Genomic DNA, 115,343 nt, shown 5'->3' with positions numbered 1-115,343 from the left:
CCGGCATCCTCCTCCGCAGGGAAAGCATGTTCCCCGGACTGGGTATCCCGATGCACCTCTTTTTCTTCCTGTTTTTGGACTATTTCTTCTTCCGTAGCAGGTTCCTCGGCAGCTTCTGACCGAAATACAGGCGTTACACCGCCCGCAAGGGGCTGTGCTTGTACCTCGCCTGCCGGGTGCTCCTTTTTTTGGACCCGATTCACTGTATCCTCCTGTGCTTGCAAGGAGCCAGATTTTTCCTCCAATTGGGATTCGGAAGACCTCTGAACCACCTGATCTGCCATGGCATCGGCCTCTTGCTCGTATTTGTCCCCGGGCTGCCCCACCTGAAGTTTAGCTTGGAAAAAATCACCGCTTTGCTCCGTTGCGGGAGCTTGATTGGGCTTGCCTGATGTCCGTTGAAATACTTTCATGGCAGTACTAATTAAAAACTATTTCTCCAGGGTATATAAATCCACCAGGCTAAAAAGATCAAATTGGTTGACCTTTTTGTTCTCGATGTTTTGATTGACGGTATCTAATTGCTCCTCATTGGTTTTTACCAGTTTAGCATCCGCTTCAGCAGCGGTATAGCCAGGGTGTCCTCCTCCTCTCCACATGATATTATCCGGATTGGACTGATGATGCAAATCCTTTATAAGCCCCCCTAAAAGAGATTTTTCTTCACCTTTTTCTATCAGGTGTTTTAATTTAGATTTCAGCCCTTTTTGCTGGATGGTATGTGTAAGCTCATGTGCCAGGAGTTGTTTTCCCGCTTTGGTATCCGGATGGTAGTTGTTTTTATTAAAGAAAATATCATTTCCATACGTAAATGCTTTCGCATTCAGCTCCTTGTTCATCCGCTCGGAAGTAGCATTGGTGTGCACACGGACAGCACCAAAATCAGCACCAAAAGCTTCCTCCATTGATTCCCGGGTGTGGTTTTCAAGAGGCCTTCCCTTGCCCGTTTCCTGACGAAGCAGCGGTTCCATTTTTTCCGCATTCCCTTGCCTGTCAAAATCAGAAGCATTTTGGTTTGCCTTGGCTTGAACCGACTCTTCTTCTTGCTGCATTTGAACCTCTTCCTCGGTTTCACTCATCACTTGCTCTTCTTCCGATTCGGTCATCTGAACTTGCTCTTCATCGGATTCGACCATCTGAAGATGCTCTTCTGCTTCTTGTTCCTCCACTTGTTTTTGCAGTAAATTTTCAGATGACTCCTCCTCTTTTGAGGCGATCCTTTGCTCCGAACCTGGGTTGCCTGAACGGAAGAACGGATTTTCTTTCCTGTGATGGAAAAATGGGTTCATAACCCCGACGGAAGATCTTCTATAAACAGCTTTTTTCATGTCGTTAACAAATTACCATTCTACCCATACTAATTTTGAATGCCAGGGAAGCTTCACCAGGGATAAATTCCACGGCAAGCTCTCCAATAATATATCCTGAGGCTTTCGCTCGACATAAAGATGATCAGCGGACGATTCGATGACCAATTTACCTCTGCGATTAATAAATTCGTTTCGGACGGTTTCTTTTCCCGTGTTTTTCAGCTTTCCCCAATGTTCTAGTAAGGATCCTAATAACCTCTCCGTATTTTCTTTAACGGCATCTGGTAAGGTGATTTCCCGGGAAACGGGCATTTGCAATGGAATGCCGCAAAGGTATTTTTCAAAAAGCAGTTCAAAATCAAACGGCTTCTCCTCCCTGTTCGCCAGGAAATAAAGCGAATGAGCGGCCAACTCTTTTTCAATAAGATTTCCTTTTTCATCCAAAAATCCGCAATCCGCAAAAAAGGCTTTCAGAAAGGGGTGAATCAAAATTAACCCGGCACGATCCACATATTGCTCAGCTTTCTTTACCCCCTCCTCTATTTCCAATTCGTCAAGCTCTTTCTCCGTATATGCCTGCTTTTCGGTTTCGAATCCTGACTCAGGCCCCGCAAGTATCCCTTTCTCTAGAAATGTACTCCAATCCCGTCGATCTTCCGCTGAAATCAAGGGAAGAATTACTTTAATTAACTGGGTTTTACCTTCCTGGGAAACATGTTCACGAAACCAGCGAGCCATTTTTCCGGTCTCTCTTGCCATTTTCAGATGATCAAACCCCTTGGCAACCAAGATCCCCACCAGCACATGCCTTTCCTTTGCCGGGAATTTTTCTAAAAGGGCCTCCATTGCCGACTTTTCCAGAGACACCCATTCTTTAAGACCTTCCCAGAGTACAGCACTCAGCTCTGAAACGGAATATTGTGAAATCAGTCGATACCGTACCTGAGAAAACTGCAGGCTATGCAGGAAGGACCTCCGTTTGCCAATGGCTTTGAGCTCAGAGACCAGGGTTGCCCTTTGAAACGCTTCTTTTGCGAGTTGGCTTTCAAACCACCAGGGCAATAAACCAGTTTGAAGGAAATGCAGCCAAGCCTCAAAAAACCGATCCTCTTTTTGCCTCAGCTGTGGACCTTTCTCTATTTTTTCTTTGGGAAACGTTTCATTTCTTCGTGCCGGAGAAGTTGGCTTCCCATTTTCTTTATACCTGTAGGCAAAACTTTCAATGGGAGAACGCAATTCAGGCATTTCACCGATAAGTTCATTCATTGCCATGCGAATGGGCCGCTCAAAATTTGGCTCACCGAAAAAATCATCCGTTTCGAACTGTAGATCTAAAGAAAGGCGGGGTATCTCCAGCGTCTGCTTTCCCAACTGCGCTTCCAATTCATCAAAATAAGCTTCCAGGTGGGGTAGAATTTTCTGATAAAAAAAGGTTGCCGCCTCTCTTTCCATGAGTTTACCTGTTTCCGTCGAATTGGTAAAAATGTCCAGAGTAACTTTTTGAACGATATGGTTGCCATTTTTACGCATAATTGATTTGATTCGTAACTATTTTTCTGTATTTTTATCTCTGCAAAGTCGCAAGACAAAGCATTATTTTACTGGCAATTAAGTATGGAATAGGAAGCAGTCGTAAAGTCAAAATATCTGGAAATTGCGCGTTCTTTTGTGTTGTTTACATCACTTTTGAGTCGTTGCGTTACTAGATTAGAGATTAAAGTCTGTAGAACTAGGAAAGAAGCCCATGAGGGACCAAACGTCATCCGGAATTTGTACGTTTGGTCCCTTTTCATAGCCTGATCTTTTCTGCTATACCATCAATTACCCTTCTTCTACTGCCTGTTCTAGGCCCCTCAATGTAAATATCGGCTACATCTGTCCAGTCCTCCATCAATGCTTCCATACTGGCCCGATCACCTTCGCTGGTCAAAACGATGAATAAGGAAGCTTTCGTCGCCTGTTCCTTTTCATGCAATTTAGAGCGTAAATTCAGAAATCGGAATATCAGATCACTGGTATTACTGGTGTTTCGATAGTCATCAATCATTTCTATACTAGCCCAACTACCCCTCACCCAGTCTCCTGTCAGGTAAAGTTGATGGCTGATTTCCGATTGCTCCAGGACATTCCGAATCCGAGTGATGATACGTTGCAGGGAGGCAGGCAAATCGTCGAAGCTTTGGGGTATTCGGGGCTTGTTACTACCAGTAAACCGCGGATCCGTTTTCAACTGTTCAATCAATCGGTACCACTCCTGCCACTTTCCTTTATATGCTCCGTAATCGTCATCTTTATTTACGGGCGCAAACTCTTCCTGTAATTGCAGGTAGGTGGCGGGCCGGTACTTTCTGACTTCCTCACAGCGAACAGCATCCAACCGAAAGGTCTGGTCTGCTTTTTCCATGCCATCCTGGGTGTAGGTGTACAGCGGACTGTTGATATTTAAGGTGATATCCACGAAACTTATACTGAATTCGTCGTCAAATGGACGGCTAATTATCAGCCTTTTAAGCGATTCGTCAAAGTCAAAAACCAAACCATCCGGAAAGCGCTCATTTAGCATTTCGGTGATGGCATGCATTCTGCGACTCGCTACGGCTTCCAGCGGAATAGTCAAGGTAAGCGGTCCACTGATCATCGGATGCCCATTGATCCTATAATCTCTCACAACCAAGCGGTAATTTTCGGGTTGTATCCCAGATCTGCGGGGGCTTCCCTTCAGACTACGCGACAGGTTGTTCAAATATTTTAAACTACTGATCCATGGATAACTACAAGCCGCCACCCGGATATGACTGGCTTTTGCTTCTTCAGACCTTGCCAGCACCCGATAATCCAAAGCCAGGTCTCCAAAAACCAGATTTCCATTGCTTAACAGGACATATGTCCCCGATTTGGGCACTCCTCCCATGGAACGGAGCGAGGGATGCCTATCCAGGAAAGCATTGAAATCCGATGGATTGACCGTGAGATCAAAGTGATATACCTTAAATTCCAAGCCGAACTGTTTTACCATGGATTGAATGGATTGAAACGTACTTTCGGCATCTGTTTCCAAATGTCCTCCAATCAGGTACCGGTCCAGCCCGTTATACTCCATGAGTAAGGGATTACTTCCCATATCGTAATGATAGGTCACGGGTATTGCCGGCCATTGCCAATGAATAGCAAGTTCCGGATTAGACTGATAATAAAAGGGGATGGAAGGAAAACGGCCATCTGCATGGTTCAATCCACTTGGAATGATGCGCAGGCCATCACTCGCATCCAGGTCAAAGGAATGTAACAAGTAAAATATTTTTTTTACCAGGGAAGCAATTTCATCCTGCTGGTGATTCGCATTGCTTAAGGCCGGGGACGGGTAAAAATCATGTCTATAAGCCCTATCTCCTATTTTACCAAGAAGCAGGTGCTTTGGAAAAGCGTTTACATCCGGATTTGGCCAACTGTCAAACGCTTCCAGGGCTTTCAATAGCTTATTAAAAGTCGCCAGCAAATCCTTCATTAATAGGTATCGGTACTGCTGGTATTGATAACTTTCCTCTTCCTCTGTGCCAAAATGCAGCAGCAGCAATTCATCCAATTGACTAGTTAGTTCTGCAAGAGTGGGGTCCTGCTGCAATAAAAAGTCAAATTCTGAGCTAATAAGTTGCAAACCAGCGCGGAGATCAGTCAGGGTATTTCCTTCAAAGATGGCATTTCTGTACAACCGGTCCATCTGCTGCAAGGAAAGCGAGTTTTCTTTTTGGTGAACCACCTTTAGCAGTTGAAGTGGCGATAGCGCATTCAGGGCCTCGCTGATTTTTCGTTTTCGTAAAAAGATGGGGTCATGGCTAACTAGACCTTCCACCTGCTCTTCTTCCATCAACAGAATTCGCAAGCGGCTTACTTGTTCGATTCCCTGATTATCGCAGTTAATATCCCCACATATATCCTGCGGTTTGGGGTAACACTCCAGGTAAAGAAGAAAGACCTTATCTTCCCATCCGGGCAATTCCTCCAGCGGCTGTGCTTCCTCGTCGCCTTCCTCACAAAGTTCCCACAGGGGCATTTGTTCTCCTTCTGGAAAAAAATAGGGACTGTAATTGGCATTTTCATCTGAAAATTCACGAAAATGAGAATAACTTAACCCTTCGATACCAATGGTGTTCTCCGGTGGTTCGGTTTCCGGTACCGCTTCGTGAAGCAAAAGCAGATCGCCGTCAGTCGTAATTCCCACGCCCTGACCGATGCTCACCTGCGGGCCTTCGCCTCCCTCATCCAGGGTAACGTTAAATCCATGAACGATTCCGGCACCATGAAGGGCCAATCGCGTCAGCCGATCCTGGTCTTCAAAGTAGGAAATGGATTCATTTAGCTGCGTGTGGGTAAGTACCTGATCCGCCTTGTAGCGCCTGTAGTTGTAAATAACGGAACTCAATTTGTTTGACATGGCCTGTGTGATTAGATGGTTCCTAGATTCGTTCTTCCTAATATAATCGTATCCCGAAGGGCATTGCTTTCATCTTCCCTTTCACAGTTATAAAGCGTGCCTGTGGGATAAATAGAGCGTAATTCTGCTATTGTTTCAATAAACGGTTGGTGGGAGGCATAATCCCCCTGACTCAGCCCTTTAAGAAATTCCTTGTAGGATTCCTCGAATTGGGCCAGCTGATCTACCTGTTCCAGATTTCCCGTTTGAGCCTTTCCGATCCAGCAAATTTTTGCGAGAATGTGGGCGGGTAATTCCTCCCGAATTAGATTTTCCAGAAAATCCCTGAAATCCCGGTCGGCAAACCGGAAGGTATTACCCGGAAGGACAATCGTGACTTTAAATGAGTAAGGATCCAGGCAAGTGCCCGGCTGGCAGTCGTCTTTACAAAAGGGCAAAAAGGTCTTTTCTACCTTGGATTCCGGATCAAAATCCGGTCGCAACAAGGTGTTTTCTACCAGAAAAATCCCCTCATCATCGAATTGCTGGTTCATAAAATCTATAAAAGAGAGCATTGCGGGTAGTATATTTGGAAACGCGTAATACCGGTATTGACTGGCAATGATGTAATCAGATGTCTGCGTATCCTGCACGGAAGGATTGATGATGCTGAACGAAAACCTTCCCGAAGGCGATATCGTAATCCGGAAACAGCCCACCGCAAATGCCTGGTCTGGAATTTCCTCCAGTTGCTCAAAATATTGAATCAATGTTTCCCTGGGAAACGCTTTCACCAATTGTATCGCCAGGTAAATTTCCCGGTGTGCGGCTGAACGGCTCGGGTAATCCTCTGTTCCGTTCAGCAAAATACTGCGGTTTTGATCATAGACCCGCCATCGGTAAACAGCATCACCATCCGAATTGGTAAGCGGGTAAATCTCGAAAAAGGACCGGGCCAGATTTTTACGCATAAAATTGCGGATTCCTGCCAATAAAGCGACTCTTTTTTCTATTCCCGAAGTGTTATTACTATCCCATAAGTTGCTCAAGGGCTGACGGTAGTAATTCATGGCTGAAGCCCTTTCCACGCTGAAGTTCCCATATTCTTTCAAAAAATAGGATTTGGTATCGAGCACCTGTTGATCCACTCCTTCACCGTAAATTTTTTTCATAATAAAGGCGTACTCACTGAATTTTTCAGCAAATCTGGCAAGCAAGTGATCTTTAATTTTTTGATTTCGGGCATTGGATTCGTCAAAAGCGGAAAACAGTCCTTGCTGAAAGGATTCTTCCGCATATTCCTCATTCAAAAAACCGCCTTCATCACCGATATCCGTAACCGCCTGCGAAAAATACGTTCTTTCGGAAGTTGTAAATACGGAAAGTAATGATTTTACCTGAGACAAATGCTTAAAATAACTGCCTAGAATCTGATCGAAGAAAGTTAGATAAGCCTTGAACTGCTCGGTCTGGACCTTTCTTTCAGCATCAACGGAATCCGGCAAGCCTACCGGGCCTACTCCGTACACTTCGGGAAAGTCATTCCGGATACTGATGAATTCTCCCAAAGGATAGTCTTCTGGTTCTGGCATGGAAGGCTCTTTGGCCTTTCCCTGGTATTGCGCATCGTATTGTTCTCTTCGTAACTTCTCTTTATGAGCATTTACTGCACGTTCATTCACATTTACCGGAAGCAAGCCCTTATAAAAATTAAACTTGCTTTTATCACAAAGCCCCGGCTTTTTACCCGGGTCAATTTTCAGGACCCAACTTCCTTGTTCACTTCCCTCCTCACAATTGTTGATGCGAATGTCCCGAATGGAATTCACGCCTTCCACCTCCATGATCAACTGGATAATATCTGACTGCCGTACTTCCTTTCTAAGAGAGGCTTTCCGTACTTCTTCGGGATCCAGAAAGCCATGAGTCAAGGATGGCCCTTCAAACATCTGATCCATGGAATATCCTTTTGCAGCCATTTCCTGGAAAGAATAAAACTGCAAATCCGGAGAAAAATACTGCTCAATCTTCCATTGTATGATAGCCGAAACCTGCTCTTCGTTTGCTTCCGGGGCTATGTCAATAATGGCACACACCTGTATCGGCTGGGTAGTCACCTCCACTACCTCCACTAAATCTTCACACAGGTTCCTGTTGGCATGATACAGGCGGAAGACCTGTTTTTTAATGGATGCAATAGACACTTCTGGCTCGGTATCTACAAGGATGCGATGCAGACCCTTCAGATCAAAGGAACGGTGGTATTTTTGGGGCAGGCCCTCCCATATACCCGAATCATAGGATAGTTTGAAATTTTTACAATCCGCATACACCGTTTTCGTATAGGGCTCCAACCAGCAATTTTTGACCCCTTGCAAATCGATAACCAACATCCTGTAGTCCAGCTCAGTAAGCGCCTTGCAGGGCAACACCTCAGGTCCCAGGTGAAAATGGTCTTTGAGGTAATTTCTTTTATCCCCTTCGAAGAGCAGGTCCTGAACGGGCAAAGATAGCCGGTAACCCAAATCGGTTAGGGCATAACACAAGATCTCCAGTACGGTAATTCCCGGATCGTGCGTATTGTAATCCGTCCAAATACTTCGACTCATTTCCTGTATGTAAGAAATGCCTTTTTCCCTTAAAAATTGAAAGTCCAGGTCGTCATTACTGCGAATGTTTTTGGATAGCGGGCTATATGAAGTAGCTGTTGTCATGTACGTTTTTTAGCTGATTTCATACAAGGATATATCGTGTGATTCCGCAGATACCAGAATGTGTTTCGGGCTCTTGGGAAATACATTGTCTTTTACTTCTACCTCATTTTTGAACAAAATAGGCCGTTGAATAAAGTCAACGTAGTCTAGTTTCTCCATAAAGTAGATTAAGCCACTCTTATTAATGGAGCTGCTAAAATCAATGGCTTGTTTTTTACCGGAAGTCCAGGGAGATAAGAAAAGAATGAGGTCTTGTTCCATTTGATTTCGGTAAAAAGCAGCATCCAAACCCTTTTTGAATTGGACTTGAACTTTGATTTTTATTTCCTCATACAAAGGGTTGATTACCTTCACCTCCACCTGCGGGGAAATTTTTTCTGATAAAAAGGATTCTATCTGTTCCAATTTGGCACCACTCAGGGCCGGTTTAAAAATATCGTACACATTTTTATTCACCGTATCGGGCACCGCGATCAACAGAACGTTGCCGGGCGATAAAAAAGAGGAAGAACAGGTGTGGTTCAGGCATTTCACCTTATACACTTCCGGAAATTCCTCCAGAATCAAATGCTCAAAATCCCATAGCGAAACGGCTCTGTTTTTATGGCGCAGCCGTTCGCTCACCCGGGTTTGAAATGCCACATCGGTCTCCGGTGCCTTTCCTCCAAAGGAATTGAAGGGCTGAAACACGGTTTTAACCCCCGCCTTTCGTTCTACCATTTTGCTGATGCTTTCAGCCGGTAGGCCATCCTGCAAATGGCTAAGCTCATTTTTACGATCCTCAAATCGGGTTTTCACTGCCTGCGCATACACGCCCAACATCCGGCTGCTAGCATCAAAAGCTTTAGAAGTCCTTACCCGAATCCACACCAAATCATCCTGCATTCGGCTGTGTGATTCAAAGGCCTCCTTCGGCAGGTTCAAAACAAGAATGCCAGATCGTAAAAAATTTTCGGTTTGATTGGAACCCAGCTGATCCTTCGTCAGCAACTTCCAATAATTACCGGCCAATACAGACCATTGCAGCGCGGTTTCAGGAGTGAAGCTCGCATTCGATGGATTTTCACTACCTTCCAAAACCTGAAATAGCAGGGATAGTTGCTGGTCTTTTAACAGTTCATTAATTCCTATAAATAATTCTCCTCCCTCTCCTGGAAAAGCGAGCAAATAATTCTCCTCTGCGGACTGGAAATCTACCGACTTTCTGTCGTTTTCCTGCTCAAAATGTCCGAAATCATCCCGGTAAAACAATTCTACCCCCCCGTAATTCCCCGAACTCAGATCGTAGGTTTCGTCGGTTTCAAAACCTATCTCCAAACGCTCTAACAAAGGCGTGTATGGTTCATTAGGGATGGGTGTTTCCGGCTGGTCGCTGGACATGGCCAATGCGTATAGCCTGGGAAAAAGATCATGCAGGAAGGATTGCAAGGTGGTAACTTTAATACCCCCGCTCGCAGAAATACTGGTTTTTCCAGCCTTCGGTGAAATATCGGTCGCAAAAGAATAGTCACCCGGATCTCCGCTAAACAAAGGGACATCATCTTGATAGTTCGTCCAATCTTGATCTTCTCCCATCGAAATGGTAGCCTTGAAATAAGCATCATTCTTGACAATCAGGTTGGATGGATCGGTATTCACTTTAATCTGGCTCGTCAATAGAGGTGTCTTCAGTCCACCCGGCTCCCATAACAAAAACTTGATCGGCTGGCTCAGGCTCACAAGGGGGGTGAAATGCTGGGAAAGAAAGTTGTCCTTGCTTAAATAGTCTTCTCCTACATCCCGGTATCCAAAATACCATTCTTTAAAGCCCATCGGGGTATTCGACCACTTTCCATCTATCTGCACTCTGGAGGGACTCTTTACTTCCCAATCCGGGTACTTAATATAAAAACTGCTACCCTTTTTGGGTATGCTTCCGAAAGGCTGAAACGGTTTCGCCGGGTTAAGTATTCCTAAATCAGATTCCAAAACCGTCTGCCGTATGCCTTTGTATTTTGCGTAAATCCTGATATTCTTTAATGGGGTTTCACTCAGTCCCTTGATCCAATGGTATGCCTTGGAACCGGAACATTTCAGGTCAAACCAAATCAACGGAGCCCCGCTTCCAATTACCGATTGGTGAACTTTTTCTTCCTGCCCCAATAGTGACGGCTGTTGCTTATCAAGGTGCAGAACAATACTCATTTTCTTTCCTGAAACCGAACAGCTCATTCCCATTTCAGGGTGATTGGAAGGAGAAAGTACCACCCAGCCCTGTTCGCAAGTACAATGGCAGGAAAACAAATCCACGACATCTGATGGATTGCCGGAAAAAGAAAGGTTATTTTTAAACTCAAATTCAAATTTAAAATAGCGGTCGGCTGTGCTTGCAGACCTAAGTGTCGCTGTCGAAACCCCAAACCCGAAAGTACCGGCTTGTAGTGCGGGCAATTCCTGATTATCTCCTGAATGTCCGAAGGGCCACCAGCCTTGATTTGCTGAGGAAAACGAACTACCATTACCATCCAGGGAATCCGCTATCTGGCTAATCCGAATTTTTTTACCGGAACCATCTACATATCTGTTTTTCAATACCGCTACACGGGCCAGATTTGGAAAGAAATCGCTTAACGACCGATAATGCCGGGCGATTCCCAAATCGTCTTTTCCACCGTCAAATAAAGTGCCTGCCGGTAAGTAAACCGGCAGGTTTTTAGCCATCTCGATTACCAAAAAAGCCTCATCAGATCGGGCCGGATTCTTGGGTACCTTCAAAACGGAACGGTAATAAAAATCCAGGTGCCGCTTCGTTATCCCATTTATGCGCTCCCGGGAATAACCCAATAGCTTGAGAAATGCCACCAAAAGGCCAAGTTGTGGGGCAAGGTCTCCTGAATTGGAAAAATGGGCGATTTTTTCCCGAAGACTTCTTTCCAGGTTTTCATATGCTTCTGTTCCTTTAGAGGGTATCTCTTCAAGTTCAATAAGATCCGAAAAAAACACCTGCCAGTTTTGGATGGTTTGACGGGAACCTGAGGTAGCTAAAAAAGGAATAAATCGGGCAAAATTATGGGCAAAAAACACCCAGTCTTCCACATTCAGCCCCATAAGATCCAAATTTTCAGGTTTCAGGGATGCATGCTTCCTGTCTTCCTGGGAAGTGCCTTTTCGCCACAAAATTTTCAATATGTTCAGGTTTTCCGGCTGCATGGTTATAAACGACCCCTTCCTTCAGTCAGGTAATAAGGGTAAACGAGATTCATTCTGGAATTGGTCCCTCTTACAAGGTAGGTCAAATCAATGATTAGCTTTCCTTCAGTACTTTCATCTTCTTTAATGGTAATTTTTTCAACCTCTATCCGGGGTTCGTGGTACAAAATAGCAGTACGAATCAATTCTGACACGTAGGTAATGGTGGTTCGGTTCAGTGCACCGAATTGTAGTTCATCCAACTGACAGCCATACTTTGGCTGCATGATTCGTTCTCCCAGGCGGGTAGATAATAGAATCCACAGGCTTTCCTGAATATCCGCCGTTCCGGAAGACATACTCACAGCTTGGGTCTTCTCATCGAATGAAGGAGGAAAACGCCATCCCCTTCCCAAAAATCCCATATCTTCTTCCATAATCACTTCTGTTAGCCAATTAATACTGTTGGCAGTCCGGCTACGATCGAACCGCCGTGTGTAGTACTGTCGCCCATCCTCGCTGCAGGCATTCCCCCAATAAAAACCGTAGAGGAGCCAGCAACGATGGTATCCGGCGGACCCGAACAGGTAGCCATGTCGCCGACTTTAGCGGCTGGCATCCCTCCTATTAGTACGGTTGGCTCCCCGGGTGGCATGATCGGGCCACCTACATGAGGCACTCCTCCCGGGTTAACCATCGGGCAAACATGCATGTCTGTAATTCTTGCTGCTGGCAATCCCATATACGTGCTAGTTTATTTGAATTAAAGAGCCTTTAACTGTAGTGGTTGCACTGCTAGACAAGGTGGAACCGGCAGATCCTTCAGCAGTGAATTCAGCCTGTGCCGTTATTTTCACATTTGTACCTTCCAGGGAAAGGTCACCGGAACTTTTGATTGCAATGTCACCGGAACTTTCGAAAACCATTCCCCCGCTGTCCATTACTACCGTATTTCCATGGTCATCTTTCAGTGTCACCTGGTCACCGTCATCATCCAAAACAAGGGTTTTTCCGGAGGGTGTTTCCAGGGTCAAAGCCCCCAACTCGTCATCGATGGTGATTTTTATCCCGGCCCGGGATAAGTATCCCTTTTGGTGGTTGTCGTTGGAGCCTGGAAAAGGGCTCGAATGGCTGCTACTATGTAAGGAACCCAACACCACTGCCTGGTTGGGATCTTCATTGATAAAACCTACAATGACTTCATCTCCTATTTCAGGGCGGAACACCAGTCCCCGTTCCTGCCCGGCATCCAGGCAAGCCAGCCGGCACCATACCCCCTGTTCTTCTTCGTTGATGACCGGTAAGGTTACCATGATTCGTTCTTCCCCATCCGGATCATCCTCTAGCTGAGAAACCTTACCGATCTGGAGCCCTTTGACAGCAGCATACAAGCCCGATGCCGGTTGAGTGTGGATGGGATTGGCTTCTGAAAACCAGTCCGGGTCCAAACCAAATTGCACATCCACGGTCCAGTTACCGCCAGCAATTTGGTGTTGTACTCCCGACACATAGGCCGTACCGGAAAACCGGTCCCCCACCCCACTCAGCTCAATCAGCTTTCCCGGTAGCACCTGTGGAATTCCCTGAAATTTCACCCTTCCCCTTATTTTTGACAATTGCCGGATCAACCAATTTGCATCGGCCCAATCCTGAAGACTTGTTTCCGAAATCCGGCCGCCATTTCTTAGTTCCAATGGCCCGGCTCCCATCCTTTCCGATAGGTTTTCCGCACTGATATTCCCGTTTAATCGTACCCCAGGATCAGCCCCCTCAATTTTCACCATTTCCTGATCTGTAGTGTTCCAGCCGTAAGAAGCTACTGCTGAAAATTGGTTTCTACCGTCCATTTCGGCATCAAACTCCAAAATATTAGCTCCAAAAGTAGCCGTCTCCAACGGTGTCTGGCCTACGTCAGGAGCGTTTACCTTTACTTTCCCATCTTCTACCTGCACTAACCTACCATTGGCCTGAGCACGTGTGACTAAAAAGTCCCAATCGGAGCATTGGTACTGGATCAATTCCGGATGGGTGTAATGGGTGGATTCCACCTCAGCTTCCAGCTCGTTTCTCTGAATGAGCACTTCCATCAGGTCACTATCAGCCTGATCGTAATAATACCCTGATTTTCTGCCCTGAGTCATTTTGTAAGCTTTGTCCCGGCAGTCCAAAACCAACTGTTGCCTACCATCCCTAATCCGCAATTTGTGGTTGGTGATAATTCCTTTAAAAACCCCTGAATTGTCGTTATGATACCCGCATAAAATTTCGATTTCATTGCCTGGTAAAAAGGTTTCTTCATTGCTGATCGGAAAGTCCCTTCTGGCCACATCACCATCAATCAGGGTAACTCTGGCATACGGAATCCGGTTGATTTCCCGTTGGATAGATACGGATTGAATTTGAACCGTATCCGGAACGGACTGTCCCTTAACAAGCAGTTCCAGGGTAACCAAATCTGAACTTCGCCCCGTTTGGATTACATCATTATTAGGCATGTCATTGTTTTTGAAGGGGTGGAAAATAGAGCGTCTGTCCCGGTTTTAAGTTCCTGAAATTTGCCAGTTTATTTGCTCTGGCTACTTCCAGGTAGTAACCAGGGTCTCCATAAATTCTCTGCGCCATTAGGGGGAGGTTTTCCCCTGCTTTTACCACCCGGTAATGGGTCAGATCCGGAGAACTGTTATTCTCTTTTGCCGCCCGAAGGTTGTCCTCAACGAACCCTTTGAATTTGGCTTTGGCCAGGGCTCGTAAAGGGGTTCCATCCGAGCGAAACAACTTGAATTCCAGCGTCATTTCGGTGAGGCACCCTTTGAATAAAAGACTTCCCCAGGAAATCATGACATAATTAGGTTTATGTTCTTCCCCGTTATAGTCTAATATCACTTTTTTGAAGTGCTCAATGTCGTCTATTACCCCATCTTCCACCGCCTCCTTACCGGGTACGATGCCCGTGCGGTCAAACAGAAAATCCAGTTCTAGTTCCTCTGGTAACTTCTTATTAAAGCGCGTGGGCGCAGCACTGGTCCCGGGCGCCTGGTCTTCGTTTTGATCTATCTTGTACTGATAGCGGTATTTCTCCGGGTTCAATAAGGTAGAAAATTCCCCGTCAGCGACCTTTTCATTGAACTCCGGGTCGCTGTACGCAATTAATTTTAACTTTTCTAACTTTCCTTCGCTCATGCTATTACCTTTCTTTTTGAAGTTTGAGCAATTCCATAACCTGCTCCACGCAGATGGCTACCACTTCATCCGTTCCGGTACTTTTTCCTTTTTTCGTTTTTCCCGAATCATCCACATTGATCTTGATGTGTAACTCTTTGATTTCTATAGGCATCAATCTAAAATTTTAAAATAGTGGTATGAAAATTCGAGGGTTTCGATGACCAGTTTGCTTTCCTGGGCATTAAAATCATCCATTGCCCATTTGACCGGGAAAGCATGGACTACATTCCAGGTCCGCAACGGCTCGTGCTTTTCATTCAAAAGGCGAATGGTAAGGTCTTTAGGTATGAATTCAAAACCCTCCATGGCATCTCTGCACCATTGGATCAGCTCTGATTCTAGCGCCATTCCTCTCTTCAAAACCAGATTCGGATACTTGGTTTTCACCGGAAATTTATGCTTGAACCTGTTTTCACCCCCTTCCGCAAACTCCTCTGTCTCCATATCAACCGTCAATCCAGATACAGACTGAAATTGAGTATCACCATCTTCTTCCAGTCCGGTAAAACTGACCGAAAAATGAAAACCAACCGGCGGGTAATCATAAGCCATACCTATTCGTTTTGAATGCTCAGACCCTCATGGACCAACTCCATGCTTTCAATCGCCACCTCATTGCCATCTGCTTTTAAATCTGTAGATTGCACCTTGGTAGGCCAGGCATTTTTTACCTTCCAGACTACCACTGGCTCGTGTTCTTCATTCAATAGCGATATGGTAATGTCTCTCCTTTCTATTTGATTGAGCTGTACTGAATTCCACCAGGCATAAAACTCATTATCACTGGCAAAAGTCCCTCTTTTGAGGGTAATGTTGCTAAATTTCTGCATTCCCGGCATTTTGGTTTTGCTGTATTCGGGACTTGCCCCGTGCCGGTATTCGATGACCTCCGTTTCTACGTCCAGGCCGGAAACTTCTGTAAATCCGATATTCGTTCCAGCCCATTCTACCTGGAAGTGAAACTTAGATAATGGATAACTCATGGTTTGTTACATTTTAGGGTGTGAAATTACGTAATCAGGACTCCTGCATCTTGTGAGAAAACTTCAGGATGATAAATTCGGCGGGTCTAACTACTGCCATACCGATTTCCACAATCATTTTTCCTTCCAATACATCCATGGCAGTCATGGTCTGCCCCAAACCAATTCGAACATAAAATGCATGTTCTGGTTTTGCGCCTGCTAATGCTCCGGCGCGCCATTGTTGGATCAGGAAGTTTTCGATCATAGCGCGAACCTTCACCCAGGTATTGGCATCGTTTGGTTCGAATACAAATTGTTCGGTGGCTTTTTTGGTCGATTCTTCTACCATATTGAAAAACCTTCTGACCGATACATAGCGCCATTCGTTATCATTACCTGCCAGTGTACGGGCTCCCCAGACAAGGGTGCCTTTCCCGGTAAAGGAGCGGATGGCATTGATGGATTTTCCCGCAGTGGTGTCCACATTGAGCCTGTCCTGCATGTCGTTAGTGATTTTAACGCTTGGCTTTACCACGTAATTTAACGACACGTTTGCCGGTGCTTTCCAAACACCGGTATTGGAATCGACGCGCGCATACACGCCTGCTATTAGTGAAGATGGGGGTAACAGGACTTTTAGTTTGTTAATTTCTGCCTTGATATTATTGTAGGTAGCACTGTCTATGTCCTCCACTTCACTTAGAGAAAGACCTTCAAGCTCTCCTTCCGACACCATATCCAATTCCTCAATATCCAGGAGGGCATCTAAAATCGTCGGATCGATCAAATCCAGGATACCCTGCAAAAGTGTGTTAATGTCCGTACCGGTGAGGGTGGTTTGAGCATCGGTAGAAGCTTGCTTAACGGCTGCCCCATTGACATCGTCATTAAGAATATCCAAATGCCCCTGCAGTCCCTGGATAAGAGATGGTAAATTGGCGGCATCCTCCAGTTCATCGTTTAACGCATTAGAAGCCTCGGTAGCAACTGTTGCCAACGTTTCGTCCACCTCTTGAGCAAGTGCTGCCACATTGTTGGTATCCTCCACCACTTCGGTCATCAGCCCCGCAAAGGCATTCAATCCATCCACAATTCCCTGCAATGGATCAATCACCGTTGACTTGGTGGTAACTGCATTTTCATCCGTTTCTGCCTGAAGGGCGGTATTGGCATCCGAAAATGCGGTGACTTCCGAAGGCAAATCCGTCATGATTACTTCCGCTTCCAGCAAAATATCATCGACCTCCTCCAGTATATCTGAAACCGGGGAAGCATCCGAAATGACATGCGTAATTTCGATTTCCTCGGGATCGTATTGGTAATTCAAAATAGTTTCCAGGTACGGAAAATAGACTGCTCCGTATTTTTTAAGTTCCAAATCCGAAGTAATCAATTCCCTTACGCCCGTTTCCAGCGAAATTTCCGTTTCCATGTTGTTGGTATAGGTATCCAAAATGGTAAACCTGTCTCTCATTTTTCTGCACAAAGCCAGGGCATTATTATACAATGAGTAAAATTCGCTTGGCTCCGGCAAGGAGGTGGCATCCGGAAAAAGAATCAAGGTTGGTTCATCCTCCTTTTCCAGCTCCTGCAAACCTACGTTTAAAGCGGCCAAGGTTACCGGTGTAATTGGATCGGCATCCGCATATACGCCCACCGAAATAATATAACAGGGACCGCCACCATTGGCAAAATAAGCCTGCAGGGCATAGTACATCAAAAAAGGAGACTTGTCTTCCGGGTCGGGGTGCTCGACCAAAATATTCTTTTCTCCTAGTTCTTCGGTAACCTGAACCTTAATCTCCGTTTCGGGTTCCGGTCCGCCAAAAAAATTCTCGTATTCCAATAAGGATACGATTCTTTTAGGTTGGTTCGAAAGGGTTTCGGTAGTATCTGCTTCTTTTTCACGGGCTTTTTCGGTGTATCCGATAAATGCCGGAATGGCGGTTTCTACCTGCGCTACGGATGGAGGAAATTTTGAAATTTCCTCAATGTAGACACCCGGGGTTCTGTAATTTGCTGCCATGATTCATCCTGTTAAATGGTGATTTCTGAATAATAATTGTTTCCTTCTGAATTAATACGTTTTATCCCCGGATTGGGGAACCTGAATTGGCTGATTGATCCCGCATCCACATCAAAATCGGCCTCAGGGTCAAGTTCCACAAAACCATTTTTTGTAAGCGGTTTGGGTTGGTTGGTCTCTATTTCCGTTCCGCTGGAGGCTTGCAAAAATCTCCAATAGGTACGACGGTTATTGAAATGAATTTTAAAGACCGTAGGCGTAATTTTAATAGACTGATTGATATTGATTACGTTTCGCGCCCCGGATTCTCCCTGCATCCGAATTAAAAGTAAGCCCACAGGCGAAACTCCAGTATGCAGACCCGCGTACCTTTCCATTAACACCTGAAAGTTTTCACCGGATACCAGCCAATTGTCAGAAAAATATTCGGATTCATTGTCCAATGGAATGGGGTGGAAATTCAACCCCTCTGGTTCTTCTGGTTGAAAATTAGCAAAAAGCATTTTATTCCCAACCAGAAAAGGCATGTCGGTGTAATTTTCAAAATGCGGATCCCTGTATTCAACCGTAAAGGCAAGCGTCAACTCCTGCTCTATCGGAATAAAACTTTCCTGCGGCGCATCCTCGCCAACCCTTACCAGAACCCGGAACTTGCTGGAACTATTTTTTACAAGGAATTGAAAGCGTTCCAAATTTCTCCGGGTTGCTGTCGTAGGATTAATTTTCAAAAGGGATTCCCAACGATAAAACCTTAGTGCTTTTTCCCTATCATTATCCGGCATGTCTTCAAACCGCTCTTCCCCATTATTTAAATGGAAATTGTGCAGAATATCAATTGAAAACAGGGTTCTATAGGCGGCGACTTGCATAACTATGATCGGTTTTTTACATCGGAACGAATGCGCTGAATCAATGGCCCCTTTGATTGGCTCATATCCCTTTCCAGTGGAAGTAGGTTTAGCTGGTACAGCGCGGATGGAAATTGCTTCCCCCCCAAGGTGCCCCAGATAAAATTCAATTCCTCGAAAGTAGGCGTGTATAACTCCATGGTAAACCGGAAATTCCCCACCTGTTGCATGGAGTCTAGTTCCCGGTCAAAAACAGTATTGCCCTGCGTAAACAGTTTTTTTCCCTGAAAAAAAGAGATAACGGCCGATAAATCTTTTAGGGATTTGCTGTACATATTGCGATTGGCAGAAAACAATAAAAACAAATGCAGGTTAATCACCCGATTCCGGTACTGTACCTGATCCTCCCTCAACTGGTGATTGGGAAAATTCTTCATCGTTCCTTCCTCGTGGAGGTTTACCAGCGTTAAAACCATTTTATCCCGCATGGCATCCGCTGCGTCGGAAGATCCTTCTGCCAGGGCGATGTTTTCTATAATTAATTGAGAATCTTCCAGCCCCATTTCCTGAAAGTATTGGTTTACCTGCTCGCTGAGAATCTGGAAAACTTCAAAAATCATTGGTAATTATGCTAAATTATACGCGTCTAAAAGATCAATATTCCTGAGCCCTGATGCTTCCCTGTGATTTATCCGGAGTAAACCGTTTGAAAACGTTCGAATTCCTCCGATAAGCCAGACACCGAAGTAGTGAAACAACTACCGTTTAGCTATAGATAGCTACTAAATTTTGCTGCTTGTATCACAGTCAAAATTTAACACTACCTTCTCAAATTTGAAAGAAATTTACATCAAATCCAAGTGTTTCAATAAAAATTTAAAGGGTAAAAAATGAGGATTTGCATATAGAAAAATAACGTTTTCATCGCTTTTCTCATAAATGGTATTTAAAGATTAAAAAAGAATACTTATCTGTTTCATTTTTCTCCCTACCTGTTGGAACCTTTCCGCAAAAGCCGTTTCTTCATCATCGGATCGATATTCCCTTTTCGATCCGATTTGGAGCGAAATAGCTCCGCAGCATGAGAAATATTCTAGTCCTAATGGCCCACCCTACATTTGAGCATTCCAGGATAATGAAAGGCATGGTAACGGAAGTCCAGGACATGCCACATGTGACAATCCGTGAATTGTATAAGTTGGATTCAGATTTTTATGGGAAAGCTTCCATGCAGGAAAAATTGCTCAATTCCGAATTAAACCGTCGATTTAGTCTGAATGATCATGCCTGGGATGCCTCTGTGATTAAGGAAGGTTTAAAAGAAAATAAAGAAAAAGGCGGTTCCTAAAGAAAGGTTACCAGGCTTTCCCTATCTTTTCCAATATCTTGTAGGTGATCAGGTAGGTAGGTCGTACACCGTCTTTTCCCAACGCTCCTGAAGCCAGCGTGCTTCCGGTTTCCAGGGGATTGTCCGAGGCATAATAGGAATACATTACCTTCACACTTTTGCGAATGCTGTTTCGAATTTTGCTCGCCGATTGAATGGCCTTTTGGTAGTGGGCCCCTTCCATTTCCAAGCCGATAGCCTGCCAGGAGGAGTCCATAAAGTAACCTAACACATCCCGGTTTTGTAATGAGGTGCCCAGGACGGTAATCATAGGCCCCTCATATACACCCAAGCCGTACCCTTCAAAATCTTCCGGATCCAATTCATTTTTAAACGGATAATTATCCGCAGTCCCTTCAAAAACATGGGAATTGGGAATCATTATATCCCCTTTTTTACCCTCTAATATACCCGCCTTGCCCATGATCGAGCTTGAAATGATATTCAGCGGTATTTTTTGCTGACCAATTTCATACGGCTTTAGCAACTCGTCAAAGCATTCGTAGGCTTGTTCGCCAAAGGCGTAATCCATAACCACCAAAACCGGCCGTTTTTTGCTTTCCTCAGGTAAAGGCAAACCCGGTAAAAGCGTACCGGACTCCATTTTTCCGGTATCGATTATCTGTACTCCGATATTGGTACCCGAAGTATCCGGAACAGAAATCAAGCCATGACTCCGGGCATACTCCAGCATTTCCTTTTCCCTATTGCCTTTCGATTGAATGCTTATTTTTAAGGCCATTTCCTCAATCGCTTCGTAATTTTCCAGCCCAAGGGCCTGGTGCCCATAAATGGTATTGACCACGCTGTGAAGGTTAGCACTGATTACATGCATTGGGCGCTCCAACAGGTTTTCCTCATCCAGCACCACCTTGATCGTATTGGCCCAGCTTTCTCCATATACATGGTGCCCCACCCGTTCTCGGAGGGTTGCAGAAAAAGAAACTTCCCGGTCATTCCCCTCCAATGCCTCTTCCATGGATAACCGTCCCATATGGTAAATGATGGCAAACAGGCTGTTACTATTCTGAGAAGTCTTGAATTTCTGTACGGCGGATTTGGTCTCTTCAAAGGTTCTTCCCGTAAGGTGGCTTAGGTAAGAACAAGCAGCCTCTTCATTGAACTCCTCGCCATTTTCTTCCTGGCTAACCACCTGCTGTAGTTTTTTCCAATTTAGATTGATCCGGCCTTTAGGATCACTACTATTCTTTCGAATTTTTTCAGATTCAATGAATAAAAAAGTAAGGTGGGTCAGGATGTCGTAGATATCACTTTTTCCCCGGGTCATTTCCACATACATCTGTTCCTCATCCACCCGGTAACAATTTCGCTTTCTTTTGGCCGGAACCAAGGCGGGAAATCCGGAGTCCTCGTACCCTTCCCTACTGATCAGGCGAATGTACCGACACTCTTCGATTCCACTGGGTAATCGCTCCATAACGTACAATAAGCCATCCAATTCCAACTTTTCCGGGTCATTGACCAAACCATAAATTTCCGGACTTAATGTGAGCAGTGCCTGTACCAGCGACTCCCCCGAAACACCTGTAGGCTTGTAATTTCCCCGCATGAAAAGGTGACGCATGGTGATGTACAATCGCTCGATTGCAGATCTGGATTCCTGAGCTTTAGTTCGTTTCATAAAAGTATAGGCAGTAACATTTTTACAAACTTACTACTTTTTACCGGGCTGATGCCCTGCTCAAGCGGTTAAAAAGTAAAGCATCAGCTGACTTTACTTTAACTTTTCAGCAAATACCTTTTTAAATTTTTCAACCTTAGGCCGAATCACAAACTGACAATAAGGTTGATTCCCATTTAATTCGAAATAGTTAGTATGGTATGCCTCTGCGGGGTAAAAGTTGGAAAAAGGGGTAATTTCAGTTACAATGGGGTTATCAAATGCCCCAGATTCGTCCAGCGACTGCCTGAGTTTAAGTGCCTCTTGTTGCTGGTTTTCTGAATGGTAGAAAATTGCCGATCGGTACTGCGGTCCCACATCTGCCCCCTGTCGATTCAAGGTCGTTGGATCATGACTGGACCAAAAAACCTCCAACAATTCGGGAAAGGCAATGACTTCCGGATCAAACACCACATGGACCACTTCGGCATGTCCTGTGGTTCCGGTAACCACGTCCTGATAAGAAGGGTTTTCTACGTGCCCGCCTGAAAACCCGGACTGCACGCGCTCTACGCCTTTCAACTTTTGAAAAACGGCCTCCGTACACCAGAAGCAGCCTGTTCCAAAGGTAGCAGCTGCTTTTGAATCCGGTATTTGTACGGTCGTTTTAGGTAGGTCGCTCATAATTATTCACATTTAAGTCTAATGGTAACAGGTTCCGATAATGAAAAGTTTGACTTCACCGGCTTACCATTTACCAACACTTCCAATAGCCCCTCTCCCTGAAGCCAGGTAAGCGCACATTTTTCTTCCTCTAGAAATGAACGCCAGTCAATTGGATAGATCCAGCGTAACACGTCGGTGGGGCTAAAGTAGCTCCCCTTATTTCTTTGGGCCATTTCCATGGTAGCCAGTACCAATATGCCTTCGTCCAGGTAATTCATGTTAGAAAAGATTCAGTTGTCCATTTCCTTTAAATATGTCCAAATCAAACGCAGGCATTTTTTCGCCCTTTAGGTGTTTTCTTACCGAAGCCCGAAACAGTCCTGCTATGCTATCCGCTAAAATACCGTCTCCTTTGATCCTTCTTCCCCATTCCGTGTCATTACTATGACCGGCGTGCAACGATTCTATCTGATGCATAACTTTATGCTTTCGATCAGGAAAATGTACTTCCAGCCATTCTTGAAACAACTCTTTAAGCTGCCCGTTTAGCCGAACGACCGTATATCCCGCTTTTCTGGCACCTGCAGCGGCCGCTTGCCGAATGATTTCCGGCATGGCTTCCGTGTTGATTCCTGGAATTAACGGTGCAACCATAATGCCACAAGGAATCCCCTGCTCTGAAAATGTTCGGATGAGTTCGATTTTTTTTCGGGCGGTCGCCGTTCGGGGTTCCAAAATCCGTTTTAATCCGGGGTCAAGATGGTTAATGGAAAAATAAACATGAACCAACCTTTTTTCAGCCAATAATTTAAGTGTCGGTAGGTCCCTCTCTATCAAGCCATTTTTAGTAATGATACTGACCGGATGGCAAAATTCCAGGCAAAGTTCGAGTATCTTAGCGGTCAGTTTAAATTTCCGCTCCGCAGGCTGGTAACAATCGGTGTTTCCGGATAACATGATGGGGTTGGGCTTGTACCGCTTCTTCTCGAATTCCCTTCTTAGGGAGGAAACAATATCCTTTTTTACCAAGATCTTACTCTCAAATCCCAAGCCGGCATCGTAGCCCCAATACGTATGGCTGTTTCGTGCGTAACAATAGATGCAGCCATGCTCGCATCCCTGATACGGGTTTACGGATGAACTTAAAGGTATGTCCGGACTATCATTGGTGCTGATTGCTGTTTTGCTGCTCACCATTAAATACTCGGTGGTCAGACGCTGCTCGGTTTCATCCAGATCCATACCCTCTGCATGTTCCCTGACAAATCTGTTTTTTTCATACAAATTATCAGGCCTGTTGCCCGTACCCCTGCCTTTTGGAAAATTTGATTTCATCAAAGGCAATATAAAAAATTAACGGAACTTATCCGGCTATCAAGTATTGCAGATGATGATAAATGCCGGAGGAAAATTTTTAAGCGTAAAGGCTGTTTTGATATTGCTGAAATAGGAAGCAAATTGAAAACGCAAAAGGTAAGAATAACAAATTTGAATGAAAAACCCGCTTGGTTTCAGAATCAACCGGCTTTTTTCATAAATGGCAGTTCTGGATTCTTTAGGTATAAGGCTAAAGGGCAAGGAGGACAAAATCAAATCCACCGCTTTTCCGTCCAAATGCTTGTCGAGGTTTTCGGCCGAATCACATATGATTTTTACATTTTCCGAGGCAAATTGCCGGCTCAAATTTCTGCAAAAATGCTCGCTGATTTCAAAAACGTACAAAACTGAATCTGAATCCATGCGTTCCACGATTCCACGGGTAATGCTTCCATCTCCCCCTCCTAACTCAATAATGACTTTTGCTCCGTTAAAATCAGCAAATGACAACATTTTATTTACCAGTGATTTTGAGCTAAATGTAACCGCACCTGTAGTTTTTATATTGACAAACAATTCTTTAAAAAGCGAACTTTTCTTCATTTGGAAATGGAATTAGCCTGGGATAGAATTAATTATTATTTTAAATAGGTCCTTCTTATTATTCTGTTCTATTAACAAACTTCAAAGTTACTAAAAACAACCTCATTTAAGTCACTTTTTTGTAAAAAAGGGGAAATCATTTCTTTCCATTACATTATTCAGCATTTATAAACCATTCCTGTATAGAAATGAAAGGCTGGTAAAAAAAATATTCAATTTTGCATATTACTGATTTATTTTGTTGTTTGCCAGGATTGTTATCAACACCCAATGAACGTTAGAGACCTATTAATACCATTTTCCGTTTCCTGTTTATTCCTTTTTATTCTTATAACCCAACCGCTTTTCGGGCAAAGCGACCGGAATGGTGAGAGAAGGTTAGGAAGCAGTTACGTAATTACCAATACCACCTTGATTCCATCACCGGGAAAAATCCTCCAAAACCAGCACATACTGTTTGAAGAGGGTATCATCACTGCTGTTGGTAAGGACCTTTCCATACCGGCAGCAGCTCAGGAAATCAAAGGAGATTCCTTATTTGTATATGCCGGGTTTATAGACATGGCCAATAAAACAGGAGTGGTGGAACCCACCCTACCTGAAAAACCGGAGGGGTTCGATCCTTCCAAGCCCATGCCGGAAATTGCGGGCATTCATCCGCATTTTAACGTAACGGAGTATTATCAACAATCAAATCCCCATGATAAGGCCTGGCGTAAGTTAGGGTTTACCCTGGCGCAAAAATTACCCCTGGGTAAAGGAATGCTTCCAGGCACCTCTGCCTTGGTAATCTATGGGCAAGAGGGTAAAAACAACCTGATCGCCGAACACCAATCGATCTACTTCAAATTTAGTACGGTTGGTGGGGTATACCCCAATACCAACCTGGGTGTCATGGCTACCTGGAGAGACCTTATCCAAAATGCCCGTCTGTACAAAAAACATCTGGAAATGTATGCAGCGAATCGGAACATCAGCCGGCTGGAGAAAAAACCTGTTTTAGAGGCATTGATGCCCGTTATTAACGGTGACATGCCTGTTCTTTTGGAAATTTCCGATGAACTGGATATCCGGAGAGCCCTGAAAATGAAAGATGAAAATGAATTTCGATTAGTTCTTACCGGAATCAATGAAGGAGACAAACTCATTCCGCTGCTGAAGGAAAAGAAAGTAGGTGCAGTCCTTACCTTAAATTTGCCGGAGGATCCTTCTTCAGAAATTCCTTCAGGTGAAAAAAGCGAGGACTTTGAAACCCGAATGGATAGAACCAAAGGAGCGTACAAGCAATCCTTGGCGCTGGCAGGGAAATATGAAGCGGCGGGCATTCCTTTCGCGCTTACGACCAAACATTTACCGAGAGGAGATTTTTCTAAAAATTTACAACTTATGGTTGAAAATGGCCTCAGTAAAGATGGAGCACTAGCAGCATTAACCGTAAACCCGGCAAAATTACTCGGAATAGACGATAGAACCGGTACTATTTCTGAAGGGAAAATGGCCAACCTCCTGATTATGACCGACACGCTATTTACAAAAGGGGCTGCCATTCAGATGGTGGTCAGTGATGGCTACGTGTTTGATTATTCTGAAAAGCCCGAAAAAGGATCAAAGGAAGAGGCTACCTGGGAGTATGAGGCTGAAACGCAAGGAGGGAAATCAACGGGTACCTGGAAAATCAATCTAAGTGACGGAAAATGGACCGGGACCATTACCTACGAAGATCCGCAAGGGCAAGGGATGAAAACCTCCTCGATCGAAGATGCCGTTATTACCGAGGAAAAAATGCAATTTTCTTTTACCGTATCGGTGGGAAGCGATAAGCTCGACGTAGAGGTCAGTGGAAACCTATCGGGAAAAAAATTCACTGGCGATATGAAGATAATTGGATATGGCACTTTCCCCGTGAAGGCTGTCAAGAAGGATAAACCGGAAAAGAGCAATGGTTAGAAAAATACTAGTTTCAATAATCATCCTGACCCTTTTTATAGGTACCAGTCAGGCTCAGGAGATCGAAAAGGGTGACGTTTTCATTCAAAACGCACATGTCATCACCATTACGGACGGAATTAAAGAAAATACCGATGTATGGGTCAAAAATGGGATCATTCACCAGATTGGAAATCAACTTCAGGTTCCCAGGGATGTTCCTGTCATCGATGCCAGCGGAAAATTCCTCATGCCGGGAATTATTGATGCGCATTCCCATGTGGCCCTTGGAGCTATTAACGAGGCCAGCAGCCCGATCACAGCAGAAGTAAAAATGGAGGATGTGATCGATCCTTTTGATATAGGGATTTACCGGGCACTGGCAGGCGGAACGACTATCTCTCACGCCATGCACGGTTCCGCCAATGCCATTGGGGGGCAAAACATCACACTGAAGCATCGGTACGGCACCTTTAATCCGGATGAATTGGTCATGGAGGAGGCTCCCCGAACCATAAAATTTGCCTTAGGAGAAAATCCAACGCGGGTACACGGAAGGGGCAAAAACCTACAACCCCGGTCCCGAATGGGGGTTGAAGCCGTGATCCGAAATGGTTTCGAAGAAGCCCTTCAATACAAAGAAAGCTGGGAAGCATGGAATAAGGTAAAGGACCAGAAAAATAACCGGCAGGTACCCCCTACTTTTAATTCCAGGCTAGAGACGCTGCTGGATATTCTGGATGGGGAAATCATCATTCATTGTCATTCCTACCGGGCAGATGAAATCTACATGCTAATCCAGGTCTGCCAGGACTATGGTATTGATAAAATTGTGTTTTCCCATGTAAACGAGGGGTTCAAAGTAGCCCCCGAACTAGCCAAATACACAATGGGAGCATCGGTTTTCTCCGATTGGTGGGCTTACAAATTCGAAGTGTATTATTCCACGGCCTACAATGCCGCTATATTAACCAAAAACGGTGTGATTACTTCCATCAATTCGGATTCTGCTGAATTGATCCGGCATTTGTACCATGAAGCCGCCAAAACCCAACGGTATGGTGGCCTATCCGATGAAGAAGCATTGGCGTTGATTACCATCAATCCTGCCCGACAACTGGGCATTGATCAATGGGTAGGTTCCATTGAAGAGGGTAAGCAGGCCGACCTGGTGCTGTTTGATAAGCATCCCCTATCCATTTATGCCATTCCACAGATGACCTGGGTAGATGGAATCAAGTATTTTGATCGAGAAGAAGATAAAACAGACCAGCGATTGAAAGTAGATCCGGAAGAGACGCTGGAACCAATGTTTCTCCATGCAGATCATATCAATTGCATGAGCGATGTAGATTTCTATTTTACCGGATTTGGTCGTAATCTTTTTGAACACAATCATTAGTCTCCCCTGCTAGTTTCACCATGAAAAATAAGATATCCATACTATTCCTTTCCCTGCTATTACTCCATCTACCCCTCTTTGCACAAATTGATGGTGAAGTAATCAAGGCGTTCAAGGGAGATTTTCTTTTGAAGAATGCTCGTATATACACCGTCTCCTCAGAAATACTGGAAGGAACTGATCTATTGATTCAAGACGGTAAAATAGCCGCCATTGGCAAAGGATTACCGGAGGAAAATCACCTGGTTATCGATTGTTCTGGCAAACGCCTTTATCCGGGATTTATTGACAGTGGTACCAGTCTTGGACTGGTGGAAGTCAACTCCCTTCCGGAGACGCAGGATTACATGGAACTGGGCAAAGTAACTCCCCAGATGCAAGCGCTGACAGCCGTCAATCCCAATGCTGTGGCCATACCCGTCACCCGGGTAAGTGGTGTCACCACCGTGCTTACCCAACCTCGGGGTGGTTATTTCCCGGGAACCGCTGCGCTGATCCAGTTGAATGGCTACACGCCCGATCAGATGGATGCCGGTTTCCGTGCCGTATTGATGAATTTTCCCTCGGCGGCAAAAGCAGGTGGCTATGATAGCCGGTCTGCCGAAACCATCCAAAAAGAAGCAGAAAAAGCAGTGGAAGAAATCGATGCTATTTGGGAAAAGGCGAGTACCTACCACCAAATTCAGGAAAAGGGGGGAGAAGTAGACTATTACCCGGAAATGGCGCATCTTGCCAGGGTGGTGAGCGGAGAACTACCGCTATTTATTGAAGTGAATGCCGCCAAAGACATCTTAAGTGCCCTTGAATGGGTGAAAGACAAGGAAATCGATGTCGTCTTTACAGGAGTCGCCGAAGGATGGAAAGTGGCCGAAAAACTTTCCGAAGCAGGTATCCCTGTGATAACCGGACCTGTATTGGCATTGCCTACGAGGAAGTCAAATGCCTACGACTCGTCCTATGCCAATGCTTCTGTCCTTCAAAAAGCTGGCGTGAAAGTGACGATCCGAACTCAGGATACCGAAAATGTACGAAACCTTCCTTTTCATGCAGGTTTTGCCGCTGCTTATGGAATGGGAACGGAAGAAGCTCTTAAAGCGATCACGCTACACCCTGCAGAGCTATTTAATGTAGCAGACAAATTGGGATCCCTTGAGGTGGGTAAAAATGCCACCTTATTCCTTGCCGATGGCGATCCCTTCGAACCTAAAACCCAAATACACCAGGTATTCATTGATGGATATAAAATCCCCATGACCAACCGGCATATCCGGTTATACCAGGAATTTTTAGACCGGGAAATGAAGCCGGAGAATTGATGCAATTTTTTCACTAATTGTCCCTTTTTAGTTACATTTGATTAAATTATTAAGGTAATTTTATGAAAAATTCGTTTTTGTTATCCATTGTCCTTGTTTTGATACTCTTCTCTTGCCAGGCACCCATGCAAGAAGAAAGGGTTCAATCCATCATCGATTCCACCAGAGCGGATTTTGCTCCAGATAAGCGAATTGCACTGTTTGATATTTACTGGGAAAAGGGAACGCTCGCAGGAGAAACCAATTTACCAGAAGCCCACCAGGCACTGTTAAAAAAACTCGCCGCTGATAACCTACCTTTTAAAGACAGCATTACCCTGCTACCCGAATCCGGATTGGGTGAAGCCACCTTTGCTTTAGTCACCAATTCCGTAGCAAATATTCGTAGTGAACCCAAGCATTCGGCGGAACTGGCCACGCAAGCCTTGATGGGCACTCCGTTGAATATCCTGAAGGAATCGGGTTCCTGGTACCTGGTTCAAACCCCGGATGATTACATTTCATGGGTGGATGCAGCAGCCATTGTCCCCATCGACCAAAAATCCCTGGATGACTGGATGGGTAAGGAAAAGGTGGTGGTCACCGAGATGATTGGTAATGTCTACGCGGATAAAAATCAAGAAGGTATTGTAAGCGATATCACGGCTGGAAATGTATTGGAAATAGTAGAACGCTCTCCGCAGGGCTATCAGGTAGTATTGCCCGATGGAAGAAAGGGGTTTATTGCTGACGGGATGGCCGTTCCCTACGAAGAATGGATAAACAGTCGAAGTACTGATGATACCTCTTTGGTCCAAACGGCAAAAAGGATGATGGGTTCCCCTTACCTCTGGGGAGGTACCTCGCCCAAGGGCATGGATTGCAGCGGTTTTACAAAAACCATTTACTTTCTTAATGGGATGGTGATTCCCAGAGACGCTTCCCAGCAAATCCTGGAAGGCGAACTGATCGACAGCGATAAAAATTGGGAGAATTTAGAGATCGGAGATTTGTTGTTCTTTGGCGTTCCCGCCACTGAAAACAGTCGGGAACGAGTGGTTCATGTGGGCATGTGGATTGGAGATAATCAATTTATCCATTCCAGAGGCAGGGTACGGATCAGTAGTTTTGATCCAAATGACGAAAACTACGATGCGTATGAGTTGGGCCGTTACCTTCGAACCAAGCGAATTCGTCAGAACCCAACAGAGCGAATTGTATCTGTCAACCAAATTCTTAATTAACCATGAAGAAATTAGCGTTAATTTTTGCCATTTTTTTTTATACGGCATGGGGATATTCACAAGTGGAACGCCTCGATGGATTTTCTTCCATTGACAGCAAGGCTCAGAACGAACTGGAGGAGCATTTTATGGAATCCGTCCATTTTGCTAGTTTCAAAACCCATTTGGCCACCATTACCCGGCACCCCCATATTGCCGGAACCAAAGCAAACGAAGACGTGAGAGACTATATGGTCGAAGTCATGGATGCCGCAGGTTGGCAAACCAAATTGTATCCCTACGATGTTTACCTGCCCAATGACCCCGGCCGATCACTGGTAGAAATAGTTACTCCAAAACGCAGCCCCCTGAATCAACAGGAATACATTCTGGAAGCAGATACCTTTTCCAGGCATCCGGAACTCAAGAAAGGCTGGAATGCCTTTTCCGGATCCGGTGACGTAACCGCTGAGGTAGTTTATGCCAATTACGGAACCAAATCCGATTTTGAGAAACTGACCTCCATGGGTATTGATTTGAAAGGTAAACTCGTCATCGCCCGTTATGGTCAGAACTTCAGGGGCTATAAAGCGAAATTTGCCGAACAATATGGCGCAGCTGGATTGATTATTTATACCGACCCGGAAGACAGAGGCTTTACCAAAGGGCTGGTGTATCCGGATGGCCCCTTTTACAACGAGAGTGCCATACAAAGAGGCTCTCTGCTGACAGAAAGCTTTACCGGCGACCCGCTAACCCCTTTCGAGCCCGCGCTGCCGGTATCGGGAAAAACAAAAATAAACAGGCTGGACCCTGAAGATACGCAATTACATACCATTCCCGTGACCCCCATCCCTTATGGAGAGGCAGCAAAAATATTGAGCCAAATGAATGGAAAGCCTGTTCCTGCGGGCTGGCAGGGAGGGTTGCCCTTCACCTATCGCCTGGAAGGTGGGCCCCAACTCACCGTAAGGCTGATGGTGGACCAACCCATTGCTTTAGTACCGATCTACAATGTAGTTGGTACCCTGAGGGGAAGTACCTTCCCCGATGAATGGATCATTTTAGGATGTCATTACGATGCTTGGGCATTTGGAGCCACCGACCCAAACAGCGGGACTTCCATGTTGCTGACCCTTAGCGAAGCCCTGGGCAAGCTCGCCCGGGAGGGAAAGCACCCCAAACGCTCCATCCTGATCGCCCACTGGGACGGGGAGGAACATGGAGTTATCGGATCGACCGAATGGGTAGAGCAAATGAAAGAAGAATTGGGGGCGAAAGCAGTTGCCTATCTGAATTTTGATGCGGGCGTATCCGGAAGAAACATCGGAGGCTCCGCCGCACCAAGTCTGAAAAAAGTCATGGTAGATGCTGCCCAGCAAGTAAGCTACCCGGATTCATCCAAATCCGTGTACGAAGTGTGGAAAGGAAACCAGGAGGAGCCAAGTATCGGAAATTTGGGTGGAGGGTCGGATCATATCGCTTTCTACATGCACACGGGCATTCCTTCCCTTAGCGGCGGCGCAGGTGGGCCCACGCTGTATCATACCAACTACGATGATTTTTATTTTTACGAGCATTTTTCGGATCCCAGCTTTCAAATGGGGGGAACCATTGCCCAATGGGCCGGTATCATGGCACTGAGATTGGCTAATGCCACGTTGATTCCCTATGATGTAAGCCGATACGCCAAAGATCTCACTTTGCATATGGGCGATGCAAAATCCCGTATTGCAGAGTATGCTCCGAATTTTGATGGCTTTACAGCTACAAAACAAGCCCTGGAAAAACTGGATGCTGTCGGTAAAGAAACGGAGGTAAAGATTAGGGATGGGCTGGAAAGAGAGTCGTTGAGCTCCGGGGTGATCTCACGGGTTAATAGCGAACTGTTACGCCTGGAAAAAAGCTTTCTGCTAAAGGAAGGCATGCCCTTCGGTAATTGGTACAAGTCCCTTTATGCTTCCACAGACCCATATAGTGGCTACGCTTCCTGGATGTTACCTGCCATTCAGTACGAAATTTCGAATGAATCCACTACAAATTTTGAGAAATTGGACCGGCAATACGAAGCGGCTATTCAACAATTAATAAAGAGTCTACAGCGTATCGGGGCAGAATTGGAAAATGACTAGGAAGGGGTAAACGACCCCTTTTGTAGACTCCCCTTAAAACGTTGGTGAAAAGGATCTCCTGGCGGGAGTTCCCTTTTGCGCAAATTGGAACATCGCAAAAGATTAATCTTTTCCCGGCACCCTGCTTCCCCGATACAATTCAAAAACCAGCAAGCGGCAGTCAATCGTGCCATTGTAAAAGGGTATCCTCCTTTTGGGCTTTAAACCGATTTTTTTACCCAAATCCAAATTACCAGTAAAAACCAGGCCGGTATAGCCCGGACAACGCTGCTTCATAAAATCACCGATTTCCCGATAGGTTTCTTCCAGGGTTTCCGTGTCCCCTAGCCGCTCCCCGTATTCGGGATTCAAGAAAAGAATACCCTTTTCGGTGTCGGGAAGCGTTGTTTCCCGAAAATCACATACCTCAAACTGAATCAAATCTTCCACCCCGGCAAATCGCGCATTTTCCCTACTGGCGCTAATGGCCCGCTCACTAATATCAGATGCCAGCAAGATAAGGTCTTCAGCCGGTTTGATCTTCGCCTGCAATTTTCCCTTCAATGCGTAATAGACCCCCGCATCGTACCCTTTGATGTACATCAGAGCATAGTCATCTCTGTATAAGCCTGGATAGCGATCAGTAGCCATCAATGCCGCCTCGATGGCGACGGTCCCAGAACCGCACATGGGGTTGACAAAAGGGCTTTTTCTATCCCAATTCGAAGCCAACAGGCATGCCGACACCAGCGACTCCATCATAGGAGCTGCTCCAGGTATTTTCCGGTAACCATGTTTGATCAGCGTATCGCCGCTGGTATTGATGTACAAACTAGCCTCCTCCCCTTTCCAGAAAAATTGAAACACTGCTTCGTTTAAACTGGAACCGGAATCAGGTCTTACGCCAAATTTTTCCCGAAAACGGTCCGCAATGGCATCCTTAATTTTTACATTAACAAAAAGGGGATTGTCTACCGAATCGTGTTTGACATTGCTGATGACCGAAAAATAACCGTCTGTATCAATGAAATCTTCCCAGGGAAGGTCTTTTACCACTTTATACAGATGCTGAACATGATCCAAAGTAAAGGAATGTATTTCATATAGCACGTGGCTGGCCGTTCGCAAATGCATGTTGAGAAAAATGCAATCGTTTAGACTTCCGGTCAGTTCCACATGGGTCCGAAACACCTCCGAAGGTGCAAAACCCAATTCAATCAATTCCGCTTCTAAAAATGGGGCATTTCGATCGTAGCAGGTCACCACCAGCCTGCCCGCCTTCTCAAAATCTATCATATAGCAAATATACCGCAAATAGTATTCATAAACCCGGTACTGCGGTTTAGTTTTTGGTTGTTCCCAGTGCATCCAGGGCAGCACGGTGCTCCTCCGGATGATTGACGTTTCTGAATTCTCCGGTATCGGGAGCCTGTAGCAATTCAATGGCTGAATTGATCAGGACTTTTCGGGGACAACTGTATCCCTGACTCAAAAAACGCAGCAAGACCGGATATGCCCGAGGTTCCCACAGGGTTATCAGGGGTTCAGGAAATTCGCCTTTGGGGTCCAGAAAGGCGGTGGCCAGTTTGGAAGGATTTCGGTGTGTAAACAAATGAGACAAGGTGTTTTCGGTAAGAAAAGGCAAATCACAAGCTACCGTCATCCAGGCCGATTCCGGCTTTTCCATAAATGCCGACACCAGGCCCCCAAAGGGCCCCAGGTCCAGTATTTTATCTGCAATCACCGGGTAATTATTCGCCAGGTCTTTGGCCTGAGCCGGATTACAGGAAAGATAAGTTTCCTGACAAAAAGGCTTGATTAATTCCAACATGTGGTCCTTCTGGCTTTGTCCGTGATAAGCCAAATCGGATTTGTCCCGACCCATCCGGGTACTTTTGCCTCCGATCAGTACCAGTCCATTTACGCTGGGAATTTGGGATTTTAAAAACCCTGCCACAAAATCGGTTATTTTGGCTACATCCTCGAAGGGCAAAACAGGTATGGATTGCCAATCTCCAAGATGCTCCTTGACTGCATTGGGTATTTCGGTGACACCTTCCTTTAGTAGGATCAGGCTTACAGTGGTTAGCTTATGCAGCTTCTTATCCATGGGTTTCCCCGGATCTATGACCAGTATCTGATTGAGTGCCTTAAAATGGTTGGCATTGATCAGGATCAGGTCCTGCCGGTTAAACCATTCCCTTTGTTCAAATACAGAGGTATCCTCGAGCCGCCTGTCCAAGCGCTGGAAGACGATTTTATCCCGGTATTCGATTACGCCCGGCGTTTGCATCAAACTATCCGGTTCGCCCTTGCCCTCCTTCAACTGGTCTCCTTCTTTGTGATCTGCATCCACATAGACCAGGCCCAAGCCAGGACAGAGGTTCCGGATAAGCTTACCAGCAAGTTCCTGAATCTGACCACAGGAAGTACCCAAAATACCTAATTCGACTCTTCCGTAGTCTCCGTAGCCAGGTCGGGCCAGTGAGGCATGCTTTTGGTGTTTACCGTTTGAAGTCACGCTTTCCTCCTTTTTTTTCTTCCAATTTTATATCTTGAATAACGATGTCATGAGACATTGCTTTGCACATGTCATAAATGGTCAGGGCCGCCACCGAAACACCGGTCAGGGCTTCCATTTCCACGCCGGTTTTACCTGTAACCTTGGTGCTGCAACGGACGATGACCTCCGAATCATTGAGTACATCTACGGTCACTTTGCAATCATCCATTCCCAACGGATGACACAAGGGTATTAATTCCGCTGTTTTCTTTGCTCCCATGGTGCCTGCAATAATGGCGGTTTGAAATACTGGGCCCTTTTTGGTCATCAACTCTGTCCCTTCGGTTAGTTGTTGCAGAATTTGCTTGCCCAGAACTACCCGGCAGGAGGCAATTGCCAATCGCTGGGTCTGGGCCTTTTCTCCCACATCTACCATTGCCGGAAGGCCGGTTTTTTTATCCAGATGAGAAAATTCGTTATCACTCATGGTTTGTATCTTTCAGGTTCCCGAAAGGGTCCCTTTTTTCATTGTTTGGTGGGTTTCCTTTATAAAATCAATCGCAAAGTCCACATCCTTCTTCGTCGTTGATTTCCCCAACGAAAGTCTCAAGGTAGCAACAGCTGTTTCGGAATCCAAACCCATGGCCCGAAGCACATGGGAGGGTTTGTCGGTAATGCTACTACAGGCAGAGCCCGAGCTTACCGCCAGGTGTTTATTGATGCGAATTAAAAACGGTTTACCCGGAACACCACGAAACGAAATGTTGCAGACATGGGGCAGTCGGGAATCACGGGCACCATTCAGGTGAGCTCCTTCGATGGTGAGCAGCTCCCTTTCCAATTTATCCCTGAGTTCAGCTAACTTTAAAGCGTCGGAAGGAAATTCCACTCGTGCTAAATCAGCCGCTTTTCCCAATCCCACAATTCCCGGAACATGCAGCGTTCCACTACGTCTTCCTGTTTCCTGTCCTCCTCCTGTAATTTGGGACTCCAGGGCAATTCCCGGCTTGGACTTCCTTAGGTAAAGGGCTCCTACTCCCTTTGGTCCATACATTTTATGTCCGGAAAGTGCCAGCATGTCGATGCCTAATGCTTTCACATCTACCGGTATTTTTCCAACTGCCTGGACGGCATCGGTAAAAAAAAGGACTCCCCTCTCCCTGGCAATCGCTGCCATTTCTTTGACAGGATGCAGGTAACCGGTTTCATTGTTGGCCAGCATAGCAGCCACCAATACCGTTTCGGCTTTAATGGTCTTTTTTAGCAAGTCCAGCGATACGGCTCCATCCGTTTGTACGGGAAGATAGGTGACCTCAAAGCCTTGTTTTTCCAGCACCTGCATGGTATCCAGGACCGCTTTGTGTTCGGTTTCCAGGGTGATCAGGTGATTACCTTTTGATTTCAGGCCAGCAACCGCTCCCCTTAGGGCTAAATTGATGGCTTCGGTGGCTCCGCTGGTAAAGATAATTTCCTTGGGGGCCGCACCAATCAGGCCAGCCACCTGCTCCCTGGCCACTTCTACTGCCTCTTCTGCTACCCAGCCAAAGGGATGCTGTCCGCTGGACGGATTGCCAAAATGCTCCGAGAAAAAGGGCAGCATTTCCTCCACTACGTCGGGATGACAGGGAGTCGTCGCATTATAGTCCAGGTAGATGGGATACTTCATGCAGCGATGGCTCGTTTTTAGTCGTATTTGCTTAGGGACGCCGCCAGTTTCAGCGCTTCATAAGCATTCACAACACCTCCGGTATAACTAAGGGAGTCGAATCCAACCATTTCATCCTTCCCGGGCAACTGTACGCTTTCGGTGGTCGGTTTGTACACGGAATTGATCAACACTTGTCTCATCTCCTTTGGTTTCAAATCGGGATAATAGGCCCAAATCATGGCAGCTACTCCAGCCACAGTGGGGGCTGCCATACTGGTGCCGCTGTTGGTGTCATACTCCGATCCAGGGACGGTGGAATAGATATCTACGCCGGGAGCAAATAGATCTACTGATTTCTTACTGAAATTAGAAAATTGTGCCGGTATATTTTCCGTGTCTATAGCGGAGGAGGCCCCTACTTCCAGCCAGGAATCAGATTCTCCCCTCCTATCGTAATACCTGTTGGGGAAGTTGTTATCCGGGTTGACTTCTTTGGAACTGTTTCCAGCGGCATGGATTAACAATACCCCTTTTCTTCTTGCGTATTTCACCGCTTTGTCTACGTATCTTTTCCCGGGAGAGTAAGACTTGCCAAAGCTCATATTAATAATATGAGCTCCATTATCCACGGCATACCGGATCGCATTGGCTACATCCTTATCTCGCTCATCCCCATTGGGCACTGCCCTGACCGGCATGATCAATACGTGCTCAGCAATACCATCGATTCCCAGATCGTTTCCTCTTTTGGCAGCGATGATTCCTGCTACGTGCGTTCCATGAGTGGGATCCGGACCGGTAGGGTCATTGTTTCCATAATATTTCTCTTTATAATCTTTTGGATCGTCTCCCACAATATCCCGGGGATTGAAATCGGTATTATAGGCATAATTGGCCTGCACTTCAAAATGTTCTACCGCTCCTCCTAAGACATCTAAAATCTCGTTCACACCTGGTTCTTGTAAATTAACCATAGAAAACAACTGAGAAAGCATTTCCAGTGCATTTTTCACCTCTTCCTCCTCTGATTCCATTTCCTTTAGATCCGTCAAATTAAAATCAGCTACTTCAAATTCTTCTTTTACCAATTCGGCCATATTGGTAAACCCATCCAACATATTGGAGTACATGTTGTAATTCATTTGCGCCTCTTTCTTGCTTTCTTCGAAGTTTTCACTCACGCGCTGCCAGTAGGCATACTCTTCTCTATTTCTTCTCTTTACATCTTCCGCTGCCATATCTTCATAGATGGCTTTCAGACGGGTGTATTCCCGCGTAAGTTCGTGTGAGTCTTCATCCACATGCGAACCATCTGCTCCCCCGATAAAATTCCAGCCATGCACATCATCGATGTAGCCGTTTCCATCGTCATCGATTCCATTCCCCGGAATTTCGCCGGGATTTGTCCAAATTTTGTCCTTCAGATCCTCATGCACAATGTCTATTCCCGAATCGATTACCGCTACGACGACGGTTCGTTTCGGAGATTTATCTTTCAAAAGTTTTTCATGAGCTTTGGTGGCTCCAGTACCCAAATAGCCATCTTCAATGGGGTCCAGGAGGAACCAATTTTCAGGTGTTTTGAGACTGTCTTTGTGATAGGTAAGATCCGTTTCCCCGGATGAGGTGAAAATGATGCCAAAACAGAGCCCTGCAAGAAGGGTCCAAAAAGAATTCCTTAAAATGGTTCTCATAAATTAGTGTATGATATAGAAATAAAGTATTAAAATTGACGGTAATTCCCTGTAGCTACCCTATCAATAACGAGTGAAAGTTATTAAAGATACCTTTTGAATCAAATTTCAAAAATGTTTACGGCAAGAAAACCTTTTGTTTGGTTTTAAAAACACTTAAAAAACCCATCCCAACCGCAGTCCGATGTTCTCTGCGACATGCCCATGTGCTTTCAAATCTCCTCCCAGCAGGAAGCCTCCCGGAAACCGGTAGGTCAAGCCATATCGCTGAAAAAACCGGCGTTTTTGGCCTATTTTTTCAGGTTTAACCAGGTAATGTCCCATGCGTTGATTAAAATCAAACCTACCAAAAATCAGATGGTGAGACAGAAAAACTGCCGGGACTAATCCCGTGCTGCTTGCATCAGTTTTCAGCGATTGATCCCTGATTAATTCTGCCCCGGTCCCCAGGCTATTGAGCCGGGTTAGGCTATGCATGATGTCCACAGAGACACCCATCGCCGGTACCCTACCGTCACCATCAGGATTATCCCTAAAAGTACCAATGGTTTCCAGGATGACCGAAAAATGGCGGTTTAGCGGAGGTTTTTCAAAGAACGGAAATTCGGATCTTGATAACCAATACGATGCCCCAATTCCGATGCCCGGGAAATTCATTCCTCGATTGGGCTGCCTTTGTCCGCCATTGGATATGTGATTATAATGCCCGGACAGAAAAAGCTCCCAGTTACCTGACAGATTATAGGAGAGTTTGGGAGCTACTGACAATAGAAAGCTGATGCGGCTGCTAAAAAAAGTGTTTTCAGGATTGGAGTCGGGATCGTATACGTTACTGAGATAGCTAATTCCAAGCTTTGTCCGAAGGCCGAGCCTCCAGGGAAGATTTTGCCAAAGTATGGGTTCAAAAAAACCGGATAATAAAAAGGCATTTCCCAAAACCCTGGAATTGTTAAAGTCGGTAAAGCCCAATTCTCCTCCCCAGAAGTAAAAACAATTGCAATTTTCCCAGGAGGCTTTTTCCAGGGAGAGTTTTTCATAGGAGAGCCGAAATCCCCTGGGGCTGTATTTGGAAATAGGTACCAGCTCCGCCGAATGGGGAATAATCCAGCTATTCTGTCCTTCCAGGCTTGCCTTCCTTAACGTCTGACCGATGACATTTGGCCGTACTGTGATACCCATCAGAATAATCAAAGCAATCCATCTCAGTTGTTCCATTTGTTTATCTCACTGAATATCTGGGATATTGTTTCAAATAAAGAAAAAAATACGCTAAATCAATTGGAAAAGATACCATTGTCCGCTTATTTTGTAGCATCCTTTAACTTTTTTAAAGTATAAGGATTTATAGAGAAGAGGTAAGAGACAGGCTCGAAGACCCTCTGGCAACCTGGAAAATCCAAGGTGCCAATTCCTGCCAGATGCGAATGGTTCCGTCTGGGAATATAAATTCTGTAAAGATGAATTCATTTCTGATTCGATTAAAGGGTAAAATTTCCGCTAAATTTCTTCAACATTTTCACTATCCTGTGCGTGACTTCGCCAAGAGTTGTTGCATGCGTTTTTAATTTTACGGCTGCTATTTGTTTAAGCATTTCATATCAATCTGTACATTGTAAAAATAAACCTAAAACACAACAATCATGTCAAAAGCGTATCGTTTCGAAACATTGCAAATTCATGCCGGTCAGGAGGCCGATCCTACCACCAATTCGAGGGCAGTACCCATTTACCAAACCACTTCTTATGTATTCAATTCAGCCGAACATGGAGCCAATTTGTTTGCATTAAAGGAATTTGGAAACATCTACACCCGGATCATGAATCCGACTACCGATGTATTTGAAAAAAGAGTGGCCGCCCTTGAAGGCGGGGTAGCAGCTGTCGCCACCGCTTCCGGACAAGCTGCTCAGTTCCTGGCGCTAAATAACTTCCTGACCGTCGGTGACAATTTCGTCACCTCTCCTTTCTTATACGGGGGTACCTACAACCAGTTCAAAGTATCCTTCAAGCGGATCGGCATCGAAGCCCGCTTTGCAGATTCGGACAAAGCAGCGGATCTGGAGGCGAAAATTGACGATAAGACAAAAGCGATCTACGTGGAAACCATCGGTAATCCGGAATTTAATGTTCCTGATTTTGAAGCAGTCGCCAAGGTCGCCAAAAAATACAATATACCGCTAGTGGTGGACAACACCTTTGGGGCCGGAGGCTACTTATGCCAGCCAATCAAACACGGAGCCAATATCGTGACCTCCTCGGCCACCAAATGGATAGGCGGACACGGAACTTCGATAGGGGGCATTATTGTAGATGGCGGGAATTATAACTGGGGCAATGGTAAATTCCCTCAATTCTCCGAACCTTCGGAAGGATATCACGGATTAAATTTCTGGGAAACGTTTGGAGATAACAACCCGCTCGGCATGCCCAACGTGGCTTTCGCCATCCGGGCAAGGGTGGAAGGCCTTCGGGATTTTGGGCCGGCCATAAGCCCATTCAATTCCTTCTTGCTGCTGCAAGGCCTGGAAACCTTGTCGCTGCGAGTACAGCGAACCGTAGATAATGCCCTTGAATTGGCGAAATGGCTGGAAAAACACCCCAAAGTAAAAAAAGTAAATTACCCCGGATTACCTTCCAGTCCCTATCATGAGCAGGCTAAAAAATACCTTCCACATGGATACGGTGGGGTATTGAGCTTTGAGTTGACGGGAGATAAAGAGTCTGCTTCCAAATTTATCAGCAGCTTGGAATTAATTTCCCACCTGGCAAACGTCGGGGATGCCAAAACCCTGATTATACAACCTGCGGCTACCACGCACCAGCAACTTTCCGACGAAGCTCAGCTTGCGGCGGGTGTTACGCCGACCATGCTGCGAATTTCCTGTGGCATAGAACATGTGGATGACCTGAAAGCAGATCTCAGCACTGCTTTTGATAACCTTTAATTGCATAAAATGAACCTTCAATCGCCGCATTTGTCTATTGAAATGACCCGAGACATTTTCTATTGCAAGGATGCCCTCCCATTGGAATCCGGAGAAGTATTGCCTGAATTTCAGTTGAGTTTCACCACCCAGGGACAACTTAATGCGAAAAAAGACAATGTAATCTGGATCCTGCACGCACTTACTGGTGATGCCAACCCTCAGGAATGGTGGGCTGGCCTGGTGGGAGAAGATAAATTTTACGACCCTGCAAACTATTTCATCATTTGTGCAAACTACCTGGGATCCTGTTATGGATCCACCCAACCGCTAAGCGAACGTCCGGAAACAGGGAAACCTTATTATTATGATTTCCCGAACCTTACGACCAGGGACATCGCAGCATCGCTGGATCGGTTACGCATCCACCTGGGTCTGGGGAAAATAAATACGGTGATTGGAGGTTCTTTAGGTGGTCAAGTTGCTTTGGAATGGGCTTTTACGTTGGAAAACCGGCTGGATAATGCCATCATCATCGCCTCTAATGCCAAGGCATCCCCTTGGATTATTGGCTTTAATGAGACCCAACGCATGGCCATCGAATCCGATGAAACCTGGGGACGGGAGCATCATGCTGCCGGAAAAAAAGGGCTGGAAACCGCGCGAGCCATTGGCATGCTCAGTTATCGTCATCCGGAGACATTCATTCAAAGCCAAAGTGAAACCGAAGAAAAAAGAGATCATTTCAAAATCAGTAGTTACCTGCGCTATCAGGGACAAAAACTAGCCAATCGCTTTAATGCCCTCTCCTACTGGATATTGTCCAAAGCCATGGATAGCCATGATTTGGGGCGGGCACGAGGAGGAACCGCCAATGCCCTGGCACGCATCCAATGCCGGGTCTTATCCATTGGGGTAGATACGGACGTATTGTTTACCTGTGAAGAATCCAGGTATATTTCCCGCCACGTAGCCAAAGGAACCTACCGGGAAATCAAATCGGTCTATGGACACGATGCCTTTTTGATTGAGTACGAGCAGTTGCAATACATCTTGCAGTCGTTTTATTTAGAAAACAACTCTTGACCTGCAAAAAGCACAGCCATGATCCCCTATACCCGAATCAAAGAAACCTGCCTGTATATCGATGACCTGGACAAGGCCCTTGTATTTTATCAGGGGCTGCTTGAAATGCCGGTCATTTCGAAAGTCGATGGCAGACACGTCTTTTTTCGGTGTGGGGATAGCGTTTTGTTATGTTTTTTACCGGAAATCACTCAAAAGGAAACCATCTTGCCTCCGCACTATGCACGTGGGAAACAACACATTGCCTTTGAAGTAAAGCAGGACGATTACCAGCCTACCCTTAAGCGGGTAACCGGAAAAGGAATTCCCATCACCCATGAGCAGGACTGGGGTTCAGGCAGGCAAAGCTTCTACTTTGAAGACCCTTTCGGTCATGTGCTAGAGATTGTTCCGGAGGGTATTTGGGAATAAAAACGCCAACCCAGAAGTTTTTACAGGTAAGATTACCTTATATATCATCATTTTTTAATGCTTTCTTCACAAAGAAATATTGCTCATTCCCTTTTCTTTTAGAATATTGCATAAAACTTTTAAAACCTCCATGATACAAAAAATACTCCTTACCTTTCTAGTGACTGCGGTAAGTTTACTGCACAGCCAAGCCCAAAACATGAAATTCCATACCAATAAAGTCATTGCTCATCGGGGTGCGTGGAAAGCGGCCCCCCACCCACAAAATTCATTAGCCTCCCTTCAGCAAGCAATAGATATGGGTTGTGAAGGTTCGGAATTTGACGTTTGGATGACGGCAGATGGAATATTGGTAGCCAACCATGATGCCGACCATGAGGGAATGATGATTGAAGAAGCTACCTATGCCGAACTCCTGCAAAAGCCACTTCCCAACGGAGAGAAACTACCAACGGCGGAAGCATACATCAAAAAAGGGATGACTCAACACGGCACCAAATTGATTTTCGAAATCAAACCTTCCCAAATTTCCAAAGAAAGAGGGCAGGAATTAGCCACAAAATCCGTGGAGCTGGTAAAAAAACTGAAAGCAGAAAGATGGATCGATTACATCACCTTTGACTATGATATTGGCCTGAAGGTATTGGAATTGGATCCCGAGGCAAATGTCGCTTATCTCACCGGAGATAAAACCCCTCAAGAATTAAAGGATGATGGTTTTTTTGGTTTTGACTACAACATTAGGACCGTTAAAGAAAACCCACAATGGATAGAAGAGGCCCATACATTGGGGCTCACGGTAAATGCGTGGACGGTCAATCAAGAGGAAGACATGCGTTGGCTGCTGGAAAAAAAGGTTGATTTCATCACAACAGACGAGCCCGAAATATTATTTTCTCTGATCAAGTAAAAGTATGAATGCCAGCGATCTAAACCGGCTATCGTTTCAGCTTGGAGCCTTGTTTATTCTTCTTTGCAGCCTGAGTTGCCAGCGGCAAGTTCCGGAAAGAAGGGCTAAACATGTGGTTTTAATCGGGCTCGATGCCTTTGGTTCCCGAGGTTTTCAGAAAGCCGAAACGCCAAATATCAATCAAATGGTTGCAGAGGGAGCCGTTGCCCCTTTTGCCCGTGCGGTTTTGCCTACTAACAGCTCTCCTAACTGGACTTCCATGCTTACCGGAGCCGACCCGCTTCAACACGGAGTTTATGACAACGATTGGGAATTGGATAACCAGCGTTGGCCGCCGGTGATTGCCACGGAAAAAGGCATCTATCCCAGTCTCTTTAATTGGATAGACGAGCAGCTTCCCGAATCCAAAATGCATTTTTTCTATGAATGGGGTGGGCTTGCGCGCTTGTACGATTTGGAAGGAGTGGATAAGGTTTTTCACGGAAATAGCGGGGATGAAGTCTTTTCCAGAGCGGTAGCGGCTTTTTTCGAAGAAAGGCCTGACTTTCTTTTTATCGATATTGACGAAATCGATCACTATGGACATCAGGACGGGCACGACTCCAAGGCTTATTTCCAATCCATAACCCATTATGATAGCTTAATAGGCGATTTTGTCGGAAAATTGAAAGAAGCGGGCTTGATGGAGGAGAGCCTTATTTTGATCACCGGGGACCATGGTGGAATTGGAAAAGGCCATGGTGGAAGCAGTTTGGATGAACTCGAAATTCCCATTATTCTCTACGGAAAAGGGGTTCAAAAAGGCTTGGTCGTGGAGAAACCCTGTTACCAGTACGATGTGGCCCCAACTTTGGCCTATGCCCTTGGAATCTGCCCTCCTGATGCCGGGGTGGGCAGGCCGATTTTGGAGGCATTCGATCCGAAGGCAAAATCCGGTACTTTTGTGCCCATGCCGGTTGTGTCTCCATTAAGCGGTTTATATAAGCAAGAAGAACTAACGCTGGAAATCAGAGTAGACGCTCCCGAGGCAGAAATTTGGTACACGTTGGATGGCACGCCACCTTCGGCCGGCAATGGGAAAAAATACGAAAGCCCTATCACTATTACTGAAAATAGCCTGGTAACGGCCGTGGCCTGGAACGAAAACAAAAGCAGCAGGCCGGAAATTCAGCAATACAGAATATCGAACGAAGAAGGAAAGGTGAATTGGAAATATGCAGAAGGAAACTTTACCCAGGTTCCTGACTTCGCCATCCTGGATGTCATCGCCTCCGGAAAAAGTTCAGAGATCAGTCTGGATGAGATTCCTCATAGAGCGGATCATTTTGCCCTGCACTACACTGCCAACCTGGTCCTTCCCACATCCGGTACCTACACCTTCTTTTTAAAATCGGACGATGGTAGTTTCCTGCTTTTGAATGGAGAGAAGGTTATTGACAATGATGGCTCACACTCCACCAAGGAAAAAACTGCCAGTCTTTACCTGGAAGCTGGCATTCTTCCTCTGGAAGTGTATTACTTTGATGACATTGCCGGAGAAGCTCTGGAAGTATCCTTTGCCGGACCGGATCTTCCCAGACAAATCATTACAGAAGCCTTTTTTCAATAACTTTTAATAGGAGTGCTTAATGGGGATTACCGAACTACCGTTCGGGGAATAGCTGATGGTAAGCGGCTTAGCATCTCATTATTTAGCAATTGGGTGACGTTGGTAAAACTGGAAACGTTGATTACGTTATTATTCTGCCTTCCTATCAACACCACTTCCTCTCCCACCTTCACTCCTGGGATATGACTGATGTCAACCATAAACAAATTCATATTGATCAAGCCTACGATCGGTGCCTTTTTTCCGCGAATAAGTACCTGTCCCCTATTGGAAAGGGCTCGTGGATAGCCATTGGAATACCCCAAAGGTAACACCGCTATTGTCATTTTCTGCGTAGCCTGGAAGGCAGTACCGTACCCGATAAATTCCCCCTTATCTACTTCCCGAATATCCATTACATCTGTCTTCCAACTAAAAATCCGCTTCAGTGAGGTGTCGGATTTTTTATTGGTTTCGTGGAGATGTGAAAAATAGATATCAGGACTGGGCCAGAAGCCATACTGCGCCACACCTATCCGAACCAGGTCATAAACGGTGTCTTTCATGGCCAGAGCAGCAGCGGAACAGGCGATATGACGTAGTTTGGGCATGAATTTTTTTTCCTTGCATTGCCGCAGGAATTCCTTGTATCGTTTGTGCTGCCGGTCGATTTTAAACTGATTGCTGGCACTTTCGGCCCCGCCGAAATGGGTACATAGCCCTTCAAACACCAGCCATTCCTCATTTTTTTTCAGGAAAGCAATCGATTTGGGAAATTCCTTAGCGTTCATGCCGGTTCTATTCGCACCCGTTTCCACCTCCAAGTGTATTTTGGCTTTTTTTCCCACTTTTTTGGCCGCCTCCAGAGCCTTTGGCAAGCGATCAAAATAGTAAACAAAGAAGGCTATGTCATGGGCTACCGCCCATTCCAAATCCTCTTCATAGATAATCCCCATTATCAAAATTTGACTTTCGGGTTTGCATACGCTCAACACCTGCTCGGCTTCAAAAGAAGAAGCCACACAAAAGTGATTGATTCCACACTTTTCTGCCATGGGCACAAAAGACTCTATTCCGTGGCCATAGGCATTGGCCTTGACCACGGAAGAGAGAATCGGTTTTTCACCTATCTTTTTTCTAATAAAATTAACATTGCTTTTATACGCACTCTGTTTTAATTCAATTCTAGAAGAATGTTTTACCATTGTTTTTTAATTTCCAGCCAAGTATATGATTTCCCCCAGCTATCTTTGGCTATCTTTTTAACTTTTTCTACTTCAGCTTGAGGAATTTTATCCATGTTGGAGGAAGCCTCCAAGTTATTGTAGTGAAAGGCATAAACCCTCGCTGCAAACTGATAAAGCGGCAAGGAGGATTCCCCGTGAATCTCACCGTTTCCGTAGACAGAGGGTTTTATCTCCTGTCCCCAGTCCTGGCGTCCCTCATTATTGGGATTTAGAAAATAAGCCCGAACGTTTCCGGATGGATCTTCGTCTACCCGGAGTAGCGATACGGCATGAAACCCAAGCATTTCTCCTTTGGCGGAAGTAATGAAAATGCCTACCGGATTAGGATATACCAGTCGGTGCCCCCCATTAAACCGCGGATGACACATCGCATAGAATACCCGTATAAAACCATCAAAGTCTACGATGGCATTGGACAGGTAATCGTAAGCGGAAGCAAAGCCTATCTGAATCCATTGCCCGTACAATCCCGGGTTGGCCCATTTATGGGGATCTTCTCCTCTTCCGGATGCCCTTCGCATCATTTCATTGTACACCCTATCCAACATCGGAACCAGTGTGACCGAAACGGCATCCAGGTGATGATCCAGGTTTTGAACCAATCCGGCCGGAGTGGTCGAATAGCTTATTTCCTGTCCCTCAAATCGAAAACTCAGGTCATTATGTACCGCAGCTGTTTGCACCATGTGAATCAGCTTTGCCGGAGCATGCTGGCTCCACATGCTGATGCCACGGGCACTCTGACAGGTGGGGTTGTTCCCCTGACCAACGCCTAGCGGCTGACCCAATATCCTTAGCAAGGCACCAATGAGGTATTGCTTGGGGCTTACTTTTTCGTGAGGGGTCCGGGTCGACTTCAAAATGCGGTTAGTAACTTCCGGATGGATACTAATCTTACAAAGATTATAGAGTCCGGACCTCACGGCTTCCCTGGAAATGATTCCGTTTTCTAGCATTTTTGCCAGTCCAAAGATGCATTGTGCGTTAAAAGGATGGATTACCTGAAGAATCAAATAACAGACGAAATCTTTGAATTCATTAAACCGGGCCACACCCGTCGGATTCAAACCAAGGCAAACCGGGATCAGCTCGTGGTACTCTTTGTTTACCAGGTGTAATAGTAATGTAGCCTGATACGTACTGACAAGCCCAAACTGAAGCATGCTGTCACCCATTGCTTTGGCCTCTTTTTCCAGGGATGCGATTGACATCGTCTGGAGAAGCTTGCCGTAGGAAACATGATCTTTGCCATCCGTGGCAGGTGATGGTTTGTAAATAGCCCTTTGAAAGGCTAACAACTCCATGTCTGCAGGATGATCCGGATTCAATTCAATTTTTTCCTTTACCAACGCAATGATTCTGCGTTGCTTTTCGGTAACCACCGGCCGCTGTTCACAAATAAGCGTTAACTCTTCCACCAATTTGGATTTGACCTTGGATAGTTCAATTTTTTCCAAAATAAACTGGAAGAGGGCATGAACTTTACTAAGTTCATGCGCACTCATTACCAGTCTGGTTTCTTCCTGCGGTTCATTAAAAACAAATTCCAAATTGTAAACCAAAACTTCCTGCAGGTAGCTATCGGCTTCTTCCTTCTGAGACGCAGAACCCGCGATATTGCCTTCCAATATAGCCAACATTCTCAACTCACTAAGGAGCTCAATGGTGGAATTTGGATGGCCGCTTTTATAGGTTCCGTTTACCAGTTGAGGCACCAACTTACCGGGGTGTTCCCATGGGCTGTCTTTAAAGATTCCCGCCTCGGTCAGGTCGGGAACCTTATCATACACCTCTCGTATGCCTTCCAGCTTGTTGCACCAGGTATCCAATTGGCCCATGATTTTTTGGGCCTTCTCCCTCTTTGTCAGCGGAGTCGCCGACACATAATTCTCAAACAACTCTTCAAAAGATGCCAGGTTACTTTCTGAGATCACTCCTTCTTGCATATATTCTGATTTATAAAACTCGTTTCTAATGATAAAAATCTACATTTTCATAATGTAGCAATAACTCCGTCATTCGGTCGGGATCATTTCCCTTAAAATTAACGGTTCCAAAATGATTTCCAAAGCCTTCCCGATCACTAATCTTCTGACTACTGAGCGGAGGGACCAGGTTATGATCCAGAAAATACGATTCTTCCTTCAACTCTTCCGGAATAATCAATTTTGAAATTTGGTTTTTGTGCGGATAAATCATCACATTTCCATAGAATGTTTCGGGTCGGGCATCCAATGGTGGTAATATTTGCTTGAGCTCCTCCTCGCTGAGATCCGGATCATGACATAAGACGAAGGCGCCCAATGCATCAAACCCGTACGCTTGCCCGCACAGTTCCAAAATATGTCCCCCTGGAATTCTACAGGCAACCTCTCCAAAGCTCAGTTCATCGTTTTCGGTTAAAAACCACTCCGGGTGAATCATGCCGTACTGGATTCCAAAAAGATCAACCAGCTTTTGCATTTCCTTCAATATTTTCTCCCTTTTGGAATGAAGGTAGTTACCTTCCGGAATAAAGTTGGAATAACCCAATTTAACGTATTCGGTGATATTCATAAAACGGATCTTTCCACCATGGATAAACGCCTCGCATGAAAACTCTTTTCCGGGAAGGTGACTTTCCGCCAAACAAGGAAAATCTTCATCCTGACATTTGGAATCCACATCGGCTTGAGATCTTAGTAAGCGATGTCCCACCGTTCCGGCAGAGGCGAAAGGTTTGATATGAACCCAACTGTCTTCTTCTCCATCAACCTGAAGATTGGCCTGATTAAGCCGGTTCATAAAGTTTTTTACACCTTCTTTATTATATACCTCCTCGAATAGTCCGACACGAAGGCCTCCAATCAAGGCTTTTCTTTTCATCATGGCCTTGTTACGAAACAAGAATGCCCTGTTCAACACCCGGGGATCATCTCTATAAAGAGAATTCAATGCACCGGCCCATTCTACCGTTTCTTCAAAAAGTGGCACCGCTACGTCTGCACCGAAGGCATCCAACTTATCTTTCAAATCGAGTGAATTCGAAGAATCGCTCCACTCGTTGAACTGGTAGGATACAAAAGGAATGTTGTTTTCTTTGGCATACCCCTCAAAATCCGGGTAAGAAACTACTACATACGGTTTGTTGAGTTTTTGCATACTTTCTATCACAGGTAAACTCCAACCCATTAGTGCAAAACATTTTGCCATTTTATTTTTTATGTTTGGTTCGGTTAAACCATGCAACAAAAAACAGGCTAAAGTCAATTTTTAATCAGAAATAAAAAAAACTTCCTATTATAGTTACCTATTTTCTTTATTTAGTGAAAAATGAATACGATAAGTAACATTTGACCCTTCAACTAACGCTTATTTTTCCAGTATTCAACGACGAAAACGCAGGGCATTATTTTTGCGAAGTTCGCGGCAAATACAATCTGCTTCTAAAATTTGTATTTTTGATCAAATAAATAAATATTTGTAGGGTTTTCCTATGATAAAAGAGACGCACATATCCTCCCTGATTTACCTGGCCCATGATAATCTTTTTGGGTATCCGATATTGTCTTGCATCAAAACTTTCAGGAATGTTTTCAGGGCATAGTCCCTGTATACTTTATTTGGTATCCTATGTGGATACTTCCTCTTCGAAAGCGTTCAATCATTCATTTCAACAACCTTCTTAGGGCTGACTGTCAAAAGCAAATCAGATGGGAATAGCCGGTAAGCCCAAAACAATGACAACATGTCTAACCAGAAATTCATCATAAAACCAGCGGCAGAAGAACATTGCCACTATGCAGAGACCATTACCGAAGAAATGGAACGCTCCGCTCAAGCCCGGGGAACAGGAATAGCCAAAAGGTCACCGGAATACATACAGACCAAAATGAGAGAAGGGAAGGCAGTAATCGCACTTTCTAAAACCGGGCAATGGGCAGGTTTTTGTTATATTGAGGCTTGGGGCCACGGGAAATTCGTTGCCAACTCGGGGCTTATCGTTTCTCCTGAGTTCCGGAAACATGGCTTGGCAAGGGAGATCAAAAGAGAAGTTTTCAAACTCAGCCGCAAAAAATATCCCGAGGCGAAAATTTTCGGGCTTACCACTGGTGCTGCCGTCATGAAAATCAACTCCGAATTGGGCTATTATCCGGTCAGTTACTCCGACCTCACCACCGACGATGATTTCTGGAAAGGATGTCAGAGCTGTGTGAATTATCCTATTCTGATGAGCAAAAACCGATCAAACTGCTTGTGTACTGCCATGCTCTACGAGCCAAAAAAGGTAAAAAAAGCAGAGCAGAAAAAACTTTCAGCGGATTTTAATAAAAATCTCAGCCTTTTTGAACGCTTAATCAAAATCAAACGGGCCATGTTTCTTAATATTGCCAAAGGAAAAAGAAATGCCCTGGCGAAAGTAAAAGAAAAAGTCAATCAATCATCTTAAATAAAGGTTTGCTTTCGGCAAGGCTTTATAACGATAATCTTAAATATGAAAAAAGTAGTTTTAGCATACAGTGGCGGGTTGGACACGACTTTTTGTGCCATCCATCTGAGTAAAGAAAAAGGATTTGAAGTTCACGCTGTATTAGTCAATACCGGAGGATTTGAGCAGGAGGAATTAAAAACCATTGAAAGCAGAGCCAAAAAGCTGGGGGTGGCCTCTTTTAAAGTCCTTGACGTTACCAGCACCTATTATGAAGAAGTGCTAAAATACTTGATTTTTGGCAATGTCCTTAAAAACCAAACGTATCCCCTGTCAGTAAGTGCAGAAAGGATATTACAGGCCAAAGCACTGGCGGAATATGCTAAAAGTATCGGAGCGACGGCTGTGGCACACGGAAGTACCGGCGCAGGAAATGACCAGGTTCGATTCGATATGATTTTTCAAACCATCCTTCCGCAGGCAGAAATCATCACTCCCATCCGGGACCTTAAACTGAGCAGGGAGGAAGAAATCACCTATCTCAAAAAGCACGATGTGCATATGAATTTTGAAAAGGCGGCCTATTCGATCAACAAAGGCATCTGGGGAACCTCTGTAGGGGGAAAGGAAACCCTCACCTCGGATCAGGCCCTGCCCGAGGATGCTTATCCTACCCAGGTAAGTAAAACCGAAGCGGAGACCCTTACCATTGGATTTGAAAAAGGTGAAATCAATCAGGTAAACGGTGAATCCTTTGATCATCCGGTAGCTGCCATCTTAAAAATCCAGGAAATAGCCGGGCCTTTCGGTATCGGAAGGGACATCCACGTCGGGGATACCATTATCGGTATCAAAGGAAGGGTAGGATTTGAGGCTGCCGCTCCGCTCCTGATTATTAAAGCCCATCAGTTGCTGGAAAAGCACACCCTGACCAAGTGGCAGACTTACTGGAAAAACCAACTGGCGGAATTCTACGGCAACCATCTGCACGAAGGGCACTACCTGGATCCGGTGATGCGAAACCTGGAGTCCTTTATGGCCGACACCCAAACGTATGTAAGTGGCGAAGTGAAAATACAATTAATGCCTTATCGCTTTAGTATGATCGGTATCCGCTCCGAACACGACCTCATGTCTTCCAAGTATGGAAGTTATGGAGAGATGAACAAAGGGTACACCGCAGAAGATGTCAAGGGTTTTAGCCGAATTTTAGGCAATCAAACTGCCATTTTTCATAACGTAAACCAGCCGAAAAATCATGACAACGATTAACACGGGAATCGTCGGTGCTGCCGGATATACCGGAGGCGAATTGATCCGCTTGCTGCTACACCACCCAAACGTAGCCATTCAATGGATCCACAGCAACAGCCAGAAAGGGAAACCGCTGGAAGTGGTCCATCCGGATCTAATTGGAGATTCAGACCTGGTATTTACAGATCAGATTGTTACCGATGGCCTGGACCTGGTCTTTCTTTGTCTTCCCCACGGAGAAGCAAGACCCTTTCTGGAAACCCACTCCTTCGGTTCCAAAACGGTGATCATCGATTTAAGCACCGATTTCAGAGACGAGTCCGATGGTTTCATTTACGGATTGCCGGAAGTGAATGCTGCCCGAATAAAAAAAGCAGGGAAAATCGCCAATCCGGGTTGTTTTGCTACAGGCATTCAATTAGCCCTGGCCCCCGCTGTAAAGGAAGGATGGTGCAATCAGACCCTGCATGTCAACGGTATCACCGGAAGCACAGGGGCGGGCAAAAAATTATCGCCAACCACTCACTTTAGTCAGCGAAATCAAAACGCCTCCGTTTACAAGTTGTTTTCCCATCAACACCTGAAGGAAATCAACCAGACCTTCGGACAGCTGGACCCTGCTTTCAAGGGGCAGGTTTTATTTGTCCCGAATCGCGGTAACTTCACCCGGGGAATCTGGGTGACGGCCTATTTCCCTTTTTCAGGAAGCCTGGAAGAAGCCCAGGCTGTCTACCGGGATTTTTATAAAGAGGCCGCCTTTACCCATGTCAGCCAGCAGGATATTGATCTAAAACAGGTGGTCAATACCAATAAATGCATTGTTCACCTAAAAAAAGAGGCCGGCCAATTGGTGATTTACTCTATTACAGACAATTTATTAAAAGGAGCTTCCGGACAAGCAGTACAAAACCTGAACCTGGCGTTTGGGCTGGATGAAAAAACCGGATTGCGATTGAAAAGCACTGCTTTCTAAAAAATAATTTCCCTACGTTTAGAAAACGAAACCTTCAACGAATGAAGCTATTTGATGTATATCCTTTGATGCCAGTGACACCTGCAAAAGCGCAGGGGGTTTATATTTGGGATCAAGAAGGAAATAAGTACCTGGACTTATATGGAGGTCATGCCGTAATATCAGTAGGTCATAGTCATCCCCATTTCGTTAAGTGCTTACAGCAACAACTGGAAAAAATCGCTTTCTATTCCAATTCGGTTAAAATTCCGTTGCAAACAGCGTTTGCTGAAAAATTGGGTAAGCTGTCCGGATACCCCGATTACCACCTCTTTTTGTGCAATTCCGGTGCAGAGGCCAATGAAAATGCCCTGAAACTAGCTTCCTTTCATACGGGCAAAGCAGGAGTCATTGCTTTTAAAGGTGCTTTTCATGGAAGAACATCCGGCGCGGTAGCGGTAACTGACAATCCAAAAATAGTAGCCCCATTTAACGCTGGCCACCAGGTGTTTTTCGAAGAAATAGACGACCTGGATGCGGTAGAGGACACGTTAAAAACAAACGAAATTGCTGCCATTATCATCGAGAGCATCCAGGGAGTAAATGGTATCCGGATCGCCAATCCTGATTTTCTGCGTGGCTTATCCGAATTGGCCAGAAAATACGAGGCCATTTTAATAGTGGATGAAGTGCAAGCTGGCTATGGAAGAACCGGCAAATTCTTTGCTCATCAGTGGACGAGTGGCTTGGAGCCAGATTTAATCACGGTAGCCAAAGGGATGGGAAACGGGTTCCCGATCGGAGGGGTCTTGATCCATCCTAAGTTTAAGGCTAGTTTTGGCCTGCTTGGAACCACTTTCGGGGGAAACCATTTGGCTTGTGCGGCAGGATTAGCAGTACTGGAAATTCTGGAAAAAGAAAAGCTGATGGAAAATGCAGTAACGCAGGGGGAATTCCTAATGAAAGCCCTGGCCAGTGAATTTTCAGCCGTGACGGGTCTGAGAGGTAAAGGCTTGATGATTGGTTTCGACCTAAATGAAGTCGCCGCTCCTTACCGGACCGAACTGGTCCAGACTCATCGGATTTTTACCGGAAGTGCAGCCACAAAAGAAACCATTCGCCTCCTTCCTCCCTTAGGAATTCAACAGGCGGAATTGAGGCATTTCCTGGACAGTTTGAAAAAAGTAATCGAACCAAATGCACATTTAAAATAACACATGAAAAATTTCACACAATTTGATAGCAGTTCCCTGGCAGCCTCCCTTATCGATAAAGCCCTGACCTACAAATCGGCTCCACTACAGGCCCAGGAAAAGGGGAAAGGCAAGCGACTTGGCCTTATTTTTTTAAATCCCAGTTTGAGGACCCGGGTGAGTACCCAGCTAGCTGCTTCCAATTTGGGAGTGGAAAGTTTCGTGCTCAATATGGACAAAGATACTTGGGCACTGGAAATGCAGGACGGGGTGTTGATGAACAAAAACAAGGTGGAGCACATCAAGGACGCGGCGGCTGTCCTGGGAAGTTACTTTGATTTTCTGGCTATCCGGGCATTCCCTTCTCTTACCAACAAGGAAGAAGACAGTCAGGATTTTATCCTCAACCAGTTTATTCGGTACTCAGGTATTCCTGTCATCAGTCTGGAGAGTGCGGTACGGCATCCCTTGCAAAGTCTGGCGGATATGGTAACGATAAAAGAAAATTTTAAAGAAAAACGAAAGCCAAAGGTGGTACTTACCTGGGCCCCACACATCAAATCCATTCCTCATGCGGTAGCTAATTCTTTTTCAGAATGGGCTGTCGGCTGTGGTCACGACCTGACCATAACCCATCCGGTTGGATATGAGTTGGACGAACAATTCACCAAGGGAGCCACCATAGAATACAATCAAAAAAAGGCACTGGAGGACGCAGATTTTGTTTACGTTAAAAACTGGAGTGCTTTCAATCTTTACGGAAAGATTCTCAAAGTAGATGAAAATTGGTTGTTGAACGAAAATAAGTTGGGGTCCAATTCCAAGGCAAAAGTCATGCATTGCTTGCCGGTGAGAAGAAACCTGGAACTGAGCGATGAAATTTTGGATGGAAACCGTAGTCTGGTTCAAAATCAAGCTAAAAACCGAATTTTTGCCGCACAAGCAGTTATTGACAGCTTGCTTTAAAACCTCCTTGCCATGGACATCAGCGTTATCAAAATCGGTGGAAACGTAATCGATCACCCTGAAAAATCCACCCAATTTCTTAAGTTATTTTCAAAGTTCCCCGGTCAAAAAATCCTTGTCCACGGAGGAGGAGTCATGGCAAGCCGCATTGGTCTATCCCTAGGAATCGAACCTAAAATGCATCTGGGCAGAAGAATTACGGACAAAGAAACCCTGGATCTGGTGACCATGGTCTATGCCGGACTGATTAATAAAAACCTCGTGGCCGAACTCTACACCTACGGGCAACAGGCAATCGGCCTGACCGGCGCCGACGGCAATGCCATCCGCTCTCACAAAAGACCTGTAAAGGGGGGCGTAGATTATGGGTACGTGGGGGATGTCGACCAAGTGCATACTGAACTGTTGGAATCGTTGCTACAACAAAGCATTGCCCCGGTTTTCAGTGCCATCACCCATGACGGCAAGGGGCAACTTTTAAATACAAATGCAGATACCATTGCCTCCGAAATTGCCACGGCTCTGGCAAAAAAACACAAGGTAAATCTGTATTTTTGTTTTGACAAAACCGGTGTGCTGATGGACGCAAGTAATGAAGCCTCGCTGATACCGCTGATTAATGATGATATCTATAAAGAACTTATCCGGGATCAGGTCATCCACTCCGGTATGATTCCCAAATTGGAAAACGCATTCAAGGCACTTAACAAAGGAGTCAACCATGTATGGCTAGGCTTACCGGAAAGCCTGCTTTTAGCCTCTAAAGGAAAAAATGCCGGTACCATCATCGAATCCCAAAAGTACGGTTTATACTGACCTAACCCCTTTCCCACATTGGAATCCCTCAACCAACTACATACAGAAGCCCTGGAATTACTTAAGGACCTGATCCGAACTCCTTCCTTTAGCAAATCCGAAAACCAGACCGCAGCGATAATCCGTGCTTTTTTTGAAAAAAAGGGTACCTCCGTCCATCAAAAGGGAAATAATATTTGGGCGTATGCCAGTGCATATGATCCTGCCCGACCTACGGTCATGCTTAATTCGCACCACGATACGGTAAAGCCCAATCAGGGATATACGCTGGACCCCTTCGAACCGATAGAAAAAGACGGAAAACTATTTGGTCTGGGATCTAACGATGCCGGGGGTCCGCTGGTGGCCTTAATAGCGGCCTTCATGCATTTCCGAAACCAACCCCTGCCCGTAAACCTGCTGATGGTGGCATCAGCAGAGGAGGAGATCAGTGGAAAGGATGGCATTGAATCCCTGATTCCGGAATTTCCGGAATTGAGCGTCGCCCTTGTAGGCGAGCCTACCCAATTAAAAATGGCGGTGGCGGAAAAAGGGCTAATGGTAATCGATGCCCTGGTAAAAGGCAAAGCCGGACATGCGGCCAGAGAGGAAGGGCTGAATGCTATTTACGAAGCATTGGATGATTTAATCGCCATTCGGAACTTTCAATTCCGTCATGTTTCCACCTTTTTGGGTACCAGTAAGGTTTCGGCTACTCTGATCCAGGCCGGTTCCCAGCACAATGTGGTTCCCGATCGCTGTACCTACACCCTGGACGTACGTGTGACCGATGCCTATACCTTGGAGGAAGCCCTGAATGAGCTCCGCCAATCATTGAAAGCCGAACTTCGTCCACGCTCCATGCGTTTAAATTCCTCTCGTATTGGTGCTGCCCACCCGATGCTTTCGGTGGCCAGGTCCATGGAGTTGGAAACCTTCGGTAGCCCTACCCTCTCCGATCAGGCCCTGATTCCCTACCCTTCCGTTAAAATTGGCCCGGGAGATTCGGCCCGATCTCATACCCCCGATGAATTCATTTATATAAATGAAATTAAAGAGGGTATTTCACTGTACATTGCATTACTGGAAAACTATTTTTCCAAACTAACCGAAAACGAAAAATGAAGCTTTGGCAAAAAGACAAAACGAGCAAAAAAGAGGTAGAAAATTTCACTATTGGTCGGGATCCGGAATTTGACCTGATACTTGCCCCCTTCGATGTCACCGGCTCCATGGCACATGCCATCATGTTGGAATCCATCGATTTGCTGACGGCCGAAGAGCTTCGGATGCTTAAAAAAGGATTGAAAGAAATCCGGGAAGAGATCCGCCAGGGTACCTTTTCCATCGCTCCGGGCGTCGAAGACGTTCACAGCCAGGTAGAATTTTTACTCACCGAGCGATACGGAGATGTTGGCAAAAAACTTCATAGTGGCCGCTCCAGAAACGATCAGGTTTTGGTCGATCTGAAATTATATTACCGGCAAGCCATTCGTCAAAGCCTGGAGGAGGTAAACGACTTGTTTCAGCTTTTGCTTCAACTTGCCGAAAAGCATAAAAATGACCTGATGCCCGGGTATACCCACACCCAACTGGCCATGCCTTCTTCTTTTGGTCTTTGGTTTGGTTCGCTGGCTGAAAGTCTGGCCGAGGACATGCACCTCTGGCAAGCTGCCTATGCCCTGGTAAATCGCAATCCACTGGGTTCCGCTGCGGGTTATGGCTCATCATTCCCGCTTAACAGGTCCCTTACTACCGAATTACTGGGTTTTGCTGACATGCATTACAATGTAATCAATGCCCAAAATAGCCGGGGAAAGACGGAAAAATCCCTTTCTTTCGCCCTGTCGGCAACGGCAGGAACCCTAAACCGACTGGCCACAGATTCTATCCAGTATATGAACCAGCATTTTGGTTTTATAAGCTTCCCGGATGAATTAACCACCGGATCCAGTATCATGCCTCATAAAAAGAATCCGGATGTATTTGAGTTGGTCCGTGCAAAAACCAATCAAATCCAAAGCTATCCTCAAAGTATTCTGATGTTGCTTACCAACCTGGGTACAGGGTATCACCGGGATTTGCAGTTACTAAAGGAAACCATTTTCCCAGCTTTTGAGCAGTTGGTGGATTGTCTCAAAATCAGCCGGTTGATGCTTGAAAACATTTCCGTCCAACAAGACCTTCTGGATGATGAAAAGTTTGCCTATCTTTTTAGCGTGGAAGAGGTCAACCGCCTGGTACTAGGGGGTATGCCCTTTCGGGATGCTTATAAAAAGGTAGGTATGGATATCGAAAATGAGCGTTTTTCCCCGGGAAAGCGTGTGCAACATACCCATGAGGGAAGTATCGGAAATCTCTGCCTGGACGCTATCAAAAGCAAAATGGAGGGTCTGGCCCTTGATTTTCAGCCAGCACTTCAGGCAGAAGAGCGGCTATGGGAGAGATAGCATCAAATAGAGTCCTGAATCAGGTAAACCATTGCGGAAGCCAGCAAATATCCTCCCAGAAAGGATATAAAATAAGGCCAGGTCAAATCGTATTGTCGGTAGAGAGCGTTCCTGGCCGAGCTGGTAAATTGATTGAATTTGTCTGACCTTTTTACCGGAAACATGGACAGAAATAAAAGTCCATAACAAAGGGTAAATAACAGAAGTGCTACGAATGTTTGCATAACTTTTTACCGTTGGGACAAAGGTATGTGCTCCTCCTTAAACCACCAAAATACCGGGTTGAAATCATGAAAATATATTTACATGAATCCCAGAGGTTTCGGTATACATTTCTAGTCCTGTTTATTCAATGTCTTAAATTGAATATATTGAAAAAATCAAACCTCCGATGACGCCGTTTGTATTTGTATTTCATTTTGGCATAGGTATAATTGGGAACGATCCGGAAAGAGAGCACTATTATCAGAAACATCAAGAGCAGCGACCCTATAAATACCACATCAAAACTAAAGCCAGCATCTACCACTACTCCGTAAATGGCTGGGCCTACAGCGGAACTCAATACCATGACGGAAGCAAAAATGCTTCGCACCTTGCCAATGAATCCGGCCCCAAATAATTCTACCTGAAGGGCTGAAACGATTGCATTTCCAAAGCCTGCTGATGCGCCCATCAAAATCATGTATGGAAATATGACCAGCGGGTCGCTGAATATCCAAATAAACAAGATGGCCAATAGAAACGGAATCAGGTAAAACGGAAAAAATTTCCTTGCCGTGTACTTATCAATCAGGGGACCGGCAAATAGTATGGCCAGCGAACCCGAAATGGCGTAAAAGGTAAGCCCTACCGCCATCCATTCCAGCGTCCAACCCTTGAATTCTGCAATGGCAAACTGATAGAAAAACAACCCGGTAACGGTGAAAGAAAGCACAAATAAATTGGGTGCTAAAAGCCAAAATGTTCTGGATTTCATGATTTCCCATTGGGAAACTTCTTTTTTGAATGAGGAACTGTCGGTAGGGCTCGCCTCCTCGTGCACAACCAGTTTTTTCTCATCGATGAAAAAGTACAAATACAAGGGTACAATGGCCAACACGATCAAGGCATTTACCAGTAAAGATTCCCTCCATCCAAACAAATTAATCAACCCCACTACCATGATCGGCAATGCTGCCTGACCGAAAGGGTGCCCCAGGGATGCCAGACTGATGGCCTTTCCCCTGCCCTTTTGAAAGTACTTGGACATACTGGTAATCGCAATGTGGCTAAATAGCCCCTGTCCGGCGATCCGAAGGCCAAAGAAAGCGAGGGGCAGGAAATACCAGTACTGGTTAAAACTCATCAATACCATGGCCAGAATAAAAATAACCGTTGCCATCAGGGTGTATTTTACCAGGCTGATTTTATCGATGTATTTTCCAATTTGCGGTAAAATCAAAGCACTTGCAATCGTAGCCACCATGTAATACACACTGATTTGGGCATTTTGAAGGGTAAATTCCTCAATCAGGTAAGGTACATAAAGGGCCAGCAAATAGGTTTGCCCATATCCGGAAAGACAAGTCATCAGCAAACCGAAAGCCAAGAGTTTCTTATTTTCTAAAACAAAATTCAAATAGTTCATTAAATGCTTGTTTTTTCGCTACCAATAAAAAGGTTTTCTGGGCTTTCACAAAGATAATTTGTAAAATTAGGGATTAATAATTTTCAAAAAAACCAAATAAGATAAAAATGAAAGAATGTTTTACAACCTATTAACACTCCCGTTTTTACCTATTTGTATCACCCTTGAAAGGAGCAAAGCCGATTCTTGGATAAAAAATAAATAATACGTTCCCCCGCCATAAAGCCGGCAAGTTTGATGAAAGAGTCACATTTTTTTCTTTATTTAGCCAATCAAAACCGAAAACATTCCAAATATGACCACTGGATTCCAGCATCTCCATTCTTTCCTGGCCTATATTGTTCTGGCAGGAATTCTATTTAGCTTCGTACTTGCCCTCTATGGTGCCTTAAGTAACAAAACCTTCACTGAAAAGGACCGAAAATTTGGATTGATAGGCATGGTGCTTTTACATATTCAATTACTGGTTGGAATCATTCTATATTTTCTTAGTCCCCTGGGCTTTTCCAACCTAAGCGGAGAAGCCATGGGAGATTCCATGAGCCGCTTGTACGCACTGGAACACCCACTGATCAATATCCTGGCTGTGGCATTGGTTACCATCGGTTACAGTAGAGCCAAAAAATTGACAGAAAGCCGGAGCAGGTTTCGAAGTATTTACATGTTTTATGGCATTGGCTTTATCCTTATTCTTAGCCGAATCCCCTGGAACGCCTGGTTAAATTAATCGAATTACATCTTGGATAATACCATTTTACTCGACCTGGTCTCGAAAAAAATGCCCTTCGGTAAATACAAGGACAGGTTGATTTGTGATATCCCCGAACACTACCTTATTTGGTTCAAGAGACAAGGGTTTCCGGAAGGAAAATTGGGCATTTGGCTTGAAACCATGTATGAAATCCGGCTGAATGGCCTGGAACATTTGCTGGATAGATTAAAAGCAAAAAGGTAAGTATATTCAATATTGCCATATTGTTGCAATCATTGATAAATTTGGATACCTTTGTGTTCGTTTTCAGATTTCCATCATCCAAATTTATCCTGTGAGGATTGTAATTCTATCCTGTTTCTTCCTGGTTTACCTGTCTCTTTTTTCCCTGGCTCAGGAAAGGGCAATCCTTGCCATTGAGGGTACGGTTAGAAGCGAATCAGGGGAGGGGTTGCCTGCCACCATTATCGTCCATGAATTGGGGAATGGAACAGCAGCAGACTTAGAAGGTAATTTCCGAATTGAAGGGTTAAATCCTGGAAATTACCATCTACACGTGACCCACCTCGGGTACAAAGCCCTGACCAAAACAATCCGGTTAACCAATGAGAACCTGCAACTTGACCTCAGGTTGGAAGAATCAGCGATTACGCTACAATCGTTAACCATAGAAGCCAATCCCTTCAAAAACGGACCGGTAGAACAGTCCCAGAGCATTGAAGTAGTGGACAGGGAATTTATGGAAAAAAACAACTCGGGCACTTTTGCCAACGCCCTGGAAAAATTACCGGGAATCAGCACCATCAATACCGGAGTAGGCATCAGCAAACCCGTAATCCGGGGAATGAGCTTTAACCGCATCATGGTTAACGACCGGGGAATCAAGCAGGAAGGCCAACAATGGGGTGCTGACCATGGTTTGGAAATCGACCCCTTCGACGTGGACCGGGTAGAAGTGGTAAAGGGTCCGGCCTCTCTCATTTACGGTTCGGATGGCATGTCAGGCGTGATCAATATTTCCCCAGCTCCACTACCTCAGGAAGGAAACATTCAGGGCCATCTGATCAACAGCTACCGCACCAATAATGCCATGAGAAGTCATTCGGCCATGGTGGAAGGAAACCAAAACGACTTTGTATTTAAAGCGCGAGTGACCCTCCAGGATTTTCAGGATTACCGGGTGCCGGCAGACAGGTTTGTCTACGCAGGTTTTGAATTACCGGTTTATGATTACCGATTAAAAAACACGGCTGGTAGAGAAAGGCATTTTTCCCTCATGACGGGATGGCGAAAAAACTGGGGAAAATCCACTCTGACGGTAAGCCGGTTTCAGCAAAAAGCGGGCATTTTTACGGGGGCAGTGGGCATTCCGAACAGCTACAACCTTCGGCATAATGGGAATTATGGAGACATCGAATTTCCCAGACAGGACAATACCCATCTAAAAGTTATTTCCAACACCACGATTCAATTGAACGAAAATTGGTTGGAAATCGATTTGGGCTACCAACGGAATGAGCGAATGGAACAATCCCTTCCCCATATCCATGGGGTGGGGCCCACACCGGAGGGGAATTTGGCCCTGGCCTTATACCTCAATACCTTCACAGCAAACGGCCGGTTCAATTACCATATCAATTCCAAGCACCAATCCATTATTGGATTTCAATCCTCGTTAATGGATAACCGGTTTGGAGGCTTTGAATTTCTATTACCTGCTTTCCAGTCCTGGAATGCGGGCTTTTTCTATTTCCACGAATACCGGTGGAAAAATAATTGGATAGTCAACGCTGGCCTGCGACTAGATGGAGCCCGTCATGCAATTCAATCGCACGAACAGCCGGTATACGATCAATCCTTAAATCCTACCGGGGAAATGGTACAGCGAAACCCGGATATTGAACGGGGTTTTGCCAATATCAGTGGTTCTACCGGTTTTTCCTGGATCCTTAACGAGCGTAACAATTTCAAATTAAACCTGGGAAGCAGTTTCCGTATCCCTACTCCTATCGAATTGGCTACCAATGGCATTCACCATGGGAATTTTAGGCATGAAATTGGCGATGCCGGGCTAAAAAGTGAACGAAGCTATCAGGCGGATCTGAATTTTACGCATTCTTTAGAAAGGCTTCTGGTGGGAATTAGCCCTTTTATGGCCTATTATGAGGATTATATTTACCTGGCTCCTACCGGCAGGTTCTCTACCCTACCCGGTGCCAGTACCCTTTGGGAATACCGACAAAACAATGCCTTTTTTGCCGGAGCCGAGTTGAAATTTCAATGGGCACCAACGCAAGAGATACAGTTTTCGCTTGCAGGAGAATACATTTATAATCAAAACCTGGATACCCGTTTGCCCTTACCGCTGACCCCTCCGGCGAGTGTGTTAAGCAGTATCGAATACTCCTTTCCAGAAACGTTCCGCTTCTTTGCAAACAGCTATTTCTACCTGGAATACCGACAGGTAGCCGCGCAAAATCGGGTAGATCGAAACGAGCGAACTACTGGTGGCTATGGCTTGCTCCAAGCCGGACTGGGATGGGAAGTCCCTATTGGCTCCAATCCTTGGAAATTTCGAATCAGTGGCCAAAACCTGCTAAACACGTTTTATTTCAATCACCTGAGCAGGTACCGTTTACTCAATTTGCCGGAGCAGGGTAGAAATATCAATTTCAATTTAAAGATTCCCTTCCAACTCAAAAGTAATTAAGAAATAAGCGCAAACTTTTTGGAACTCTTCTTCGTTTGTTTTATTATTGCAACAATAATGCATGTGCAATAATATTGAATTGATAACCATCTCCATAACTACCAAACAATTTATGAAACGAAACGGAATAGTATTACTGGCTTTTGTATCTACTTTATTTCTGGCTTGCGACCCTGTAAGTGAGTCTCCACAGGATCTAGAGGCTCCTGTCATCGACCATGCCGATGGGCATGACGAAATCGAGCCCGAAAACGGGGAAGTATTCAGTGAAACCGCCGACCACACCCACGTTAGGTTTTCAGTAGAAGATCCTTCGGGGATCGGTCAGGTTCGGGTAAATGTACATGCCAATTTTGATGGCCACAGTCATGCCCGCATGAACAACGATTTTGTCCGACTGGATGTCAACGATATTTACAGCCCGGAGGCATCTAATCCGGATTTTCGATTTCCTGAAGGAACTACCCGGATCAATATCGATGGCCCTGGTACCGACATTTACTGGACGGGCACCAATTCCCGATTGACGGGACCGGTTATCGCCGGGTCTTATGACGTGGGCATTGAGGCGACGGATATCCACGGTAACCAAACTGGATACGACGACGGAAGCAGCTACCTGGCCACCATTCAAATTCGCACTCCGTATGCCCCTTCGATCAACATTACCAATCTCCATGATGACGAATTGGAAGGCGAAGTGGGGATGCCGTTAAACGTTGAAGGCAGTATTAGCAGGACCGGACATGAATTGAGTGCTCCGATTTCCTTTTTATGGATTAGATTGACAGAGGAGCATGACGACCATGAAGGTGAGGACGATCACAATCACCGCCTCTCAGAGGAAGATTACTACGATAAAATGTGGGGAACTTCGGCATGGCTGGATGAAGGCAGTGGCCCGGATTTACCCCATGATGAAATGCTGGATCTTTCTAAAATTTTAAGCGGAGATAATGCCATCCAAATACCTTCCGGGGAAGATCACCTGGACTTAGTTATTCGTGCGGAGGATGTAAATGGTAATACAACAGAGAAGACATTTACGGTGCATATAGAATAAGCAGTAAAAAAAAGCGCTTTCCCCAGGAAAGCGCTTTTTTGATTTTTAAGTATATAGTGGTTTAGTTTAATTTCGTTCCGACCAGTCTACTTTTATTTGCGTGTGCGGCAAATCAATACGATACCTGACTAAGTCTTCTTTTATCGACCATAAAGTGCCTTTTATAGATTCCGTCAGTTGATCTGATTTTGTAGAAAAATCACCCATTTCGGAAAGCGAATTCCAAAATCCTTGCTGGCTGATAAAGAAAAATGCTACAATAATGATCAGGTACTTGGCGGAAAATCTCATATCCCATTTCGTTTAACATGTTATTAACATTTATTAAACAAAAATGTTTGATTATTCAGGAAATAAACGCGGACATTAAGGGATTTATTATGATATCCAACTCATAGTAACCTTCTTACACAATATTATATTACACGACCTCTGTAAAAAATTATCAGATAGTGATTAATTATTCAGGATAATTAGGTGAACACAAAGCTATTTTATGGGTATTAAAATAGTACAGCGAAGTATCGTTGGTGCCAATATTTCCGCTAACCAGAATGACATCATAGTCAGGCCCCTGGTCAGCAAGATGGATTTTTATATGCCCATCGAAATTTTTTAATGACTCAAAGTCCGGCTCATTGCCATTTGATAGTCTTCCAATAACGGTTCGACTTTGCAGGGTGCGGCTGTCAATGGGGCTAAGCAGCTGTGCAATCGTAGCATCTTCGTCATCAAGATTTCCAAAATGTAAGTGCCCCGTGTAAAAGTAAGGATCTTCGGAGGTTACGCCATCCAACTGGATCAATAGCTCCACAGCATCTTCCCTTAGCTCAAAGGTAGCGGTGCCTTCAAAGGCATATTCTCCGGTCTGATATAAAGGATAACTTACGGATTGTATTTCAGGTAAATTTTCTTCCGTTTGGCATCCTGCTAATGCCCATATTACAATTGCGATAAATGGAATATTTTTCATTTGATAGTTGTTTACTTACCAATTTTTAAACGAACAATTAAAATTATTGGTTTATGAAGAACTAAAAATTGTGAAAATATATGAGTAAAATCATTAAACGGGGATGAAAAGATTTTCAAAATTGATCAAGCAGCTAGATCAGACCAACAAGACCGGAGATAAATTAGGACTGTTGGAAGCCTATTTTGCCGAGGCTCCGGACCAGGACCGTCTTTGGACCATGGCGCTTTTCACCCATAAACGACCCAAAAGAACCATCAACAGCAAACAACTTCGGGACTTATGCTGTGAGATTGCCGGAATTCCGGATTGGCTGTTTGAAGAATCGTATCAAACGGTTGGAGATCTGGCCGAAACCATCGCCCTGGTTCTCCCTGAATCTCAGGAGCATTCCGACAGGCCCTTACACGGATGGATTGAGTTTTTGGAAGCACTCAGAAACCGGGACGAAATCGATAAAAAAGCGGCTGTCCGCCAAGCCTGGCAAACACTAACCAAAGAGGAGCGCCTGGTATTTAATAAGCTGATTACCGGCGGCTTCCGGATTGGCGTAAGCCAGCAACTCATTACAAGGGCATTGGCAAGCACCTTTGACCTGGAAAAAACGGCCGTGGCACATCGGATCATGGGCAACTGGAATCCCTGGCAAACATCTTTTAACGATCTGTTGTTTCAATCGGATATTTCTGCAGATCTTTCCCGCCCCTACCCATTTTTTCTGGCGCATCCATTGGAAAAACCCGAAGATTTACCCGGCGAAAGGTCAGACTGGCAGGCCGAGTGGAAATGGGATGGTATCCGTGGCCAACTGATCCATCGGGGTGGGGAGGTGTTTATCTGGTCCAGGGGAGAGGAATTGGTTACGGATAAATTTCCGGAATTGGAAGCCATTGGAAAAGCCATTCCGGATGGCACCGTTTTGGACGGTGAAATCATGCCTTTTCAGGAAGGCCGGCCGCTTCCTTTTGGCCTGTTGCAAACTCGTTTGGGTAGGAAAAATGTCAGTGCCCGTCTTTTAAGAGAAGCACCGGTTTCCTTTATGGCCTACGATTTACTGGAATGGGAAGGCCAGGACGTTCGGTATTGGAAACTTTCCGAAAGAAGAAAAACCCTGGAAAGACTGGTCGGATCTCATTCTGAAGCCAACCTATTGCTCTCTCAAGTGCTCGCAGCCACTACCTGGCCAGAATTAGCCGAAATCCGGGAACAATCCAGAGAGATGAAAGCGGAAGGATTGATGTTGAAAAGAAAAGATGGGTTGTACGAAACCGGTAGAAAAAGAGGGGGATGGTGGAAATGGAAAATAGACCCCCTTACCGTTGATGGGGTGATGATTTATGCACAAAAAGGCCACGGTCGCCGGGCAAATATGTATTCGGATTATACCCTTGCGGTTTGGAATGGGGATGCCTTGGTTCCTTTTGCGAAGGCCTATTCCGGCCTGACCGATGCCGAGATGAAATCAGTTGATACCTATGTCAAAAAAAATACCCGAGAGCGATTTGGCCCGGTAAGGACAGTCAAACCCGGTTTGGTTTTTGAAATTGCCTTTGAAGGGATTCAGGAGAGTTCAAGGCATAAATCCGGAATAGCACTTCGGTTTCCGCGAATTCACCGCTGGCGAAAAGACAAAGCCATTGAGGAAGCCAATTCTCTGGAAGATTTACAGCATTTATTGGAAAAATATGGAAAGTAGCTGGGCAGAGAACTGGTTTCAAGAGAAAGGATGGACGGCGTTTGATTTTCAGAAATCCTGCTGGAAACACTACCTGCAAGGCCAAAGTGGCTTACTAAACGCTCCTACCGGCTCCGGCAAAACCATGGCCCTGTGGATGCCCATACTAATGGAATACGTGCGGGAGCATCCCGACTCCTGGAAGAAGCCTCAGAAAAATGGCTTGCAGGTTATCTGGATCACCCCCTTGCGGGCCTTAGCGCAAGACATACACCAGGCCATGAGCCGGGTTTGCGAAGAAACCGGCCTGCCCTGGCGGATAGGAGTCCGAAATGGAGATACCGGAACCGCTGAACGCCGGAAGCAAAAAAATTCCATGCCGGAATGCCTGATTACCACTCCCGAAAGCCTGCACCTACTGCTTACCCAAAAGGATCACCCCCTGCTTTTTAAAAACCTGAAGGCGATTATCGTCGATGAGTGGCACGAACTGCTGGCCAACAAACGAGGGATTCAGGTGCAACTTGCCCTTAGCCAAATCCGCACCTTGACCATCCAGCCGTTAAAGGTTTGGGGCATATCCGCTACCATTGGAAACCTGGCTCAAGCCCATCAGGTATTACTGGGTGATGAGCAGCCGGAGCTTATCGTCCGATCCGCAATCAAAAAAGAAATCCAGGTACAATCGATCTTGCCTGATGAAGTGGAACGATACCCCTGGTCCGGGCATCTGGGCATCAAAATGATCCATAAAATACTACCGGTAATCGAAGCCAGTCAAAGTGTCTTGTTATTTACCAATACCCGCTCGCAAACCGAAATCTGGTATCAAAAAATCCTGGAAGCCAAACCGGAATGGGCAGGAATAATGGCCATGCATCATGGCTCCCTGGATCCAGCCGTCCGGGCCTGGGTAGAAGCTTCCCTCCATGAAAAAAAACTCAAATTAGTAGTCTGCACCAGCAGCCTGGACCTGGGTGTAGACTTCAGGCCGGTGGATACCGTTATTCAGGTAGGCGGTCCCAAAGGAGTCACACGCTTTGTCCAGCGCGCAGGCAGGGCAGGCCACCAGCCTGGAGCCCTTAGCAGAATTTATTTTATCCCCACCCATTCCCTGGAATTGATAGAAGCAAGTGCGCTAAGGCAGGCCATTCATAGCGGGCAATACGAGGATCAGGTTCCGTTGGAAAACTGCTACGATGTATTGATTCAGTTTTTGGTCACGTTGGCTTTGGGCGAAGGCTTTTATCCGGACCAACTGTTTCCGGTCATTCAGTCCACGCATTCCTTCCGATCACTGAGCCGGCGAGCGTTTGACTGGATGCTGGAATTTATCACCGTGGGAGGCAATGCCCTGGGAAGCTACGAAGAATTTTCAAAGGTGGAAATCCAGGCCGATGGGCTTTACAAGGTGAGTAATAGGAAAACGGCCATGCGACACCGCTTGTCTATGGGCACCATTGTCAGTGATCCCATGATCCAGGTAAAATTTATGACCGGAGGTTACATTGGTTCGGTGGAGGAGAGCTTCATATCTAAGTTAAAACCAGGGGACGTTTTTTGGTTTGCCGGCAGAAGCCTGGAGTTTGTACAAATAAAGGAAATGAAAGCCCTGGTACGCAGGTCAAAAAAGAAAACTGGATCCATTCCCCGTTGGATGGGGGGACGCATGCCTCTTTCTTCCAGGTTGGCCGAACTGATTCGATCCGAGTTACAAAAAGCGGCTGATCAGCAGGAGGATTCCATAGAGCTACGGACTATTCAGCCTATTTTGGCCCTACAGGGATCCCTGTCCAAAATACCGGATCAGAAATCTCTGCTGGTGGAAAAGTGCAAGAGCAAGGAAGGGTACCACGTCTTTTTCTTTCCATTTGAAGGAAGGTTTGTTCATGAAGTGCTGGCAGCCTTACTAGCGTATCGCATCAGTATCAGTAGCCCAATCAGCCTGAGCATCGCCATGAATGACTATGGCTTTGAATTACTTTCTGATAGCCCCATTCCCATTGAAGAGGCCCTGGAAGAGGATTTATTTTCAGCCCATAACCTGATGGAGGATATCTATGCCAGTATTAATGAAAGCGAAATGGCCCGGCGACGCTTTCGGGAAATTGCGGCCATTGCAGGCCTGGTATTTCAGGGCTACCCCGGGAAGGGTATTCAAACCAAGCATTTGCAGGCCAGTTCGGGTATTCTGTATGGCGTGTTTGAGACCTATGATCCGGACAATCTCCTTTTGGAACAGGCCAGACGGGAAGTATTGAATGTTCAGATGGAAAAAACCCGTCTTGAAAAGGTCATTGACCGCATTAACCGGCAAAAAATACAGTTGCTAACCACCCCGAGGATCAGTCCATTTGCCTTTCCGATCATGGTCGACCGTCTGAGTAGTAACAGTCTCAGTTCCGAAAAATTGGAGGACCGCGTGCTGCGCCTGCAGGCGGAACTGCTCTCTTAAAACTTGTTTAGAAGCTATTTTAAGTGTAATTTAACCTTTTATTTAATTACCATAAACCAAAATCGCGCCTTTATGAAATCATTATTTCTTTCCCTGCTAATGACCAGCCTTTACGTGGCCTGCATGGGCCAGACACCGCCCAATGGACCGGAAGTCACTGAGCCTGAATGGGACAACTACACCATTGAAACGGTAGTTGATGACCTGAAAATACCTTGGGGAATGGCCTTTTTGCCCGATGGCAGCCTGCTCATTACGGAGCGTTCAGGAGAATTGATCCATTTCAAAAACGGAGAAAAAACCGAAATCAGCGGAGTCCCGGCCGTATGGGCCAAGGGGCAGGGCGGATTACTTGATGTGGAACTTCATCCAGATTATGCCAACAATGGCTGGATTTATCTTTCCTATTCCTCAGAAGAGGGACCGGGAGACGGAGCACACACTGCGATTAGTCGCGCAAAGCTAGAAGGCGATCGCCTGACGAATCAGGAAGTGCTATACAAAGCCGGCCCCAACACGGAGAAGGGTCAGCATTATGGATCCAGAATCGTGTTTGATAAGGACGGATACCTGTTCTTTACCATTGGTGAAAGGGGTAATCGGGATGAAAACCCCCAAGACATTACCCGGGACGGTGGGAAAGTATACCGATTACACGATGACGGGAAGGTGCCGACGGACAATCCTTTTGTAAATTCCACCGGAGCAAAAAAGGCAATTTATTCCTACGGCCACCGAAACCCTCAGGGAATGATCGTACATCCCGAGACGGGAGAAATATGGGTTCACGAACACGGCCCTCGCGGCGGTGATGAAATAAATGTAGTCAAAAAAGGGGCGAACTATGGTTGGCCGGAAATTTCGTACGGGATCAATTACAATGGCACTGTTCTCACCGAGGAAACCTCCAAACCTGGTATGGAACAACCGCTTTATTACTGGGTTCCTTCCATTGCCCCGAGTGGGTTTGATGTCGTCAGCAGTGACCGGTATCCACAATGGCAGGGAGATTTGTTGGTGGGTTCGCTAAGCTTTGCTTATCTGGAAAAACTCACCCTACAAGGGGATGAGGTAACGAAAAGAGAAAAAATCATCGACGGTATGGGCAGGGTCCGAAGCGTGGTGATGGGACCCGATGGCTATATTTATGCCGGTGTGGAAGGAAAAGGAGTTGTAAAAATCGTCCCCTCCGCCAACTAATCGAATTTGCTTACTACATAATGACCTGGGAGCAGCAAAAAAAGAAACGAATCGTTGCAGAAAGAATAAATGATGTCGAAAAACACCTATGATTTTATTATTATTGGCGGGGGGTCTGCTGGAAGCGTCTTGGCCAATAGATTAAGTAAAGACTCAAAAAATAAGGTTCTTGTCATAGAAGCAGGACGAATGGACCATGCCTGGGATTTTCGTATCCACATGCCGGCAGCCCTTACCTATCCGCTTTCGAATAACTTCTATAACTGGGGTTACACTTCCGAACCGGAACCCTACATGCATAACCGACGCATTTACCAACCCCGGGGAAAAGTGCTGGGAGGATCCAGTTGTATTAATGGGATGATCTATATCCGTGGAAATGCATTGGACTTTGAAAAATGGGGCGCAACGGATGGCTTGGAGGATTGGGGATACGCCCACTGCCTTCCCTATTTCAAGCGCATGGAAAACCGCTTAATCGGAGGTGATGACTATCGGGGAGAAGGAGGTCCTTTGCACCTTACCACCCCAAAATGCGATAACCCACTGTTTGATGCCTTTTTTAAATCCGTTCAGCAAGCCGGTTACCCACTTACCGAGGATGTAAACGGCTATCAACAGGAAGGATTTGGAAAATTTGATGCTACGATCTATAAGGGAAAGCGTTGGAATGCTGCGCGGGCATACATCCATCCGGTGAAGGACCGTGAAAATCTGACGATTTCCCTCAAATCCACCGTCTCCCGCATACTGTTTGACGGAAACCGAGCCATCGGGGTGGAATACATAAAAGGAAATAAAACGCATAAGGTCTACGGTGAGAAAATCATTTGTAGCGGCGGAGCTATTAATTCCCCTCAGGTTCTTCAGTTATCCGGCATTGGCAACGCTGCCGAACTGAAAAAGCTAGGGATTCCGGTAGTAGCAGATCTTAAAGGAGTCGGTGAAAACCTTCAGGATCACCTGGAGGTATACGTTCAGTGGGCTGCCAAAAAGCCGGTTAGCCTCTACCCTTCCCTGAAATTTTACAACCAACCAAAAATCGGCCTGGAATGGCTTTTTAATAAAACAGGGATCGGTGCCAGCAACCATTTTGAGGCTGGAGGTTTTATTCGCGGTAACGATGAAGTCGCCTATCCCAACCTGCAGTACCATTTTCTCCCCATCGCCATACGATATGACGGCTCGGCACCGAACGAAGGACATGGGTTCCAGCTTCATGTGGGCCCCATGAACACGGATGTAAGAGGCCATGTGAAGATAAAATCTGCCGATCCCGGTGAATATCCCAGCATTTTGTTCAATTACCTTTCTACCGAACAAGAACGAAAGGAATGGATAGAGGCCATCCGCTGTACAAGGAGTCTTGTTAATCAACCGGCTTTCGACGAACTGCGGGGAAAAGAAATCTCTCCGGGTGATGCTGTAGAAACGGATGAAGAAATACTTGACTTTGTTGCAAGAGAAGGTGAGAGCGCATACCATCCAAGCTGTACTTGTAAAATGGGATATGACAATGAGTCGGTAGTGGATGCCAACCTGAAGGTGCATGGCATTGAAAACCTGAGTGTGGTGGATGCTTCTGTGATGCCTGCCATTACCAATGGCAATATTTATGCACCGGTAATCATGATTGCAGAGAAGGCAGCGGATATTTTGTTGGGCAATAGCCCCGAGCCGCCGCAGCAGGTCCCCTACTACACCCATTCAACCGAAGTGGAAAAAAACCAAGTTTCCCATTAATGACTATACAACCCTTTTTTATGGATGGCTCCTGGGTAGCGGCACAAGCAGGCAACCAACGAACCATCATCAATCCTTTTGATCAAAAACCCATTGCGCTGGTCGCTGAGGGAGATCGTTCCGATGCCCGGGCAGCTATACTGAGTGCGCGGAAAGCATTCCAGGAAGAAAGCTGGAGCCAGATGCCTGCCCCGGAGCGGGGAAAGATGCTTTATGAATTGGGAGATCTGATCGCCGCCAATAAAGAAAAATTGGCCGAACTGGAAACGCTCAACACCGGTAAAACCTATACCGAAAGCCTCTGGGACATGGATGACATTGCGGGCATCTTTCGGTATTATGGAGGCCTGGCGGACAAGCATGCAGGAGAAGTCATCGCCAGTCCCAATCCCCATAGCCACAGCAGACTGGAAAAAGAACCGGTTGGCGTGGTGGGCATGATCTGTCCCTGGAACTATCCCCTGCTGCAGGCTGCCTGGAAAATAGCTCCTGCGCTGGCCGCCGGTTGCACCCTGGTGATCAAACCGAGTGAACTCACGCCCTTGAGCACACTGGAATGGACCCGCCTGGCCGAAAAAGTAGGCTTCCCAAGGGGTGTTATCAATACCGTTACCGGAGCGGGCGCCACGGTCGGTGCCGAACTGGCAGAAAGCCATGAAGTGGACATGATTTCCTTTACCGGAGGGGTAGTCACGGGCAAAAAAATCATGCAGGCGGCTGCTGGAAATGTAAAAAAAGTAGCACTGGAGCTGGGAGGAAAAAATCCACACATCCTGTTTGAAGACGGGGATTGGGAGACCGCCATCGATTTTATCCTAAACGGCGTTTTTTTTCATGCCGGGCAAATCTGCTCGGCCGGTACCCGGGTAATGGTTCATGCCACTATCCACGATGCGGTGGTGGAACGACTGGAAGCCAGAATCCGCAAAATACGGCTAGGAAATGGAATGGAAGACACCAGCCAAATGGGTCCACTTATTTCCGCAGATCAACGTGAGAAAGTAGAAAATCACGTTCAGACAGCCATCCGTGAAGGTGCAAAACTGGTCTGCGGGGGCAAAAGGCCATCGGGATCTGAATTCAGTCAGGGTTTCTTTTATGAACCCACCCTACTAACCGACTGTACACCGGAAATGCGCATTGTTCAGGAAGAGGTTTTCGGTCCCGTCGTGCATGTGGAGAAATTTGACAGCGAAGAGGAAGCCGTACGGCAGGCCAATGATACCATTTATGGTCTGTCAGGAGGATTCTGGTCAAACGATCCCGATCGAATATCCAGGGTGTCCAAAGCACTTCGTTTTGGCACCATATGGATCAATGATTTTAACGTGTACTTTACACAGGCTCCCTGGGGAGGGTACAAGCAGTCCGGCCTGGGCAGAGAACTGGGCACAACCGGCCTGGAAGAATTTCAGGAGATCAAGCATGTCTATCAAAACTTCAACCCCCAACCCCTAAACTGGTTCGGGAAATAAACTCTTACAACTATCGATACCACAAGCCTAGGCATTATCGTCACCGTTTTTTTTTACCTGATCATTTTACTCACGGGCTATTATGCCAGCAGAAAGGAATCGGGTGATCAAACTTCCCAGGGAATGTTGCTGGCAGGTCGGAAAATGCCCGCCTGGATAGGTATCTTTACGATGACCGCTACCTGGGTAGGAGGTGGATACATCATTGGTACAAGCGAGGCAGTGTTTGACAGTGCTCGTGGCCTGGTATGGGCGCAGGCTCCCTGGGGTTATGCCCTAAGCCTGATTCTAGGAGGCTTGTTCTTTGCCCGTAAAATCCGGAGTTTTGGATTCACCACCTTTATCGATGTATTTGAAAACAAATACGGAAAAAAAACCGCTGCCATTCTGTTTATTCCTGCCCTGATCGGGGAAATTTTCTGGAGTGCGGCCATTTTGGCGGCCCTGGGAATCACTTTTGCCACCATTTTCGGACTGGATCTGGAAACCTCCATCCTCGTCTCCGCCGCCATTGCCGTAGGCTATACCATGCTGGGTGGACTATGGTCGGTGGCCTACACGGATGTCGTGCAACTGATTTTTATCATCATTGGCCTGGGTATCAGCATTCCATTTGCCCTGGATAAAATCGGCGGAATGGATCAGGCATTGGAAATATACGATCAAACCATAAGTCATGGGTTTCAGATTTTTCCTTCCCTGGAGGCCTTTACCGGCAACGACCCTGCCTGGGGAAATGGTATTTGGGTATGGTTGGATTTTGCGCTGCTGCTCATTATGGGAGGTATTCCCTGGCAAGTCTATTTCCAACGGGTATTGTCCTCCAGTTCGGACCGGTCAGCCGTTCGGCTTTCCATCTATGGGGGGATTTGTTGTGCGCTAATGGCCATCCCTGCCGTACTTATCGGCCTGGCTGGTGTGGGATTTGACTGGAGCAATTCTTCGTTGGGAACAGCCCCGGAAGCCACCATGGTACTGCCTTACGTTCTTTTGGAAATGACCCCTCCGCTGATTGCAGCACTGGGGCTCGGTGCCGTGGCAGCGGCAGTCATGTCCTCCGTGGATTCCTCGGTGCTCTCGGCTGCCTCCATGTTTACCTGGAACCTGTACCGTCCCCTGCTTCGTCCGGGATGCACCGACAAACAGATTAAAGCTACCATCCGCTGGGCCATTCTGGGCATCGGCTCCATCGCCACCTGGCTCGCACTCACGCTTCAAAGTGTATACGAACTTTGGTACCTCTGTGCAGATCTAGTCTATGTCATCCTGTTTCCACAGTTGGTTTTGGCACTTTATTTCAAAAAAAGCAACCAGTACGGAGCCATCGCCGGAATTTTGGTTGGTTTGGTATTGCGATTTGGCGGTGGAGAGCCAATTTTCGGAATCGAACCCTTTCTGCCCTACCCCATGAATGATCCGGTCGAAGGACTCCAATTCCCTTTCCGTACCTTTGCCATGCTGGCCAGTTTGCTTACCATAGTAGTGGTTTCCCTATTAACGCCAAAAGCCTACAACCCGCAAGAAAAACGATAAAATCGAACTAAATCATGAAATCCTGGTTTTTATTATCCCTCCTTTGCTTTCTTTCGGTAATTACCGTGGCTCAAACCGAAAAAATCATTCTGGATACCGATCTGGATTCCGATGTCGACGATGTAGGAGCTTTGGCCATGTTGCATACCCTGGCGGATCACGAACGGGTAGCCATTTTGGGAATAATTGTTACCAGCAATGACCTTTTTGCCCCACAGTGCGCCGATGTTCTTAATCATTATTTCAAGCGCCCTACCATTCCGATTGGCGTTGAAAAAGGAATTTCCTTAGAAAACGCTTCCAAATACACCAAGGCCCTTACCCAGGCTTTTCCACATCGGCTACAAAACTATGACGATGCCGAAGATGCCACCCAACTTTATCGTAAGCTGCTGGCGGCAGAACCGGACAGTAGCGTCACCATTGTAACCATCGGCCATTTGACCAACCTCAGGCATTTAATCAAGTCAACTCCGGATGCCATCAGTGAACTTTCCGGATTGCAATTGATTGAAAAAAAGGTAAAACTATGGGCCTGTATGGGCGGGCAATTTCCCGAAGGCAAAGAAGCAAATTTTTATAGGCCGGATCCGGAATCTACCAAAATAGCCGTGGATCAATGGCCGGGCAGGGTGATTTATTCCGGCTGGGAGATTGGCAATAAAATCATCACGGGAGGAACCTACTTGAAAAAATCCCTTTCCCAGGCAAGCCCCGTTTACATGGGCTACGAACGATACAATGATTTTGCGGGAAGGCAAAGCTGGGACCAGTCGATTTTGCTGTACCTCATCTCTCCCGACAGCTACTGGAACTTATCCCCCAGTGGCAAGGCTCTGGTTCGGGAGGATGGCAGTAATGCATGGAAACGAGATGAAGAAGGCCATCAACAGTACCTGGTCGAAAAGACTCCACCGACGGAGCTGGCCAAAATTATTGATGCCTTGATGGTAGGCATCTATCGGGATGGTTTTTAATTGGTTTTCCGGTAAAGGCAGGGCAGCTCATTGTTCTGCAAATTCTCCAAAGTGACCGTAATTAAAAAGACTATTTTCCCGTTAGTAGAACGCGATTCACTATGTTTTTTGAAGATGGGCTTTGTTACAAAAAAAATGCCGGAGCCCCATTGTTCATGAAGCCCCGGACAAACCCTACATTAAAAAATAACCAACTAACCAATAACCAACTCAAAAGGCAATTCCTTGCCTATTATTCAAGCTACCTACTCATCTCCAAAAATCCGATGATCCAAACTCAAAAATTTCTTTTAATCTTATTCCTGTTTGATGAAATAAAGGTAATAGATAAAAATTAGTAATTATAGTATTTAACAATATTTTTTACTTTAAAAATGAACAAAACAGTTTTTTAATTTTGAATTACATAAATTTTAGTATGGATAATTTTAAATCACTAATTGTGTATTTTCCATAATGAAAAAGTCGGTTTATCCAATATAGTGCGCTAAATTTCAATAGGTTACAATTATCCTAACGAAGTGAATATTTCTCACTCGGGTTTTGACCCCAGGACTTAAAAAATTGGTAATTTAAATTCATAAAGGGTAGATTAGTATCAAATTTGCTCTACATTAAAAAAACGCTACTACTTCAATTTTTATTTATGAAAGCATCCGATTTATTTGTCAAAGCCCTGGAAAAAGAAGGGGTAGAGTATATTTTTGGCGTTCCCGGGGAGGAAAACCTGGACCTGCTAGAATCCCTGAGCAAGTCTTCCATACGCCTGATCCTTACCCGGCACGAGCAGGGAGCCGGTTTTATGGCCGCTACTTACGGAAGATTGACCGGCAAACCGGGCGTTTGCCTGGCCACCCTGGGTCCCGGAGCGACTAATCTCGTAACTCCGGCAGCCTATGCGCAGCTCGGAGCCATGCCCATGATGATGATCACCGGTCAGAAGCCCATCAAAAAAAGCAAGCAGGCCCGTTTCCAGATCATAGACGTGGTGGACATGATGCGTCCCATTACCAAGTACACCAAGCAGATTGTAAATGGCAGTGTCATCGCTTCGAATATACGAGAGGCGTTCCGTCTGGCTACCGAAGAAAGACCCGGTGCCGTACACCTGGAATTGCCGGAAGATATCGCCCAGGAGGAGACGGAAGATACCGTATTTGAGGTGGTCGGGCACATCATGCCGAAACCGGATGATGCGGCCATAGATGCGGCCGTTACCATGATCAAGCAAGCTAAAATGCCCTTATTGCTGATCGGAGCAGGAGCCAACCGTAAAGTAACCTGCGATGCCTTGGCAGATTTTGTAGACGAGACAGGAATTTATTTTTTTACCACCCAAATGGGCAAGGGGGTCATCGACGAGCGCCATCCCCAATACCTGGGAACCGCTGCATTGTCCAGCAATGATTTTCTACATGCCGCCCTGGATGAGTCCGACCTAATTATCAATGTGGGGCACGATGTAATCGAAAAACCCCCATTCTTCATGAAACATGGGGGTAAAAAGGTGATCCATGTGAACTTTGCCCCTGCCGAACTGGACCCCGTTTATTTCCCCCAACTCAACGTGGTGGGAGATATCACCACGGCGGTGGAAAAACTCACAGAGAAAATCACTAAAACCAGCAACTGGGACTTTTCCTTTTATCAAAAGGTAAAAGCAGAAGTGGCTGGCCATTTGAGCAAATATTTTGAAGACGAGCGCTTTCCTACCCTGCCCCAGCGCCTGGTAAACCTACTGCGTAAAAAGCTGGGAGATACGGATGTCATCACCCTGGATAATGGCGTGTACAAAATTTGGTTTGCCCGTAACTATACTTGTTACCAGCCCAAAACCCTGTTGTTAGACAATGCCCTGGCCTCCATGGGTGCTGGACTACCTTCAGCCATGACCGTCAACCTGCTTTATCCTGACAAGAAAGTCGTGGCCGTATGTGGAGACGGAGGTTTTATGATGAACTCCCAGGAACTGGAGACCGCCGTTCGGCTGGGCCTCAATCTGCTAGTCATTATTCTTAATGATCAATCCTATGGGATGATCAAATGGAAACAGGAAGACATGGGTTTCAAAGACTTTGGCCTGGATTTTAAAAATCCGGACTTCATTCAGTATGCTCAAAGCTATGGTGCCCATGGCTACCGGCCGGGAAGCGATCAGGAACTTCAGGAAGTTCTGGATAAAACCCTGAACAGCCCGGGAGTCCACGTGATCGATTTGCAGGTCGATTACTCCCTGAACCATCCCATTTTAAACGTAATGTTAAAAGAAAAAACAGCGAAATTATGAGTACTACACATAAACTAAAAGTACATTCCCCCTTTGATCAACAACTAATCAAAGAGTTGCCCATGATGGATGAGGCTGCCGTGGAAAAAACCCTCCAAACCGCTTATGCGCTGTTTCAAAACCAGTCTGCCTGGATACCTGCCTATAAGCGAATAGCCATTCTGGAAAAAGCCCGTCAACTTATGGAGGGAAAGGTAGAAGAACTAACCAAAACGGCCGCTCAGGAGGGCGGGAAACCCTATAAAGACTCCAAGGTGGAAGTACTCCGGGCTATTAATGGGGTAAAGATTGCCACCGAAGAGATTTCACAGCTTAAAGGCGAACAGGTGCCGATGGGCATTACCGAATCCTCGGTCAACCGCCTTGCTTTTACCATCCGGGAACCAATCGGTGTCGTGGCCTCGATTTCCGCTTTTAACCACCCGCTAAATCTAATCGTGCACCAGACCGTAACCGCCTTTGCGGCGGGCTGCCCTGTGATCATTAAACCTGCCAGCACCACTCCCCTATCCTGTCAGGCACTGGTAGAAATCCTAAAGGAGGCTGGTGTACCGGAAGGCTGGGTTCAGATGGTGCTCTGCACCAATGAATTGACCGAAAAGCTGGCCACAGACAAAAGGGTCAATTTCCTCTCCTTTATTGGTTCGGGTAAAATCGGATGGTACCTGAAGTCCAAACTAGCTCCCGGCACCCGATGTGCCCTGGAACACGGCGGTGCTGCTCCGGTGATCGTAGCGCAAGATGCCGTCATGGAAGAGATGTTACCGTTACTTGTAAAGGGTGGATTTTACCATGCCGGACAGGTCTGCGTATCCGTACAAAAAGTATTTGTCCATGAAAAAATAGCCAGAAAACTGGCCCAGGACCTGGCCGAGGCGGCCGAAAAATTGAAAGTGGGCGATCCCCTGGATGAAGCTACGGAAGTAGGTCCGCTGATCCGCACCGGAGAAGTGGACCGCGTAGAGGAATGGGTGAAAGAGGCCGTGGATGGTGGCGCCGAATTGCTTTGTGGCGGCAAGCGAATCAGCGACACCTGTTTTGCTCCTACGGTGTTGTTTAATCCGCCCCACGATGTCCGCGTTTCCAAAGAGGAGATTTTCGGCCCGGTAGTCTGCGTGTATTCCTATTCAGATCGGGATAAGGCCATAGAATTGGCCAACAGCCTGGAATACCATTTTCAGGCGGCCGTCTTTACCAAAGACATCGACCTGGCCCTGGACACTGTACAAAAGCTTAACGCCACCGCCGTCATGGTCAACGATCATACGGCATTTCGGGTAGACTGGATGCCCTTTGGCGGACGGGATGCCTCCGGAGAAGGGCTGGGCGGCATCCCCCACTCCATGCAGGACATGACCCGGGAAAAGCTGATGGTCTTTAAGAGTAAATTGCTGTCCTAAACTCAGATAAATCCCATTCGAAAAGGCCTTCCATCGGGTGATGGGAGGCCTTTTTTTGATTAGCTTGGACTTGAATGCAATTGGGAGCACTGATTTGGCTAAAGCCTTTGATAGGGAAAAAATCTCATTTCCTAAAGCTAAAGCAGTAGGCAATTGATTAAGAGGGTACTGGTTCCTTGTAAACCAAGAACGCATTTGGGGGTTCGATTCCGATGATCCACCTACTAACATCCGGAAGGAAGTGTCCTGGGACCGATCTGTAGCCATAAGGATTGGTTGCAACGCCATCACCGCACAGCAATGATGGCGTTTTCGTTTTCCAAACGAGCATTTTAACGGCTATTGGAGGGGACGCTACTTTTTGATTATTTATTATCTATTCCTATCTATCTTTAATAGTCCAAAAACCACCTTTCATCCATTCACAATCGTTAATCCTTCGTGCGCCAACTCCATGGACTCGACCGCAATTTCATTGCCCTCGGATTTCAAATCAGTACCTGTGATTTTTATGGGCCAGGCATTCAGTAAATTCCAGGTCATCGATGGGTGACCGTTCTCATCTAACAATTGAATGGTTACCGTTTCTCGTTTAATCGTATTTATACTAATGGCATTGTACCAGGCATAGAAATGGGTATCGGACTGAAAAATCCCTTTTCTTAGTGTTACCGTGCTCCCTTTGGCAATCCCCGGCATTTTGATTGAAGAAAATTGATTATGTCGATAACCGATTGTATCCGTTTTCACGTCCAGGCCAGTCACCTCCTGAAACACCACTGCATCTTCCATCGAATCAAATCTAACGGAAAAGTAAAATTTTGGCAAAGGCCACATCGAATCTTGAACGTCTTCTTCCATGCTCTTACAGGATTAAAATGTAAATTATTTTTCGTTGCGGGAATCTGTCAATAAATCCCCTATCCGATGCTTTGAATAGTCCATTAATCAGCAATCTCCCGGTTATCATTCGTAATAGTATTGCCGGTGTTTTCGTTGCCGGTGTTTGATCAGAAAGTGGTGGCTAATATCCCTATCTCAAAAGGATGGTTGCTTGCACACAAACCATGCGCCACCCGACTCTCGGTTTTCAATAACCAAAATAAGGATTTCGGATAGGAAATCAAGGATAATCGGCTTCTATTTTTCGGGAAGTAACGTGAGTTCGACCTAATTTAAAAATCAAAATGTTAAAAAAAATAAAGAATGGCATCAAATCACCTCCCCCCGGGCCCCCTCCTGTTTTCAGGAGGGGGCCCGGGGGTGGTAAAAATACGTCATCGGTAGTTTTTTGGGATAAATCTATAACAATGACAATCGGTTACAGGTATCAAAAACCAGAGGGTGGATTTTTTTTCAGGGCTGATTACACCCCTATGCTTAATTTTGAAGGTTCCGAATTTGCTGAAAAACCCATCCGTTTTTTCCCATTCAATGTGGGGATCAGCCTGGGTAAAAGTTTTTGAAGAATTAAACGAAAGACCACCGAGATTGTAAAAACCTCAGCAGTCCTGTTCAGAAATCCAAAATTATCCTACCTTCGCCACTATTGTCTCTCTTCTTCTCATCTCATACCAATTTAGTTATCTCATTTTATTCTATTTGGGGGTAAGAAAGGAAGGGATTCTCCTGCCAAAAATGACGGTTCCGTTATTTCAGTCTATAAAGATAGGGCGCTTTGTTTTTCGCTCCGGTTAACTTTTTTTCCAAACGCTCTAGTACATCCATATCCAAAATTTTCTTTTGAAAGTTGCTGCGGGTAAATTCCTTTTCAAATATCGTCTCATAAATTTGTTGCACTTCCTTCATCGTAAACTTCTCTGGAAGTAGATTGAAGGCATTGAACTTATGATCGATGTCTGCCCGGAGTGCCGCTAATGCTTCTTGAAACACCTCGTCGTAGTGCATGATCATTTCGGGTACTTCCTGAATGGGATACCAGTCTATCGAAACGTCGAACTGAGTCAGTTTGGGAGTAGCTCGTTTCATATCCACCAGGGCATAGTAACCAATGGAAATAAAACGTTTTGTAAACCAGGCATACGCATTGGCATTTTTCGTTTTCGTGATAAATTTTTGGTCTTCGGAATAATTCGATTTTATCAGGGAATCCAAAAACTGCTTCCGTTTGTTGTCAGCCTTGCCAAAAACCTTGAACTGCTGCAGGTAAATATCTTGAAAGCCGGTTCGGTCTTCCAAAATTCGCTTGGCAGCCTCATCAAGATCCTCTTCCTGCTTAATAAAGCCGCTGTGAAGCGCATAAAAGTTGCCCTTGAAAGCCAGTTTGGAAAGCAAAACCTTCAATTGGCGATTCTCATAACCGAAGATTACGCAATCGATCGCTACCTGTGGCATATAGTTTTTATCGCTCAATACGTCCATACGAATACCAGTAAATGGTGCCAATTATCTAATAGATGTAAGCTACTTCGAGTAAACCAAGCGTGCTCCCGTGATTGATAGCAATATTAGTAAAAAAATATAAAATATATTGTATATTTTTTTATACAATAAAAAATTTTAATACTTTTGGTTCCTAGTCAAATGCGTTTTTATGAAATCGATACCAAAATACCTGGCAATACTGCTGGCCGGGCTGAACCTTTCCTGTGCCAGCGAAAAAGAGACAGTGGAAACTTCTGCCCTTTTTGACTTTTCCGAAATGGAACGGATTGCTGAAGTGGATGAACGCTACCAATCTGTCAATGTAGAGATGTGCGAAGTGGTCGGTGGCGATTTCTGGGTTCCCTACAGTGAAATTGATACGGCCAAGGTTCAGGCCCTTGGTTTTGCCGGTCTCAAGCAAAGCATCCCGTCAATCAACCTATATGACGAAAAACTACGTACCCTTTCAAAGGCATTAGGCCCCATGTACATTCGGGTAAGCGGCACTTGGGCCAATACCACGTATTTTCAGGACAACGACGAGCCGAAAATGAGCCAGGCGCCCGAAGGGTATGAAAATGTATTGACCAGGGCTGAATGGAAAGGCGTTATCGATTTTTGCAAGGCCATGGACGCCAGATTGGTTACCTCGTTTGCCAACAGTGAAGGCATACGGGATGCCAACGGGGACTGGACGGCTGCACAGGCAGCACCGCTTTTGGACTACACCCATTCCATAGGTGGAGCAATCCATGCTGCGGAGATGTTCAATGAACCCTCCCATGCCAGCCATGGCGGCGCACCCGAAGGGTATGACGCGGCGCAATACGCAGAAGATTTTGCGGCTTTCGAAGCATTCGTATCCCAGGCTGCTCCGGAGATGAAGATCATGGGGCCCGGATCGACCGGTGAAGGGGGAATCATCCCGGGAATCGATTCTACCCTAACCACCGACAAAATTCTTACGGCCAGTCCGGCACCGGAATTTGAGATTTTTAGCTACCATTACTACGGAGGCGTCTCCCAACGATGCATGGGGCAACTTACCCCGGAAAATGCATTGAGCGAGGAATGGCTTTCAAAGACTGAAGAAGGATTTGCTTACTATGAAGAAGCCAGAGACCGGTATTTACCCAATGCTCCCCTATGGTTGACTGAAACCGCTGAAGCGGCCTGCGGGGGAAATCCCTGGGCAGCTACCTATGTAGATAGCTTCCGCTACCTGAAACAGCTGGGGAGACTGGCCAGAAAAGGCGTACAAGTGGTCATGCACAATACACTGGCGGCCAGTGAGTACGCCTTGCTTGAACAGGACACCCACAACCCACGACCTAATTATTGGGCCGCCTTGCTGTGGAGTAAATTCATGGGAAATCAGGTATACGATGCTAAAGCTCCTATGGATGGACCCGACCTATTTGTGCACAATTTGAAAAATGCTTCCAATGGCTATGCCGTGTTGTTGGTAAATCCAAGAGATACCGAGACCTCCTTTCACATCCCAACGGATGCCGTGCAGTACCTGCTCACGGCGGATGACATTCTTTCCAAAGAGGTCAAACTGAATGGGGAAGTACTTCAACTCAAATCCGATAATACCTTACCTGAAATCCAGGGTAAAAAGGTGCAGCCAGGAGAATTGGTGATGCCATCTCATAGCATCCTGTTTTTGACCTTCAGCAATATTTAAGACATGAAGATCGCCGATAAATTATGGTTGGTTACCGGAGGTGGAAATGGCATAATGGATTATATGTACCGAGTCAACCCGGATTGGGCCATGCGCGTCATGGCCAGGAAAATGAAGGGCCACCTTTCGAAAAATCATTAAAAAGGGAAACCCAAAAAGCACCATGAGAAAAATAGAATTCGTCCTGTTGAGTGCCATCCTTGTCGCATGTGGCGAATCAGGATTTGCGCAGACCAGTTTGTTAACTACCGAATGGAAATTTACGGCTACCGATTCCCTATTCGCGCAACCCTATGTAGACATTGACGAGTGGCGGGATACCCCACTAAGGCATCGATATGTGCATGGTGGATTTGAAGGTACTGACACCCGGTTTTCTTTTTACTTTCCGCAAGAGGAAAACTATGAGGGTCGCTTCTTTCAGTACATTACCCCAATACCCGACAACGAAAACCTGTCTCAGGGTGCTACAGGAGAAGAAGACAAAATCAGTTTTTCTATTCAAAATGGTGCTTACTTTATAGAGACCAATGGTGGCGGAAACCCCGGATTCGGTGCCGATCCCCTTTATAATCCATTTAAAGCCAATGCCGCCAGTGCAGCGTTCTCCAGAACAGTGGCCAGGCAAATTTACCCTGCCGATCAGAGGCCGTTCGGTTATGCATTTGGTGGTAGTGGCGGAGCCTATCGGACCATAGGTGGTTTTGAAAACACCGATACCTGGGACGGAGCCGTGCCGTACGTGGCCGGTTCGCCCATGGCCATCCCCAACGTATTTACGGTACGCATGCATGCGATGCGGGTATTACAGGATAAGTTACCACAGATTGCGGATGCCGTTGAAGCAGGGGGTGGCGATATGTACGCCGGGCTAAACCCGTTGGAGAAAGCGGCCCTTATGGAAGTTACGAAGATGGGCTTTCCCAAACAGGCATGGTTCAACTATGAAAAAATGGGGATACATGCTTTTCCGGCTATATTTAAAGGAATGAAAATGGCCGATATGGCTTATTTCACTGATTTCTGGACGGTACCCGGTTACCTGGGAAAGGACAAATACGAAACGATTGAGAAGGATCGCCTGCAACAGAAAGCCCGGATCAAAAAAATTATCACCAAAAGGGAAGCGTATGAGTTGGGATTGACTATAGCAAATGGCCCCGGCAGGGCCCGTGGAACGGCCGATGCCGCCTGGCAAAATCTGGACCGAAAGACGGATACCATCCCGGTCGCCTTTCAATTGGATTCGAGGCTGCCAGAGGTGAAATTTTTAGGAGGGGAACTCAAAATCCTATCGGGTGAAACAAAAGGGAAAGCTTTGGCACTCAAATCCATTGACAATGACCTGGTAGTAGTAGATGCAATAGACCCTAAAATTGCTGCTTCCCTCCAGATAGGTAACGAGGTACAGGTCGACAACAGCGATTACCTGGCCGCCCAAACCTATCATCGTCATCAGGTACCTGGCCCGGAGTATGCGGTATGGGATCAATTCAGGGATGCAAACGGAAACCCCGTCTATCCCCAGCGTCCTACACTGATCGGACCTCTATTTACAAAATCCACGGTGGGTTCCCTACCCAATGGGGATTTTAGGGGAAAAATGATTTTACTGGGTTCGCTGTGGGATACGGAGGCGTATCCCTGGCAATCGGACTGGTATCGAAACCAGGTAAAAGAATCCCTGGGGGATGCCTTTGAAGATAATTTTAGATTGTGGTTTACCGATCATGCCAATCACGGTGACGTTGCGGTGCCCGGTGATCCTACCCATATTGTCAGCTACCTGGGAGTATTGCAGCAGGCCCTGCTGGACCTAAGCAATTGGGTCGAAAAGGGAATCGCACCCACCGCGGCTACCAACTATAAAATTACCGATGGCCAGGTAATCGTTCCTGATGAAGCCAATGAAAGAAAGGGTATTCAACCCGTAATCCACCTCAACGTAGATGGAAGCCAGCGGGCAGCGGTATCCGTAGGTGAAAACGTCACCTTGTCCGCTCAGATAGAAGTACCCGAAAATCAGGGAAGCCTGGTGGATGTAACCTGGGATATGGATGGATCGGGTGATTTTTTGGCGAAGGAAAACCTTAGGGATTCGAATCAGCACAAAGTGACCCTTACCCGAACCCATTTCTTTTCGGAACCGGGCACCTATTTTATTACACTTAGAGCCGTCTCTCAACGAAATGGAGATACGAAAACGCCCTTCACCCGTATTCCTAATCTGGATCGGGTGAGAGTAGTCGTGAAGTAGCCCAGAGGATGACAATCACCTAACCCAAGCGAAAAGAATAATTCCGGTCAACCAAACTGATTAGAAATGGAATGGAGAGATCCATAAACGATCCTTTGGCCTTTATTATACGGCTTCAAAATTATCGTTCCAGTCCGGGAAATCTTGGAGGTTTACGCTAACCATTTTACCTGAAGGCCCTACGGAAAGCTGGCCAGTACCTCCATGACAAGACACATTGTCACTATCCACAGTCAGACCGGTAAGTCCGACTTAGAAGTAGGAGAAAAACCAGTATCCCTGGTCGGCTTTTTTACTTTGTCCGCAATTTTCGGTGTTTCAGATATTCTTTCAATTCCTGAAACGTCATGTCATAGGTTTCTTTGGCTATTCGTTCCTTAATCTCTCGGAAAAATGGCACCGTTTTGAATGCTTCTTTATTTGTTTTAGTCTTATCCATGCGTTATAATATCTTTTGGAGATCTTATTTCTAGTTGTCTATATCCGATTTTCAGGTTTACAGAGTCATTGTATCAATGTTTCATTGAAGTTTACCCTGAGCCTGTCAAGGGTTCAACACTGCATTCAGACTAGGCTGTTTCAGCCGTCAGAATGCTTAGCTATTGTGGAATCAGTATTTATTTTTCTTCATCCATGCACTTTTTGATTTCAAAAAATCCTGTTGAAAAAAACCTTCCTTCCCGGAACACCGGGAAAATCTGAAGATATATATAGTTGGAGAATCTTACCCCCGTTTTCCACTCTATTCTATCTTGATTTTACTTCCCGCTATGGCTTTTAATAACTGGTTTGAAACCGTCGCCGCCATGCAACAAACCATCGAAATCCCTGTGCTAATTGATTTCGTACATGATTAAATTCAAGTCATCGACTGTCCTGAATTGCTTGTCTGCCGTTAATAATGGTAATTTTGAATAAAATGCTGTCGCTGCGACAATAGCATCCGGAATCTTTAATTTTGATTTCCTACGGATCTCAATTGTCAGGTCTTTGACTTCTGATCTGATATCAATAATCATACAATTCTTTAATAATCCTTTGATGGTATCTTCCGAATCCGGGGATATTTTGGGAAATGAAAGAAGTTCAAGCTCTGTGATGAATGAAATCACTGGATCCTTGTCCGAAATAATTTCGACTACTTCCTGATCTCCTTTTAAAAAATAGAGTAGAATATTGGTATCAACACAAAGTCTATTCCCACTCATCTCTCATCTGTCTTTGATAGGCTAATGGGTCTATGCCGGTTTTTAACTTTCCTGCATATTTCGTGATATCTCTCTTGGGAGATTTTGAAATAACTTCATCAACCCGTCTCTTTATCTCCTCTTTGGGAGTCCCTTTTTTTATTATTGTTACCATATACTGATCTTCTTTACCCAATATAACAATTCTTTCAGGTTTCGGATCTACGCTTTTCAATTTTTTTGGCATTAGCATTAACATAAGGGTATCTATTTTTTGAAAAAGACAATATAGAGACTTGTACTGCTCATTCAAATAACCAGAGACCCACCGCTCCGGTAGCTATCTACCGCTTCCGACCGCCATCTTAAATCCCCACTCCACCAATAAGCTCCAGCTCCTGCCCTTTGGCTGGCGGCCCATCCAGTAGGGGCATGGCCTTCCCGATGAGTTCCCGCACCCCTTCTACTTTCAGGGATTGGTCGTGGTCCTCTTTGCTGTCCCAGATTTCGGTAATGTGTACGGAATGGCTATCGGCTTTGTCCTTTCCGATTACATATAGCCTACACCCTTTAGCGGTAGCCACCAATTGGGATGCTTCCAGTAAAATCGATGCCAGGGCTTCCTGATGCCCGGGCTTTGCGGTCAATTTGCCATTCAATAGGTATTTGTTCATTTTTGTAAGGGTTAGGTTTCATTTTTTAACCAGCAGCTACTAAAAAGGAAACCTAGCACTACTTGTTTCCCTGCAGACCTACCGATTTACCCCTCCACCACCCGATGCTCCGCCACAAACCTTGGATCCAGCGTCACGCCCAGCCCCGGTCCGGTAGGCACGGTCACTTTGCCGCCTTTACTGGAAAGGCTGGAAGTTGGACTGTCCAGGGGGATTTCATTGTTAAACCCCTTGAATTCATGAAACGGTCCGGCATTGGAAACGGCCGACACAAAATGCATCATATACAGGTAACCCAGACCCGAACCGGAAATATGGGGCGTGCAGGGCTTTCCTTTCAGGGCCGCCATTTTGGCCACCTTCATGGACCGCACCATGCCCCCAAAATAGAAAATATCGGGCTGCACAATGTCCAGGGCATCCTCTTTGACCAGCCAGCGGAAACCATGCAGGCTGGGTTCCTGTTCCCCACCGGCCACCGGAATATTAACTGCTTTGGTGACTTCCAGGGTTTCTTCATACCAGTCAAACGGAACGGGTTCCTCGTAAAAATCATATTGGTATTCTTCCATGATCCTCCCTACCCTTATGGCCTCCTCAGGGGTATAGGAACCATTGGAATCGGCATAAATCACCATCTCCGGACCAAAACGTTCCCTCACCAGAGGGATCAGCGCTTCGGTCCTTCCGGGGGGATAATCGGCATTGTGACTCATCCGGCCACCCACCTTGAATTTCAGGGCCCGGGCATCGGTTTCCCGGACATGCTTTTCAATCAGGTCTATGGATTCCTCCGCCGATTTTCCCCGGTAATTATTGGCCTGGTACACGGCAATCTCCGGATGGTAAATGGTTTCTGCCAGCAAGGACCCCATGCTTTTATGGGCCAATTTTCCCAGCAAGTCCAGAATGGCAAATTCCAGCGTAGCCAGGGGCACCCAGAAGGCCAGGTTTTGCAATTTGTAATTGCTCTGGTACACGTACACCTCTTCCAAAAGCTTTTCCCATTCCCGGGCATCCTTGCCGATAAAAAAGGGCTGAATGCGGTTGACAAAAATGGGGTACAGGTGCTTCATCTGCATGTTATTGCTTACGGATAGCCCTTCGGCACCCTCTTTGGAGCGAACGCGGCAGATAAAGTTATCTCCCTTGCGCAGCAATTCTACCGTCTCAATCCAGACCGGATCCTTCAGCTCATCCAGGCGCAACACCGGTTCGGCCAAAATTCGGTCCAGGGCCTCCTCCTGCCTGTCCGGCTCCGGCGCATTTTTTCCAGAAACGCCCGCAGCCAGACCGGTCATACCGACTACTGCTCCCAGGGCAGAACGCTTGATAAACTTTCTTCTATCTCCTTTCATGGTTTACTCGTTTCCGGCTACTTTTAATTCCACCGCATACAGTCCGGTCCTCGCAGTTACAAAAAGCGTTTTCCCCTCTGGTCCTCCAAAGGCCAGATTGGAAGGGGTTTCCGGAAAGCGGATGGTTCCCAGCAGACGGCCATTGGGAGCAAATACTACCACCCCTCCCGGCCCGGTGGCAAAGAGGTTGCCCTGCTTATCCACTTTAATGCCATCCGGATTCCCATTGCCAGACAGACCTGAGGCATTGAAAAAAAGGCTCCCCTTGCCTACCTTCCCCCCTTTGCTAACGGGGTACTTCATGTATTTTTTGGGCCGGTCCGAATTGGCCACGTACAGCGTGCGCTCGTCCGGCGACAGGGCCAGCCCGTTGGGCCGGTACAGATCCTCGTCGATCAGGGTTGTCTTCCCTTTGTAAAAGCGATATACTCCATAAATACCCAAGGTATCGCTGGCATCCGACGGCAAGCCATAAGGAGGGTCGGTGAAGTAGATGGCTCCATTGCTGTGCACAATCAGGTCATTGGGACTGTTAAGCCGGGTGCCTTTGTATGCTGTTACCACGGCATCGTACTGTCCCTCCGGACTTAGGCTGGCGATCTTTCTGCCACCGTGTTCGGCCATCAGCAAGTTCCCTTCCGCATCGTAGGTCAGGCCATTGGAATTGTTGCTGGGTTCCCTAAAAACGCTTACTTGCTCTCCAGGCTTCCACTGATAGATGGTATTGGCGGGAATATCGCTAAACAGCAAATGACCTTCCTCCTTGTTCCAGACGGGCCCCTCGGTAAACCGAAAGCCATCTGCCAATTTTTTTATTTCCGCATCCTCGGCTACCAAATCCAGCAGGGCCTGGTCTTTTACGTCCAGGTTTTGACCAAAAACCGGGAGAAGAAAAAGGAAGAAAAGAGCGAAAAAACTGATTTTGCGGAGGTGGGAAGTTATCTTCATGGTTTTTGGGTTTGATGGTTCTAAAGGAAATATACAGGAATCCATCTAAAAGGCAATGGCCTAGCGCTCAAATCATCCGGAAAAAAGGGAGGATGGCCGTCAATAACTCATCTCATCAATCTTCACTTTGCCGCGGAAGGTGAGGTACACAAAGGTCGTGTACCCAATTACCAGCGGGGTACCGATAGCAGCAAAGGTCAGCATGATTCCCAGGGACTTGTCCGAAGCAGCGGCATTATAGACAGTGATGTTATATTGAGAATCCAGGGTAGACACCAGCAGGTTGGGGTACAATTCGATCGCTACCAACACCAGCAACAAACTAATCGTCAGGGAAGAAAAAAAGAATGCCTGCCCGTATTTCTTTTTGCTTGACAAGCGGGGTACATTGGCTATACTCAAAAAAACCAGCAGCGGAACGATAAATAAAACGGGTTGATCCCGAAACGTGTCGGACAGATGCGGAATGTAAATCAGCGTATACAGGGAGGTGATGCCAAAGCTCACCATAAAAAAAATCATGCCCTTTTTTAGTAAAACGGTTAGTTTGGCGTACATCCTACCTTCTGTTTTCAATAGCAGGTAGATGGCGCCATGGCTCATCATCAGCGCGAGGGTAGAAATACCTACCATCAGTGCAAAGGGGTTCAGGAAGGTGAAAAAACCACCGCCCTCGTATTCAAAATTTTCCCCTATGGGCAAGCCAAGCAAAACGTTTCCCAGGACCACCCCAAGCAAAAAGGGCAAAACGATACTGGATACGGAATAAGAAATATCCCACATCTTCCGCCACCAGGCCATTTCCTCTTTGCCGCGGAATTCTATGGACACGGCCCGAAAAATAATAAACATCAAAAACAACATAAAGGGGATGTACATTCCCGAAAGCAGGGTAGCATACATCACCGGAAACCCGGCAAAAAGGGCTCCTCCGCCAATGACCAGCCAGACCTCATTGCCATCCCATACCGGACCAATGGCATTCAGTGCCAGGCGCCGGCTTTTTTCCTGTTTAAAAAACAAGTGCCAGGCCCCTGCGCCAAAATCAAATCCATCCAGGATGGCATAGCCCGAAAACAGGCCACCAACTACCAGAAACCAAAGTGTGGGATAATCGATACCGGCTAGTGTTTCCATGAGTCAGTTTTTTGGCGTAGAAAATGATTGGGCGACTTCCCGTTGAAAGGGACGGTCATCGTCTTCCTTTTCCTCATAGGGCCCATGTTTGATCTTTTTATTCAATAAATATAAAAATAAGAGCAACAACAGGGTGTAGATAAAGAAAAACATAATCAAGGAAAAAAGCACCTGATTTTCCGTTACCGATTTACTCAGGGCATCGCTGGTACGTAAAAGCCCATAGACCACCCAGGGTTGCCTGCCCATTTCTGCCGCAAACCAACCCACCTGGTTGGCTACCTGCGGCAGGATAACCGAAAAGGAAAAAACCCAGAGCAGGCCTTTGCTTTCGAACAAATCACCCTTGATCCACTTGTAACAGGCAAATAGGGTCAACGCAATCAAAAACATCCCAATGGATACCATGATGTGGTAAAACTGAAATACGGCGTTGATCTGGGAAGGACGATCTTCTTCCTTGAAGGCATTGAGGCCGGTAACCGGTGTATCGAAGCGGTAATCCAGCAGGAAGGAGAGTCCACCAGGCACCTTTACGCCCCACACCTGTTGCGATTCTTTGTCTACCCATCCAAATAGGTACATGTCTCCGGGGGCAGCGGCTTCGAAATGCCCTTCAAAAGCCGCCAGCTTCGCGGGCTGGTTCTCTGCCACGCCGTTTGCCGAACTGTGTCCGGATACCAATTGGGACAGGGAAAAAATGGTGGCTACGACCAAGGCAATACGAAAGGCTTTTTTGGAGATATCCACAAACCGGCCTTTGCGCAGGTAGTAGGCATGCACGCTTAAGACCAGAAAAGCTCCTGCCAGAAAGGCTCCCTGCCATGTATGAATCAACCGGTCCATGCTGGAGGGGTTGAATACCATTTCCCAGAAATCGGTGATCTCAGCCCTGGCTTCCATCCCCTCTCCCACCACGTGGTAACCTGCCGGAGTTTGCTGCCAGCTATTGGCAATGACGATCCATACCGCCGAAAACATGGACCCCAAAAAGACGCCCATGGTAGCTACCCAGTGCACCCAGGGCTTTACACGGTTCCATCCAAACAGCAGCACCCCAAGAAAACCGCTTTCCAGCGCAAAAGCAAAAATACCTTCCGCTGCCAGTGCGCTTCCAAACACATCGCCTACATAGCGGGAATAAGTGGCCCAGTTGGTCCCAAACTCAAATTCCATGACAATACCTGTCGCCACGCCAATGCCAAAAGTCAGGGCAAAAATCTTGGTCCAGAATTTGGCCAGGATTTCGTATTCCTTATTTCCTGTTTTCAGATAAAGAGACTCCATGATCACCATGATCAGACCCAGGCCAATACTAAGGGGCGGGTAGATGTAATGGAATGCGATCGTAAATGCAAATTGAATCCGGGATAATATTTCTACATCCATATGCGGCAAGGATTGGTGAACAGGCAAGGCATACCTCTAACGTAGATTTGGGATAGCCTCCAATTTTTGTCGAAAATACCGAAGCCTAAATCTCTTAAAATCAAGGCAAAAATCCACTTACACCGGCTGTAAATTTTCCTGAATTTTATCATGTATATCAGGCCACCTTTACCTTTTCCCGGGATGATAGGTTTCCTCAGCCCTTTTTTCTACATCTTCCCGGTAGTAGGCTACCTCCTTGAAACTGCCATCTGCATACATCTGCGCCTGATCGTCAAAATGAGGGGACTTCAGATCACTGTTTTGTCCACCGGCCAGCAGGCTTTTCGCCCGTACCTTTTCTCCAAATTCCACTGCTGCCACAAAGCTGTTTCCGGAGGAGCCGTAGAGCTTTTTGGTGTTTTCCCGGGCACTGGCACCAAAAGAAGCCAGGGCCCCCCAGCGACCCGAGGCCAATCCAATGGGGAGGCTTTCTTTGGAATCATCATAGGCCAAGTCTATATCCCCACTCAGTCGTTGAAAGCGGTTGATCTCTCCCCAGGGCATTTCCCAGGAGCCAAAATCAGCTTCCAACTGCTCCACCGCTGCGTTAAAGGCCTCCAATACATCCTCCGCTTCATAATCCAATTCGTTCCCTTCCTTTTGGTTAAAAGGTATCAACCGATAAGGATTTCCAATCTGCCTGTTGAACCACATGCCATAAAAATGAGCCAGGGACATGGCCACGGAACCTTCACCGGTCTTGTAGTCCCATTCTTTTAGAACATCTATCGGAGCGGCTAAATCACTGTAGGATGCCCCTTTCGTCTCAAATGCCGCCAGCAGCTCCGGAATAAGGTATTCAAAGGCCGGCAGGTAGGGATCGTATCCGAGTGCAATCAAATCGTCCAGGGAAATCTCACTTGCCTGGGAAAGCAGGTCTACCGCATGGATGCCGCGAAAATTCTCGGCATCGGGAGCCATGTAATAGGGATAATCCTCCTGTTTGGGACTGTAAGGGCCTGCCGCAGTAAAAGGAGTGGAATTGCAATTTTGGATCCATCCGGTTTGGGGGTTGTGAATGACAATGCTCTCTGCTACCGTATGCAAACCCTGCCAGTCGGTTGCCGGATCGCTGCCATCCACCGGCCTGGAAAAATCAAAGGAGGTGTCCCTTTTGGGAATAAAGTTGCCGTGAAAATAGGCAATATTGCCTTCAGCATCTGCAAAAACGGTATTGTTGGAAGAATTGGTCCGGATGTCCATCATTTCTACAAATGCCTCGTAGTTATCCAGTTTGGTACGGGTAAAGCTTTGGATCAGGGCATTAACAGGATCCCAGTTGATTTTGGTGGCCACCCATTTGTCATCCAGTTTATGAGTAACCGGTCCGTGGTGTGTACGGTACATGGTGAAGCTTTTTTCCTGCAATCCTTCCGGGGAACTATATGAAAGCGTAACAGGAATTTCCTCTACTGCCCGCCATTCATCTCCATAAGCATACTCGTAGCCATTTTCGGCTTCCCTTACCTCTTCCAGAAACTCATCCATAAAGTCCAGGCGGGTAGAGGTATGCATCCAACCGGTCTTTTCATTGAATCCCTGATATACGAAAAATTGTCCCCAGGTAACGGCTCCATAGGCATTCAAGCCCTCTTCACTAGCCACATGGATTTCCGGGCGAAAATAAAAGGAAGTATGGGGATTGATCAGCAATAGGGCATTACCTGATTCGCTCAGTTCTGGCGCAATGGCGATGCCATTGGAACCCTTAGGCTCTTCATAGGGATCAGGGTGTAGCAGTCCATCACCAAATTCGGAATAGGCCAGGGCCTCCTGATTTTCATAAAAAGCTTGAATTCTCTGGGTGGAAATCCGCTCTATATCTCCACCAATGGAGCCTTCACTGAAAAACATGGGAAACCAGGGTTCATAGCGGGTCAACACCTGCGGCGCTACTTCAGGGTGGGTTTCCAGGTAATAATTGACCCCATCGGCAAAGGCATCGCAAAGGTCCTGAAGCCATTCCGGAGCTCCTTCATAAGCTGCTTTGGCCTCTACTTCGGTCATGTATAACCTGGCTCGGAGGTCACTGTATAGGGCCTGCTCTCCTTCCAGTTCGGCCAGGCGGCCGGTTGCCCAGATATAGTTCCGTTCTACCCTTCTAAAGTCATCTTCACACTGGGCGTAAAGCATTCCAAAAACCGCATCCGCATCCGTGGCAGCATAAATATGGGGAATGCCGTAATCATCCCGGATGATGGTCACCCTGTCTGCCCGTTGTTCCAGGTCATTCGATTCGGTATGGACTGGAGCCTGGCAAGCCCATAACAACAGGGCAAGCAATGATAATTGTAATTTTTTCATGGTTGGTGGTTAAACGTTTCTAGTCAGAGGCCAAAAAATGATGCCCCCTATGGAATAGCGGCTGATTCCGGACCTCTGATAATTGCCTTCAATAATAGGCAAAAATCCAGTATCTGGCAATAAAATAACCAACACAGTACCATTTTTACACCAAGGGTTCTAAAATAGGACTTCAAAACCTACAGTTCTATAACAAAAAGAGTCCCTAACCGAAAAACCACCTCTAAAACCAATGGTGTTTGGAGACAACCAAATTATTCAAATGCGTATTTTTTTAACCCAATAAAGCCAACAGCAGACCGCTTTCGGTCTGCTGTTGGCTTTAAAAATACAATTGTTTACCGATTTGGAAGAATCAGCAGTCATGAAATTTATCCATCCTGCTAAAAATCAGGATAGAACGGATCAATTAACTATGGTAATGCTACCTGAACTTACCTCTCCTTTAATGGTATGCGGGGATCCATTCATAATTACCAGGGATCCTGATTATTCACTTCCCCCAATTCTGGCCCTTCCGCTTCCGGTATGGATTTCGTAATTGAAAGCAGCCAAATTACTGTTGGTCTGTATGGAAATATTACCAGAGGAGGCTTTAAAGGAGGTGTGTTCGCTTAACCCAACGTTGCTACCTGTCACTTGGCCGGAACTTAGGCTTACCCTTCCCAAAGCCTGTACCTGATCCATGACGATTTTTCCGGAACTCAACTTAACATCCAATAAACCGTTGATAGCCATGAATGCCATATTTCCGCTGGATGTTTCTGCATCCAGGTCTCCCTCGATTTGTTCCAGGCTCAGTTTCCCAGATGAAACGGATGCTATCGTGTTTCCTGCGATGTTTTCACCTACAACCTCACCTGAGCTTGCTGTAAGGTACACTTCCAAAGCATCAAGATTATTGGCACTGACCCGGCCGGAATTCACTTCCAAATCAATTCTATCTCCCACCACATTTTCGGCATGGATCGTACCGGAACCGGCATGCATCTGCAAGGACATGTGGGTCGGACCCGTAAGCCTGATGTGTCCCTCGGACCGGCCCATTCTCAGGCCATTTTGATCCAGGCTGACGATGAGTTTTTCACCTACCACCCTGTAGGCAATTGTCTTTCCCCCATCCACATTGGATCGAAGTAAGGCATCCAGGGATACTTCCTCCAAATCAGGAGATCCGAGGTACTCCGCTGGAAGAAAGCCGGCATCCACTTCAATAGAACTAATGCCCACAAAACGTTCCTCGATATCCGCCACGGTTTCCAATTGCGGATCCAGGCAGGAGGTAAAAAACAGCATGCCGAGTACCAGCAATCCGCTACCATTTAATTTTTTCTTGGAAGGAAAACTAAAATTCCAGATTTTCTTTTCCTGTTTACCTTGTATTGTTTTCATTTGGTGATGTTGCAAATTTTTGTTTCTATCAAAAAGATAAATCCAATCTGATGCCAATTACGAAAATACCCCCAATCGCTGAAATTTCCGGGAAAACCTTCGAAACACCGCTAAGACCTGTTCAAAATCGGACAAATTCAAAACCTTTTCGGACAGCATAAAGGGTACATCAGGGCATTAATTGCCGCTTATGTAAGGAAGAGGGTCTTACTCCAAATTGATTCTAAATTGGAAGCTGGCCCTGTCTCATAAAGTAATTCTTAATATATTTAATGTAACGTTTTCAATCTTTTCTATAACAAGGCAAACTACCCATGATCAGTGACACCCCCACCGCTCCTTACTATGCCGTGATATTTACCAGCATCAAAAATCCGGACGCCGGGGAAGATTATGCCCAAATGGCCCGGAAAATGGAGGCATTGGTAAAAATTCAGCCCGGCTATCTCGGTCATGAATCCGCAAGAGAGAACTTGGGAATAACGGTCAGCTACTGGGAAAGTCTGGAGGCCATTGCTGCCTGGAAAAACGAAACCCGACACCTACTCGCCCAACAGCTCGGTAAGGAAAAATGGTACCAAAACTACAAAATACGGATTTGCAAAGTAGAAAGGGAGTATGGCTTTTAATGCTACCCTTAAGCATCATCAACCATTATTATTAATTCACTTATGACAACCAAACTTTGTGCATTGCTTGTATTACCGGCCATCCTTTTGCTGGGCGCTTGTTCCGAATCCCCGGAAACCGCCACCCGGGTATTTACCGGCGGCATCCTTTACACGGTAAACGAAGACTACCCCACCGCCGAGGCCATGGCCATACAGGGAAATAAAATTATTTATGTAGGAGATCAGGAAGGGGTAAAACCTTTTATCGGTTCTGAAACGGAAGTGATTGACCTGGAAGGAAAAACCTTGACACCGGGTTGGATTGAAGGACACGGGCATTTTATGGGCCTGGGCTACAACGAACTGAACCTGGATTTATCCGCTACCAAAAGCTTTCGGGAAATCGTCGCTATGGTAAAGGAGGCCGCTGATCGGACGCCTGCGGGCGAGTGGATTACCGGTCGTGGCTGGCACCAGAGCAAATGGACTGAATCGCCGGGAAAACAAATTAATGGCTTCCCCTTACACCAGGCCATTAGCGAGGTATCTCCGGATAACCCGGTCTTTTTGTACCATGCGAGCGGTCATGCCGGCTTCGCCAATGCCCGGGCCATGGAAATTGCGGGCTTAAATCCCCTCGGAAAAGAACAATTAAGGGATCCCAACCACCAGGAAGGAGGGGAAATAATCCGGGATGAGAACGAAAACCCCACCGGTATTTTCAACGAAACGGCCATGGGTTTGATTACCCGCCACATTCCTGCAAATAGCCCGGAAAAGGACCGACAGGCATTCGAATTGGCGATGGCTGCTTGCCATCGGAATGGCATCACGGGATTTCACGATGCGGGAATCGGTTCAAAAACGGTAGACTTATACCAACAAATGAAACGCGAGGGGAAAATGAAACTCCGCATGTACGCCATGATCGCAGGAGGAAACCGGGAATTCCTGGACGAATGGCTGGAAAAAGGTCCTGAAGTGGACAGCCTGCTTACCTTCCGTTCGATAAAGTTGAGTTGCGATGGAGCCCTTGGTTCTCGTGGAGCCTGGTTACTGGAGGAATACAGCGACAGACCTGGTCATTTCGGCCACGAAACCCTTCCCATGGAATACGTCTATGAAGTTTCAAAAATGGCCCTGGAAAAAGGGTTTCAACTCTGCACCCATGCCATTGGAGACCGGGCCAATAAAGAAGTACTGGACCGGTACCAGGCCGCCCTGGAGGAGTTTCCCCATAAACGCAATGAGCACCGCTTTCGCATTGAACATGCCCAGCACCTGCATCCGGAGGACATTCCCCGCTTTGCAGCCCTGGGGGTGCTTCCGGCCATGCAGGCCATTCACCTCTCCTCAGACCGGCCCTGGGCCATTGAGCGACTGGGAGCGCAGCGGATCAAGGAAGGAGCTTACATGTGGCAAGCCCTACTCCAATCCGGCGTTCCCATCATCAACGGTACCGATGTACCCGTAGAACCCATCAATCCCCTGGCTAATTTTTACGCCAGCGTGACCCGCAAAACCCTGGAAGGAAGCCCAGAGGAAGGCTACGAGGCGGATCAAAAAATGACCCGGGAACAGGCATTGAGAAGTTACACCCTGGATGCGGCTTATGGAGCCTTTGAAGAAAGCATGAAAGGCAGCCTGGAAGTAGGGAAAGTGGCAGATTTCACGATCTTTGACCGAAATATCATGGAAATTCCAGAGACTGAAATCCTGCAGACAAAAGTCTCCCTGACCGTAATGGATGGGCAAATAGTCTATGAACAATGACTTCTATCATGTCTATAACTCGTTAAATTACAATAAACTATTTTTAACTTGCAGCAAATAATTTTGTAAATGATTCACCGGATAATCGCTTTCAGCGTAAAAAATAAGTTTATTGTTCTTTTAGCGGTACTGGGCCTGGTGATATGGGGACTTTTTTCCTTCCAGCGCTTGTCCATTGGGTCTGTCCCGGACATTACCAGCAATCAGGTACAAATCATTACGGTAGCGCGGAACCTGGCCACAGAGGAGGTGGAACAATTTATCACTTTTCCCATAGAACTTTCGGTAGCCAATTTACCCGGGGTGGAAGAAATCCGCTCGGTCTCCAAATACGGGCTGTCCACCATCACGGTGGTCTTTGAGGAAGGCATGGGCACTTACCTGCCCCGGCAATTGATTGGAGAAAAACTGGCGCAGGCAAGCAAGGACATTCCGGCACATTTTGGCAGTCCGGAAATGGCACCCATTTCCACCGGCCTGGGGGAAATCTACCAATACACCCTGGAAACGCGCCCGGGCTACGAAGACCGCTATTCGGTGATGGACCTGCGGGAAATCCAGGATTGGCTGATAAAGCGGCAGCTCACCGGCATCAAAGGCGTGGTGGAGATCAATACCTGGGGGGGTTACCTGAAACAATACGAAGTGGCCATGCAGCCTGAGAAGCTCCGAAGCATGGACATTTCCCTTCTGGAAGTTCTAAAAGCCCTGGAGGACAACAATGAAAATGCCGGTGGGGCCTATCTGGAAAAAAACCAGACCAACTATTTTATTCGAGGCGAGGGCATGATCCAATCCCTGGAGGATATTCGGAAAATTGTCGTGGCCAACCGGGGCGGGGTGCCCCTGACCATAGGTGACCTGGCAGCCGTGCGCTTTGGATACGCCACCCGTTTTGGGGCCATTACGGGTAACGGAGAAGGGGAAAAAGTGCTGGGACAGGTCATGATGCTGAAAGGGGAAAATTCCTATGCGGTGATCAAAAGCGTCAAAGAGCGCATAGCTGAAATAGAAAAAATACTTCCGGAAGGGGTGTACATCAATGGATTTCTGGACCGTTCCATGCTGATCGACAAGACCACCTCCACCATACAGGAAAACCTTATCCTGGGCGCCTTGTTTGTCATCTTCATTCTGGTCATCCTGATGGGAAATTTTCGCAGCGGATTACTGGTAGCTTCCGTCATCCCCCTTTCCTTGCTTTTTGGCATTTCGCTGATGAGTCTTTTTCGGGTAGATGCCAACCTGCTGAGTCTGGGTGCCATTGATTTCGGGATTTTGATAGACGGAGCAGTAGTGGTGGTCGAGTATGTGGTCTACCAAATGAGCAAAAAATTTCCCGGCTTGAAAGGGAATGCCCAAAAAGAAGAAGTAGACAAACTGGTCATTGAGAGTTCCAACCGAATGATGAACGCCGCCATTTTTGGTCAGATCATCATTTTGATTGTTTTCATTCCCATCCTGAGCTTTACCGGGGTAGAAGGAAAAATGTTTCAACCCATGGCATTGACCTTTATGTTTATTCTGGCAGGAGCCATGATTCTCTGCCTGACCTACGTACCGGTCATGGCGGCCCTTTTTGTCCGGCCATCCAAAAACGAAAACAAGACGGTTTCTGCCCGGATCATCCGAACCGTGCACGGTTGGTACGAGCCGGTATTGATCCGTGCCCTAAAGCATTCGAAGCTTGTTTTGATTACGGCCCTGATCGCGTTTGGAATCAGCCTGTTTATATTCTCCCGGCTGGGTGGAGAATTTTTGCCCACGCTGGACGAGGGCGATTACGTGATCCAGCCGGTATTGAAGCCGGGAACTTCCCTGGCCCAGACCATCGAAATCACCACCAAAATCGAGTCCATTCTGCTGGAGAAATTTCCCGATGAGGTGGAACAAGTCGTCAGTAGAATCGGGGCAGCGGAGATCCCCACGGACCCCATGTCCATGGAGATGTCGGATATCATCATCAAGCTAAAGGACCCGGACAATTGGCAAAGGGTGGATTCCAAAGCGGCACTGGCAAACCTTATGACGGAGGAGCTCTCTGTTTTACCGGGCATCACCTACCAGTTTACCCAGCCTATTGAGATGCGCTTCAACGAACTGCTCACGGGGGTTCAATCCGACCTGGCCATCAAGATCTTTGGGGAAAACCTGGAAACGCTGTACCGCTACGGCCTGGAGGCCGCTGACATTATAAGGGATGTGGAAGGGATCGACAATATCAAAGTAGAACAATTGGTAGGACTGCCGCAGATTTCCATCCGCTACGACCGGGAAAAACTGGCCCTTTATGGCCTCAGCATTGCCGATGTGAATCAGGTAATCCGTACCGCCTTTGCCGGCAGTAGTGTAGGTACCATTTTTGAAAACGAACGCCGCTTTGACCTGGCCCTGCGCCTGGATAGGGAGACAGTAAGCACCGAGGTGGTAAACGAGTTAAGTCTGCCCCTGGAAAACGGGGAAAAAATATTATTGAAACAAGTGGCTGACATCAGCTTTCAGTCGGGGCCGGCACAAATATCCCGGGACGACACCAAAAGAAGGATTGTTTTGAGTTTAAATGCCAGCGAAAGAGATGTGGAATCCATTGTCACCGATGTGCAGGCATTGCTGGAAGCTGAGTTGGATTTGCCCACGGGCTATTCCATCGCCTATGGGGGACAGTTTGAAAACCTGAACCAGGCCCGGGACCGCCTGATCAAGGTGGTACCGCTTGCCTTGTTGTTGATTGCCATTATGCTTTACTTTACCTTTCATTCTGTTTCTGAGACGATCATGGTTTTCTTGTCCATCCCTCTGGCGGTAATCGGCGGCATTGTGGCGCTATGGATAAGGGGCATGCCCTTTAGTATTTCCGCAGGTATCGGTTTTATTGCCTTGTTTGGCATCGCCGTGCTCAACGGCATCGTGCTGATCAGTTACCTCAATGACCTGGAAAATAGCGGAGAAACCGATATACGCAAGAGAATCCTGAAGGGCTGTAAAAACCGTCTGCGGCCGGTGCTATTGACTGCATCCACCGATATCCTGGGCTTTATTCCCATGGCGCTATCCACTTCTGCAGGAGCGGAGGTACAACGGCCCATCGCCACGGTAGTAATAGGTGGGCTGATAACAGCGTTTTTTCTCACATTAATAGTATTGCCGGTGGTGTATTATGTGGTCAAATCAAGGAAAACAAAGGGCCTTGGCCGGCATAAAACCGCCTTCTTGCTGCTTTTGCTGATAGGGGTACCTTTTTTGAGTCCGGCCCAGGAGGGCCCTGTAGATCCGGAAGCGGCCTGGTCCATGGCACTGGAAAATAATTTTGAATTGGCTGCCGCCAGAATATCATTGGAAAACAGTCAGGTCCAGACCAAAACTGCCTGGGACATTGCCCCATCCCTATTCTTTATCGGCACGGAGGAAAACCAAAGAAACCTGGAGGGAGATGGAGTAAATTCTTTCGGATTCCAACAGTACATTGATTTTCCAGGAGTCTATGTTTCCCGAAAAAAGGTACTGGAAAAGGAAAGCCTGATCACAGAGGATCTTTATGACATCAAGACCCTAAACCTGAAAAAGCAACTGTATAAAGCTTGTTACCAAATGGATTACCTGGTCAAAAAGAAAGAACAATATGCCGGATTTGATTCCCTGTATCAGGAATTGTATAGGGCCTCCGAAAAGCGGTATGCCGCCGGCACGACCAACCGGCTGGCCATGGTCATGGCAAGAGCCCGGTCTGAAAAAGTCCGTATGGCTTATTCTCAACTGGAACAGGAAATCCAAATTGTTTACCGGCAAATTCAGGAAGTAGTACAGTCCCCGGATACATTACTGCTCAAGAGCCCTCCACTGACCATGGCTTTCGCTGAATTCCCCGACCTGGAAAATCATCCTTCCTACGGCTATTTGATGCATCAAAAAGAACGTTTTGAAGCGGAAAAGAATCAGATGCAAAACAAACTGCTTCCCGGATTCTATGTACAATACATGTTCCAGAAAATTGATGGTGTCAGTGGTTTTTTCGGTTACCAGGCCGGCATACAGGTTCCCCTTTGGTTTGGACCCTCCCGGGCAAGGGTGCAATCCGCGCGCCTGTCCGTCTACCAATCCCAAAACAAGATCAATGATTTAGGTGTGCGCTGGGAATCGGCCATAAATCAGGAAAAAACCAGGCTGGAAATGCACCTCAAAGAGTTGGATTACTATAACCAGGAGGGGCTACCGATGGCGGAAGAAATCATCAACACGGCAAATAGAAGTTTTAACCAGGGGGAAATTGATTACCTGGAGTACATCCGCAGCCTGGAATATGCCAGCGAAATCCAAATGGATCACCTGGATCTCTTGAACGAATACCATCAAACCCTTATTGACATTCACTATTTTAACCTGCCATGATATTGAGTAAAACGAGAACGCCAGCCGGAGAGCTGAATATCAAACTATCGAATCTTTTCCTCCTATTACTACTTTTGAGCGGATTGATGGCTTGCAAGGAGGATACACGTACCACGGAAAGAAACGAGGAATCCATGGAACACAGGGAAGCAACGGTAGAGTTGACACCGGAACAAGAGGTGATTACGGGAATACGTCGTGGAACCTTTATCAAACAACCCCTGACCAACCTGGTGAAAGCACCCGGATTCATTGACTCCCCTCCCCAGTACAAAGCCACCATCAACTCCTTTACCACGGTCTTTGTCGAAAAGATCCACTTTATCGTAGGCGATCCGGTGAACAAAGGCCAGGTAGTAATCACTGCTTCCAGCCCTGAATTTGTATCCATGCAGCAGGAATACCTGGAAACCCTCAGCAGCCTCGCCAGCCTGGAAAGCGACTTTGAACGAAAACAAAGCTTGCGGGAGGATAACATCTCTTCCCAAAAAGAACTAGAAGAAGCCCGGGCGGCATTTCAGGCAGCCAGGTCCAAAAAATCCGCCCTGCAAAACAACCTGAAACTGATGGGAGCGGATATTTCTTCCCTGGAACAGGGTACCCTGCAGTCAAAAGTGCTTTTAAAAAGCCCGATTTCGGGTAAAATTTCCGCTTTGCAAACATCTGTCGGGCAGCACAGTGCGCCGCATGAGGTGTTGATGGAGGTGATCAACAGTGAACACCTGCATGTGGAGATGAAAGTATTGGAACAGGATATTCCCAGGGTGATGGAGGGCCAGGCGGTGACCTTTACCTTACCTGATTTTAAAGAGCAATTGTTTTACGGACACGTTTACCGAAAAGGAAACACCATAGATCCCAAAGGCCGTTTTGTACAGGTGCATGCGCACTTGGATACTGAAAATGATTCCTTCCTGCCGGGAATGTATATCAATAGCTATATTGTAGTGAACCAGGACTCTGTATGGACGGTACCTTCCGGGTCTATTGTCCATGAAGGAAGCGAAACTTTTCTTTTTGTATTACAGGATAGCAAGCAGGAAGGGAAAGTATATCAAAGAAAGCAGGTCCGAACCGGAATCGAAGCCATGGGCTACACCGCCATCATGAACCCAGACGAAGCCCTATTTAAAGATAGTGTGGTGGTGGCGGGCACCTATTATTTGTCCAATGCACTGAACGAATCCGGAGGGCACGACAACTAAATCGAACCTTCTTCCATCAGTTCTTCTCCTGTTTTCACCGGCAGTAAATGGGGCAGCTCTTCTTCAGTAAACAGCCGGGAGCGGATCAAAAATCGAATTCCCAAAGGAATTTCCAAGGAAAAGCTACTTCCCCTTCCCGGAGTAATATCCAATGTCAACTGGGTGTGTTTCCAGTATTCAAACTGATCTGCATTCATAAAAAAATCGCATCCGTGCACCTTGCCCATCCAAACATCCTGAGAACCTACTTTAAAATCTCCTTTCTCGAAACACATGGGAGCTGAACCATCACAGCAACCGCCACTTTGATGAAACATCAAATCCGAACCATACTGGTTTCTCAATTGATCAATTACTTCTTTGGCTTTTTCTGTGACCAGAACACGTGGAACCTTGGCTTTCATTTTTATGGTTTGGTTAATTTGGGAATTTGAAAAACAATGACCGCCCCCATAAGGAGCGGCCCTTGTATCAGGAATTAAAAGAAACCCAACTTATTTTTATCATATGAGATGAGCATGTTTTTGGTCTGCCGGTAATGGTCCAGCATCATCAGGTGATTTTCCCTTCCGAAACCGGACTTTTTATACCCTCCAAAGGGAGCATGTGCCGGATAGGCATGGTAGCAGTTGACCCATACCCGGCCTGCTTTGATAGCCCGAGGTATTTGGTAAAGTTCATGGGCATCCCTGGACCACAGTCCGGCTCCCAGGCCGTACATGGTATCATTGGCAATTTCTATGGCTTCTTCGGTAGTTTTAAAGGTAGTCACCGAGGTCACCGGACCGAAGATTTCCTCCTGAAAAACCCGCATTTTGTTATGCCCCTTAAATATGGTGGGCTGTATGTAAAAGCCATTTTCCAAGCCAGAATTCAGGCTGGCCTTATCTCCGCCACACAACACTTCGGCACCTTCCTGCTTTCCAATATCGAGATAAGAGAGGATTTTCTCAAACTGATCATTGGAGGCCTGCGCCCCCATCATGGTATCTTCTGCCAGGGGATGACCCATTTTAATGGCTTTGGTGCGCTCCACCACCTTCTCCATAAATGCATCGTAAATGTCCTCGTGTACCAAAATCCTGGAGGGGCAGGTGCAGACCTCGCCCTGATTCAAGGCAAACATCACCGCTCCTTCTACTGCCTTATCGAAGAAGGCATCGTCTGCGTCGGCCACCGATTTCATAAAGATGTTAGGTGATTTTCCGCCCAATTCCATGGTCACGGGAATGAGGTTTTCGGAGGCATATTGCATGATCAGCCTTCCGGTGGTCGTTTCTCCGGTAAAGGCCACCTTGGCCACACGGGTAGACGTAGCCAGCGGTTTTCCGGCTTCCGGACCGAAACCGGTCACCACGTTCAATACGCCCGGAGGCAGTACCTCACCGATCAGGTCCATCAAGACCATAATGCTGGTCGGGGTCTGCTCGGCCGGCTTTACCACGGTACAACAGCCGGCTGCCAGGGCCGGAGCGATTTTCCAGGTAGCCATTAGCAAAGGGAAATTCCAGGGAATGATTTGACCCACTACTCCCAGGGGCTCGTGCAAAGCAATACTTACTGTATTTTCATCGTGCTCGGAAATGCTACTCTCGTCAGCTCGGATTACACCGGCAAAATACCTGAAATGATCTACCACCAGGGGCAAATCCGCTGCTCTTGTTTCCCGGAGAGCTTTTCCATTGTCCATGGTCTCTACCCTGGCCAGCATTTCCAGGTTTGCCTCTACCACATCAGCGATTTTATTCAGCACCCTGCTTCGCTCTGCCGGGGAGGTTTTGGACCAGGAGGGGAAAGCCTGGTGAGCGGCATCCAATGCCTTGTCAATGTCCTGCTTGTTGCCCCTGGCGGCCCTGGATAAAATGCTGCCATCTACGGGAGAGCTGTTGTCAAAATAGTCGCCGGATGCGGGAGCGACCCACTCCCCACCGATAAAGTGATCGTATTTTTCTCTTACCTTAGGCCTGTCTACAGGCTTTGATTGTGAAATTGTTTCTGTTGACATAAAATAGTTATTTTGAGTTTATCCAAATGTCACCAATTACTTTTTCAAAAAATCCACCTGAAATCTCATTCTATCCACCTGAAAAGCCTTTCAGCCATAACAATCCAAGCCGATCCGTCGTTTTTAAATCCAACAGCCTATGAAAAAACACCAAAATTCCGTATCTTAATTGGATTATTGACTGGCAAAATGGCACTTAAACCCTTAGCAACCAACGCTCCCTGGAGGGATGAACGGGATCTGAAATCCCTGGTGGAAAACAGAACCACCTATACCCTCAATAATTGCGAATTAAATATTTTTGAAACCCACCAGAAGGCCTCTGATGTCAACCTCAGTTTTGGCGATTTGGTACTGACGACCATGCTCAAAGGGAAAAAAGTCATGCACCTGTTTGACAAGCCAGGTTTTGATTACCTGCCAGGGGAGTCCGTCATCGTGCCGCCCCACGAATTGATGAAAATAGATTTTCCAGAAGCCCAATGGGACAATCCCACCCAATGCATCGCTTTGTCCATTTCCAGGGAGATGATTGAAAATACCTTTCAACTTCTGAATGAAAAATTTCCGGAAAAAATCTGGCAACAGGAATGGGGCCTGGACCTAAATTATTTTCATCTAATCAATTCCCGTGATTTATCAGGGGTAATCAATCGCTTTATCAACATCGGCGTAAAAGAAAGATCCCGGGAGAAGGACCTGATCGCCTCCCTGGCATTGAAGGAATTGCTGATTCGTTTGTCACAAACCCAAGCCAGGGACATCCTTGAAAAAACGTACCGAATCCACTCTGACTCCAATCGGATGGCCCATGTGGTTCAGTTTATCAAAGCTAATATCAGGGAAAACCTTAGCCTGGATCAGTTGAGTGATAAAGCCTGTATGAGCAAAGCCCATTTTTCCCGATCATTTAAGAAAGAGCTGGGCATCAGTCCTATGGAATACATCCTGGACCAACGCCTGAGCCTAGCCGCAACTTATCTGAAGCAAGGCCTGACACAGGTGCAGGAAGTTTGCTTTATGGCTGGCTTCAATAATGTCACGTATTTTATCAGAGCGTTCAAAAACCGTTTTGGAAAAACCCCAAAAGCCTATCAGAATACTCTGCCTTAAGTAATTTTTTCTGAATTTTACCTTTCTTGCATCCAGTTGCACCGGTTCTGATTCACCTACCGGTAGCCACCGTCTATCAGGATTCGGGTCTTCCGAATGGCCCTTTTCTGAAAGAAGTGGTATAGGTTATAGAGCGCATCGTCGCAGACCCAATCACAAAAATTTATTCCATGATTCAATCGCTGAAATTCTATTCTTTTGGTCTTCTTTTATCTGTCTTTGTTTTACCCCTGGCAGCCCAGCAAACCCTCTGGGAACCGGTAGCCGATAAGGTATTCCTCCAGGAAAAAAGTGAAATCCTTACTACCCCATCGGCCGTCACACAGGTAGCCATTTTGTCTGGCCGTTCCTATGCCGTTTTGGATGGAAAGCTTCAGGAATTAAAATCGAATGGACTCCAGCCTGTACCCGGAAGTCCGGCGGGAATAAGCAAGTTGGAGGTATTGGACCATTCGGCCTGGGTGATGGCTTCCTCCGGATTTTACCGCTTTGCCGACAATTCCTGGGAAAAAATCAGTGATGACAACTTTGTGGATGTCTGCCTGCATCTGGGCAAGGTCCATGCGGCCACCCGGGATGCCATATATGTATATGAACAAGGAAAATTGACCGATATTGAGCCCAAAGGGGGCTACCTGTCCAGTGACGTGACCATGCTGATGGAAGACGGCACCCAGCTACTGGCCGATCCGGTGAAATTGGGTCCCATCACCTCCATTGCCAGTTACAGCGGTACCCTGCATGTCCTTCGACCCGGGCAACTGGTGCAGCTTTCCGGCAAGGTAGTCAACGAGCACCTGATCGACTGGGGCAATCTACCCTCCAAAAATACTGGTGAATTGCTTTCCATGGGCAGCAGGCTGTTTATCAGCACGGACCGGGGATTAGGCGTTCTCCGGGGTGCTTCCCTGCAATCCATCCAGGGAGAAGATGGGCTTCCTGTGGAAGAAACCCGGCAATTGGTACAAGGGTTTGACCGGGATGTATGGATCGGCACGCCCAGAGGAGCGATACGGATGTTGAACGAGGACTGGCATTATTTCGGTGCCGATCACTGGCTGCCGGACAATCGGGTCAACGACATAGCCGTGGCCGAAAACGAAGTACTGGTGGCCACGGAAGGCGGCATTGGGATTATCCGCTACGAACCGTTTACCCTGAGGAAAAAGGCTGACCACTACGAATACTGGTTGGAAAATTGGGGCCATAAGCGCATGGGCTTTATTCACACCATCCGCGATTACCAAGGCGAATGGGTACGTGAAATCAGTGATAACGACGGTGCCCATACGGCCACCTACCTTTCAGCCATGAGTTATAAATACGCCGTAACAGGCGAAGAAGCCGCGCGCAATGAGGCGGTGGATGCTTTCCAGGCCATGTTGTGGCTGGAACGGATCACGCCAATTGATGGCCTGATCGCCCGCTCCATCTGGTCTCGCAAAGGAGATAAAGGCGCCATGGGGCAACGGGGTTCCGGCGGCCTGCCAGCCAAATGGAATGCCACGGCAGACAGTTTATGGTATTGGAAAGGAGATGCCTCCAGCGACGAGATCATCGCGCATTTCTACAGCGTTTCCTTGTTTCATGATCTGGCAGCCGAAGGCAAAGAAAAAGAACTGGCCAAAGAACACATGCGCCGCATCGCCGGATACATCATGGAAAACAACTGGGTGCTGATCGATTCCGATGGGCAACCCACCCGCTGGGGGCGCTGGAATCCGGAGTACCTGCTCCGCCCCTATGGCTGGTCCGACCGGGGCGTGAATGGGCTGGAAGCATTGGCTTTTTCCTATTCCACCTATGCCCTGACCGGGGAAGAACGCTTCAAGAAGGGATACCAGCAATTGGTAGACTGGGGCTATGCAGAAAATACCATCAAGCAAAAAAATACCTTCCCTCCTTCCCAGATTGCCCCCTGGGATGACAACCTGGCCTTTGAAGCCTACAATACCTTGCTGCGCTATGAGAAGGATCCCGAAATGCGTTCCATCTACCTGAGAAGCCTGGAGCGTACTTTTGAAATCAAGCGCATGGAGAAGATTCCCTGGTTTAACTTTACATACGCTGCCATGACCGGAAACGATGCGGATTTGGATGCTGCGGTACAACACCTGCGGGAATGGACCCTGGACGCTATCGAACACAATTACCGCAATTCCCACCGGGATGATTTATTTGTGGAAGAGGGCTACACTTCCTATGAAGGCGGGGTAAAAGCCATTTCCCCCCGGGAAGCGGCCGTCACCCGAGGTGCCAGAAGGGCCATTGTCTTGGATGGCGGTCAAAATAGCAAGCGCATCATGGAGCCGGTGGGCTTTATCAGGGATTACTGGATGGGCCGACACTACGGCCTGATCCTGGACCCGGAAGTGAACGATCCCGAATTGTTGGAGGTGGATAAACGTTCAGGGGAAAAAGTGGGAGCGGCGCCTTATGATGGACCGGATCGGCCTGATTTTTTGTAAAATCCTTCGTAGTTAATCTTAGTCAAGATCAAGGACAATACGAATATTTTCCCTAACCTGAACCGTTAATTCATCTGGTAATGTACCTAACCTTTTGGTAAGCCTTCTATTATCTATTGCCCTAACCTGGTCAATCATAATATCACAGGGTTGATTCAGATTTGAAACACCCTTATTCAAATGAACCCTTAAAATCTCCACATCTTCTCGCACGTTTGTTGTGATTGGACAAACAACCGTAGATGGATGAGGGATTTTATTAAGAAGGTTTGTTTGAATGACCAAAACGGGCATTTTCTTTACCGGTTCAGTTCCTATCTGAGGATTCAGGTCTGCAACCCAGATTTCAAATTTCTTAATCGCCATAATCAATGGCTTCAAAATCCTTGAGGATTTCCATCGAATCCGCTTTTACGAGGTTGGATTCAATTTTCAACTTCTTCTCAAGAAGCTGCTTGCGTTGAAATTTATTATAAAAGGCGATTGCTTCATTAATATAACGATTCCTGGGCTGCTTCATTCGCTCACGTATTTTTTCGGTTTCACGAAAAACCAGGTCGTCAATTTTAAGGGATATATTCTTCATAATAAATTTTATATCACAAAAGTATATACTTTTAGTATACCATTCAAGTATTAATTAACCATGCCAACACAACGCGTTTTGGTCAGGGATGTAAATTCCGGACCATGCTGACGTGCACTTTTTAGAAGCAAAATAGCTTGATTGCAGTGTTGGTTGGAAAGTTTCGGTGTAGGACAACAACGCTGTCATTAAGTGGAAAGCCAACACCCCGGCGAACCAAGGCACGAGATATCTATACTTTCGAAATAATACTTCTAGTTTCCTTTTTATCGAAGTCCAACGTTGATTGATCCTAGTGTAGGATCAAAAGTTAGTACCAAAAAGTCGCCCTCCTTTATTACCATTTATCTCTAATCACTGGAACGAAACCGGTATACCAAAGATAATACTCGCAAGAACCAAAAATTACAAACGATGGAATAGAATCATTCCGGAATTAGAGCCGATTTAACGAATTTTACAAATAAACGAAATCCCGTTACACTTTTTTTCATTCAACCAGCTTTTCTAACCTAACGCACAGAATTTCCATATTCCAGCTGCAATTAGCAGTGTACGCCCACATTTAGTTCCGTTTCATACAACCATAAATAAGGCCTTTTTGAATATTAATGGAACACCAATTTGCATTTTACTTATTTAATTATTAATTTGGTTTTAATATAAAAAAAACAAATATAAATCACACTGAAATCTCTTTAGAGTAATTTAAAGTAATAAAATAGTATAAATACCTATTTTATTATGTAGTAATTATTGTTCTTATACATTGTATTTGTGCAATATTTCCAAAGGCTGTTTGACCGTAGTGAACAAAGATTTACGAGAAATTTCGCTGCGGTGCAAGGGAAACAAAAAAGAGTTAAACACATATACCAAGTCGATTTCTTTAAGGAGTCTTCATCATTTTGATCACGAAACCGACAGATCTAAAGTGATGGTCGACTGACTACGGGAACAAACCAGGGATCGGCAGCTACCAGGCCGTCTGAGTGAACCGGATAGCACTAAAAGAAATCCAATCGTTGTGCGGAAATTAATCGAACGGAAAATAGACAGAAAGGCTACGATTATTTCATATCAAACCGTATATGTAGACTATTTCCAGGTATAAACAAGTAAAAGCAATCATTTCAATCAAAAAAGCCTATGAAAATAATAGATTCCAAAATCCATTAATTTATCCAACCACAATTAAATCCCAGTACTATGAAAAAACTAACTTATTTCTCTGTTGTAGCCGTATTGTTTGCGTCATGCGAGGCTACGTTTGAAGACCCAACTCAAGAAAAATTGGTTCTAATTGAGAGCAAAATTGCGGGCCCCAATTCGGTGTTCTCGCTAGATTTCAGTGACCCGTCGGATGTGGCTGACAATACCGCAGGAACAGCCGGCTGGGTGCTCGATAGGTACAATCCGTCATTGGGTTACCCACCCGTTTCCTTTACGCAGGATATCTTTGATGGCGAGGAGATGCTACGTATCAATATCAGTGAAACCGGTCCAACCTCGGGGTTTTATGGGTATCAGGGAAAAAAATATCAAAATGCCGGTGGCACCTACTGGAACACGGATGCAAATTCCTTTTTTTCCTATTCTTTCTATATCGACCCTTCCTGGGAATCGGATGGAGTTCCTCAACAAACTGGTGTTTGGCCTGTTTTAGGTAATGCATACGGAAGCATTAGTGCCTATCCGATATTGGAGTACCAGGACAGCGATGCTAACGATAACGGCGTAGCCGGATTTAGGGTATATGTTTACATTTTAGATGATGAAGGCAAACCTAAACCCATATGGGTATATCTAGGTCTTCCTAAACAGCTCAGCATTGACGCTGAAGTAGGTGGTTGGGTAACAATAGACGCTCAACTGCATAAAACAGAAAACGGTTCGGCATTAAAGTGGCGAATAAATAATCGACTCGTTGCAGATGAAAGGGGATACAATGTCTTTTCTCCAAGTACTCAATTTTTAGAATTCATCTTCAATAGTCCTAATTTTGGAAACGACCAGGATTACTATTACGACGATATCGTCCTAACGAAGCCTGGATCAGCAGGGAAAAAATAATCCGTGAATTCCTATCTACATTAAAATGGGGTGCGATTACACCCCATTTTATTTTTTTTACCCAATTTTCCCATTAATGAATTGGCTCTAAAAAAACCTGCGTGAAATTCAGGTTGAAAACGTCAACAGGGATGGATGGGATGGGATCCAAGCATATTCCATTTAGAACGGTCAATTTTTACGCTTTAGAAACCCCAAATTGCCTCAGGTGGTGGTCCAGGTGCTTGTAAAACATATTGTTCCATTCTTCTTTGGACAATTTACCGACGGACAAGGATTCCCTTCCATCAAAATGGTCTGCTCCCAACGCTACGGTTTTGTGCAAGTACTGGATCAGTCGTGCTTTCTCCTCCTCAAAATCCCGCTCATCTGCGACGATAAACGCCGGAGCTGTCCAAACATTCTTCTTGTAAGGGGTTTCGTTCACCACCATTTTTTTGACAAAGGCTTTGAGGATCAATCCCATAAAAAAATTGGGTTTGGGATGCTTGTTTTCATAAGCCATCTCATAGGTGACGTTGCAATGCGCCAACATTTGAGCCACACTCATTTTTCCCCATTGCGGCTGGGTACTGGGTGTCAGGGAGTCAATCCGCCGGATCAGCTCCGCTGTTACTTCTTTGTCGAAAATAGTGGGAAAAGCCATATCAAGTTTAATTGGTTTCAATTTAACGTATAAGGGTACCGACCCACAAATCAAGCCGCACAACTCGCATTAAAATACCTGAAAAACAACAGAAATTCACTAATCTACCTTCTTGCCAGGCATTTTTTGTCCACCCTGAAAAAGGGTCAGGCTTTCTACCACACCGTTTTTGCTTTGAAAAGAAATGCTTGCTTCCACCACAGTCAGGTAAAATTTAGTTTGGCTTTCCATAAAAATTTCGAACCGTGGCTGATCGGTACCCTGCACAAACAACTGCTTCCCTTCTTTGGAAATGCTGATCATAAAATCAGGCGTTAACTCGTAAACCCCCACATACCGTTCAAGGATGGATTCCGGTACATCCACGGCCTGATTCTTGGACTTCACGTTCACTAATTGCGAACTTGGATTGAGTAAATGGAAGCCAATATCACTCGAATCCATGGATGAATTGGTAAAAAGAACCACACCAACACCGGTTTCTTTGACGAATCCGGCAAATGTCCTGTAGCCGCCGGTACCCCCACCGTGCCAGATGACATCTCCAAACTTACCACTTCTATAATTCCAAGCCATGCCCACTTTCCTACCTTCCGCTTTGCGGTGCCTGACTTTATGAGATAAGGCCATTGCTTCCTCTAAGGGACTTTCTACGTAACCCAAATTGGCAGCAATAAAGGTCGCCATATCGGAGGTGGAACTTCTGATCGCTCCTGCCCCGGCAAGCGTGGGGATGTCCCAATTTTCAACCACAGTGCCTCCGCTATGTCCTAAGGCAAGATTTTTCTTCATTCGATCCGTCAAGGCGATTCGTGTGTCCTCCATTTCCAATGGATCGGCAATCGTCTGCACCATCAATGCTTCATAGGTATTGTTTTTATTCAGGGCCAGCAGGTGACCCAAAAGTCCCTGGGCAAAATTGGAATACTCGTAATTTGTGCCCGCTCTCCTCCCGGGCTTATAGTCTGAAATAAAAGCATACATCTGATCTACCGTGTAGTCAGCATAAGGATTTTTAGGATTTGATGGGGTAAAATTTTCCGGCATCAAGGGGAATCCAGAGGTATGGTCCGTAAGGTGGCCAAAGGTAATTTCTTCTTCCCCTATCGCAGCGGCTTTTATACCCTCCGGTAAAAAGTTGTTGATCTCATCCTCCAGTTTAAGGTCTCCATCCAGCACTTGTTGGGCCAGCAGGATCCCGGTAAATACTTTGGAAATGGATCCTATTTCATAGACGGTATGCTCATCTACCGCCTTACCATCTTTGGAAGTTTTACCAAAATTATGGTAGGTTATTCCAGCAGAGTCAATTAAAGCAATTGCCATGCTTATCGTGCCCCCATTCGCTATCCGTTTTTCGATGGTGGCTACGACTTCAGGGGGAAGTGTTTTTAGCGTTTTCTTACCCGAAGTAGGCTGACATTGAAAGATTGCAAAAGCTACCAGAAGAATAAAAAGGGTGACCTTAAAGCGGTTCATTGATATTTTAATTTTAAGGGTTCAATTAAAATCTATCCTTCATCCAAAATTTCCCCTCCCTAAATTAATCATTTCAGTCAAGGAATCAAGTAGTTAATGCCATTTTGAATAGTTAATCTAGATTCTTTATCTGGTCGAATACAATATAAACAAATGGA

General features: G+C 46.2%; 94 protein-coding genes and 1 riboswitch (1 of these 95 cut by a window edge). Of the genes, 42 read left to right on the top strand and 52 right to left on the bottom strand.

Annotated elements, in window-relative coordinates:
* From GJQ68_RS00865 to GJQ68_RS00795, 16 genes are all read right to left on the bottom strand, one after another.
* Positions 1-413: the 5' end (the start) of an eCIS core domain-containing protein gene (locus GJQ68_RS00865; RefSeq protein ID WP_162415424.1), read on the bottom strand. 3,226 nt of this gene lie to the left of the window's left edge; only the first 413 of its 3,639 coding nucleotides appear in the window; its start codon is at positions 411-413; its stop codon lies beyond the left edge, outside the window.
* An 18-nt stretch (positions 414-431) separates the two neighbouring features.
* Positions 432-1,328 (bottom strand): eCIS core domain-containing protein, encoded by an 897-nt coding sequence (locus GJQ68_RS00860; RefSeq protein ID WP_162415423.1) that lies wholly within the window; start codon positions 1,326-1,328, stop codon positions 432-434.
* Positions 1,329-1,340: 12 nt separating this feature from the next.
* Positions 1,341-2,840 carry a contractile injection system tape measure protein gene (locus GJQ68_RS00855; RefSeq protein ID WP_162415422.1) on the bottom strand — a complete coding sequence of 500 codons (1,500 nt, stop codon included), beginning with the start codon at positions 2,838-2,840 and terminating at the stop codon, positions 1,341-1,343.
* 259 nt (positions 2,841-3,099) lie between these two features.
* Complete coding sequence (locus GJQ68_RS00850; RefSeq protein WP_162415421.1) at positions 3,100-5,742, bottom strand: hypothetical protein; 2,643 nt, start codon at positions 5,740-5,742, stop codon at positions 3,100-3,102.
* A gap of 11 nt (positions 5,743-5,753) precedes the next feature.
* Positions 5,754-8,435, bottom strand: a complete 2,682-nt coding sequence (locus GJQ68_RS00845; RefSeq protein ID WP_162415420.1) for a hypothetical protein — start codon at positions 8,433-8,435, stop codon at positions 5,754-5,756.
* Between the two features lie 9 nt (positions 8,436-8,444).
* A complete protein-coding gene (locus tag GJQ68_RS00840) occupies positions 8,445-11,600 on the bottom strand; it encodes a baseplate J/gp47 family protein (protein WP_162415419.1) in 3,156 nt (1,051 codons plus the stop codon).
* 26 nt (positions 11,601-11,626) lie between these two features.
* Entirely contained in the window at positions 11,627-12,040 is a 414-nt protein-coding gene (locus GJQ68_RS00835) for a GPW/gp25 family protein (RefSeq protein ID WP_162415418.1), read from the bottom strand.
* Positions 12,041-12,051: 11 nt separating this feature from the next.
* On the bottom strand, positions 12,052-12,345 hold the full coding sequence (locus GJQ68_RS00830) for a PAAR domain-containing protein (protein ID WP_162415417.1): 294 nt from the start codon (positions 12,343-12,345) through the stop codon (positions 12,052-12,054).
* Positions 12,346-12,352: 7 nt separating this feature from the next.
* On the bottom strand, positions 12,353-14,098 hold the full coding sequence (gene vgrG / locus GJQ68_RS00825; RefSeq protein ID WP_162415416.1) for a type VI secretion system tip protein VgrG: 1,746 nt from the start codon (positions 14,096-14,098) through the stop codon (positions 12,353-12,355).
* 1 nt (position 14,099) lies between these two features.
* A complete protein-coding gene (locus tag GJQ68_RS00820; protein ID WP_162415415.1) occupies positions 14,100-14,783 on the bottom strand; it encodes a CIS tube protein in 684 nt (227 codons plus the stop codon).
* A 4-nt stretch (positions 14,784-14,787) separates the two neighbouring features.
* Positions 14,788-14,937 carry a DUF5908 family protein gene (locus GJQ68_RS23130; protein ID WP_202927850.1) on the bottom strand — a complete coding sequence of 50 codons (150 nt, stop codon included), beginning with the start codon at positions 14,935-14,937 and terminating at the stop codon, positions 14,788-14,790.
* On the bottom strand, positions 14,937-15,377 hold the full coding sequence (locus tag GJQ68_RS00815; RefSeq protein ID WP_162415414.1) for a phage tail protein: 441 nt from the start codon (positions 15,375-15,377) through the stop codon (positions 14,937-14,939). Before GJQ68_RS00815 ends, GJQ68_RS23130 begins: the two co-directional genes overlap by 1 nt.
* Before the next feature lie 2 nt (positions 15,378-15,379).
* Complete coding sequence (locus GJQ68_RS00810; RefSeq protein WP_162339770.1) at positions 15,380-15,808, bottom strand: phage tail protein; 429 nt, start codon at positions 15,806-15,808, stop codon at positions 15,380-15,382.
* Between the two features lie 34 nt (positions 15,809-15,842).
* The gene (locus tag GJQ68_RS00805; protein WP_162415413.1) at positions 15,843-17,816 is read right to left on the bottom strand and encodes a phage tail sheath family protein; all 1,974 of its coding nucleotides are present in this window, start codon (positions 17,814-17,816) and stop codon (positions 15,843-15,845) included.
* 11 nt (positions 17,817-17,827) lie between these two features.
* Positions 17,828-18,685, bottom strand: a complete 858-nt coding sequence (locus GJQ68_RS00800) for a hypothetical protein (RefSeq protein ID WP_162415412.1) — start codon at positions 18,683-18,685, stop codon at positions 17,828-17,830.
* A 2-nt stretch (positions 18,686-18,687) separates the two neighbouring features.
* The gene (locus GJQ68_RS00795) at positions 18,688-19,284 is read right to left on the bottom strand and encodes a DUF4255 domain-containing protein (RefSeq protein WP_162415411.1); all 597 of its coding nucleotides are present in this window, start codon (positions 19,282-19,284) and stop codon (positions 18,688-18,690) included.
* A gap of 461 nt (positions 19,285-19,745) precedes the next feature.
* On the opposite strand from GJQ68_RS00795, the gene GJQ68_RS00790 reads away from it, so the two are divergent.
* A complete protein-coding gene (locus GJQ68_RS00790) occupies positions 19,746-20,012 on the top strand; it encodes an NADPH-dependent FMN reductase family protein (RefSeq protein WP_162415274.1) in 267 nt (88 codons plus the stop codon).
* Between the two features lie 7 nt (positions 20,013-20,019).
* Here GJQ68_RS00790 and GJQ68_RS00785 read toward each other — a convergent pair whose 3' ends face one another.
* The 5 genes from GJQ68_RS00785 to GJQ68_RS00765 all read right to left on the bottom strand — a co-directional run bounded on the left by GJQ68_RS00785 (position 20,020) and on the right by GJQ68_RS00765 (position 24,258).
* Positions 20,020-21,693 carry a DUF6909 family protein gene (locus tag GJQ68_RS00785; protein ID WP_162415410.1) on the bottom strand — a complete coding sequence of 558 codons (1,674 nt, stop codon included), beginning with the start codon at positions 21,691-21,693 and terminating at the stop codon, positions 20,020-20,022.
* 93 nt (positions 21,694-21,786) lie between these two features.
* Positions 21,787-22,356: a peptide-methionine (S)-S-oxide reductase MsrA gene (gene msrA / locus GJQ68_RS00780; RefSeq protein WP_162415409.1), complete on the bottom strand. Its 570-nt coding sequence runs from the start codon at positions 22,354-22,356 to the stop codon at positions 21,787-21,789.
* Between the two features lie 2 nt (positions 22,357-22,358).
* A complete protein-coding gene (locus GJQ68_RS00775) occupies positions 22,359-22,616 on the bottom strand; it encodes a hypothetical protein (RefSeq protein ID WP_162415408.1) in 258 nt (85 codons plus the stop codon).
* Between the two features lies 1 nt (position 22,617).
* Positions 22,618-23,673: a PA0069 family radical SAM protein gene (locus GJQ68_RS00770; RefSeq protein WP_162415407.1), complete on the bottom strand. Its 1,056-nt coding sequence runs from the start codon at positions 23,671-23,673 to the stop codon at positions 22,618-22,620.
* A gap of 39 nt (positions 23,674-23,712) precedes the next feature.
* Positions 23,713-24,258 carry a class I SAM-dependent methyltransferase gene (locus GJQ68_RS00765; protein ID WP_162415406.1) on the bottom strand — a complete coding sequence of 182 codons (546 nt, stop codon included), beginning with the start codon at positions 24,256-24,258 and terminating at the stop codon, positions 23,713-23,715.
* 270 nt (positions 24,259-24,528) lie between these two features.
* Here GJQ68_RS00765 and GJQ68_RS00760 point away from each other — a divergent pair, with 270 nt between their 5' ends.
* The 5 genes from GJQ68_RS00760 (at position 24,529) to GJQ68_RS00740 (ending at position 32,236) form a co-directional block, all read left to right on the top strand.
* Entirely contained in the window at positions 24,529-26,205 is a 1,677-nt protein-coding gene (locus tag GJQ68_RS00760) for an amidohydrolase family protein (RefSeq protein ID WP_162415405.1), read from the top strand.
* Positions 26,198-27,586: an amidohydrolase family protein gene (locus GJQ68_RS00755; protein ID WP_162415404.1), complete on the top strand. Its 1,389-nt coding sequence runs from the start codon at positions 26,198-26,200 to the stop codon at positions 27,584-27,586. Before GJQ68_RS00760 ends, GJQ68_RS00755 begins: the two co-directional genes overlap by 8 nt.
* Positions 27,587-27,606: 20 nt before the next feature.
* On the top strand, positions 27,607-28,902 hold the full coding sequence (locus tag GJQ68_RS00750; RefSeq protein WP_162415403.1) for an amidohydrolase family protein: 1,296 nt from the start codon (positions 27,607-27,609) through the stop codon (positions 28,900-28,902).
* A 62-nt stretch (positions 28,903-28,964) separates the two neighbouring features.
* On the top strand, positions 28,965-30,125 hold the full coding sequence (locus tag GJQ68_RS00745) for a C40 family peptidase (protein WP_162415402.1): 1,161 nt from the start codon (positions 28,965-28,967) through the stop codon (positions 30,123-30,125).
* A gap of 2 nt (positions 30,126-30,127) precedes the next feature.
* Entirely contained in the window at positions 30,128-32,236 is a 2,109-nt protein-coding gene (locus GJQ68_RS00740) for a M28 family peptidase (RefSeq protein ID WP_162415401.1), read from the top strand.
* Positions 32,237-32,338: 102 nt separating this feature from the next.
* Here the strand turns inward: GJQ68_RS00740 and GJQ68_RS00735 are convergent, their stop codons facing one another.
* From GJQ68_RS00735 to GJQ68_RS00710, 6 genes are all read right to left on the bottom strand, one after another.
* Entirely contained in the window at positions 32,339-33,511 is a 1,173-nt protein-coding gene (locus GJQ68_RS00735) for a THUMP domain-containing class I SAM-dependent RNA methyltransferase (protein WP_162415400.1), read from the bottom strand.
* Positions 33,512-33,557: 46 nt separating this feature from the next.
* Positions 33,558-34,736, bottom strand: a complete 1,179-nt coding sequence (locus tag GJQ68_RS00730) for an NTP transferase domain-containing protein (RefSeq protein WP_162415399.1) — start codon at positions 34,734-34,736, stop codon at positions 33,558-33,560.
* On the bottom strand, positions 34,720-35,205 hold the full coding sequence (moaC, locus tag GJQ68_RS00725) for a cyclic pyranopterin monophosphate synthase MoaC (RefSeq protein ID WP_162339786.1): 486 nt from the start codon (positions 35,203-35,205) through the stop codon (positions 34,720-34,722). The genes GJQ68_RS00730 and moaC overlap by 17 nt, the downstream gene beginning before the upstream one ends.
* 12 nt (positions 35,206-35,217) lie before the next feature.
* Positions 35,218-36,384: a cysteine desulfurase family protein gene (locus tag GJQ68_RS00720; RefSeq protein ID WP_162415398.1), complete on the bottom strand. Its 1,167-nt coding sequence runs from the start codon at positions 36,382-36,384 to the stop codon at positions 35,218-35,220.
* Positions 36,385-36,401: 17 nt separating this feature from the next.
* Positions 36,402-38,060: a S8 family peptidase gene (locus GJQ68_RS00715; protein ID WP_162415397.1), complete on the bottom strand. Its 1,659-nt coding sequence runs from the start codon at positions 38,058-38,060 to the stop codon at positions 36,402-36,404.
* Between the two features lie 156 nt (positions 38,061-38,216).
* On the bottom strand, positions 38,217-39,275 hold the full coding sequence (locus GJQ68_RS00710; RefSeq protein WP_162415396.1) for an acyloxyacyl hydrolase: 1,059 nt from the start codon (positions 39,273-39,275) through the stop codon (positions 38,217-38,219).
* 124 nt (positions 39,276-39,399) lie between these two features.
* A riboswitch (SAM riboswitch) is annotated at positions 39,400-39,509 on the top strand.
* 191 nt (positions 39,510-39,700) lie between these two features.
* Between GJQ68_RS00710 and GJQ68_RS00705 the strand changes: the two genes are divergently transcribed.
* From GJQ68_RS00705 to GJQ68_RS00685, 5 genes are all read left to right on the top strand, one after another.
* Positions 39,701-41,005, top strand: a complete 1,305-nt coding sequence (locus tag GJQ68_RS00705) for an O-acetylhomoserine aminocarboxypropyltransferase/cysteine synthase family protein (RefSeq protein WP_162415395.1) — start codon at positions 39,701-39,703, stop codon at positions 41,003-41,005.
* 9 nt (positions 41,006-41,014) lie between these two features.
* Positions 41,015-42,070 (top strand): homoserine O-acetyltransferase family protein, encoded by a 1,056-nt coding sequence (locus GJQ68_RS00700; protein ID WP_162415394.1) that lies wholly within the window; start codon positions 41,015-41,017, stop codon positions 42,068-42,070.
* Positions 42,071-42,091: 21 nt separating this feature from the next.
* Entirely contained in the window at positions 42,092-42,481 is a 390-nt protein-coding gene (locus GJQ68_RS00695; RefSeq protein WP_162415756.1) for a VOC family protein, read from the top strand.
* A gap of 130 nt (positions 42,482-42,611) precedes the next feature.
* Complete coding sequence (locus GJQ68_RS00690; RefSeq protein ID WP_162415393.1) at positions 42,612-43,391, top strand: glycerophosphodiester phosphodiesterase; 780 nt, start codon at positions 42,612-42,614, stop codon at positions 43,389-43,391.
* Between the two features lie 4 nt (positions 43,392-43,395).
* On the top strand, positions 43,396-45,000 hold the full coding sequence (locus GJQ68_RS00685) for an alkaline phosphatase family protein (RefSeq protein ID WP_162415392.1): 1,605 nt from the start codon (positions 43,396-43,398) through the stop codon (positions 44,998-45,000).
* A gap of 26 nt (positions 45,001-45,026) precedes the next feature.
* On the opposite strand, the gene alr is transcribed toward GJQ68_RS00685, so the two are convergent.
* Genes alr through GJQ68_RS00670 form a run of 3 tightly spaced genes read right to left on the bottom strand, consistent with a single transcriptional unit; the run spans position 45,027 to position 49,418 of the window.
* A complete protein-coding gene (gene alr, locus GJQ68_RS00680) occupies positions 45,027-46,184 on the bottom strand; it encodes an alanine racemase (RefSeq protein WP_162415391.1) in 1,158 nt (385 codons plus the stop codon).
* The gene (locus tag GJQ68_RS00675; protein ID WP_162415390.1) at positions 46,178-48,172 is read right to left on the bottom strand and encodes a hypothetical protein; all 1,995 of its coding nucleotides are present in this window, start codon (positions 48,170-48,172) and stop codon (positions 46,178-46,180) included. The genes alr and GJQ68_RS00675 overlap by 7 nt, the downstream gene beginning before the upstream one ends.
* Positions 48,173-48,197: 25 nt before the next feature.
* Positions 48,198-49,418, bottom strand: coding sequence for an ATP-grasp domain-containing protein (locus GJQ68_RS00670; protein WP_162415389.1), 1,221 nt, complete (start codon positions 49,416-49,418; stop codon positions 48,198-48,200).
* A 535-nt stretch (positions 49,419-49,953) separates the two neighbouring features.
* On the opposite strand from GJQ68_RS00670, the gene GJQ68_RS00665 reads away from it, so the two are divergent.
* The 8 genes from GJQ68_RS00665 to argH are packed head-to-tail and all read left to right on the top strand — an operon-like array spanning position 49,954 to position 58,244.
* Positions 49,954-50,655: a GNAT family N-acetyltransferase gene (locus GJQ68_RS00665; protein ID WP_162415388.1), complete on the top strand. Its 702-nt coding sequence runs from the start codon at positions 49,954-49,956 to the stop codon at positions 50,653-50,655.
* 45 nt (positions 50,656-50,700) lie between these two features.
* Positions 50,701-51,906 (top strand): argininosuccinate synthase, encoded by a 1,206-nt coding sequence (argG, locus tag GJQ68_RS00660; RefSeq protein WP_162415387.1) that lies wholly within the window; start codon positions 50,701-50,703, stop codon positions 51,904-51,906.
* The gene (gene argC / locus GJQ68_RS00655; protein ID WP_162415386.1) at positions 51,893-52,861 is read left to right on the top strand and encodes an N-acetyl-gamma-glutamyl-phosphate reductase; all 969 of its coding nucleotides are present in this window, start codon (positions 51,893-51,895) and stop codon (positions 52,859-52,861) included. The genes argG and argC overlap by 14 nt, the downstream gene beginning before the upstream one ends.
* 41 nt (positions 52,862-52,902) lie before the next feature.
* On the top strand, positions 52,903-54,054 hold the full coding sequence (locus tag GJQ68_RS00650; protein WP_162415385.1) for an aspartate aminotransferase family protein: 1,152 nt from the start codon (positions 52,903-52,905) through the stop codon (positions 54,052-54,054).
* A 3-nt stretch (positions 54,055-54,057) separates the two neighbouring features.
* The gene (locus GJQ68_RS00645; RefSeq protein WP_162415384.1) at positions 54,058-54,999 is read left to right on the top strand and encodes a Rossmann-fold NAD(P)-binding domain-containing protein; all 942 of its coding nucleotides are present in this window, start codon (positions 54,058-54,060) and stop codon (positions 54,997-54,999) included.
* A 12-nt stretch (positions 55,000-55,011) separates the two neighbouring features.
* Positions 55,012-55,815, top strand: a complete 804-nt coding sequence (gene argB, locus GJQ68_RS00640; RefSeq protein WP_162415383.1) for an acetylglutamate kinase — start codon at positions 55,012-55,014, stop codon at positions 55,813-55,815.
* An 18-nt stretch (positions 55,816-55,833) separates the two neighbouring features.
* Positions 55,834-56,919: a M20 family metallo-hydrolase gene (locus GJQ68_RS00635; RefSeq protein ID WP_162415382.1), complete on the top strand. Its 1,086-nt coding sequence runs from the start codon at positions 55,834-55,836 to the stop codon at positions 56,917-56,919.
* Positions 56,916-58,244, top strand: a complete 1,329-nt coding sequence (argH, locus tag GJQ68_RS00630; RefSeq protein ID WP_162415381.1) for an argininosuccinate lyase — start codon at positions 56,916-56,918, stop codon at positions 58,242-58,244. Before GJQ68_RS00635 ends, argH begins: the two co-directional genes overlap by 4 nt.
* Positions 58,245-58,246: 2 nt before the next feature.
* Here the strand turns inward: argH and GJQ68_RS00625 are convergent, their stop codons facing one another.
* Positions 58,247-58,468 carry a hypothetical protein gene (locus GJQ68_RS00625; protein ID WP_162415380.1) on the bottom strand — a complete coding sequence of 74 codons (222 nt, stop codon included), beginning with the start codon at positions 58,466-58,468 and terminating at the stop codon, positions 58,247-58,249.
* A 125-nt stretch (positions 58,469-58,593) separates the two neighbouring features.
* Positions 58,594-59,874, bottom strand: coding sequence for an MFS transporter (locus tag GJQ68_RS00620; RefSeq protein WP_162415379.1), 1,281 nt, complete (start codon positions 59,872-59,874; stop codon positions 58,594-58,596).
* A gap of 295 nt (positions 59,875-60,169) precedes the next feature.
* Between GJQ68_RS00620 and GJQ68_RS00615 the strand changes: the two genes are divergently transcribed.
* From GJQ68_RS00615 to GJQ68_RS00600, 4 genes are all read left to right on the top strand, one after another.
* Complete coding sequence (locus GJQ68_RS00615; RefSeq protein WP_162415378.1) at positions 60,170-60,601, top strand: hypothetical protein; 432 nt, start codon at positions 60,170-60,172, stop codon at positions 60,599-60,601.
* A 12-nt stretch (positions 60,602-60,613) separates the two neighbouring features.
* Positions 60,614-60,829, top strand: coding sequence for a DUF3820 family protein (locus tag GJQ68_RS00610; protein ID WP_162415377.1), 216 nt, complete (start codon positions 60,614-60,616; stop codon positions 60,827-60,829).
* Between the two features lie 91 nt (positions 60,830-60,920).
* Positions 60,921-63,296 (top strand): TonB-dependent receptor, encoded by a 2,376-nt coding sequence (locus GJQ68_RS00605; RefSeq protein WP_235940981.1) that lies wholly within the window; start codon positions 60,921-60,923, stop codon positions 63,294-63,296.
* 112 nt (positions 63,297-63,408) lie between these two features.
* Positions 63,409-64,359 (top strand): DUF4625 domain-containing protein, encoded by a 951-nt coding sequence (locus GJQ68_RS00600; protein ID WP_162415376.1) that lies wholly within the window; start codon positions 63,409-63,411, stop codon positions 64,357-64,359.
* A 66-nt stretch (positions 64,360-64,425) separates the two neighbouring features.
* Here GJQ68_RS00600 and GJQ68_RS00595 read toward each other — a convergent pair whose 3' ends face one another.
* Entirely contained in the window at positions 64,426-64,650 is a 225-nt protein-coding gene (locus GJQ68_RS00595; protein ID WP_162415375.1) for a hypothetical protein, read from the bottom strand.
* 169 nt (positions 64,651-64,819) lie between these two features.
* A complete protein-coding gene (locus tag GJQ68_RS00590) occupies positions 64,820-65,332 on the bottom strand; it encodes a hypothetical protein (RefSeq protein ID WP_162415374.1) in 513 nt (170 codons plus the stop codon).
* Between the two features lie 103 nt (positions 65,333-65,435).
* On the opposite strand from GJQ68_RS00590, the gene GJQ68_RS00585 reads away from it, so the two are divergent.
* From GJQ68_RS00585 to GJQ68_RS00545, 9 genes are all read left to right on the top strand, one after another.
* The gene (locus tag GJQ68_RS00585) at positions 65,436-67,028 is read left to right on the top strand and encodes an ATP-dependent DNA ligase (protein ID WP_162415373.1); all 1,593 of its coding nucleotides are present in this window, start codon (positions 65,436-65,438) and stop codon (positions 67,026-67,028) included.
* Positions 67,018-69,462, top strand: a complete 2,445-nt coding sequence (locus GJQ68_RS00580; RefSeq protein WP_162415372.1) for a ligase-associated DNA damage response DEXH box helicase — start codon at positions 67,018-67,020, stop codon at positions 69,460-69,462. Before GJQ68_RS00585 ends, GJQ68_RS00580 begins: the two co-directional genes overlap by 11 nt.
* A gap of 72 nt (positions 69,463-69,534) precedes the next feature.
* Entirely contained in the window at positions 69,535-70,662 is a 1,128-nt protein-coding gene (locus tag GJQ68_RS00575; RefSeq protein ID WP_162415371.1) for a PQQ-dependent sugar dehydrogenase, read from the top strand.
* Between the two features lie 69 nt (positions 70,663-70,731).
* Positions 70,732-72,405, top strand: coding sequence for a choline dehydrogenase (betA, locus tag GJQ68_RS00570; protein WP_235940980.1), 1,674 nt, complete (start codon positions 70,732-70,734; stop codon positions 72,403-72,405).
* Positions 72,405-73,880 carry an aldehyde dehydrogenase family protein gene (locus GJQ68_RS00565; RefSeq protein WP_162415370.1) on the top strand — a complete coding sequence of 492 codons (1,476 nt, stop codon included), beginning with the start codon at positions 72,405-72,407 and terminating at the stop codon, positions 73,878-73,880. Before betA ends, GJQ68_RS00565 begins: the two co-directional genes overlap by 1 nt.
* Before the next feature lie 123 nt (positions 73,881-74,003).
* Entirely contained in the window at positions 74,004-75,413 is a 1,410-nt protein-coding gene (locus GJQ68_RS00560; RefSeq protein ID WP_235940979.1) for a sodium:solute symporter family protein, read from the top strand.
* 14 nt (positions 75,414-75,427) lie between these two features.
* Positions 75,428-76,390, top strand: coding sequence for a nucleoside hydrolase (locus GJQ68_RS00555; protein ID WP_162415369.1), 963 nt, complete (start codon positions 75,428-75,430; stop codon positions 76,388-76,390).
* 646 nt (positions 76,391-77,036) lie between these two features.
* Positions 77,037-78,677, top strand: coding sequence for an acetolactate synthase large subunit (locus GJQ68_RS00550; protein WP_162415368.1), 1,641 nt, complete (start codon positions 77,037-77,039; stop codon positions 78,675-78,677).
* The gene (locus tag GJQ68_RS00545) at positions 78,674-80,077 is read left to right on the top strand and encodes an aldehyde dehydrogenase family protein (protein ID WP_162415367.1); all 1,404 of its coding nucleotides are present in this window, start codon (positions 78,674-78,676) and stop codon (positions 80,075-80,077) included. Before GJQ68_RS00550 ends, GJQ68_RS00545 begins: the two co-directional genes overlap by 4 nt.
* 414 nt (positions 80,078-80,491) lie before the next feature.
* On the opposite strand, the gene GJQ68_RS00540 is transcribed toward GJQ68_RS00545, so the two are convergent.
* Both GJQ68_RS00540 and GJQ68_RS00535 read right to left on the bottom strand, forming a co-directional pair.
* A complete protein-coding gene (locus GJQ68_RS00540) occupies positions 80,492-80,938 on the bottom strand; it encodes a phage tail protein (protein ID WP_162415366.1) in 447 nt (148 codons plus the stop codon).
* A gap of 789 nt (positions 80,939-81,727) precedes the next feature.
* Positions 81,728-82,459, bottom strand: coding sequence for an NUDIX hydrolase (locus tag GJQ68_RS00535; RefSeq protein ID WP_162415365.1), 732 nt, complete (start codon positions 82,457-82,459; stop codon positions 81,728-81,730).
* Between the two features lie 172 nt (positions 82,460-82,631).
* Between GJQ68_RS00535 and GJQ68_RS00530 the strand changes: the two genes are divergently transcribed.
* From GJQ68_RS00530 to GJQ68_RS00520, 3 genes are read left to right on the top strand one after another with little or no spacing between them, the layout of a single operon-like run.
* Positions 82,632-84,152 (top strand): glycosyl hydrolase family 79 N-terminal domain-containing protein, encoded by a 1,521-nt coding sequence (locus tag GJQ68_RS00530; RefSeq protein WP_162415364.1) that lies wholly within the window; start codon positions 82,632-82,634, stop codon positions 84,150-84,152.
* A gap of 3 nt (positions 84,153-84,155) precedes the next feature.
* Positions 84,156-84,293, top strand: a complete 138-nt coding sequence (locus GJQ68_RS00525; RefSeq protein ID WP_162415363.1) for a hypothetical protein — start codon at positions 84,156-84,158, stop codon at positions 84,291-84,293.
* A gap of 22 nt (positions 84,294-84,315) precedes the next feature.
* Positions 84,316-86,409: a PKD domain-containing protein gene (locus tag GJQ68_RS00520; RefSeq protein WP_162415362.1), complete on the top strand. Its 2,094-nt coding sequence runs from the start codon at positions 84,316-84,318 to the stop codon at positions 86,407-86,409.
* A gap of 292 nt (positions 86,410-86,701) precedes the next feature.
* On the opposite strand, the gene GJQ68_RS00515 is transcribed toward GJQ68_RS00520, so the two are convergent.
* The 10 genes from GJQ68_RS00515 to GJQ68_RS00470 all read right to left on the bottom strand — a co-directional run bounded on the left by GJQ68_RS00515 (position 86,702) and on the right by GJQ68_RS00470 (position 96,840).
* On the bottom strand, positions 86,702-86,848 hold the full coding sequence (locus tag GJQ68_RS00515) for a hypothetical protein (protein ID WP_162415361.1): 147 nt from the start codon (positions 86,846-86,848) through the stop codon (positions 86,702-86,704).
* 394 nt (positions 86,849-87,242) lie between these two features.
* Complete coding sequence (locus GJQ68_RS00510; RefSeq protein ID WP_162415360.1) at positions 87,243-87,617, bottom strand: type II toxin-antitoxin system VapC family toxin; 375 nt, start codon at positions 87,615-87,617, stop codon at positions 87,243-87,245.
* Complete coding sequence (locus tag GJQ68_RS00505) at positions 87,604-87,855, bottom strand: hypothetical protein (RefSeq protein WP_235940978.1); 252 nt, start codon at positions 87,853-87,855, stop codon at positions 87,604-87,606. The genes GJQ68_RS00510 and GJQ68_RS00505 overlap by 14 nt, the downstream gene beginning before the upstream one ends.
* Before the next feature lie 106 nt (positions 87,856-87,961).
* Entirely contained in the window at positions 87,962-88,270 is a 309-nt protein-coding gene (locus GJQ68_RS00500; protein ID WP_162415358.1) for a putative quinol monooxygenase, read from the bottom strand.
* An 86-nt stretch (positions 88,271-88,356) separates the two neighbouring features.
* Positions 88,357-89,628, bottom strand: coding sequence for a mandelate racemase/muconate lactonizing enzyme family protein (locus tag GJQ68_RS00495; RefSeq protein WP_162415357.1), 1,272 nt, complete (start codon positions 89,626-89,628; stop codon positions 88,357-88,359).
* A 3-nt stretch (positions 89,629-89,631) separates the two neighbouring features.
* Positions 89,632-90,576: an SMP-30/gluconolactonase/LRE family protein gene (locus GJQ68_RS00490; RefSeq protein ID WP_162415356.1), complete on the bottom strand. Its 945-nt coding sequence runs from the start codon at positions 90,574-90,576 to the stop codon at positions 89,632-89,634.
* Positions 90,577-90,675: 99 nt separating this feature from the next.
* Complete coding sequence (gene cydB, locus GJQ68_RS00485) at positions 90,676-91,713, bottom strand: cytochrome d ubiquinol oxidase subunit II (RefSeq protein ID WP_162415355.1); 1,038 nt, start codon at positions 91,711-91,713, stop codon at positions 90,676-90,678.
* A 3-nt stretch (positions 91,714-91,716) separates the two neighbouring features.
* Positions 91,717-93,102: a cytochrome ubiquinol oxidase subunit I gene (locus tag GJQ68_RS00480; protein ID WP_162415354.1), complete on the bottom strand. Its 1,386-nt coding sequence runs from the start codon at positions 93,100-93,102 to the stop codon at positions 91,717-91,719.
* 168 nt (positions 93,103-93,270) lie between these two features.
* The gene (locus GJQ68_RS00475; protein ID WP_162415353.1) at positions 93,271-95,448 is read right to left on the bottom strand and encodes a penicillin acylase family protein; all 2,178 of its coding nucleotides are present in this window, start codon (positions 95,446-95,448) and stop codon (positions 93,271-93,273) included.
* A gap of 489 nt (positions 95,449-95,937) precedes the next feature.
* The gene (locus GJQ68_RS00470) at positions 95,938-96,840 is read right to left on the bottom strand and encodes a DUF4097 family beta strand repeat-containing protein (RefSeq protein ID WP_162415352.1); all 903 of its coding nucleotides are present in this window, start codon (positions 96,838-96,840) and stop codon (positions 95,938-95,940) included.
* Between the two features lie 314 nt (positions 96,841-97,154).
* Here GJQ68_RS00470 and GJQ68_RS00465 point away from each other — a divergent pair, with 314 nt between their 5' ends.
* From GJQ68_RS00465 to GJQ68_RS00450, 4 genes are all read left to right on the top strand, one after another.
* A complete protein-coding gene (locus GJQ68_RS00465; RefSeq protein WP_162415351.1) occupies positions 97,155-97,469 on the top strand; it encodes an antibiotic biosynthesis monooxygenase family protein in 315 nt (104 codons plus the stop codon).
* Positions 97,470-97,511: 42 nt separating this feature from the next.
* Positions 97,512-99,224, top strand: coding sequence for an amidohydrolase (locus tag GJQ68_RS00460; protein ID WP_162415350.1), 1,713 nt, complete (start codon positions 97,512-97,514; stop codon positions 99,222-99,224).
* Positions 99,225-99,293: 69 nt separating this feature from the next.
* Positions 99,294-103,610, top strand: coding sequence for a CusA/CzcA family heavy metal efflux RND transporter (locus tag GJQ68_RS00455; RefSeq protein ID WP_162415349.1), 4,317 nt, complete (start codon positions 99,294-99,296; stop codon positions 103,608-103,610).
* 2 nt (positions 103,611-103,612) lie between these two features.
* Positions 103,613-104,815: an efflux RND transporter periplasmic adaptor subunit gene (locus GJQ68_RS00450; protein ID WP_162415348.1), complete on the top strand. Its 1,203-nt coding sequence runs from the start codon at positions 103,613-103,615 to the stop codon at positions 104,813-104,815.
* Here the strand turns inward: GJQ68_RS00450 and GJQ68_RS00445 are convergent.
* Positions 104,812-105,219, bottom strand: a complete 408-nt coding sequence (locus tag GJQ68_RS00445; protein WP_162415347.1) for a DUF779 domain-containing protein — start codon at positions 105,217-105,219, stop codon at positions 104,812-104,814. The two genes, GJQ68_RS00450 and GJQ68_RS00445, sit on opposite strands and share 4 nt — an antisense overlap.
* A gap of 74 nt (positions 105,220-105,293) precedes the next feature.
* Positions 105,294-106,820, bottom strand: coding sequence for an aldehyde dehydrogenase family protein (locus tag GJQ68_RS00440; protein ID WP_162415346.1), 1,527 nt, complete (start codon positions 106,818-106,820; stop codon positions 105,294-105,296).
* Between the two features lie 189 nt (positions 106,821-107,009).
* On the opposite strand from GJQ68_RS00440, the gene GJQ68_RS00435 reads away from it, so the two are divergent.
* Both GJQ68_RS00435 and GJQ68_RS00430 read left to right on the top strand, forming a co-directional pair.
* On the top strand, positions 107,010-107,933 hold the full coding sequence (locus tag GJQ68_RS00435; protein WP_162415345.1) for an AraC family transcriptional regulator: 924 nt from the start codon (positions 107,010-107,012) through the stop codon (positions 107,931-107,933).
* Positions 107,934-108,103: 170 nt separating this feature from the next.
* Positions 108,104-110,401 carry a hypothetical protein gene (locus GJQ68_RS00430; RefSeq protein ID WP_162415344.1) on the top strand — a complete coding sequence of 766 codons (2,298 nt, stop codon included), beginning with the start codon at positions 108,104-108,106 and terminating at the stop codon, positions 110,399-110,401.
* A gap of 18 nt (positions 110,402-110,419) precedes the next feature.
* On the opposite strand, the gene GJQ68_RS00425 is transcribed toward GJQ68_RS00430, so the two are convergent.
* Both GJQ68_RS00425 and GJQ68_RS00420 read right to left on the bottom strand, forming a co-directional pair.
* Positions 110,420-110,767, bottom strand: a complete 348-nt coding sequence (locus tag GJQ68_RS00425; protein ID WP_162415343.1) for a type II toxin-antitoxin system PemK/MazF family toxin — start codon at positions 110,765-110,767, stop codon at positions 110,420-110,422.
* Positions 110,757-110,987 (bottom strand): hypothetical protein, encoded by a 231-nt coding sequence (locus GJQ68_RS00420; RefSeq protein ID WP_162415342.1) that lies wholly within the window; start codon positions 110,985-110,987, stop codon positions 110,757-110,759. Before GJQ68_RS00420 ends, GJQ68_RS00425 begins: the two co-directional genes overlap by 11 nt.
* A gap of 1,209 nt (positions 110,988-112,196) precedes the next feature.
* On the opposite strand from GJQ68_RS00420, the gene GJQ68_RS00415 reads away from it, so the two are divergent.
* Positions 112,197-113,060, top strand: coding sequence for a hypothetical protein (locus GJQ68_RS00415; protein WP_202927849.1), 864 nt, complete (start codon positions 112,197-112,199; stop codon positions 113,058-113,060).
* 178 nt (positions 113,061-113,238) lie between these two features.
* Here the strand turns inward: GJQ68_RS00415 and GJQ68_RS00410 are convergent, their stop codons facing one another.
* Together GJQ68_RS00410 and GJQ68_RS00405 are read right to left on the bottom strand one after the other, a co-directional pair.
* Positions 113,239-113,706, bottom strand: coding sequence for a DUF1569 domain-containing protein (locus tag GJQ68_RS00410; RefSeq protein WP_162415341.1), 468 nt, complete (start codon positions 113,704-113,706; stop codon positions 113,239-113,241).
* A 99-nt stretch (positions 113,707-113,805) separates the two neighbouring features.
* The gene (locus tag GJQ68_RS00405) at positions 113,806-115,185 is read right to left on the bottom strand and encodes a serine hydrolase (RefSeq protein WP_162415340.1); all 1,380 of its coding nucleotides are present in this window, start codon (positions 115,183-115,185) and stop codon (positions 113,806-113,808) included.
* Between the last annotated feature and the right edge of the window lie 158 nt (positions 115,186-115,343).

Source organism: Cyclobacterium roseum, from assembly GCF_010119225.1.
Lineage (GTDB): Bacteria > Bacteroidota > Bacteroidia > Cytophagales > Cyclobacteriaceae > Cyclobacterium > Cyclobacterium roseum.
Note: the sequence above shows the minus strand (reverse complement) of the source record. Positions and strands in the feature narration are given on the sequence as shown.

What these genes read in the sequence shown, in the direction of transcription:
- GJQ68_RS00860 (WP_162415423.1), bottom strand. Translation starts at nt 1,328, where the DNA reads ATGAAAAAAGCTGTTTATAGAAGATCTTCCGTCGGGGTTATGAACCCA.
- GJQ68_RS00855 (WP_162415422.1), bottom strand. Translation starts at nt 2,840, where the DNA reads ATGCGTAAAAATGGCAACCATATCGTTCAAAAAGTTACTCTGGACATT.
- GJQ68_RS00850 (WP_162415421.1), bottom strand. Translation starts at nt 5,742, where the DNA reads ATGTCAAACAAATTGAGTTCCGTTATTTACAACTACAGGCGCTACAAG.
- GJQ68_RS00845 (WP_162415420.1), bottom strand. Translation starts at nt 8,435, where the DNA reads ATGACAACAGCTACTTCATATAGCCCGCTATCCAAAAACATTCGCAGT.
- GJQ68_RS00835 (WP_162415418.1), bottom strand. Translation starts at nt 12,040, where the DNA reads ATGGAAGAAGATATGGGATTTTTGGGAAGGGGATGGCGTTTTCCTCCT.
- GJQ68_RS00830 (WP_162415417.1), bottom strand. Translation starts at nt 12,345, where the DNA reads ATGGGATTGCCAGCAGCAAGAATTACAGACATGCATGTTTGCCCGATG.
- vgrG (WP_162415416.1), bottom strand. Translation starts at nt 14,098, where the DNA reads ATGCCTAATAATGATGTAATCCAAACGGGGCGAAGTTCAGATTTGGTT.
- GJQ68_RS00820 (WP_162415415.1), bottom strand. Translation starts at nt 14,783, where the DNA reads ATGAGCGAAGGAAAGTTAGAAAAGTTAAAATTAATTGCGTACAGCGAC.
- GJQ68_RS23130 (WP_202927850.1), bottom strand. Translation starts at nt 14,937, where the DNA reads ATGCCTATAGAAATCAAAGAGTTACACATCAAGATCAATGTGGATGAT.
- GJQ68_RS00815 (WP_162415414.1), bottom strand. Translation starts at nt 15,377, where the DNA reads ATGGCTTATGATTACCCGCCGGTTGGTTTTCATTTTTCGGTCAGTTTT.
- GJQ68_RS00810 (WP_162339770.1), bottom strand. Translation starts at nt 15,808, where the DNA reads ATGAGTTATCCATTATCTAAGTTTCACTTCCAGGTAGAATGGGCTGGA.
- GJQ68_RS00805 (WP_162415413.1), bottom strand. Translation starts at nt 17,816, where the DNA reads ATGGCAGCAAATTACAGAACCCCGGGTGTCTACATTGAGGAAATTTCA.
- GJQ68_RS00800 (WP_162415412.1), bottom strand. Translation starts at nt 18,685, where the DNA reads ATGCAAGTCGCCGCCTATAGAACCCTGTTTTCAATTGATATTCTGCAC.
- GJQ68_RS00795 (WP_162415411.1), bottom strand. Translation starts at nt 19,284, where the DNA reads ATGATTTTTGAAGTTTTCCAGATTCTCAGCGAGCAGGTAAACCAATAC.
- GJQ68_RS00790 (WP_162415274.1), top strand. Translation starts at nt 19,746, where the DNA reads ATGAGAAATATTCTAGTCCTAATGGCCCACCCTACATTTGAGCATTCC.
- GJQ68_RS00785 (WP_162415410.1), bottom strand. Translation starts at nt 21,693, where the DNA reads ATGAAACGAACTAAAGCTCAGGAATCCAGATCTGCAATCGAGCGATTG.
- msrA (WP_162415409.1), bottom strand. Translation starts at nt 22,356, where the DNA reads ATGAGCGACCTACCTAAAACGACCGTACAAATACCGGATTCAAAAGCA.
- GJQ68_RS00775 (WP_162415408.1), bottom strand. Translation starts at nt 22,616, where the DNA reads ATGAATTACCTGGACGAAGGCATATTGGTACTGGCTACCATGGAAATG.
- GJQ68_RS00770 (WP_162415407.1), bottom strand. Translation starts at nt 23,673, where the DNA reads ATGAAATCAAATTTTCCAAAAGGCAGGGGTACGGGCAACAGGCCTGAT.
- GJQ68_RS00765 (WP_162415406.1), bottom strand. Translation starts at nt 24,258, where the DNA reads ATGAAGAAAAGTTCGCTTTTTAAAGAATTGTTTGTCAATATAAAAACT.
- GJQ68_RS00760 (WP_162415405.1), top strand. Translation starts at nt 24,529, where the DNA reads ATGAACGTTAGAGACCTATTAATACCATTTTCCGTTTCCTGTTTATTC.
- GJQ68_RS00755 (WP_162415404.1), top strand. Translation starts at nt 26,198, where the DNA reads ATGGTTAGAAAAATACTAGTTTCAATAATCATCCTGACCCTTTTTATA.
- GJQ68_RS00750 (WP_162415403.1), top strand. Translation starts at nt 27,607, where the DNA reads ATGAAAAATAAGATATCCATACTATTCCTTTCCCTGCTATTACTCCAT.
- GJQ68_RS00745 (WP_162415402.1), top strand. Translation starts at nt 28,965, where the DNA reads ATGAAAAATTCGTTTTTGTTATCCATTGTCCTTGTTTTGATACTCTTC.
- GJQ68_RS00740 (WP_162415401.1), top strand. Translation starts at nt 30,128, where the DNA reads ATGAAGAAATTAGCGTTAATTTTTGCCATTTTTTTTTATACGGCATGG.
- GJQ68_RS00735 (WP_162415400.1), bottom strand. Translation starts at nt 33,511, where the DNA reads ATGATAGATTTTGAGAAGGCGGGCAGGCTGGTGGTGACCTGCTACGAT.
- moaC (WP_162339786.1), bottom strand. Translation starts at nt 35,205, where the DNA reads ATGAGTGATAACGAATTTTCTCATCTGGATAAAAAAACCGGCCTTCCG.
- GJQ68_RS00720 (WP_162415398.1), bottom strand. Translation starts at nt 36,384, where the DNA reads ATGAAGTATCCCATCTACCTGGACTATAATGCGACGACTCCCTGTCAT.
- GJQ68_RS00715 (WP_162415397.1), bottom strand. Translation starts at nt 38,060, where the DNA reads ATGAGAACCATTTTAAGGAATTCTTTTTGGACCCTTCTTGCAGGGCTC.
- GJQ68_RS00710 (WP_162415396.1), bottom strand. Translation starts at nt 39,275, where the DNA reads ATGGAACAACTGAGATGGATTGCTTTGATTATTCTGATGGGTATCACA.
- GJQ68_RS00705 (WP_162415395.1), top strand. Translation starts at nt 39,701, where the DNA reads ATGTCAAAAGCGTATCGTTTCGAAACATTGCAAATTCATGCCGGTCAG.
- GJQ68_RS00700 (WP_162415394.1), top strand. Translation starts at nt 41,015, where the DNA reads ATGAACCTTCAATCGCCGCATTTGTCTATTGAAATGACCCGAGACATT.
- GJQ68_RS00690 (WP_162415393.1), top strand. Translation starts at nt 42,612, where the DNA reads ATGATACAAAAAATACTCCTTACCTTTCTAGTGACTGCGGTAAGTTTA.
- GJQ68_RS00685 (WP_162415392.1), top strand. Translation starts at nt 43,396, where the DNA reads ATGAATGCCAGCGATCTAAACCGGCTATCGTTTCAGCTTGGAGCCTTG.
- alr (WP_162415391.1), bottom strand. Translation starts at nt 46,184, where the DNA reads ATGGTAAAACATTCTTCTAGAATTGAATTAAAACAGAGTGCGTATAAA.
- GJQ68_RS00675 (WP_162415390.1), bottom strand. Translation starts at nt 48,172, where the DNA reads ATGCAAGAAGGAGTGATCTCAGAAAGTAACCTGGCATCTTTTGAAGAG.
- GJQ68_RS00670 (WP_162415389.1), bottom strand. Translation starts at nt 49,418, where the DNA reads ATGGCAAAATGTTTTGCACTAATGGGTTGGAGTTTACCTGTGATAGAA.
- GJQ68_RS00665 (WP_162415388.1), top strand. Translation starts at nt 49,954, where the DNA reads ATGTCTAACCAGAAATTCATCATAAAACCAGCGGCAGAAGAACATTGC.
- argG (WP_162415387.1), top strand. Translation starts at nt 50,701, where the DNA reads ATGAAAAAAGTAGTTTTAGCATACAGTGGCGGGTTGGACACGACTTTT.
- argC (WP_162415386.1), top strand. Translation starts at nt 51,893, where the DNA reads ATGACAACGATTAACACGGGAATCGTCGGTGCTGCCGGATATACCGGA.
- GJQ68_RS00650 (WP_162415385.1), top strand. Translation starts at nt 52,903, where the DNA reads ATGAAGCTATTTGATGTATATCCTTTGATGCCAGTGACACCTGCAAAA.
- GJQ68_RS00645 (WP_162415384.1), top strand. Translation starts at nt 54,058, where the DNA reads ATGAAAAATTTCACACAATTTGATAGCAGTTCCCTGGCAGCCTCCCTT.
- argB (WP_162415383.1), top strand. Translation starts at nt 55,012, where the DNA reads ATGGACATCAGCGTTATCAAAATCGGTGGAAACGTAATCGATCACCCT.
- argH (WP_162415381.1), top strand. Translation starts at nt 56,916, where the DNA reads ATGAAGCTTTGGCAAAAAGACAAAACGAGCAAAAAAGAGGTAGAAAAT.
- GJQ68_RS00625 (WP_162415380.1), bottom strand. Translation starts at nt 58,468, where the DNA reads ATGCAAACATTCGTAGCACTTCTGTTATTTACCCTTTGTTATGGACTT.
- GJQ68_RS00620 (WP_162415379.1), bottom strand. Translation starts at nt 59,874, where the DNA reads ATGAACTATTTGAATTTTGTTTTAGAAAATAAGAAACTCTTGGCTTTC.
- GJQ68_RS00615 (WP_162415378.1), top strand. Translation starts at nt 60,170, where the DNA reads ATGACCACTGGATTCCAGCATCTCCATTCTTTCCTGGCCTATATTGTT.
- GJQ68_RS00600 (WP_162415376.1), top strand. Translation starts at nt 63,409, where the DNA reads ATGAAACGAAACGGAATAGTATTACTGGCTTTTGTATCTACTTTATTT.
- GJQ68_RS00595 (WP_162415375.1), bottom strand. Translation starts at nt 64,650, where the DNA reads ATGAGATTTTCCGCCAAGTACCTGATCATTATTGTAGCATTTTTCTTT.
- GJQ68_RS00590 (WP_162415374.1), bottom strand. Translation starts at nt 65,332, where the DNA reads ATGAAAAATATTCCATTTATCGCAATTGTAATATGGGCATTAGCAGGA.
- GJQ68_RS00585 (WP_162415373.1), top strand. Translation starts at nt 65,436, where the DNA reads ATGAAAAGATTTTCAAAATTGATCAAGCAGCTAGATCAGACCAACAAG.
- GJQ68_RS00580 (WP_162415372.1), top strand. Translation starts at nt 67,018, where the DNA reads ATGGAAAGTAGCTGGGCAGAGAACTGGTTTCAAGAGAAAGGATGGACG.
- GJQ68_RS00575 (WP_162415371.1), top strand. Translation starts at nt 69,535, where the DNA reads ATGAAATCATTATTTCTTTCCCTGCTAATGACCAGCCTTTACGTGGCC.
- betA (WP_235940980.1), top strand. Translation starts at nt 70,732, where the DNA reads ATGATGTCGAAAAACACCTATGATTTTATTATTATTGGCGGGGGGTCT.
- GJQ68_RS00565 (WP_162415370.1), top strand. Translation starts at nt 72,405, where the DNA reads ATGACTATACAACCCTTTTTTATGGATGGCTCCTGGGTAGCGGCACAA.
- GJQ68_RS00560 (WP_235940979.1), top strand. Translation starts at nt 74,004, where the DNA reads ATGTTGCTGGCAGGTCGGAAAATGCCCGCCTGGATAGGTATCTTTACG.
- GJQ68_RS00555 (WP_162415369.1), top strand. Translation starts at nt 75,428, where the DNA reads ATGAAATCCTGGTTTTTATTATCCCTCCTTTGCTTTCTTTCGGTAATT.
- GJQ68_RS00550 (WP_162415368.1), top strand. Translation starts at nt 77,037, where the DNA reads ATGAAAGCATCCGATTTATTTGTCAAAGCCCTGGAAAAAGAAGGGGTA.
- GJQ68_RS00545 (WP_162415367.1), top strand. Translation starts at nt 78,674, where the DNA reads ATGAGTACTACACATAAACTAAAAGTACATTCCCCCTTTGATCAACAA.
- GJQ68_RS00540 (WP_162415366.1), bottom strand. Translation starts at nt 80,938, where the DNA reads ATGGAAGAAGACGTTCAAGATTCGATGTGGCCTTTGCCAAAATTTTAC.
- GJQ68_RS00535 (WP_162415365.1), bottom strand. Translation starts at nt 82,459, where the DNA reads ATGGACGTATTGAGCGATAAAAACTATATGCCACAGGTAGCGATCGAT.
- GJQ68_RS00530 (WP_162415364.1), top strand. Translation starts at nt 82,632, where the DNA reads ATGAAATCGATACCAAAATACCTGGCAATACTGCTGGCCGGGCTGAAC.
- GJQ68_RS00525 (WP_162415363.1), top strand. Translation starts at nt 84,156, where the DNA reads ATGAAGATCGCCGATAAATTATGGTTGGTTACCGGAGGTGGAAATGGC.
- GJQ68_RS00520 (WP_162415362.1), top strand. Translation starts at nt 84,316, where the DNA reads ATGAGAAAAATAGAATTCGTCCTGTTGAGTGCCATCCTTGTCGCATGT.
- GJQ68_RS00515 (WP_162415361.1), bottom strand. Translation starts at nt 86,848, where the DNA reads ATGGATAAGACTAAAACAAATAAAGAAGCATTCAAAACGGTGCCATTT.
- GJQ68_RS00510 (WP_162415360.1), bottom strand. Translation starts at nt 87,617, where the DNA reads ATGAGTGGGAATAGACTTTGTGTTGATACCAATATTCTACTCTATTTT.
- GJQ68_RS00505 (WP_235940978.1), bottom strand. Translation starts at nt 87,855, where the DNA reads ATGTTAATGCTAATGCCAAAAAAATTGAAAAGCGTAGATCCGAAACCT.
- GJQ68_RS00500 (WP_162415358.1), bottom strand. Translation starts at nt 88,270, where the DNA reads ATGAACAAATACCTATTGAATGGCAAATTGACCGCAAAGCCCGGGCAT.
- GJQ68_RS00495 (WP_162415357.1), bottom strand. Translation starts at nt 89,628, where the DNA reads ATGAAAGGAGATAGAAGAAAGTTTATCAAGCGTTCTGCCCTGGGAGCA.
- GJQ68_RS00490 (WP_162415356.1), bottom strand. Translation starts at nt 90,576, where the DNA reads ATGAAGATAACTTCCCACCTCCGCAAAATCAGTTTTTTCGCTCTTTTC.
- cydB (WP_162415355.1), bottom strand. Translation starts at nt 91,713, where the DNA reads ATGGAAACACTAGCCGGTATCGATTATCCCACACTTTGGTTTCTGGTA.
- GJQ68_RS00480 (WP_162415354.1), bottom strand. Translation starts at nt 93,102, where the DNA reads ATGGATGTAGAAATATTATCCCGGATTCAATTTGCATTTACGATCGCA.
- GJQ68_RS00475 (WP_162415353.1), bottom strand. Translation starts at nt 95,448, where the DNA reads ATGAAAAAATTACAATTATCATTGCTTGCCCTGTTGTTATGGGCTTGC.
- GJQ68_RS00470 (WP_162415352.1), bottom strand. Translation starts at nt 96,840, where the DNA reads ATGAAAACAATACAAGGTAAACAGGAAAAGAAAATCTGGAATTTTAGT.
- GJQ68_RS00465 (WP_162415351.1), top strand. Translation starts at nt 97,155, where the DNA reads ATGATCAGTGACACCCCCACCGCTCCTTACTATGCCGTGATATTTACC.
- GJQ68_RS00460 (WP_162415350.1), top strand. Translation starts at nt 97,512, where the DNA reads ATGACAACCAAACTTTGTGCATTGCTTGTATTACCGGCCATCCTTTTG.
- GJQ68_RS00455 (WP_162415349.1), top strand. Translation starts at nt 99,294, where the DNA reads ATGATTCACCGGATAATCGCTTTCAGCGTAAAAAATAAGTTTATTGTT.
- GJQ68_RS00445 (WP_162415347.1), bottom strand. Translation starts at nt 105,219, where the DNA reads ATGAAAGCCAAGGTTCCACGTGTTCTGGTCACAGAAAAAGCCAAAGAA.
- GJQ68_RS00440 (WP_162415346.1), bottom strand. Translation starts at nt 106,820, where the DNA reads ATGTCAACAGAAACAATTTCACAATCAAAGCCTGTAGACAGGCCTAAG.
- GJQ68_RS00435 (WP_162415345.1), top strand. Translation starts at nt 107,010, where the DNA reads ATGGCACTTAAACCCTTAGCAACCAACGCTCCCTGGAGGGATGAACGG.
- GJQ68_RS00430 (WP_162415344.1), top strand. Translation starts at nt 108,104, where the DNA reads ATGATTCAATCGCTGAAATTCTATTCTTTTGGTCTTCTTTTATCTGTC.
- GJQ68_RS00425 (WP_162415343.1), bottom strand. Translation starts at nt 110,767, where the DNA reads ATGGCGATTAAGAAATTTGAAATCTGGGTTGCAGACCTGAATCCTCAG.
- GJQ68_RS00420 (WP_162415342.1), bottom strand. Translation starts at nt 110,987, where the DNA reads ATGAAGAATATATCCCTTAAAATTGACGACCTGGTTTTTCGTGAAACC.
- GJQ68_RS00415 (WP_202927849.1), top strand. Translation starts at nt 112,197, where the DNA reads ATGAAAAAACTAACTTATTTCTCTGTTGTAGCCGTATTGTTTGCGTCA.
- GJQ68_RS00410 (WP_162415341.1), bottom strand. Translation starts at nt 113,706, where the DNA reads ATGGCTTTTCCCACTATTTTCGACAAAGAAGTAACAGCGGAGCTGATC.
- GJQ68_RS00405 (WP_162415340.1), bottom strand. Translation starts at nt 115,185, where the DNA reads ATGAACCGCTTTAAGGTCACCCTTTTTATTCTTCTGGTAGCTTTTGCA.